Annotated in this window: 112 protein-coding genes and 2 tRNA genes (1 of these 114 cut by a window edge); 49 read left to right on the plus strand and 65 right to left on the minus strand. The window is 64.2% G+C overall.

The genetic code is table 11. The features are described from left to right. Positions 1 to 628: 628 nt before the first annotated feature. The 3 genes from ASG57_RS12465 (at position 629) to ASG57_RS12475 (ending at position 2,912) form a co-directional block, all read left to right on the plus strand. Positions 629 to 832, plus strand: a complete 204-nt coding sequence (locus ASG57_RS12465; protein WP_051160721.1) for a hypothetical protein — start codon at positions 629 to 631, stop codon at positions 830 to 832. A 99-nt stretch (positions 833 to 931) separates the two neighbouring features. Then, entirely contained in the window at positions 932 to 2,299 is a 1,368-nt protein-coding gene (locus ASG57_RS12470) for a metal-dependent hydrolase family protein (protein WP_080654941.1), read from the plus strand. Between the two features lie 160 nt (positions 2,300 to 2,459). After that, on the plus strand, positions 2,460 to 2,912 hold the full coding sequence (locus ASG57_RS12475) for a universal stress protein (protein ID WP_057196421.1): 453 nt from the start codon (positions 2,460 to 2,462) through the stop codon (positions 2,910 to 2,912). Positions 2,913 to 3,162: 250 nt separating this feature from the next. Here ASG57_RS12475 and ASG57_RS12480 read toward each other — a convergent pair. Further along, a tRNA-Ser gene (locus ASG57_RS12480) sits at positions 3,163 to 3,252 on the minus strand. Between the two features lie 240 nt (positions 3,253 to 3,492). Here ASG57_RS12480 and ASG57_RS12485 point away from each other — a divergent pair. Then, positions 3,493 to 3,909 carry a hypothetical protein gene (locus tag ASG57_RS12485; protein WP_057196422.1) on the plus strand — a complete coding sequence of 139 codons (417 nt, stop codon included), beginning with the start codon at positions 3,493 to 3,495 and terminating at the stop codon, positions 3,907 to 3,909. On the opposite strand, the gene ASG57_RS12490 is transcribed toward ASG57_RS12485, so the two are convergent. The 14 genes from ASG57_RS12490 to pncA form a co-directional block, all read right to left on the minus strand. Beyond that, entirely contained in the window at positions 3,899 to 4,282 is a 384-nt protein-coding gene (locus ASG57_RS12490) for a hypothetical protein (RefSeq protein WP_057196423.1), read from the minus strand. The genes ASG57_RS12485 and ASG57_RS12490 overlap by 11 nt on opposite strands. A gap of 117 nt (positions 4,283 to 4,399) precedes the next feature. Next, entirely contained in the window at positions 4,400 to 4,723 is a 324-nt protein-coding gene (locus ASG57_RS12495) for a hypothetical protein (protein WP_035697870.1), read from the minus strand. 218 nt (positions 4,724 to 4,941) lie between these two features. After that, a complete protein-coding gene (ilvD, locus tag ASG57_RS12500; protein WP_057196424.1) occupies positions 4,942 to 6,792 on the minus strand; it encodes a dihydroxy-acid dehydratase in 1,851 nt (616 codons plus the stop codon). A 156-nt stretch (positions 6,793 to 6,948) separates the two neighbouring features. Further along, complete coding sequence (locus tag ASG57_RS12505) at positions 6,949 to 7,809, minus strand: ABC transporter permease (protein WP_057196425.1); 861 nt, start codon at positions 7,807 to 7,809, stop codon at positions 6,949 to 6,951. Next, on the minus strand, positions 7,806 to 8,735 hold the full coding sequence (locus ASG57_RS12510; protein ID WP_024341864.1) for an ABC transporter permease: 930 nt from the start codon (positions 8,733 to 8,735) through the stop codon (positions 7,806 to 7,808). Before ASG57_RS12510 ends, ASG57_RS12505 begins: the two co-directional genes overlap by 4 nt. Next, positions 8,735 to 9,721, minus strand: a complete 987-nt coding sequence (locus ASG57_RS12515) for an ABC transporter ATP-binding protein (protein WP_024341865.1) — start codon at positions 9,719 to 9,721, stop codon at positions 8,735 to 8,737. Before ASG57_RS12515 ends, ASG57_RS12510 begins: the two co-directional genes overlap by 1 nt. After that, positions 9,718 to 10,701 (minus strand): ABC transporter ATP-binding protein, encoded by a 984-nt coding sequence (locus ASG57_RS12520; RefSeq protein WP_057196426.1) that lies wholly within the window; start codon positions 10,699 to 10,701, stop codon positions 9,718 to 9,720. Before ASG57_RS12520 ends, ASG57_RS12515 begins: the two co-directional genes overlap by 4 nt. 1 nt (position 10,702) lies before the next feature. Beyond that, the gene (locus tag ASG57_RS12525) at positions 10,703 to 12,340 is read right to left on the minus strand and encodes an ABC transporter substrate-binding protein (RefSeq protein WP_057196427.1); all 1,638 of its coding nucleotides are present in this window, start codon (positions 12,338 to 12,340) and stop codon (positions 10,703 to 10,705) included. A gap of 27 nt (positions 12,341 to 12,367) precedes the next feature. Beyond that, positions 12,368 to 13,183, minus strand: coding sequence for a sugar phosphate isomerase/epimerase family protein (locus tag ASG57_RS12530; RefSeq protein ID WP_057196475.1), 816 nt, complete (start codon positions 13,181 to 13,183; stop codon positions 12,368 to 12,370). Between the two features lie 450 nt (positions 13,184 to 13,633). Next, positions 13,634 to 14,893 carry a DUF1236 domain-containing protein gene (locus ASG57_RS12535; protein WP_024341869.1) on the minus strand — a complete coding sequence of 420 codons (1,260 nt, stop codon included), beginning with the start codon at positions 14,891 to 14,893 and terminating at the stop codon, positions 13,634 to 13,636. A 108-nt stretch (positions 14,894 to 15,001) separates the two neighbouring features. Further along, positions 15,002 to 15,385, minus strand: a complete 384-nt coding sequence (locus ASG57_RS12540; RefSeq protein ID WP_024341870.1) for a GrlR family regulatory protein — start codon at positions 15,383 to 15,385, stop codon at positions 15,002 to 15,004. A gap of 38 nt (positions 15,386 to 15,423) precedes the next feature. Further along, on the minus strand, positions 15,424 to 17,457 hold the full coding sequence (locus ASG57_RS12545; RefSeq protein ID WP_057196428.1) for an NAD(+) synthase: 2,034 nt from the start codon (positions 17,455 to 17,457) through the stop codon (positions 15,424 to 15,426). Positions 17,458 to 17,604: 147 nt separating this feature from the next. Beyond that, positions 17,605 to 18,717, minus strand: a complete 1,113-nt coding sequence (locus tag ASG57_RS12550; protein ID WP_057196429.1) for an alpha/beta fold hydrolase — start codon at positions 18,715 to 18,717, stop codon at positions 17,605 to 17,607. A 16-nt stretch (positions 18,718 to 18,733) separates the two neighbouring features. Further along, the gene (gene pncA, locus ASG57_RS12555) at positions 18,734 to 19,360 is read right to left on the minus strand and encodes a bifunctional nicotinamidase/pyrazinamidase (protein ID WP_057196430.1); all 627 of its coding nucleotides are present in this window, start codon (positions 19,358 to 19,360) and stop codon (positions 18,734 to 18,736) included. Between the two features lie 264 nt (positions 19,361 to 19,624). Here pncA and glk point away from each other — a divergent pair, with 264 nt between their 5' ends. Together glk and ASG57_RS12565 are read left to right on the plus strand one after the other, a co-directional pair. Next, a complete protein-coding gene (glk, locus tag ASG57_RS12560; RefSeq protein WP_057196431.1) occupies positions 19,625 to 20,611 on the plus strand; it encodes a glucokinase in 987 nt (328 codons plus the stop codon). A gap of 143 nt (positions 20,612 to 20,754) precedes the next feature. Next, positions 20,755 to 20,958, plus strand: coding sequence for a hypothetical protein (locus ASG57_RS12565; protein WP_057196432.1), 204 nt, complete (start codon positions 20,755 to 20,757; stop codon positions 20,956 to 20,958). Between the two features lie 30 nt (positions 20,959 to 20,988). On the opposite strand, the gene ASG57_RS12570 is transcribed toward ASG57_RS12565, so the two are convergent. Beyond that, the gene (locus ASG57_RS12570; RefSeq protein WP_024341876.1) at positions 20,989 to 21,366 is read right to left on the minus strand and encodes a response regulator; all 378 of its coding nucleotides are present in this window, start codon (positions 21,364 to 21,366) and stop codon (positions 20,989 to 20,991) included. Positions 21,367 to 21,478: 112 nt separating this feature from the next. Further along, positions 21,479 to 22,264 carry a Spy/CpxP family protein refolding chaperone gene (locus ASG57_RS12575; protein WP_024341877.1) on the minus strand — a complete coding sequence of 262 codons (786 nt, stop codon included), beginning with the start codon at positions 22,262 to 22,264 and terminating at the stop codon, positions 21,479 to 21,481. 484 nt (positions 22,265 to 22,748) lie between these two features. Between ASG57_RS12575 and ASG57_RS12580 the strand changes: the two genes are divergently transcribed. The 6 genes from ASG57_RS12580 to ASG57_RS38355 all read left to right on the plus strand — a co-directional run bounded on the left by ASG57_RS12580 (position 22,749) and on the right by ASG57_RS38355 (position 28,842). After that, positions 22,749 to 24,089, plus strand: a complete 1,341-nt coding sequence (locus ASG57_RS12580) for an ABC transporter substrate-binding protein (RefSeq protein WP_024341878.1) — start codon at positions 22,749 to 22,751, stop codon at positions 24,087 to 24,089. A gap of 133 nt (positions 24,090 to 24,222) precedes the next feature. Beyond that, positions 24,223 to 25,161 carry a carbohydrate ABC transporter permease gene (locus ASG57_RS12585; RefSeq protein WP_024341879.1) on the plus strand — a complete coding sequence of 313 codons (939 nt, stop codon included), beginning with the start codon at positions 24,223 to 24,225 and terminating at the stop codon, positions 25,159 to 25,161. Next, positions 25,161 to 26,072: a carbohydrate ABC transporter permease gene (locus ASG57_RS12590; RefSeq protein ID WP_024341880.1), complete on the plus strand. Its 912-nt coding sequence runs from the start codon at positions 25,161 to 25,163 to the stop codon at positions 26,070 to 26,072. Before ASG57_RS12585 ends, ASG57_RS12590 begins: the two co-directional genes overlap by 1 nt. Positions 26,073 to 26,078: 6 nt before the next feature. Next, the gene (locus tag ASG57_RS12595) at positions 26,079 to 27,179 is read left to right on the plus strand and encodes an ABC transporter ATP-binding protein (RefSeq protein WP_024341881.1); all 1,101 of its coding nucleotides are present in this window, start codon (positions 26,079 to 26,081) and stop codon (positions 27,177 to 27,179) included. 36 nt (positions 27,180 to 27,215) lie between these two features. Beyond that, the gene (locus tag ASG57_RS12600; RefSeq protein ID WP_057196433.1) at positions 27,216 to 28,205 is read left to right on the plus strand and encodes a hydroxyacid dehydrogenase; all 990 of its coding nucleotides are present in this window, start codon (positions 27,216 to 27,218) and stop codon (positions 28,203 to 28,205) included. A gap of 157 nt (positions 28,206 to 28,362) precedes the next feature. Further along, positions 28,363 to 28,842: a hypothetical protein gene (locus ASG57_RS38355; protein WP_057196434.1), complete on the plus strand. Its 480-nt coding sequence runs from the start codon at positions 28,363 to 28,365 to the stop codon at positions 28,840 to 28,842. Between the two features lie 63 nt (positions 28,843 to 28,905). Here the strand turns inward: ASG57_RS38355 and ASG57_RS12610 are convergent, their stop codons facing one another. Continuing rightward, entirely contained in the window at positions 28,906 to 29,403 is a 498-nt protein-coding gene (locus tag ASG57_RS12610) for a DUF1993 domain-containing protein (RefSeq protein ID WP_035697916.1), read from the minus strand. 361 nt (positions 29,404 to 29,764) lie between these two features. Here ASG57_RS12610 and ASG57_RS12615 point away from each other — a divergent pair, with 361 nt between their 5' ends. Together ASG57_RS12615 and ASG57_RS12620 are read left to right on the plus strand one after the other, a co-directional pair. After that, positions 29,765 to 30,607 (plus strand): DUF2147 domain-containing protein, encoded by an 843-nt coding sequence (locus ASG57_RS12615; RefSeq protein ID WP_024341885.1) that lies wholly within the window; start codon positions 29,765 to 29,767, stop codon positions 30,605 to 30,607. Positions 30,608 to 30,780: 173 nt separating this feature from the next. Further along, positions 30,781 to 31,137, plus strand: a complete 357-nt coding sequence (locus ASG57_RS12620; RefSeq protein WP_024341886.1) for a hypothetical protein — start codon at positions 30,781 to 30,783, stop codon at positions 31,135 to 31,137. 173 nt (positions 31,138 to 31,310) lie between these two features. On the opposite strand, the gene ASG57_RS12625 is transcribed toward ASG57_RS12620, so the two are convergent. Both ASG57_RS12625 and ASG57_RS12630 read right to left on the minus strand, forming a co-directional pair. Further along, positions 31,311 to 31,715, minus strand: coding sequence for a (R)-mandelonitrile lyase (locus ASG57_RS12625; RefSeq protein WP_024341887.1), 405 nt, complete (start codon positions 31,713 to 31,715; stop codon positions 31,311 to 31,313). A 16-nt stretch (positions 31,716 to 31,731) separates the two neighbouring features. After that, on the minus strand, positions 31,732 to 32,430 hold the full coding sequence (locus ASG57_RS12630) for a ribonuclease activity regulator RraA (protein ID WP_024341888.1): 699 nt from the start codon (positions 32,428 to 32,430) through the stop codon (positions 31,732 to 31,734). Positions 32,431 to 32,690: 260 nt separating this feature from the next. On the opposite strand from ASG57_RS12630, the gene pxpB reads away from it, so the two are divergent. From pxpB to ASG57_RS12645, 3 genes are read left to right on the plus strand one after another with little or no spacing between them, the layout of a single operon-like run. Next, positions 32,691 to 33,422 carry a 5-oxoprolinase subunit PxpB gene (pxpB, locus tag ASG57_RS12635; protein ID WP_024341889.1) on the plus strand — a complete coding sequence of 244 codons (732 nt, stop codon included), beginning with the start codon at positions 32,691 to 32,693 and terminating at the stop codon, positions 33,420 to 33,422. Continuing rightward, positions 33,419 to 34,456 carry a 5-oxoprolinase subunit C family protein gene (locus tag ASG57_RS12640; RefSeq protein ID WP_024341890.1) on the plus strand — a complete coding sequence of 346 codons (1,038 nt, stop codon included), beginning with the start codon at positions 33,419 to 33,421 and terminating at the stop codon, positions 34,454 to 34,456. Before pxpB ends, ASG57_RS12640 begins: the two co-directional genes overlap by 4 nt. A gap of 31 nt (positions 34,457 to 34,487) precedes the next feature. After that, positions 34,488 to 35,258 (plus strand): LamB/YcsF family protein, encoded by a 771-nt coding sequence (locus tag ASG57_RS12645; protein WP_024341891.1) that lies wholly within the window; start codon positions 34,488 to 34,490, stop codon positions 35,256 to 35,258. 24 nt (positions 35,259 to 35,282) lie between these two features. Here the strand turns inward: ASG57_RS12645 and ASG57_RS38665 are convergent, their stop codons facing one another. The 6 genes from ASG57_RS38665 to ASG57_RS12670 all read right to left on the minus strand — a co-directional run bounded on the left by ASG57_RS38665 (position 35,283) and on the right by ASG57_RS12670 (position 42,087). Further along, positions 35,283 to 35,435: a hypothetical protein gene (locus tag ASG57_RS38665; protein WP_035697868.1), complete on the minus strand. Its 153-nt coding sequence runs from the start codon at positions 35,433 to 35,435 to the stop codon at positions 35,283 to 35,285. A gap of 201 nt (positions 35,436 to 35,636) precedes the next feature. Further along, entirely contained in the window at positions 35,637 to 37,247 is a 1,611-nt protein-coding gene (locus ASG57_RS12650) for a sulfite reductase subunit alpha (protein ID WP_024341892.1), read from the minus strand. Further along, positions 37,244 to 39,025 carry a NirA family protein gene (locus ASG57_RS12655; protein ID WP_024341893.1) on the minus strand — a complete coding sequence of 594 codons (1,782 nt, stop codon included), beginning with the start codon at positions 39,023 to 39,025 and terminating at the stop codon, positions 37,244 to 37,246. Before ASG57_RS12655 ends, ASG57_RS12650 begins: the two co-directional genes overlap by 4 nt. A 332-nt stretch (positions 39,026 to 39,357) precedes the next feature. Continuing rightward, entirely contained in the window at positions 39,358 to 40,521 is a 1,164-nt protein-coding gene (locus tag ASG57_RS12660) for a CmpA/NrtA family ABC transporter substrate-binding protein (protein WP_057196435.1), read from the minus strand. After that, positions 40,518 to 41,108, minus strand: a complete 591-nt coding sequence (locus ASG57_RS12665) for an ANTAR domain-containing response regulator (protein WP_024341895.1) — start codon at positions 41,106 to 41,108, stop codon at positions 40,518 to 40,520. Before ASG57_RS12665 ends, ASG57_RS12660 begins: the two co-directional genes overlap by 4 nt. Positions 41,109 to 41,463: 355 nt before the next feature. Then, on the minus strand, positions 41,464 to 42,087 hold the full coding sequence (locus ASG57_RS12670) for a hypothetical protein (protein ID WP_057196436.1): 624 nt from the start codon (positions 42,085 to 42,087) through the stop codon (positions 41,464 to 41,466). 158 nt (positions 42,088 to 42,245) lie between these two features. On the opposite strand from ASG57_RS12670, the gene rimO reads away from it, so the two are divergent. The 3 genes from rimO (at position 42,246) to ASG57_RS12685 (ending at position 45,838) form a co-directional block, all read left to right on the plus strand. Next, entirely contained in the window at positions 42,246 to 43,577 is a 1,332-nt protein-coding gene (rimO, locus tag ASG57_RS12675; protein ID WP_024341897.1) for a 30S ribosomal protein S12 methylthiotransferase RimO, read from the plus strand. Between the two features lie 157 nt (positions 43,578 to 43,734). Then, the gene (locus ASG57_RS12680; RefSeq protein ID WP_024341898.1) at positions 43,735 to 44,376 is read left to right on the plus strand and encodes a DUF962 domain-containing protein; all 642 of its coding nucleotides are present in this window, start codon (positions 43,735 to 43,737) and stop codon (positions 44,374 to 44,376) included. A gap of 265 nt (positions 44,377 to 44,641) precedes the next feature. Then, complete coding sequence (locus ASG57_RS12685; RefSeq protein ID WP_057196437.1) at positions 44,642 to 45,838, plus strand: acetylornithine transaminase; 1,197 nt, start codon at positions 44,642 to 44,644, stop codon at positions 45,836 to 45,838. Positions 45,839 to 45,939: 101 nt separating this feature from the next. Here the strand turns inward: ASG57_RS12685 and ASG57_RS12690 are convergent, their stop codons facing one another. From ASG57_RS12690 to pcsA, 3 genes are all read right to left on the minus strand, one after another. After that, positions 45,940 to 46,914, minus strand: a complete 975-nt coding sequence (locus ASG57_RS12690; RefSeq protein ID WP_057196438.1) for a quinone oxidoreductase family protein — start codon at positions 46,912 to 46,914, stop codon at positions 45,940 to 45,942. Positions 46,915 to 47,000: 86 nt separating this feature from the next. Further along, positions 47,001 to 47,726 (minus strand): TerC family protein, encoded by a 726-nt coding sequence (locus ASG57_RS12695; protein WP_024341901.1) that lies wholly within the window; start codon positions 47,724 to 47,726, stop codon positions 47,001 to 47,003. Further along, a complete protein-coding gene (gene pcsA, locus ASG57_RS12700; RefSeq protein WP_024341902.1) occupies positions 47,723 to 48,490 on the minus strand; it encodes a phosphatidylcholine synthase in 768 nt (255 codons plus the stop codon). Before pcsA ends, ASG57_RS12695 begins: the two co-directional genes overlap by 4 nt. 85 nt (positions 48,491 to 48,575) lie before the next feature. Between pcsA and ASG57_RS12705 the strand changes: the two genes are divergently transcribed. Further along, entirely contained in the window at positions 48,576 to 49,760 is a 1,185-nt protein-coding gene (locus tag ASG57_RS12705) for a UbiH/UbiF family hydroxylase (protein WP_057196476.1), read from the plus strand. A 78-nt stretch (positions 49,761 to 49,838) separates the two neighbouring features. Here ASG57_RS12705 and ASG57_RS12710 read toward each other — a convergent pair whose 3' ends face one another. Next, positions 49,839 to 50,792, minus strand: a complete 954-nt coding sequence (locus tag ASG57_RS12710; RefSeq protein ID WP_024341904.1) for an AEC family transporter — start codon at positions 50,790 to 50,792, stop codon at positions 49,839 to 49,841. A gap of 106 nt (positions 50,793 to 50,898) precedes the next feature. On the opposite strand from ASG57_RS12710, the gene hspQ reads away from it, so the two are divergent. After that, a complete protein-coding gene (gene hspQ / locus ASG57_RS12715) occupies positions 50,899 to 51,231 on the plus strand; it encodes a heat shock protein HspQ (protein ID WP_024341905.1) in 333 nt (110 codons plus the stop codon). A 70-nt stretch (positions 51,232 to 51,301) separates the two neighbouring features. On the opposite strand, the gene ASG57_RS12720 is transcribed toward hspQ, so the two are convergent. Further along, the gene (locus ASG57_RS12720; protein WP_024341906.1) at positions 51,302 to 52,117 is read right to left on the minus strand and encodes an invasion associated locus B family protein; all 816 of its coding nucleotides are present in this window, start codon (positions 52,115 to 52,117) and stop codon (positions 51,302 to 51,304) included. Positions 52,118 to 52,377: 260 nt separating this feature from the next. Between ASG57_RS12720 and ASG57_RS12725 the strand changes: the two genes are divergently transcribed. From ASG57_RS12725 to ASG57_RS12735, 3 genes are all read left to right on the plus strand, one after another. Continuing rightward, positions 52,378 to 54,234, plus strand: a complete 1,857-nt coding sequence (locus tag ASG57_RS12725; protein ID WP_057196439.1) for an extracellular solute-binding protein — start codon at positions 52,378 to 52,380, stop codon at positions 54,232 to 54,234. A gap of 4 nt (positions 54,235 to 54,238) precedes the next feature. After that, positions 54,239 to 55,741 carry a class I adenylate-forming enzyme family protein gene (locus tag ASG57_RS12730; RefSeq protein WP_024341908.1) on the plus strand — a complete coding sequence of 501 codons (1,503 nt, stop codon included), beginning with the start codon at positions 54,239 to 54,241 and terminating at the stop codon, positions 55,739 to 55,741. 85 nt (positions 55,742 to 55,826) lie between these two features. Further along, complete coding sequence (locus ASG57_RS12735) at positions 55,827 to 57,050, plus strand: hypothetical protein (RefSeq protein ID WP_057196440.1); 1,224 nt, start codon at positions 55,827 to 55,829, stop codon at positions 57,048 to 57,050. Positions 57,051 to 57,101: 51 nt separating this feature from the next. Here the strand turns inward: ASG57_RS12735 and ASG57_RS12740 are convergent, their stop codons facing one another. From ASG57_RS12740 to ASG57_RS12760, 5 genes are all read right to left on the minus strand, one after another. Continuing rightward, positions 57,102 to 57,338, minus strand: coding sequence for a hypothetical protein (locus tag ASG57_RS12740; RefSeq protein ID WP_024341910.1), 237 nt, complete (start codon positions 57,336 to 57,338; stop codon positions 57,102 to 57,104). 228 nt (positions 57,339 to 57,566) lie between these two features. Then, entirely contained in the window at positions 57,567 to 58,691 is a 1,125-nt protein-coding gene (locus ASG57_RS12745; protein ID WP_057196477.1) for an acyl-CoA desaturase, read from the minus strand. Between the two features lie 197 nt (positions 58,692 to 58,888). Continuing rightward, complete coding sequence (locus tag ASG57_RS12750; RefSeq protein WP_024341912.1) at positions 58,889 to 59,098, minus strand: cold-shock protein; 210 nt, start codon at positions 59,096 to 59,098, stop codon at positions 58,889 to 58,891. Positions 59,099 to 59,337: 239 nt separating this feature from the next. After that, positions 59,338 to 62,856 carry a transcription-repair coupling factor gene (gene mfd / locus ASG57_RS12755; protein ID WP_057196441.1) on the minus strand — a complete coding sequence of 1,173 codons (3,519 nt, stop codon included), beginning with the start codon at positions 62,854 to 62,856 and terminating at the stop codon, positions 59,338 to 59,340. After that, positions 62,853 to 63,143, minus strand: a complete 291-nt coding sequence (locus tag ASG57_RS12760; RefSeq protein ID WP_024341914.1) for an FAD assembly factor SdhE — start codon at positions 63,141 to 63,143, stop codon at positions 62,853 to 62,855. The genes mfd and ASG57_RS12760 overlap by 4 nt, the downstream gene beginning before the upstream one ends. Before the next feature lie 322 nt (positions 63,144 to 63,465). On the opposite strand from ASG57_RS12760, the gene ASG57_RS12765 reads away from it, so the two are divergent. The 3 genes from ASG57_RS12765 (at position 63,466) to recG (ending at position 67,515) form a co-directional block, all read left to right on the plus strand. Further along, positions 63,466 to 64,659: an RNA ligase RtcB family protein gene (locus ASG57_RS12765; RefSeq protein ID WP_057196442.1), complete on the plus strand. Its 1,194-nt coding sequence runs from the start codon at positions 63,466 to 63,468 to the stop codon at positions 64,657 to 64,659. After that, positions 64,656 to 65,288, plus strand: a complete 633-nt coding sequence (gene prfH / locus ASG57_RS12770; RefSeq protein WP_057196443.1) for a peptide chain release factor H — start codon at positions 64,656 to 64,658, stop codon at positions 65,286 to 65,288. Before ASG57_RS12765 ends, prfH begins: the two co-directional genes overlap by 4 nt. 118 nt (positions 65,289 to 65,406) lie before the next feature. Then, the gene (gene recG / locus ASG57_RS12775) at positions 65,407 to 67,515 is read left to right on the plus strand and encodes an ATP-dependent DNA helicase RecG (RefSeq protein WP_057196444.1); all 2,109 of its coding nucleotides are present in this window, start codon (positions 65,407 to 65,409) and stop codon (positions 67,513 to 67,515) included. A 152-nt stretch (positions 67,516 to 67,667) separates the two neighbouring features. Here recG and ASG57_RS12780 read toward each other — a convergent pair whose 3' ends face one another. From ASG57_RS12780 to glmS, 3 genes are all read right to left on the minus strand, one after another. Further along, on the minus strand, positions 67,668 to 68,537 hold the full coding sequence (locus tag ASG57_RS12780; protein ID WP_028145805.1) for an NAD(P)-dependent oxidoreductase: 870 nt from the start codon (positions 68,535 to 68,537) through the stop codon (positions 67,668 to 67,670). 103 nt (positions 68,538 to 68,640) lie between these two features. Continuing rightward, complete coding sequence (locus ASG57_RS12785) at positions 68,641 to 69,411, minus strand: DUF502 domain-containing protein (RefSeq protein ID WP_024341919.1); 771 nt, start codon at positions 69,409 to 69,411, stop codon at positions 68,641 to 68,643. Positions 69,412 to 69,500: 89 nt separating this feature from the next. Beyond that, positions 69,501 to 71,327: a glutamine--fructose-6-phosphate transaminase (isomerizing) gene (gene glmS, locus ASG57_RS12790; RefSeq protein ID WP_024341920.1), complete on the minus strand. Its 1,827-nt coding sequence runs from the start codon at positions 71,325 to 71,327 to the stop codon at positions 69,501 to 69,503. Between the two features lie 221 nt (positions 71,328 to 71,548). Here glmS and ASG57_RS12795 point away from each other — a divergent pair, with 221 nt between their 5' ends. Then, positions 71,549 to 71,767 carry a hypothetical protein gene (locus tag ASG57_RS12795; protein WP_024341921.1) on the plus strand — a complete coding sequence of 73 codons (219 nt, stop codon included), beginning with the start codon at positions 71,549 to 71,551 and terminating at the stop codon, positions 71,765 to 71,767. 6 nt (positions 71,768 to 71,773) lie between these two features. Here ASG57_RS12795 and glmU read toward each other — a convergent pair whose 3' ends face one another. Then, the gene (glmU, locus tag ASG57_RS12800) at positions 71,774 to 73,129 is read right to left on the minus strand and encodes a bifunctional UDP-N-acetylglucosamine diphosphorylase/glucosamine-1-phosphate N-acetyltransferase GlmU (protein ID WP_024341922.1); all 1,356 of its coding nucleotides are present in this window, start codon (positions 73,127 to 73,129) and stop codon (positions 71,774 to 71,776) included. A gap of 170 nt (positions 73,130 to 73,299) precedes the next feature. Here glmU and ASG57_RS12805 point away from each other — a divergent pair, with 170 nt between their 5' ends. Further along, a complete protein-coding gene (locus tag ASG57_RS12805; RefSeq protein ID WP_024341923.1) occupies positions 73,300 to 74,658 on the plus strand; it encodes a hypothetical protein in 1,359 nt (452 codons plus the stop codon). A gap of 132 nt (positions 74,659 to 74,790) precedes the next feature. Next, positions 74,791 to 75,231 carry an MgtC/SapB family protein gene (locus ASG57_RS12810; protein ID WP_024341924.1) on the plus strand — a complete coding sequence of 147 codons (441 nt, stop codon included), beginning with the start codon at positions 74,791 to 74,793 and terminating at the stop codon, positions 75,229 to 75,231. A 101-nt stretch (positions 75,232 to 75,332) separates the two neighbouring features. Here ASG57_RS12810 and ASG57_RS37715 read toward each other — a convergent pair whose 3' ends face one another. Further along, positions 75,333 to 75,479: a hypothetical protein gene (locus ASG57_RS37715; RefSeq protein ID WP_155248678.1), complete on the minus strand. Its 147-nt coding sequence runs from the start codon at positions 75,477 to 75,479 to the stop codon at positions 75,333 to 75,335. Between the two features lie 164 nt (positions 75,480 to 75,643). Between ASG57_RS37715 and ASG57_RS12815 the strand changes: the two genes are divergently transcribed. Further along, on the plus strand, positions 75,644 to 76,024 hold the full coding sequence (locus ASG57_RS12815; protein WP_024341925.1) for a hypothetical protein: 381 nt from the start codon (positions 75,644 to 75,646) through the stop codon (positions 76,022 to 76,024). Here the strand turns inward: ASG57_RS12815 and ASG57_RS12820 are convergent. Then, positions 75,984 to 77,543, minus strand: coding sequence for a glycoside hydrolase family 17 protein (locus tag ASG57_RS12820; RefSeq protein WP_024341926.1), 1,560 nt, complete (start codon positions 77,541 to 77,543; stop codon positions 75,984 to 75,986). The genes ASG57_RS12815 and ASG57_RS12820 overlap by 41 nt on opposite strands. Before the next feature lie 343 nt (positions 77,544 to 77,886). Between ASG57_RS12820 and ASG57_RS12825 the strand changes: the two genes are divergently transcribed. The 5 genes from ASG57_RS12825 to ASG57_RS12840 all read left to right on the plus strand — a co-directional run bounded on the left by ASG57_RS12825 (position 77,887) and on the right by ASG57_RS12840 (position 82,459). Continuing rightward, positions 77,887 to 78,477 carry a hypothetical protein gene (locus ASG57_RS12825; RefSeq protein ID WP_057196445.1) on the plus strand — a complete coding sequence of 197 codons (591 nt, stop codon included), beginning with the start codon at positions 77,887 to 77,889 and terminating at the stop codon, positions 78,475 to 78,477. A 229-nt stretch (positions 78,478 to 78,706) separates the two neighbouring features. After that, entirely contained in the window at positions 78,707 to 81,373 is a 2,667-nt protein-coding gene (locus ASG57_RS12830) for a glycosyltransferase (protein WP_024341928.1), read from the plus strand. 368 nt (positions 81,374 to 81,741) lie between these two features. After that, a tRNA-Lys gene (locus ASG57_RS12835) sits at positions 81,742 to 81,817 on the plus strand. Positions 81,818 to 82,028: 211 nt separating this feature from the next. After that, positions 82,029 to 82,268 (plus strand): DUF1902 domain-containing protein, encoded by a 240-nt coding sequence (locus ASG57_RS36640; RefSeq protein WP_082528942.1) that lies wholly within the window; start codon positions 82,029 to 82,031, stop codon positions 82,266 to 82,268. Continuing rightward, a complete protein-coding gene (locus tag ASG57_RS12840) occupies positions 82,265 to 82,459 on the plus strand; it encodes a type II toxin-antitoxin system HicA family toxin (protein WP_057196446.1) in 195 nt (64 codons plus the stop codon). Before ASG57_RS36640 ends, ASG57_RS12840 begins: the two co-directional genes overlap by 4 nt. A 147-nt stretch (positions 82,460 to 82,606) precedes the next feature. On the opposite strand, the gene ASG57_RS37720 is transcribed toward ASG57_RS12840, so the two are convergent. Beyond that, a complete protein-coding gene (locus ASG57_RS37720) occupies positions 82,607 to 82,882 on the minus strand; it encodes a hypothetical protein (protein WP_156402653.1) in 276 nt (91 codons plus the stop codon). An 84-nt stretch (positions 82,883 to 82,966) separates the two neighbouring features. After that, on the minus strand, positions 82,967 to 83,215 hold the full coding sequence (locus ASG57_RS12845; RefSeq protein ID WP_057196447.1) for a helix-turn-helix domain-containing protein: 249 nt from the start codon (positions 83,213 to 83,215) through the stop codon (positions 82,967 to 82,969). A gap of 90 nt (positions 83,216 to 83,305) precedes the next feature. Here ASG57_RS12845 and ASG57_RS12850 point away from each other — a divergent pair, with 90 nt between their 5' ends. From ASG57_RS12850 to ASG57_RS12865, 4 genes are all read left to right on the plus strand, one after another. Then, positions 83,306 to 83,620: a hypothetical protein gene (locus tag ASG57_RS12850; protein WP_057196448.1), complete on the plus strand. Its 315-nt coding sequence runs from the start codon at positions 83,306 to 83,308 to the stop codon at positions 83,618 to 83,620. A 12-nt stretch (positions 83,621 to 83,632) separates the two neighbouring features. Beyond that, positions 83,633 to 84,217 carry a hypothetical protein gene (locus ASG57_RS12855; protein ID WP_057196449.1) on the plus strand — a complete coding sequence of 195 codons (585 nt, stop codon included), beginning with the start codon at positions 83,633 to 83,635 and terminating at the stop codon, positions 84,215 to 84,217. A 179-nt stretch (positions 84,218 to 84,396) separates the two neighbouring features. Further along, positions 84,397 to 84,969 carry a hypothetical protein gene (locus tag ASG57_RS12860; RefSeq protein WP_057196450.1) on the plus strand — a complete coding sequence of 191 codons (573 nt, stop codon included), beginning with the start codon at positions 84,397 to 84,399 and terminating at the stop codon, positions 84,967 to 84,969. 189 nt (positions 84,970 to 85,158) lie between these two features. Continuing rightward, entirely contained in the window at positions 85,159 to 86,103 is a 945-nt protein-coding gene (locus tag ASG57_RS12865; RefSeq protein ID WP_156402654.1) for a hypothetical protein, read from the plus strand. A gap of 504 nt (positions 86,104 to 86,607) precedes the next feature. Here the strand turns inward: ASG57_RS12865 and ASG57_RS12870 are convergent. The 3 genes from ASG57_RS12870 to ASG57_RS12880 are packed head-to-tail and all read right to left on the minus strand — an operon-like array spanning position 86,608 to position 88,578. Further along, a complete protein-coding gene (locus ASG57_RS12870) occupies positions 86,608 to 87,531 on the minus strand; it encodes a hypothetical protein (protein WP_057196452.1) in 924 nt (307 codons plus the stop codon). Further along, the gene (locus tag ASG57_RS12875; RefSeq protein ID WP_057196453.1) at positions 87,532 to 88,050 is read right to left on the minus strand and encodes a hypothetical protein; all 519 of its coding nucleotides are present in this window, start codon (positions 88,048 to 88,050) and stop codon (positions 87,532 to 87,534) included. It abuts the gene before it with no gap. Between the two features lie 3 nt (positions 88,051 to 88,053). Next, entirely contained in the window at positions 88,054 to 88,578 is a 525-nt protein-coding gene (locus tag ASG57_RS12880) for a hypothetical protein (RefSeq protein ID WP_057196454.1), read from the minus strand. On the opposite strand from ASG57_RS12880, the gene ASG57_RS37725 reads away from it, so the two are divergent. Beyond that, positions 88,577 to 88,732: a hypothetical protein gene (locus ASG57_RS37725; protein WP_156402655.1), complete on the plus strand. Its 156-nt coding sequence runs from the start codon at positions 88,577 to 88,579 to the stop codon at positions 88,730 to 88,732. The two genes, ASG57_RS12880 and ASG57_RS37725, sit on opposite strands and share 2 nt — an antisense overlap. On the opposite strand, the gene ASG57_RS12885 is transcribed toward ASG57_RS37725, so the two are convergent. The 3 genes from ASG57_RS12885 to ASG57_RS12895 form a co-directional block, all read right to left on the minus strand. Then, positions 88,729 to 90,471 carry a hypothetical protein gene (locus tag ASG57_RS12885; RefSeq protein ID WP_156402656.1) on the minus strand — a complete coding sequence of 581 codons (1,743 nt, stop codon included), beginning with the start codon at positions 90,469 to 90,471 and terminating at the stop codon, positions 88,729 to 88,731. The genes ASG57_RS37725 and ASG57_RS12885 overlap by 4 nt on opposite strands. 1 nt (position 90,472) lies before the next feature. Next, the gene (locus tag ASG57_RS12890; protein WP_156402657.1) at positions 90,473 to 91,870 is read right to left on the minus strand and encodes a hypothetical protein; all 1,398 of its coding nucleotides are present in this window, start codon (positions 91,868 to 91,870) and stop codon (positions 90,473 to 90,475) included. A 62-nt stretch (positions 91,871 to 91,932) separates the two neighbouring features. Continuing rightward, positions 91,933 to 92,160 carry a hypothetical protein gene (locus ASG57_RS12895; protein WP_057196457.1) on the minus strand — a complete coding sequence of 76 codons (228 nt, stop codon included), beginning with the start codon at positions 92,158 to 92,160 and terminating at the stop codon, positions 91,933 to 91,935. A gap of 483 nt (positions 92,161 to 92,643) precedes the next feature. On the opposite strand from ASG57_RS12895, the gene ASG57_RS12900 reads away from it, so the two are divergent. Beyond that, complete coding sequence (locus ASG57_RS12900) at positions 92,644 to 92,910, plus strand: hypothetical protein (RefSeq protein ID WP_057196458.1); 267 nt, start codon at positions 92,644 to 92,646, stop codon at positions 92,908 to 92,910. Between the two features lie 145 nt (positions 92,911 to 93,055). Here the strand turns inward: ASG57_RS12900 and ASG57_RS37730 are convergent, their stop codons facing one another. The 9 genes from ASG57_RS37730 to ASG57_RS37735 all read right to left on the minus strand — a co-directional run bounded on the left by ASG57_RS37730 (position 93,056) and on the right by ASG57_RS37735 (position 98,802). After that, positions 93,056 to 93,232: a hypothetical protein gene (locus ASG57_RS37730; RefSeq protein ID WP_156402658.1), complete on the minus strand. Its 177-nt coding sequence runs from the start codon at positions 93,230 to 93,232 to the stop codon at positions 93,056 to 93,058. 176 nt (positions 93,233 to 93,408) lie between these two features. Then, the gene (locus ASG57_RS12905) at positions 93,409 to 93,693 is read right to left on the minus strand and encodes a hypothetical protein (RefSeq protein ID WP_057196459.1); all 285 of its coding nucleotides are present in this window, start codon (positions 93,691 to 93,693) and stop codon (positions 93,409 to 93,411) included. Beyond that, complete coding sequence (locus ASG57_RS12910) at positions 93,690 to 94,112, minus strand: ribonuclease H family protein (RefSeq protein ID WP_057196478.1); 423 nt, start codon at positions 94,110 to 94,112, stop codon at positions 93,690 to 93,692. The genes ASG57_RS12905 and ASG57_RS12910 overlap by 4 nt, the downstream gene beginning before the upstream one ends. 266 nt (positions 94,113 to 94,378) lie before the next feature. Then, a complete protein-coding gene (locus tag ASG57_RS12915; protein WP_057196460.1) occupies positions 94,379 to 95,185 on the minus strand; it encodes a hypothetical protein in 807 nt (268 codons plus the stop codon). Further along, positions 95,185 to 95,595 carry a helix-turn-helix domain-containing protein gene (locus tag ASG57_RS12920; RefSeq protein ID WP_057196461.1) on the minus strand — a complete coding sequence of 137 codons (411 nt, stop codon included), beginning with the start codon at positions 95,593 to 95,595 and terminating at the stop codon, positions 95,185 to 95,187. The genes ASG57_RS12915 and ASG57_RS12920 overlap by 1 nt, the downstream gene beginning before the upstream one ends. A gap of 85 nt (positions 95,596 to 95,680) precedes the next feature. Next, complete coding sequence (locus ASG57_RS12925) at positions 95,681 to 95,917, minus strand: hypothetical protein (protein ID WP_057196462.1); 237 nt, start codon at positions 95,915 to 95,917, stop codon at positions 95,681 to 95,683. A 116-nt stretch (positions 95,918 to 96,033) separates the two neighbouring features. Further along, positions 96,034 to 96,792, minus strand: coding sequence for a hypothetical protein (locus ASG57_RS12930; RefSeq protein ID WP_057196463.1), 759 nt, complete (start codon positions 96,790 to 96,792; stop codon positions 96,034 to 96,036). Beyond that, positions 96,785 to 97,987: a tyrosine-type recombinase/integrase gene (locus tag ASG57_RS12935; protein ID WP_057196464.1), complete on the minus strand. Its 1,203-nt coding sequence runs from the start codon at positions 97,985 to 97,987 to the stop codon at positions 96,785 to 96,787. The genes ASG57_RS12930 and ASG57_RS12935 overlap by 8 nt, the downstream gene beginning before the upstream one ends. A 638-nt stretch (positions 97,988 to 98,625) precedes the next feature. After that, positions 98,626 to 98,802, minus strand: coding sequence for a hypothetical protein (locus tag ASG57_RS37735; RefSeq protein WP_156402659.1), 177 nt, complete (start codon positions 98,800 to 98,802; stop codon positions 98,626 to 98,628). Positions 98,803 to 99,108: 306 nt separating this feature from the next. Between ASG57_RS37735 and ASG57_RS12940 the strand changes: the two genes are divergently transcribed. Continuing rightward, a complete protein-coding gene (locus ASG57_RS12940; protein ID WP_057196465.1) occupies positions 99,109 to 99,324 on the plus strand; it encodes a hypothetical protein in 216 nt (71 codons plus the stop codon). 276 nt (positions 99,325 to 99,600) lie between these two features. Next, positions 99,601 to 99,771 carry a hypothetical protein gene (locus ASG57_RS38670; RefSeq protein WP_200948554.1) on the plus strand — a complete coding sequence of 57 codons (171 nt, stop codon included), beginning with the start codon at positions 99,601 to 99,603 and terminating at the stop codon, positions 99,769 to 99,771. A gap of 26 nt (positions 99,772 to 99,797) precedes the next feature. On the opposite strand, the gene ASG57_RS12950 is transcribed toward ASG57_RS38670, so the two are convergent. The 4 genes from ASG57_RS12950 to ASG57_RS12965 form a co-directional block, all read right to left on the minus strand. Continuing rightward, entirely contained in the window at positions 99,798 to 100,469 is a 672-nt protein-coding gene (locus tag ASG57_RS12950; RefSeq protein WP_057196467.1) for a hypothetical protein, read from the minus strand. 408 nt (positions 100,470 to 100,877) lie between these two features. After that, positions 100,878 to 101,387, minus strand: a complete 510-nt coding sequence (locus tag ASG57_RS12955) for a hypothetical protein (RefSeq protein ID WP_057196468.1) — start codon at positions 101,385 to 101,387, stop codon at positions 100,878 to 100,880. Positions 101,388 to 101,410: 23 nt separating this feature from the next. Then, positions 101,411 to 102,475 carry a hypothetical protein gene (locus ASG57_RS38675; RefSeq protein WP_200948555.1) on the minus strand — a complete coding sequence of 355 codons (1,065 nt, stop codon included), beginning with the start codon at positions 102,473 to 102,475 and terminating at the stop codon, positions 101,411 to 101,413. A gap of 137 nt (positions 102,476 to 102,612) precedes the next feature. Beyond that, positions 102,613 to 105,720 (minus strand): DEAD/DEAH box helicase, encoded by a 3,108-nt coding sequence (locus tag ASG57_RS12965; protein WP_057196480.1) that lies wholly within the window; start codon positions 105,718 to 105,720, stop codon positions 102,613 to 102,615. A gap of 545 nt (positions 105,721 to 106,265) precedes the next feature. Between ASG57_RS12965 and ASG57_RS12970 the strand changes: the two genes are divergently transcribed. Beyond that, complete coding sequence (locus ASG57_RS12970) at positions 106,266 to 106,505, plus strand: hypothetical protein (RefSeq protein ID WP_024342753.1); 240 nt, start codon at positions 106,266 to 106,268, stop codon at positions 106,503 to 106,505. A 198-nt stretch (positions 106,506 to 106,703) separates the two neighbouring features. After that, positions 106,704 to 106,949 (plus strand): hypothetical protein, encoded by a 246-nt coding sequence (locus ASG57_RS12975; RefSeq protein WP_422868054.1) that lies wholly within the window; start codon positions 106,704 to 106,706, stop codon positions 106,947 to 106,949. Between the two features lies 1 nt (position 106,950). Here ASG57_RS12975 and ASG57_RS12980 read toward each other — a convergent pair whose 3' ends face one another. Continuing rightward, the gene (locus tag ASG57_RS12980; RefSeq protein WP_024342751.1) at positions 106,951 to 107,343 is read right to left on the minus strand and encodes an NUDIX hydrolase; all 393 of its coding nucleotides are present in this window, start codon (positions 107,341 to 107,343) and stop codon (positions 106,951 to 106,953) included. A gap of 138 nt (positions 107,344 to 107,481) precedes the next feature. After that, positions 107,482 to 108,567, minus strand: coding sequence for an AI-2E family transporter (locus ASG57_RS12985; RefSeq protein ID WP_028146101.1), 1,086 nt, complete (start codon positions 108,565 to 108,567; stop codon positions 107,482 to 107,484). A 249-nt stretch (positions 108,568 to 108,816) separates the two neighbouring features. On the opposite strand from ASG57_RS12985, the gene ASG57_RS12990 reads away from it, so the two are divergent. Together ASG57_RS12990 and ASG57_RS12995 are read left to right on the plus strand one after the other, a co-directional pair. Continuing rightward, the gene (locus ASG57_RS12990; protein WP_024342749.1) at positions 108,817 to 109,044 is read left to right on the plus strand and encodes a hypothetical protein; all 228 of its coding nucleotides are present in this window, start codon (positions 108,817 to 108,819) and stop codon (positions 109,042 to 109,044) included. A 101-nt stretch (positions 109,045 to 109,145) separates the two neighbouring features. Continuing rightward, positions 109,146 to 109,309 carry the 5' portion of a hypothetical protein gene (locus ASG57_RS12995; protein ID WP_024342748.1) on the plus strand. It continues 139 nt past the right edge of the window, so only the first 164 of its 303 coding nucleotides appear in the window; its start codon is at positions 109,146 to 109,148; the stop codon falls past the right edge of the window.

Raw genomic sequence — 109,309 nt, forward strand, 5'->3', positions numbered from 1 at the left:
CCCCGCCGCCTCGCGCTTGTACTCTTCAGTAAACGACCGACGTGCACGTTCCATTCAACACCTCCAGGCTCAACGAGCCTACTACAGGTGTCCACTCATTCGGAGGAAGTTCAGTGCCACATGTCTTGAGTTCGAAGAATAAGAAGCAACGAAACAAGAGGATCGAACCATGAGCACCGTCGATCGTCGCGCCGCGCTTCGTGGACTTTTGTGTGTCACCTTCGCCGCGGGTTGCGGCGTTACTCTGCGGCCCAGCGAGGCCAATGCCATACCGCTTGCACTTTCCAAAGACCTTCCGGCCGAGTCGAGCAATCTGAAACAGAAGGCGCAAGTTGGCTTAGGCCCGCCACCGCGGCCCCTCCCGGAACGTCATCGTCGGCGTCGGCGTCGGCGTCGTCGCTGGGAGTGCTGGTGGCGCAGAGGGCGTCGCATTTGCGGTTACAGGCATTGGCGTTAGTCATCGTTGTGGCGCCTTGTCATGCCTGCTGAATTCCCGGCCGAGTGTGGGTGCTCGGATTTGTCCTCGGCGTGGCCTAACATCCCACGGCGCAGGTCAGGCTGACCCTACGCATGGGGGCGGCGGTGGAGCGACATAGCGAGAATTGATCAATAAGAAGGGAGTACGCTGATGGCGATCGTAGTTGAAAGACCAATCCTTCTGGTCAAGAAGCTCGCGGGTATGCTCCTCCTGCTTTTTGGTTTGCTGCTGACAGCGGTCGGCTTAAGCAGCGAGTCGGCCGGCTTCACCGCTATCGGCATTGCCTTTCTTGTTGCTGGCGCAATCTCCCTGGCTCTGAAAATCGTTCGGCGCAATCAGAGCGATCCGCTCTGATCATTCGTAAAGATATCCTGTCGCTGATACAGAACATAGAGGGGGAATACGCGGGTGATGCTGGGAGTTTTCTCGATTACTCTGGGCATGGGGCGGCGAATGCGAGGTAGCGCAACCTGTCGTTCACTGGCCGTCGCGGTGGCGCTGTCGAGTTGGTTTGGTGGAGTATGTCTAGCGCAGCAGGCGCCTCCGGCAGAAGGGGGGACTACGCTATTTCAGAATGTCCGCATCTTCGACGGCAAGAGCACCACGCTGTCTGCTCCCTCCAATGTCTTGGTCCGTGGTAACAAGATCGAAACAATTTCCCTACACCCACTAGCGGTGGATAGCCTCGCGGAAATTCGCAATATCGAAGGCGGCGGACGCACACTGATGCCCGGCCTCATCGATAACCATTGGCATGCGATGTTGATCCGAGTTACCCCGGTGCAATCATTTGGCGATGTCGGCTACCTCAATCTTGTTGCTGGCGACGAGGCTACGCACACCCTGATGCGCGGTTTTACTACTGTTCGAGATGTGGGCGGTCCGGTATTTGGTCTTAAGAGCGCCATTGACGAAGGTATCATCAAGGGTCCACGCATTTATCCCTCAGGCGCCGTCATTACTGTGACGAGTGGCCATGGGGATTTTCGCCAGCTTATAGATTTACCACGAACGATCGGCGGTATGCTCACCCGCATGGAGCAGACCGGCGGCGCGATGGTTGCGGACAGCCCGGACGAGGTCCGCGTCCGTGCCCGCGAACAGCTCATGCAAGGCGCTTCACAAATCAAGTTGACGGCCGGCGGCGGAGTGTCGTCGCCTTTCAGTCCGATCGACGTGACCACTTTCACCGAACCCGAAATACGTGCTGCCGTTGAAGCCGCTGAGAATTGGGGCACCTACGTCACGGCTCATGCCTTCACGCCTGCGGCGATTCGAGGAGCACTTGCAGCCGGAGTAAAGTGTATCGAACACGCCTTCCTCATGGACGAACAGACAGCAAAACTGATTGCAGACAGGGGTGTTTGGCTGAGTATGCAGCCTCTGCCCGAAGAATTGAGGTTGGGCTTTCCAGTAGGCTCAGTTCAAAGAGCCAAGGCCGATGAGGTCTGGCCCGGGATAGCGAGATCCTACGAATTGGCGAGGAAGTACAAGATCAAGACGGCGTGGGGAACCGATGTTCTGTTCTCTGCAGCGCTAGCGCGACAACAGGGGGCCATCCTGGCCTCACTCGCCCGCTGGTACACGCCCGCCGAAGCGCTGACCATGGCTACATCGACCAATGCCGAACTGCTGGCCTTATCCGGCAAGCGGAATCCTTATCCCGGCAAACTCGGCGTTGTGGAACAAGGCGCATTAGCGGATTTGCTGCTCGTCGACGGAAATCCGTTGAACGATATCAGCCTTCTTGCCGACCCCGTCAACAATCTCAAAATCATCATGAAAGACGGAAAAATATACAAGGATACGCTCACCAAGTAGTGCCGCGCTATTGCCTGTTCGATGAATAAAGTCGTTTTTGCTCAATCGCACCATGAGTCGTTGAGCGACTTTTTATGCCGCTGGTGGATAGCCGCTAGTTCGACATCCGCGCACGAACAAATTCGCGTCGGGTGATTGGCCAGATCGGGGAGGAGATCGAATGTATACCAACATCCTCTTGAGCACCGATGGATCAGAGCTTGCGAACAAAGGCGTCAGACACGGACTCGCCCTTGCCAAGGCTCTAAACGCCAAAGCAACGATCATTACAGTGACGGAGGCAATGTACATTGACTATGGGAGTGGGCACACCTCGGCGATCCTACCGTCTCAGGACGAGATCGATAGCTACGAGGCAGCTCATAAGGAGCACGCGCACAATGTGTTAAAGGTGGTTCGATCGATGGCGGAGGAAATCGGCGTTTCTTCAGACTTTCTGCATGTTCCGAATTCGCACCCGGCTACTGCAATCATCGAAACAGCAAAGTCCAAAGGTTGCGACTTGATCGTCATGGCATCTCACGGGCGACGCGGCCTTAGGAGGCTGTTTTTGGGAAGTCAAACATCCGAGGTCCTGGCGAATGGAATGGTACCAGTATTGGTCGTGCCGTAGCCCCCTCTCCTAAAGTTCGAACTCCCGCATCGGCCGGGCAGGCAGACCAGCGTCTGCATCGCCGCAGCAGTCTACAATCTCACACCAGAACTCAGCTGCCGATGAAGAAACGCGAGGTACCCTGCCGGTCTCCGCTTGGTGACAGAGTTCGTAGCTTGTCACCGTAGCTACTTCGCGCCACCCTCAGGTCGCCTCAGAAAATCGTAGAAGGTCCAATCCCTTAACTATTGCCGTTTGGAGGAGTGGATACTGGCGGAAGGGGTGGGATTCGAACCCACGGTACCCTTGCGGGCACGCCGGTTTTCAAGACCGGTGCCTTAAACCGCTCGGCCACCCTTCCAGTCCGGGAGTGGGTGTCGCTTAACGCAGTCGGTCGGGGAAGGCAACGCGAACTTGGTGCTGGCGGCGTGATCGGGTTTTGGGACCCCCGAGGGGGCCGCGTTTCGACGAGCTGTCGTAGCAATGTCCTTACCTGAAAGGTGCTCGCCGCCAAGGGGAACGAGCCTCCGAGTTGAGCACGATCAAAGGGCTTAGGCTGATCGTCGTTAGCCTTGGCCCATACGTTCGAGGGAGGATCGATATGAGCTTGAAGCGAATTCTGCTGACCGCCGCGCTTCTGGCTGGATTTGCGGCACCGGCACTGGCGCAGCCGTTTCCACGTCCGGTGCTCCAATACGCCGGCCAGTTCGTTTTTGGACCAACGCTCATTGTCGGGCTGACGGTCGTCAACTGGAATGACTACTCGCCAGCGCTGTTTGCGGCGTCGCCGAAGCTGCCGCCGTGCGGGCTCAACGCCGCTGCATCTCGCACGTGGGTCGACATCTACAATGTCAGGAACACGAGACTCTACGGATTCTGCGACCTCGGCGAGCCGTTTAGCCTGACGCAGCTCTGGTTCTCGCTTCCGTCCGCCCGGCGCCCGAGGTCGGTCTACATCACGCTTACCGACCGGTTGCGGCTCCGAAGAGTGGTGTCGAACAGGGTGGCTATTCCGTGAGCCGGACAGTTGAAGCGGCCGCTTTGGTCTTAGCTGGAGGACAGTCAACCAGCACGGCGCTCCTGATATACTTCGTTCTCTGGCGGTCGCTGACGTGGCGGCCGAACTGAGGGCTGAAATTGAGGTCGTAACGGCACCCTGCGCGCATCGCCTGATAGATTGGTCCTCGCTCGATCACATAGCTTCCTTGAGGGAGCGTCTTGAGGCGGACGTGCGCGGCCGTCTGTTCCTGACCGTGGTCCGCACCCAGATAGGTGACGCGGTCGGTCGACCCGATCGACCAGACAATCGCGACCGCGCACATCAGCGATCCAACGAGGGCAGCGACCATCCCGAGTTGCGGTCGCTCAACGGTTGTCAGGAACGAGTTCATGCCGTTTTGTCTCGTTCCGGGCTTACCGGTTCATAGTGCCCGCCCCTCACATCTCGCAAAAAGAAAGCGGCGCCCCCCGAGAGGAGCGCCGCAGGTTCTTCCTAGCTGCGTCTGGGCTCAGTAGCCGCAGGACGCGCAGTTCATCTGCACCGGGGCGTAGTAGGAATAGCCGGGCGAGACCATTTCGACGCGCTGGCGCGTGGCGTATTGCGGCGGGATGCGCTCGTACTGGACGCTGGGCGGCGCCACCATCACGGTCTGCGGCACCATCACGGTGCGGTACTGCGCCGGCGTGCGGTGTGCGACGACTGAGCCCGGCGACACCATCACGGTCTCGTCGACAGTGCGGTATTGCGGGGGCACATATTGCTGCTGGTAACAGGTCGTGCAGGGCGGCGGCGCATAGCAATTGTAGCAGCCAGCGGAGGCTGCGCCCGTCATGGAAATCGCGGCGACGGCCGTTGAGAAGACGACAGCAAGAGTACGAGACATTGCGGTGGTGCCCCAGTTGCCCGAAATGGATTTGCGAAGGTCGCGCCAGTATACGCCGCAAAATCCTGGGCTGCCGAACTTCGTGGGGGCATCCTTAATGCGAACGGCCGGCTATCGCCGGCCGTTCAGAACTTGTTGACCATGCGCGTGAGGCGAACGGCGCGGGCTTACTTCACGCGTCGCTTCACCTCCCGCACCGCGCCACGCGCGGCACTGGTTGTGAGCGCAGCGTATGCCTGGAGCGCGGTCGAGACGTTGCGCTTGCGGCCTTGCGCCTGCCAGGCGGAATCGCCCTTGGCCTCCTCCGCTGCGCGGCGCCTGGCGAGCTCCTCGTCGGAGACTTCGAGGTTGATGCTGCGGTTCGGGATGTCGATGGCGATGATATCGCCCGTGCGCACGAGACCGATATTGCCGCCCTCGGCCGCTTCCGGCGAGAGATGGCCGATCGACAGGCCGGACGAACCGCCCGAGAAGCGGCCGTCGGTGACGAGCGCGCAGGCTTTGCCGAGGCCCATCGATTTCAGATAGCTCGTGGGGTAGAGCATCTCCTGCATGCCGGGGCCGCCGCGCGGGCCTTCGTAGATGATGACCACGACCTCGCCGGCGACGACCTTGCCGCCCAGGATGCCCTCGACGGCGGCATCCTGGCTTTCGAACACGCGCGCGGGACCGGAGAATTTCAGGATCGAGGCATCGACGCCGGCGGTCTTCACGATGCAGCCGTCCTGCGCCAGGTTGCCGTAGAGCACGGCAAGACCGCCGTCCTTGCTGAAGGCGTGGTCGAGATCGCGCACGACGCCCTTCTCGCGGTCGGCGTCGAGTTCGTCGTAGCGGCGCTCCTGGCTGAAGGCGACCTGGGTCGGGATCCCGCCCGGCGACGCGCGGTAGAAGGTCCGCACCGCCTCGCTCTTGGTGCGCTTGATGTCCCAGCGTTCCAGCGCCTCGTTCATGGTCGGCGCGTGCACGGTCGACACCGAGGTGTCGATCAGGCCGGCGCGATCGAGCTCGCCGAGAATGCCCATGATGCCGCCGGCACGATGCACGTCCTCGACGTGTACGTCCGCAACCGACGGGGCGACCTTGCAGAGCACGGGCACGCGGCGCGACAGCCGGTCGATGTCCTTCATGGTGAAAGCCACCTGCCCTTCATGGGCGGCGGCGAGCAGATGCAGCACGGTGTTGGTCGACCCGCCCATGGCGATGTCCAGCGTCATCGCGTTCTCGAATGCCTTGAAGTTCGCGATGTTGCGCGGCAGCACGCTGGCATCGTCCTGCTCGTAGTAGCGGCGGACGAGATCGACGATGGTGTGGCCGGCCTCGACGAACAGGCGCCTGCGGTCGGCATGGGTTGCCACCACCGAACCGTTGCCGGGCAGCGCGAGGCCGAGCGCCTCGGTCAGGCAGTTCATGGAATTGGCGGTGAACATGCCCGAGCAGGAGCCGCAGGTCGGACAGGCCGAGCGCTCGATCACCTTGACGTCCTCGTCACTGACCTTGGAGTCGGCGGCCGCCACCATGGCGTCGATGAGGTCGACGGCTTTGGTCTTGCCCTGCAGCTTGACCTTGCCGGCCTCCATCGGCCCGCCCGAGACGAACACGGCGGGGATGTTGAGCCGCAGCGCGGCCATCAGCATGCCGGGCGTGATCTTGTCGCAATTGGAGATGCAGACGAGGCCGTCGGCGCAATGGGCGTTGGCCATGTACTCGACGCTGTCGGCGATGAGCTCGCGCGACGGCAGGCTGTAGAGCATGCCGTCATGGCCCATGGCTATGCCGTCATCGACGGCGATGGTGTTGAATTCCTTTGCGACTCCGCCGGCTTGCTCGATCTCGCGTGCCACGAGCTGGCCGAGGTCCTTGAGGTGGACGTGGCCCGGCACGAACTGGGTGAAGGAGTTGACGACCGCGATGATCGGCTTGCCGAAATCGGCATCCTTCATGCCCGTCGCGCGCCAGAGGCCGCGGGCGCCCGCCATGTTGCGGCCGTGTGTGGTGGTGCGGGAGCGATAGGCTGGCATGGCGGTTTCCGTCCTCGGGTTTGCAGCCGGGCGGGAAAATGTGGAGCCGCCTCAGGCCTTTCCGGCCGGATAGCGCACGGACCGTGCGGGCGCAACGGGAACTTGGCCCGGACAGGGCTCCCCTGCTCCCGGCGCGGACCCTCCTGGCCCGCGTGCCTATTGCAGGGTTGGATCGAGCCGGTCGCGCAGCCAGTCGCCTATCACGGAGACGGCCAGCGTGGTCACCACGATGGTGGTCGCCGGTGCCAGCATGATCCAGGGCGCACGGGTCAGATATTCCCGGCCGTAGCCGACCATGTTGCCGAGGCTGGTCATCGGCGGCTGCACCCCGAGGCCGAGGAACGACAGGCCGGATTCCATCAGGATCACCTCGGGAAACACCAGCGTGGTCGAGACGATCAGCGTCGAGGCGATATTGGGCAGGATGTGCCGAAGATAGATCCGCGACGGCGTCGCACCGAGCTGGCGCACCGCGGCCGCATAACCTTGCGCATTGGCCGAGATGGCAAGACCACGCGCGATGCGGGCATAGCGCTCCCAGCCGAACAGGCCCATCAGGCCGACCAGAAGCGGCAGCGAGTTGCCGAAGAAGGCGAGCACCGCAAGCGCCATGATGAGGAACGGCATGCTGGCCTGGAAGTCGGACAGCATCAGCACGAGCTGCTCTACAGCCCCGCGGAAATGCGCGGCGAGGAAGCCGAGCGTGGTGCCGACGATGGCCGAGATGGCGGTGGCGCCGAACGCGATCAGCAGCGAGATGCGGATGGAGACGAGAAGACGCGACAGCACGTCCCGGCCGAGCTCGTCGGTGCCGAGCCAATGCGCAGCATTGCCGGGCGCCGCCAGCCGGTTGCGCAGGTCGAGCTGGGTATAGCCGTACGGCGCGATCTTCTCGGCGAAGGCCGCGATCAGCAGCATCGCGACGATCCAGGCCACCGCCAGCGCCACCGAGACGGGAATGGCCGGCAGGTTGATGTGGCGGCGGACAGACGTATCCTTCAGCGTGGCATCGGTCATGCGTGCGCTCCTTTGGTGCGCAGGCGCGGGTCGAGAAAGCCGTAGAGGAAATCGACGATCAAATTGGACGTCACCATGGTCATCGCGACCAGCAACAGGATGCACTGCACGACGGCGAGATCGCGGTTGGCGACGGCGACGACGAGAAGCCGCCCTACTCCCGGCCAGGCAAAGACGCTCTCGACCACGACCGCGCCCGCGATCAGCGTGCCGACCATGAAGCCGAGAATGGTCACGGTCGGGATCGCTGCGTTCGGCAGCGCGTGCGACGTCACCACCTTGCGCCACGGCACGCCCTTGGCGGAAGCCGTGCGAATGTAGGGCTGGCCCAGCACCTCCAGCATCGCGCTCCGGGTGAAGCGTGCCAGCACCGCGGCGCCGCCGAGGCTCAGCGTCGTGATCGGCAGGATGGCGTGACGCCAGCTGTCCTGCCCGCCTGACGGCAGCCAGCCGAGCTGCACGGCGAAGACGAGGACCAAGAGCAGCGCCAGCACGAAGCTCGGCACCGTGAAGCCGGCCACTGCCGTCATCATCACGGCGCGATCAATTCCCGAGCCGCGATGCAGCGCAGCGTAGATGCCGGCGGGAATGCCGAGCGCGACCTTGAAGAAGAAGGCCGGCAAGGTCAGCGCCAGCGTTGCCGGAATCCGCTCCAGCACCAGCTCGATCGCAGGCCGGCCGTCGCGCATCGAGCGGCCTAGCTCGCCTTTGGCGATGGCGCCGAAATAGTCGAAATACTGAGCCCAGATGGGATCATCGAGGCCCCAGGCCTTGCGGAACGCTGCGAGCACCTCCGGCGGCGCCTCGGGTCCCAAAATCATCAGCGCGGGATCCCCGGAGAGTCGCAGCACGATGAAGGCGAAGGTGACGACGAGGACGATCGTGAGCGCGGCGCGTCCGATCCGAATGGCGAGATAGCGTCCCATCAGGCGGCGTCCCGTGTCTCGGCGCCCGTGACGAGATGGCAGGCCACCTGGCGGTTGCCGCCGACAGCCAGGAGCGCCGGCACCTCGCTGGCACAGCGCGGGACGGCGCGCGGACAGCGCGGATGGAAGGCGCAGCCGTTCGGCCGCGCGGCCGGGTTCGGCGGATCGCCTGACAGAACGATACGGCCCGCGCTGCGGCGGCCAGGCGCGGGCGAGGCCGAGACCAGCGCCTGGGTGTAGGGATGCTCGGGCCGCGCAAACAGATCGTCGGCGCTGCCGATCTCGACGATGCGGCCGAGATACATCACGGCCACGACGTTGCTGATCTGCCTGACGACGCGCAGATCGTGGCTGATGAACAGCAGCGTCAGCGATAGTTGTGCCTGCAGGTCGCAAAGCAGGTTCACGACCTGCGCCTGGATCGAGACGTCGAGCGCGCTGACTGGCTCGTCGCAAACAAGGAAATCGGGTTTCGTGGCCAGTGCTCGCGCCAGCACGACGCGTTGGCGCTGGCCGCCGGAGAGCGCGCCAGGATAGCGCGCGCCGTGGGCCGGTGTCAGCTCGACCGCGCGCAGCAGCTCCCGGACGCGATCTTCGCGCTCGGCGGGCGTGCCGAGGCCGTGAATGTCGAGCGGCTCTCGGATTTGAACCGCGACGGGCAAGCGCCGGTCCAGCGCCCCCAGCGGGTCCTGGAAGATCATCTGCATCCGCGCCCGCTGCGCCCGCCACGCGGCCGTTCCCGGCGCAGCCATGGGCCTGCCCTCGAACCGCACATCGCCGCTGTCGGGCGGCTCGAGGCCGAGCACGATGCGGCCCGTGGTCGACTTGCCCGAGCCGGACTCGCCGACGAGGCCGAGCGTCTCTCCCTTGGCAATCGTGAGCGACACGCCGTCGACGGCATGAACGGCCGTCGCGCGTCCGAACATACCCGAGCGCATGGCATAGCTGCGCGAGATCGCGGACACTTCGACGAGCGGAGGCCTCATTCCGCAGCCATCCCGAGCACCGCGCGGCGCGAAGCCTCGGCGCGGACACAGGCGACGCTGCGGTCATCGGCGATCGGCGCCAGGGTCGGCGCAGCAAGGCCACACGATTCGCCGGCAAGCGCGCAGCGCGGCGCATAGGCGCAGCCGCTCGGCATGTGCGCCGGATCAGGCACCGTTCCAGGAATGGCAGTGAGGCGCCGACGCGGCCCGTCGAGCGGCGGCAATGCGCCGATCAGGCCCTGCGCATAGGGATGCACGGGATCGGCGAAAAGCTGGTTGCTCGGCGCCGCTTCGACGATGCGCCCGGCATACATCACCGCGACGCGATCGCAATTCTCGGCAACGACGCCAAGATCGTGGCTGATCAGGACCATCGCCATGCCCATCTCGCGGCGGACCAGCGAGAGCAGCTCCAGGATCTGGGCCTGGATAGTGGCATCCAGCGCCGTGGTCGGCTCGTCCGCGATCAGCAGATCGGGATTTCCGGCGAGTGCCATCGCGATCATGACGCGCTGGACCTGGCCGCCGGAGAACTCGTGCGGATAGGCGGACAGCCGCCGCGTCGCGTCGGGGATGCCGACGAGGTCGAGCAGCCGTCGCGCTTCCGCCTTCACCGCCTCGCCCGAGAGATCGCGATGCAGCGCCAGCGCTTCGCAAAGCTGCTTGCGGATGGTGAGCACCGGGTTGAGCGCGCTGGCAGGATCCTGGAAGATCATGGCGATCCGCCCGCCCCGGACGTGATCGAGTTCTGCGGACGGCGCGCCGAGGATCTCTCGTCCGTCCAGCCGCACCGAACCTGCGACCTGCGCATGCCGCGGCAGGAGGCCGAGCGCAGCCAGCCACGTCACCGACTTGCCGGAGCCGGACTCGCCGACGAGGCCGAGCGCCTCGCCCTTTTGCAGAGCGAGATCGACGCCGCGCAGCACCGGCACGCCGCTGAAGGCGACGCTCAGGCCTGCAATGGCGATCAGCTGCGTCACCTCAGGCCTCGAAATTGCCGGCGCGGAAATCCATCGCGAAGGCAGGCGAGGCCTTCCACTTGATCGATTTCGGCTTGGCGGTGAAGGTCGCGTTCTGGTGCAGCACGGTGTAGGCGGGGTCCTCGCGCTCGGCGATCTCCAGCATGCGGCGGAACGCCTTCTTGCGCGCGGCGCGGTCGGTCGAGGTCTCCAGGAACTCCGAGAGCTTGTTCAGTTCGGCGTTGGTCCATTCGCCGATCTGCTGCTGCTGGCCGTTCGGGCCGTGCTGGGCGACCAGCGAGGACACCGGATCGTTGAACGCAGCCGAGTTCGACCAGTCGCGCACGGCGCGTGCCGGTCCGCGCTCCATGATCTGCGACCAGTTTTCCTTGGTCTCGATCTGAACGTTGAGGCCGACCGACTTCCACATCTCGACCAGGATCTGCGCGGTCGCGACCTGGTTGGTGTAGTAATTGTTGAGCAGGCGATAGGGGATCGCATCGCCCTTGTAATTGGCCTGCTTGAGCAGATCCTGCGCGAGCTTCGGATCATAGGCGGGCACGTTCCAGTCGGCGTTGAACATGTCGCCGTAGAACTCCCATTGCAGCCCCTTCGGCACGCGGGTGCGGCCGGCCCACAGGCTGTCGACGATGGCCTGGCGGTCGATCGCATGGGTGAAGGCGCGCCGAACCAAGGGATTGGCGAGCACGGCGTGGTTCTTGTCGAACACGGTGAGGCGGTGATTGAGGATGGTGCCGCCCTGCACTTCGAAGGCGGAGTTCTTCTCGATGCCGGCGATCTGATCCGGCGGGATGTCGCAGGCGAACTGGTATTCGCCCGACAACAGGCCGTTGATGCGGCTCGCGACCTCGGGCACTTCGAGGAAACGGATGCGCTTGAGCGGCGGGCGGCCGCCCCAATATTCGTCATGCGCTTCGAGGGTCAACGACACGTCGGGCTTGAGCTCGACGACCTTGTACGGACCGGTGGTGACGGGCTTGCGCGCCCAGTCGAGATAGCTCGCCGATTCGTCCCAGGCGCGGCGGTTCATGATGTCGGAGCCGTAGCGCGACAACCGCCCCTCGATGGTGACGTCGGGCGTCGCGTTGTAGAAGCGAACCGTGTACTTGTCGACGGCATCGACGCGCACGAGGTCCGGCCAGATGCGCCGGGCGACGGCCGGCACGTCGGGCGGCAGCTCCTTGCCCGGCCGCGGCGTCGGGATCTTCTCGAAGGCCCTGATGGTGGAGCGGTTCTTGGCCTCGGTCTCGCCGAACATGCGCTCGCGGCTGAAGGTGAAGACGACGTCTTCCGCCGTGAGCTCGTCGCCATTGTGGAACTTGACGCCCTGGCGCAGCTTCACTTCGACGGTCTGATCGTCGATGCGGCGCCATTCGGTGGCAAGGCCGGGCACGGCTTCGAGATTGCCGCGCCAGTTCTTGGAGATCAGGCCTTCCCAGATCGAGGAGAAGAACACGCGCTCTCCGACATTGGACTGCTCGCGGAGCACGTCGAGCACGTTCGAATTGGTCACCTTCTGCACGGCGATCGTCACCGACGGACGGTTGTCGCCTTGCGCGATCGCAAAGCGCGGCAGCAGCAGCGTGCTCGCGGCAGCGCCGCCGGATTTCAGGATGGTACGACGGGTGAGTTTGCTCATATGGGACCCCTGCCCTTGTGATGTCGGTTATTCGGCGAGCCCGAGCGCGGCGAGATGGGCTGCGCCGGCGCGGACGTCGTCGTGATTGCGGAGCTCGAGGATCAACCGCGGGTTCGACGTGAGCCGTCCCAGCGCCCGGAATACGGCGACCCACGGGATGTTGCCTTCGCCCGGCGCCCAGTGCCGGTCGGCAAATCCGTCGGTGTCCTGCAGATGCACATGTGTCAGCATGTCGCCCGCAGTTTCGACGTAATAGTCGACGGGCGGCGCTCCGGTGGAGATATGCGCGTAATTGGCGTGGCCGGTGTCGAGCGAGACGCGAACCTTGCTGCTTTCGAGCGCCTTGGCGAGGCGCACGCGGTCACGAGGATCCTTGTCTTCGATGTTCTCGATCACGATCTCGCAGCCAATCGTCTCGGCCCGCGCGATCACCTCGGCGAGCGTTGCTTTGACGCGTTCGACCAGATTGCCGCGATTGTCAGGATAGAGATCGAGATTGTTGTGGTCCCAGGTCGTGAACGGGGAATGGATCACCATCTGCGTCGCGCCGAGGAATTCGGCGGCGTCGAGGCCCTGCAGCAAGCGCTTGGTCACCGCCTGGCGGATCATGGGATCGTGGCTGTCGATCTTGAATCCCCAGAACGGGCCGTGAATGCCGAGGCGCCCGGTATGGCCTGCGAGCATCTGCTTGATCTCGCCCGCGGTGCTCCGCCAATCGCTGTCGAGCAGATCGGCCCGGAAGAAATCCTGTATTTCGAGGTCACGCTGCCGTTCGAGAAGCCAGTCGCGATGCGCGGGGATCGATTTGATGGACAATGCGGCGCCCAGCACCGGCTTCGACATGGCTTGCTCCTCGGTCGTCAGCAATGACGGAGAGCAGCGCTAGACCAGTTCAATGACAGGCCCATGAATGCCGATGCGCCGTAACGAAGGAGGGTGTGGACATCTTGCCGGCCACCCCGAGCAGATCAGGCACGGACGCGCGTGACCGATGTAGAACGAACACATGGCAAGCGAGATCTGTGTCCGTAGTGATCCGGAATGGAATCCTATCCAGCGTTCACGTACATCGCGGGACATCGATCGGCGGCCACTTCCACGGGCATCACCTACTGATCGCGCAGCATGGGGTTGGGGGACCACATGGGGCGGGGGATTGAAGGCTGGGGCAGGTGACGAGGTCCGGACTCCTAGGCACTCCGGACCTCGAAGCTTTCCTAGATTGAACGCAACAATGCGCCGTCCGGCTGGGGCATCCGGGCGGCGCGTTGTCGTTTCAGTGCCTCGCGGCGATCAGCGCGCTTGCGGTTCGATCGTGACGGTGCAGTCGCCCTGCCCCTGCGTGGCGACCAGGATGCTGCCGGCGGCAGCGTCGAGAGCAATCGGCGCGGAGGTGCCGCCGCCCGGCATCTGAACCGTCACGTTCATCGAATCCATGCGCGCGGTCGAGCCGACCGTCGTCGGCTCTGCCTCGGCGACATTGCCGGAGGCATCACGCCGCATGATCCGACAATTCAAGTTGCTGCTCGTGTTGCTGCCTGCAGCTGCCACGTTCGATGTGCCGGAGCCACCCATCTGCGCACGGGCTCGCGAGGGATCGCGCGGCACCTGGCTGACGATGCGCTGCGTGCGCGGCTCCACGATGACGATGTCCTCTTCGGTGGAGAAATACTCGTAGCCCCGGTATTGCGGCTCGATCGCAATGATCTCTGGCGGAAGCCTATGCAATCGTACGCGTGACGGGATCGTCTCACCCACCCGGATCGAGACGTTCAGATTGCGTACCGGCGGGGCCAGGCGCGCGCGTCTCGCGGTTTCGGAGATCCGCACCTGCTTCTCGGTCGTCACCTGGGCCTGCTGATTGACCTGCGTGTTGGTCTGCGTGGTCTGATTGGCTTGATTGGTCTGCGTGCCGGTGGCGGCCGGCGCAGTCTGCGCATTGTTGGTCGGTGCGGTGCGGTTCGTGTCGGTCGCGGTGGCCGGCCGGTTGTTCTGCTGCGCCGGCTGTTGCTCGGCGGCATTGCGCGGCGGCTGAGACTGATTGCGCTCGTTCTGGTTGGCCGCAGTCCCGGCGCGCTCGTTCTGCTGGCCGGAAGGGCCGCTCTTGGACTTCTCGGACTCCGCGGTCGATTTCTGCGGCGCAGACTTGTCCTGCTTGGTCTCGGCGCTGCTCTTGCTGTCGCGTCCCGGCTTCGTGCTCTCGGCTTCCCGGTTGCGATCGCGCGAAGGCTCGCGGGATTCTTGTGCCTGATCCCTGCCTTTCGTCTGGTTGCGATCGGCAGGACCGCGTGACTGGCGCTTGTCGTCGTTCGCCTCCTGCTTGGCAGCGCCGCCCTTCTCCTCGCGGCTCGCGCCCTGCAGTCGCTCTTGGGCGCCCTGTGCGCGCTCTTGAACGCGTTCTTGCGCTGCACCGCGTTGCGGCGCGGCGCCCTTCGCCGGTTCCTCGGTCCGTCTTGGCTCGTCCCTTCGTTCACCGGGCGACTGGGCGTAGGCGAAGCCGGATGCGAGCATCAGCCCAATGGCCGCAGTCGATAACATCAAGTGTTTACGCATGGTCCCTCTCCTCGACAAATCGCAACAACAAACGCGAACGTTCTGTTCGTGCGAATGTTCCTGAGCAGGAACGTGGCCGTGGAATGAGTAGAGCAGATCAGGTCGCGCTCACATTGCATCCTTGAGCGTCAGCCGCGCCGTGAACGTCACGCTGGTCTTGCCGACCAGCGCCATGCCTTCGACTTCCGCGCCACCGGGGAAATAGTCGCCGGAAAAGCCGCAGGTGACCTCCCGACCGCCAAAGGCAAGCATCCTGCCGACGGCTTCGGTGTGCTGATTGACGATCATGTCGCCGCGCCATTTGCCGTTCCGGAACGAGTAGCTGCCGGTGTAGCAGAAGTAGCTGTCGCCGCCCATGATGCGGCCGTCGCAGAGCACGACCACGCCTCTGGCCTGCCCGCGCTTGCCGTCCCGCATTTCGATGTCGAAGATGTAGAGGCCGTTCGTGACCTTGGCCTCCTCACCCGTACCCGCGCCGTCCCCGGCCGACATCAAATCCTCCCTCCCCAACATTGCCGATCGGCAGCCGATCAGCCCGGCACGTTCCGTTCAAGATCCTCGAGCCAAGCGGACGCACTCGAATCCGACGGCGCGCGCCAGTCGCCGCGCGGCGAAAGCGAACCGCCAGCCGAGACCTTGGGTCCATTCGGCATGGCCGAGCGCTTGAACTGGCTGAACGCGAAGAAGCGGCGCAGGAATACTTCCAGCCAGCGGCGGATTTCGGGCAGATCATAGGCCCTGCGTCGATCGTTGGGGAATGCCGGCGGCCATTCGCCCTTGGCAACGTCTTTCCAGGCATGCTGCGCCATGAAGGCAATCTTCGAAGGCCGCATGCCGAAGCGTAGCGTGTAGAACAGGTTGAAATCCTGCAGCTCGTAAGGCCCGACGGCCGCTTCCGTGCTCTGCGGCTTCTCGCCGGCCTCCACCGGCACGAGCTCCGGTGATATCTCGGCAACAAGGATCGACCCTAGCGTCCTGTTGACGTCGTCACTGAATTGCCTGGATGAGATCACCCAGCGGATGAGGTGCTGGATCAACGTCTTCGGCACGCCGGCATTGACGTTGTAATGCGCCATCTGGTCGCCAACGCCATAAGTGCACCAGCCGAGTGCGAGCTCGGAGAGATCGCCGGTTCCTATGACGATGCCGCCATGATGGTTGGCCAACCGGAACAGATAGTCGGTGCGAAGGCCCGCCTGCACGTTCTCGAAGGTGACGTCGTAGACCTTCTCGCCCTTGCCGAAGGGATGGCCGATGTCCTTCAGCATCTGCGTCGCGGTGGTCCTGATGTCGAGCTCCTGCCAGCTCGTGTGCAATGCCTGCATCAGCGCCAGCGCGCGGGTCTTGCTCTCGCTGCCGGTGGCAAAGCCCGGCATGGTATAGGCCAGGATGTTCTCGCGCGGCAGGCCGAGCAGATCGACCGCCTTGGCCGCGACGATCAGCGCGTGGGTGGAATCGAGGCCTCCGGATACGCCGATCACGACGCGCTTGGTGCCGGTTGCGCGCATGCGCTGCACGAGGCCGGCGACCTGGATGTTGTAGGCCTCGTAGCAATCCTGCTCGAGCAGGCTTTCGTCGCTCGGCACGAACGGAAAACGCTCGATCTTTCGCAGGAAGCCGATGTCGGCGGCCGGCGGCTTCATGGCGAACGTCACCTTGCGGTAAAAGGCCTCGCGCTGCCGGCGATTGTCGTCGAACGTTCCCATCAGCGCGCGCTCCTGCCTGAGCAGGTCGAGGTCGATGTCGGCCAGCGTGATCTGGCCGCCCTGGCGGAACCGTTCACCCTCGGCCAGCAGCACGCCGTTCTCGTAGATCGAGGTCTGGCCGTCCCAGGCGAGATCCGTGGTCGATTCCCCGGCTCCCGCGGCGGCATAGACGTAAGCCGCAAGGCAACGCGCCGACGTCGATTGGCACAGGAGAGCGCGCGAGCGGGCCCGGCCGATCGTGATCGGGCTGCCCGAAAGGTTGATGAGCACGCTGGCGCCCGCGAGCGCGAGCTCGGAGGCGGGCGTCACCGGGATCCACATGTCCTCGCAGATCTCGACGCCGATGGTGAGGCCCGGGACGTCCTCGGCCGAGAACAAGAGATCGACGCCGAACGGAGCATGCAGGCCGCCAAAGGCGATCGTCTCGCCCGAGATGCCCGCGCCGGAAGCGAAATGCCGGCCCTCGTAGAATTCGCGGTAGGTCGGCAGATAAGACTTCGGTACGACTCCGAGGACATTGCCACGGTGAATGACGACGGCGCAATTGTAGATGCGATTGCCAAAGCGCAACGGCGCGCCGACGATCAGGACCGTCATCAGTCCAACGGAAGCCTCAACAATGCTGGCGAGTCCTCGCTCGACCGCATCGAGCAGCGGGTCCTGCTTGACGAGATCCTCGATCGCATAGCCGGACAGGCACAGCTCGGGGAACACCGCGACCGCCGCCGACTGCTCATGGCAGGCCTCGGCCGCCGCCAGGACAGCCTTCGCGTTGGCCGTGGGATCGGCGACATGGGACGTGGTGACGCAGGCTGCCACGCGCGCAAATCCGTGAGCGTAGATCGAGTGGAAAGTCATCGAGCGCAGTACCCTTAAATCTCATTCTTGCCGAAGCCATCAGCTCCGGACTCTATGTAGCCCATCAACCGCGTCCCGTGCAGGCCATCGGCCCTCATGCATAACGGATTTGCCGGGGCGCAACCTGCCTCGCCGCGCCCGGCGAGCTCAGGCGCTGCGAGCCAAGGCGCCCGGCAGGTCATCACGCAGCCACGCAGCGATCCGGGGCCAGGCATGCGCGTGGGTCCGCGCGCCCATGAACAGGCCGAGATGATTGCTCTGCTCGGAAGCGGCGGCAATGAAGGCTGGCGGCGTGCCGAGGAGGCCGGCAGTGGCGAACGCCTGCGCCGCAGGCACCACATCGTCATCGAGGCCTGCCAGGAGGAAGACCGGCACCCTCACGTCCTTCAGATCAACAGTGCGGCCGAGAGCAACGAAATTGCCGCTAGCGATCCGGTTCTCCCGAAATATCCCGTTGACGATCTCGAGATAGTATCTGCCCGGCAGATTGAGCGTCTCCGCGTTCCAGCGGTCGAACCGCGCGAGCAGCGCCGCCCCCTGCTCGTCCGAGAGATCCCGCTGCAGGGCCGCCACGATATCGTCGCGGCTCGGCGCCTTGGACCAGAGGCGCAGCATCTCCTCGCCGCTGACATTGCCGCCGCCGCGCGCGACGAGCTGGTCATAAACCAGCTCGGGCGCGTCCCGGGCGAGCCGGGAAAGCGAGGAAGCGATCGACACGTCCACGGGAGCACCGACCAGGACCAACCGCCGCACCTTCGTTGGAAAGCGCGCCGCGTAGAGCAGCGACAGCCATCCACCCTGGCAAAGCCCGATGAGGTCAACCGGCGCGCCGATCTCGTCGACGGCAACGTTGAGATCGCCGAGATAGTTGTCGATCGAGAGGTACCGCATCTCGGGCGTGGCCGACCGCCAATCGGTGAGATAGACCCGGCCAATGCCGCCACCTTGCAGGGACTGCACCACGCTGTGCCCCGGTGCGAAGTCGGCGATCAAGGCCCGATGCAACGCATAGGGTGCACAGATCAGAGCCGCCTGGCCGGAGTGACCCTGCGAGCAATCGCGCAGGCGCATGGTCGCTAGCTCAAGCGCCACCGTGCTCGGCGTCGTCCATGGCAGGCTGCTCTGGGCCGGCTCGGTCGGCCCGCGCTCCATCCACCAGAAGCAGGCGTCCATGGCGAGCCGGGCCGCCGCGAACGGCCACAGCATGGGCTCCTCCGGAGCAGGCCCCGGGCCCTGCTCTTTACCGGCCTTCTCCACCATGGCTATCTCAACATCCTCACAGGAACGCCTCGAGGCTGACGACAGAGATCCCGAACTCCCGAAAACTCTTGTGGGTCGCGGCCACCGAGCCGTCGAGATCGATGCCGCGGCAGGCATCCTCGATGACGGCTACCTCCAACCCTGCCTTACGCGCATCTTCCGCCGAGAAGCGTACGCAGAAATCCAGCGCCAGGTCGGCGACAAAGACGGACTTCAGGTCGCGCTCGCGCAAATAGCCGAGCAGACCGGTCGGTGTCCGATGGTCGTTCTCGAACAGCGCCGAGTAGGAATCGATGCCACGGCGAAAGCCCTTGCGCACCACAAGGGTTGCCCGCGTCACGTCGAGATCGCGATGGAATTCGGCCCCGGCCGTGCCCTGCAGGCAGTGCGGCGGCCATAGCACCTGGGTGCCGTAGTCGAGTTCGATGGTCTGGAAGGGCTGCTTGCCCTCATGATTCGGCGCGAACGAGATGTGGTCGCGCGGATGCCAGTCCTGGGTCAGCACCACATTGGCGAATTTCTGGGCGATCCTGTTGACGGCCGGGACGACCTTCTCGCCTCCGGGAACGGCGAGGGCCCCGCCGGTACAGAAGTCGTTCTGCACGTCGATCACCAGCAACACGTCACGGTCGGAAATCTTCATCGCAAGTCCCCACCCGATCCGTCCGGCAGCGCGCGTCGGACGCCCTCCCAATGTCGGCCTTCCGGCGCGGCTTCGCAACCACTGACCGCGTGCGGCGAGACCGCGCTGGCGACAAGGCTCATGCAGGATGAAACGGTTTGATCCTGTCCGAGTTGACTAGGAACAACCAAGCGAGGATTCTCAGACCGTCCGCGCTTGCGGATCGGATCAGGAACGGAGGCGAAGGTTCCCGAGGCCAGGCAAGGCCGCGGAAGCCGCAGGGCGATGGGCATCGGCAAGTCAGGAAAGATTCTTCTCGCCGATATCGGCGGCACCAATGCGCGCTTCGCGCTGAGCTCATCCGAATCCAATGACGGCAGTCAGACCGGACCGATCGATTATGTGAAAGTTGCAGACTTCCCGACCGTCGGGGAAGCCATCGCGGACGTCCTGGCGCGCCGGTCGGGCGACGAGCCGCCGCAAAGAGCGGTGCTGGCCGTGGCGGGGCCCGTCACCAACAATCGCTGCGTCATGACCAACAGCCCATGGGTCATCGACGGCAACGAGCTGCAACCCGCGCTCGGCCTGGACAGCGTGCACGTGCTGAACGACTTCGAGGTGGTGGCCTGGTCCCTGCCCGCCCTGCAGCCTGCCGACCTGATCCCGCTTGGCGGCGGCGATGGCCTGCCCGGAGAGCCTTTGCTGGTCGCCGGCCCCGGAACCGGTTTTGGTGTCTCCTGTCTGATCGAACGCCACGGTGCGCGGCTGGCGGTCGTCACCGAGGCGGGGCACGCCACGCTACCGGCCGAGAACGAGCGCGAGGAACGCGTGATCGCCTGCCTGCGCAAGCGCCTAGGCCATGTCTCCATCGAACGTGGCGCGCTCTCGGGTTCCGGGCTGCAGAACCTGTACGAAGCGCTCGCGGAAGTCGAGAGCGCCCAGGTACCGCATCGCGATGCCGCCTCCATCACCAAAGCCGCGTTGGAAGGAAGTTGTCCCATCAGCCAAGCCACATTGCAGATGTTCTGCGCCATCCTCGGCTCGGTGGCCGGCAATCTCGCCGTGACGTTCGGAGCCCGCGGCGGCGTCTATATCGCCGGCGGGATCGTGCCGCGCTTTCGCGACTTCCTCGCGGCCTCGGCGTTCCGCGCACGTTTCGAAGCGAAGGGACGCTTCCAGGATTATCTGCGCAACATTCCGACCAGGCTCGTGATCAAGCCGGATGCAAGCTTCGTCGGGCTGAAGATGTTCGCCGACCACACCGCTGACTGACGGACGATCACTCCCGACCGCGAGTTCCAGTAATACACAACTTGTTTTCGGCGCGCGCCTGGTTCCAGGCGGAACGTACTTGCTTGCCCGTTTCGGATGGGAAACAATCTCACCGTGTGTGGCGTGGTTGCGGGGGGCGTGACATGCGTAAGCAGGATCTGGGTTTCGACTATCACCGCTACCACCGCCTGCTAAGCGAGGCGGACAACGAAGACAAGCGGCTGGCGCTGATCGAACTCCTGATCGCGGAACGGGCGCGCGAGCGGCTGGCGGCCCAGCGCGCTTCGGACCGCGCGGCCATGACGGCCCACACGATCGCAAGGGTGCTGAGAAACGGGCGCGACTGAGCGGTTGAACAACTCTCCCGCCGTCACCTGTCAGTTCGGGTTTGTGGCTGGCCGCTCGGGGAACATCGAATCAATCATCGCCTTGAGCTGATCCATTGCGATCGGCTTGCGCAGGATGGGCCTGCGTCTGAGCAAGGATGGCAGCAATTCCGGACCGTAGCCTGTCGCGAACAGAAAGGGCTTCCCGCGGCGTTCGATCAGGTCGGCGACGGGATCGACGTAGACACCCATGAGATTGATGTCGAGGATGGCGAGGTCGTATTGCGCGGTCATGGCAAACGCGCTGGCGTCCCGCACATTGTCCGCCTCCGCGACGACGTGGTGGCCGAGTTCCTCCACCATGTCGGCAATCATCATCCGGATCAACGCCTCGTCTTCGACGAGGAAAACGGAGAGTCCGTCCGCCATTTCAACCCCGCAATCAACCTTGCGAAGCTAAGCATAACCGAACTGCGGTGTGGATACACGAATTCGTGGCGGACGCCGTTAATTCAGGCGCGCCCGAACCGATCCAACTTGATCAATCCAATCCGCGCTCATGACTGAGGCGCACCATCTCCTGAATGAAGACCTGCTTCTGCTTGTCGTCGAGGCTCGAGTAGAGCGGCTCGGCGGCGTCGGCAACGTTGCGCTGGTCGGCGGCTCGATCGATCAGGAACTGGGCCTCGTTGCGCATCTGCTCGATGATGTCGTCAGGCGGATCCCGCTTGGCGCGCGCAATCCGAAGGTTGAGCCGCTCTGCACCATTGTGCCCGAGGTAGTGCATCGCGCTGGAGAAGCCGTACCAGTGCTTCTCCTGATCCGGCGTGAGGTTCAGCTCGGACTTGATCCGCTCGATATAGGCGTCGCTGTTGGCGACGATTTGTTCCGCGCTCTGCTGGGGTGCGCCGGGCTGGGTGAGAACCGTGACACCCTTGTTCTCCTTGCTGCTCTTGTCCCGGGGCGCGTTCTTCGCCTCCTTGCTCGCCTTGGCGTTCTTACCCGTCTTGGCGCTCTTGGCATCCTTGTCCTTGGCCACCCCCTGCTGCTTGGCGTCTTTGCCAGACTCCTTGGGGGCTGGCGGCTGATTGTTGCCGCCGACACCGAGCACGCCGGTGAAGACGCCAACCACGCCGCCGATCGCACCGCCGAGCACGCCGCCGACCGGACCGGCAGCCTTGTTCCCGGCTTCCGCGCCTTCCTGAACGCCTTTGACCAAGCCTTGAGCGTTTGCCGGCGCGGCGGCGCCGAGCAGCAGCGCGAGCACGGTCCCGAGCGCGAACCATCGCCGCAGGTGAAGCAGCGCTGTGTGCGCCGGGTTGATCATCCTCGTCTCCATTATCGAATCGACGGTCCATCGGGCGGGAATAACCGCCGGCTGCAATTGTATCGTTTCAGCCGCTTCGCGGTCCAGACGCAGCCATTGTTGTCCACGCCCGAAAAGTCTTTCACGCGAAGCGGTTACGCACGGTTATTGGAAACTGCGGCGTAAATGCGCACGGACCGTTCCAGGCGGCTTGCCGCGACGTGTGCGTCGCAAAAACAGCGAACGCCCTTCGCCTGCAGCGTGCCGCCTCGATGCGTCACGCCTTTTCCGGACACAACGTTAGTTTTAGCCGCGGAGCCGTTCGGCTTTCTCGACAGATGCGATCAATCATGATCTGATCGCGCTACCAATTTGCTGCGGCTTGCGTGAATTGCTCGTGCGAGCCGACGGCCCCAATAAGAAACGCCAACAAGAAACACTCGATAAATCAATAAAGAAGTCTCTAGAGGAAACTCCAACAACAACACCCAAGCGAGGAAACGAGATGTCACGCAAGACACTGACGCGACGTCAATTTGTGGCTGCCACTGCAATGTCCTCCGCGGCGCTGATCACCGCGCCCTATGTCCGGGGCGCTTATGCCGCCGGCAAGCTCTCCATCGGCTTCTGGGACCATTGGGTGCCAGGCGCCAACAAGGCCTCGACCGACCTCGTCAACGAATGGGCGGCGAAGGAGAAGGTCGAAGTCTCGATCGACTACATCACCAGCAACAACAAGAAGCTCGAACTGACGGTCGCCGCCGAAGCACAAGCGAAATCCGGTCACGACATTCTCCAGATGCCGACCTGGTGGCCGCACGCCTACGCCGACCAGCTTGAGCCGGTCAACGACATCATGGAGCCGATCATCAAGCAGAACGGCGACGTCAACGGCACCGTCAAGTATCTGGGCCAGGGCGGCGGCAAATGGCTTGCCGTGCCCGCGACCGTCGGCAGCCAGATCAAGGGGCCCTGCTCCCGCATCGACCTGATGAAGAAGCATGCCGGCATCGACGTTCAGGCGATGTATCCGGCCGGCAGCGCGCCCAAGGCCGACAATTGGACGATGGATACTTTCCTGAAGGCGGCGGAGGCCTGTCAGAAGGCCGGCGTTGCGTTCGGCATCGGGCTTGGCGAGACCACCGACAGCGTCGACACGGCCGGCGCGATCTTCCAGTCGTTCGGCGCCGAGCTCGTCAATGCCAAGGGCGATGTCACGGTGAAGACGGACGCGGTCCGGCAGGCGCTCGAGTTCTACAAGAAGTTGATTGCCGTCCTGCCGCCTGACGCAGCGTCCTGGGACGATGCGTCCAACAACAAATGGCTGATCTCGGGCCGTGGTGCGCTGATCCTGAATCCGCCGAGCGCCTGGGCAGTGGCCAAGCGCGATGCCCCGCAGATTGCAGAGCAATGCTGGACCCACAGCATGCCGGCCGGTCCGAAGGGCCGCTTCGCGCCCTTCCTGCCGTATTTCTGGGGCGTATGGGCCTTCGGCAAGAACAAGCCGGCGGCCAAGAGCCTGCTCGCCCACCTCTCGCAGCCGTCCTCGATCGAAAAATTCGTTGCAGCGAGCGGCGGCTATGACCTGCCGGCCTTCGCAAACCTGACGAAGCTCAAGACCTGGGCCGAGGAAGGGCCGCCAAAGGGCACGCTCTACCACTATCCCGATCCGCACGGCAGCCAGACGATGTCGATCGCGGCATCGCCCGCTCCGCCAAAGATCGCACAGCAGATCTACTCCCAGGCGACGCTGACCAAGCTGGCGCTGCGTTATGCCAGGGGCGAGACGATGGACCAGGCGCTCGCCTGGGCCGAGGGCGAGTGCGAAGGCTTCATGCGGAGCTGATGCCGGGTGCTCATGGCGGTTCACGCGCTCACGAGTGAGCCGCCGACGATCCGCTCGTCCCATCATCACATTGTCGAGGGAAGCCGACCGATCCGGCCGGCTTCCCCTTTGAAATCCGCGAGAAAGTCTGACCATGGCCGATGTCGTCGTTGAGCAAGGTCGCTCCGTCCACGCTGCGAGCCCGCGCAAACGCACCAGCCTGCGCAATGCCCTCAGGCGGAAGTCGACGATGGCGTTCTTCCTGACGCTGCCGCTGATTTTGCTGATCGCGTTGCTCGTGCTCTATCCTGCCTTCTACTCCATGCACCTTGCGACGCTGAACAAGTCGATGCAGAAATTCGTCGGCTTCGCCAACTTCACCTTCCTGTTCAAGCGCGACACGTTCTGGATGGTGGTGAGGCAGTCCTGCATCTTCGCCATCACCGCCGTTTTCTTCAAGGCGTTGCTCGGCTTCATCGTCGCTCATTTCGTGCACAACCTTCCGGCCAAGGGCCAGCGCAAATGGCGCGGCATGCTGCTGGTCCCGTGGGTGATCCCGCCGGCGATGAGCACGCTGGCGTGGCTATGGCTGTTCGATCCTTCCTACAGCGCCTTCAACTATACGCTTTCATTCTTCGGCGTCGGCCCGGTCCCCTGGCTCGGCGACACCTTCTGGGCGCGCTTCTCCGTCATTCTCGTCAACGTCTGGTATGGCGCACCTTTCTTCATGATCATGTATCTCGCGGCGCTGAAATCCGTGCCGGACCAGCTCTATGAGGCGGCCGCCATCGACGGCGCCAATTGGTGGCAGCGGATCTGGTACGTGACATTGCCGATGATGCGCAACATCATCGCCATCACGACGCTGTTCTCGCTGATCGTGACCTTCGCCAATTTCGACATCGTGCGCATCCTGACCTCGGGCGGCCCGCTGGATTCCACCCATATCTTCGCCACATGGGCATTCCAGGTCGGAATCCAGAGCAGCGACATTCCGCTCGGCGCCTGCGTCTCGCTGTTCATGGTGCCGATCCTCGCAGTCGCGGCGATCTTCATACTGCGCGATGTCAGCAAACGTGGGAACGAAGCCTGATGAGCACGCTCGCAATCGACAAAGGCGGCCCCACGCGCAAGATCAAGTACCGGAGCATGAGCCGGGACCGCGCCTGGGCGCTGCGCTGGTCCTACTTCTTCCTGGTGGTGTTCGCGATCTTCTCGCTCACTCCGCCGATCTACATGCTGATTACCTCTCTCAAGAGCAGCGCGGAGATTTCGGCGGCGACCAATCCCTGGTGGGTGTTTCATCCGACCCTGGCGAACTATGTCGAGCTTCTGACCTCGAACCAGTTTCTGCGCTTCTTCTGGAATTCCGCCATCGTGTCCATCGTGGTCGTGATCGTCACCATGCTGATCAGCATTCCGGCGGCGTTCGCACTGGCGCGAATGAAGTTCTGGGGCTCGACGACGCTCGCGACCGGCGTGTTCCTCACCTACCTGGTTCCCGACAGCCTGCTGTTCATTCCGCTCTTCAAGATGCTGGCGGTGGTCCAGGATCTGACCGGGATCACGCTGCTCAACCGATGGTACGTGCTGCTGTTCATCTATCCGACGCTGACCGTGCCGTTCTGCACCTGGATCATGATCGGCTATTTCGCCTCGATCCCGAAGGAGCTGGATGAGGCCGCCCTCATCGACGGCGCCTCCTGGCTGCAGACCCTGACGCGGATCTTCATCCCCGTCGCGCTGCCCGGGCTGATCGCCGCGACCATCTTCGCGTTCACGGTGTCCTGGGCGCAGTTCCTCTATCCGCTGGTGTTCACGACGTCGGTTGATCAACTCGTGCTGCCGGTCGGCATCACCACCACGTTGATCAAGGGCGACGTGTTCAACTGGGGGCAGATCATGACCGGCGCGCTGCTGGGCGCCGCGCCGCCGCTGATCATCTACGCCTTCCTGATGGACTACTACATTGCCGGCCTGACCGCCGGCGCGACAAAGGGTTGATGGCTCATGGCTGAGGTTGCTTTGCGGAAAGTGGTCAAGCGTTACGATGATGTCGAGGCCGTGCGCGGCATCGACCTCGACATCGCCGATCACGAGTTCATCGTGCTGGTCGGCCCCTCGGGCTGCGGCAAGTCGACCACGCTGCGCATGATCGCAGGCCTCGAGGACATCAGCGACGGCGACATCATGATCGGCGGCGACGTCGTCAACGACGTACCGCCGAAGGACCGCGACATCGCCATGGTGTTCCAGAACTACGCGCTCTATCCGCACATGACGGTCGCGGAGAACATGTCGTTCGGCCTGCGCCTGAAGCATTATCCCAAGGCCGAGATCAAGGCGCGGGTGACCGAGGCCGCCCGCCTCCTCGACATCACCGATCTTATCGACCGCAAGCCGAAGCAGCTCTCCGGCGGCCAGCGCCAGCGTGTCGCGATGGGCCGGGCCATCGTGCGCAATCCGAAGGTCTTCCTGTTCGACGAGCCGCTGTCCAATCTCGACGCGAAACTCCGCGTGCAGATGCGGATCGAGATCAAGAAGGTGCACCAGAAGGTGCGGACCACCACGGTCTACGTCACCCACGATCAGGTCGAGGCGATGACGCTGGCCGACCGCGTCGTGGTGATGAACAAGGGACGGATCGAGCAGATCGGCACGCCGAACGAGCTCTACCACAAGCCGGCGACGCGCTTCGTCGCTGGCTTCATCGGCTCGCCGGCGATGAACTTCATCCCGTGCCGGCTCGAGGATGTCGGCGGCACGCTCCAGATCCGCCTCACCGACCGCCTTGCCTTCCCGCTGCCGCCCGCCCGTGCGGCCCGCTACAACGCGCTGCCGCGCACCGAAAAGCTGCTGCTCGGCCTGCGCCCCGAGCATCTGACCGAGTCGCACGCGCATCTCGAGCCCGGCGTCGAGACCTTCGACACGGTGCTCGACGTCACCGAGCCGATGGGAATGGAGACGCTGGTCTATTTCGGCCTCGAAGGCACGCCGGTCTGCGGCCGCGTCAATCCCAATGCCGGCGCCAAGGACGGGGGACCCATGCGTTTGGCGATGGACCTCAACAACATGCACCTGCTAAACGAAGAGACCGGCGTCGTGTTGTGACGCCGCCTTGAGAAACGCTGGGCAGGCAGGGGAGCGATGGCGACCAACAAGAAGAAGATTTTCGTTACACAAACTTTGTCGCGAGGGGCACGCGCCCTCCTCACCCAGCGGGACGATATCGAGCTCGTCGAGTTTCCGAACCTGATCTCCGCAAAGGACTTCGAGGCCCTGCTGAAGAGCCACGCCCCCGTCCACGGCGTGGCGCTGGGTGCAACCGCTTTCGGCGAGACCGAACTCGAAGCGTCGAAAGACATGAAGGTGGTGACCCGCATCGGCGTCGGCTACGACGCCGTCGACGTGCCCGCTCTCTCCCGCCGCAAGGTGCCGCTGATGGTCGCCGGCAGCGCGAACTCGCCCTCGGTCGCCGAAGCCGCGCTGTTCATGATGCTGACGCTGGCCAAGCGCGCGCAGGAATTGCACGCCTGCGTCAAGGACGGCAAATGGGCCGACCGGCTCGGCATGCTGCCGTTCGACCTTTACGGCAAGACCGTGCTGATCGTCGGTTTCGGCCGCATCGGCAGCCGCACCGCCAAGCGCTGCCTGGCATTCGAAATGAACGTCCAGGTCTACGATCCCTACAAGGAAGCCGCCGAGATCAAGGCAGCCGGCTGCGAGCCCGTCACTGACCTGGACGCCGCGCTGCCGGGCGCCGACTTCGTCACCATCCACTGCCCCAAGACACCGGAGACCGTCGGCCTGTTCGACGCGGCGCGGATCGGCCGGATGAAGCCCAAAGCCTACCTCATCAATACCGCGCGCGGCGGCATCGTGAAGGAGTCCGCACTGTACGACGCGCTCACGTCCGGCAGGCTCGCCGGCGCGGGGATCGACGTCTTCGAGGTGGAGCCACCGCCGGTCGGCAACGCGCTGTTCGCGTTGCCCAACGTCATCATCGCTCCACACGTCGCCGGCGTCACGGTCGAAGCCGTCGAGCGCATGAGCGAACAGACCGCACGCAACATCCTGAGTGTTCTGGACGGCGACCCCATCCGGCAGAACGTGATCAACCAGGACGTGCTGGGCTGAGCGGAATTCAGGACGCACCTGGATGTGGATGGCCAGAAAGCGTCCCATTTTGGTGCAGATCGAGCCCCAACTCAGCCTTAATCAAACGCGCGTAATGCATCTTGCCGCGGCGGCAGCGGGACAGACTGGCCGCCCGCGTCGAGCTGGAGGATGACGCTTGTCAGAGATCGACCCGACCGACCATGCGCTTGCGACCATCGCGAGCATTCTGGAAAATCCCGAGCCGGCGCTCGTTGTCCGGGAAACCGAGATTATTCGAGAGACTGAAATCGTCCTCGTGGGCGAGCAGCCGTCCGTCGAAGAGCATAATGTTCTCGACGAGCATCCGGTGGTCGAGGAGCAGCCGCTGGCGCCCGAGCATACGGATGCCGACGGCTACAGCAAGGTCGGTCCGGGGCCCATGGTAGCGATCCGTCTCAAGTGGACGGTCCATCGTGGCGATGACGGCCAGTACTATGTCCACGAGACCATCGGCGAACAATCCGCCCCCGTGGTCAGCGGCCCCATGACGAGCGAGGCCGCGGTCCGCTTCGTCGATGGGCAGCAGGACGAGGCGAACAAGCGCTTCGAGTTGCTGCGCAGCGAGATCGCCGGCCGCAGCTCGCTTGCAGATTACGAGCGCAAGGGCGAAGCGTAAGGCCATTTTCGGCCCGCTCACTTTGCACACCTCTCCCGAAAACAGAGGTGTGCGAGCCACCAACTACTTCCTCCCAAGATAGTCCTTCTTCACCAGCTCGACGCCGGCGTGCCGCAAGATGTCGTAAGCCGTCGTCACGTGAAAGAAGAACTGTGGGAGGCTGAACGTCAGCAGCAGCGTTCGCCCGGTGAAGGGCAGCTCGCTGCCGTTCTTCAGCCTGAAGACAACATCCCGTTCCGCCGCCCCATCGATCTTCGCGCGCGGCAGGCTTTGGATGAACTCAACCGACGTCGCGATGCGCGCCTGAAGGCCGGCCATATCGTGCTCGAGCACGGGCAACGTGACCGGCTCGCGTTCGGCCAGCAAGGCTGGCGCAACCGTAGCGTGGCGGCAGGCCTCGCCGATCTGCTGCGCCAGATCGTACATGTTCGGCGCAAGGCGCATGCCGAGCAGAACCGTGGGGTCGAACTTCCGGGTCTCGGCATACGCGACACCCTTGTCGAGCAGAACCGACAGGTTGTGCAGGTACGGCACGAACAGGCCCACCGAGGCCTCGTAGATCGAGATCGTCATGCCAGAATTCCCCTATCTTCGGCGTCTGGTCAAATTCCGCCGTCGAACAGTTGCACAATGCCAGCTCAACATGTCGATGGAAGACGGCAACGCCAAAGATCTACACGGCTTGGCCCGACTAAAGCGATGTCTGCCGACGCCATCAGCAGTGGAGGCCCTATAAGTTGAACGCCGCCTGAGGCCGCGTCCTCCTGTCGCTTGCCTTGCCAAACTTTGGGCCGGCTTCGGGCCTATTGAACCGGGAACCTGCGAAGCACGACTCATACGGACGACAGTGATCTGGATCACTTTCTGCGATCGGACCGGCGCGTAAGCGTCGGTGCGGGGACCACCGGTTCAGGAGACGGAAATGAGGAAGCTGTTGGCCACGGCCGCATTCCTTTTGGCAAGCACCGCCGCGCAGGCGCAGTACACCTTCGAATATGGCGGGCGCACCATCCGCATCGACCCGGAGCGCGGCACGGTGCAGATTCCCGGGGTCTACGACAACACGGGCCAGAGCAAGCCCAAGAAGGCCAAGAAGAGCGAGCAGGCTCCGCAGCAGGCCACGGTCGACCCGCAGGCACCGGCTGCGCCGGCACCTGCCCCCGCCCCGCCCGCAGCTGTGCAGCCGGCTCCGGCTGCTGCCGTGGCGCCGCCCCCCGCACCGCCACCAGCTCCTCCGCCGACCACGACCGCCACCAACTCGCCGGCCGGCGCGGCTGCCGCACCAGCGCCTGCACCGCCTCAGGCCGCTGCTCCAGTCGAGCAGCAGGCAGCGCCTGCCACCGCTCCGCCGCCCGCCCCGAGTGTGGCCGCCGCCCCCCCGGCGCCGCCTCCGCCACCTGCCGCCGCTCCCGTTCAGGCAGCCGCAACAACGCCTGCTCCGGCAACCGCGCCCACGCGAGATCTCAGCTCGCCGCTCGGCGTCTGGCTCACCGAGGAGAGGGAAGGCAAGGTCCGCATCGAGCAATGCGGCACCAACCTCTGCGGCTATTCGGTCGATTCCAGGTCGAACCAGAACGGCGAGCAGGTTCTGATCAACATGAAGCCGGGCAAGGACCAAAAATGGACCGGGCGCATCCTCGATCCGAACTCGGGCTCGACCTACGATTCAACGATCGCCATGAAGGGCACCGACCGCCTGCGTGTGCAGGGCTGCGCCTTCGGCGGCATGTTCTGCGGCGGCCAGACCTGGACGCGCGTGAATTGAGTTCAACGTCCTGACGGAGACAAGGGGCTCGTGATCCGGGCCCCTTTGCTTTTCCCGGGGGAGCCTCGCGACGTGCGCAGGCTCACGGAGCCCCTTGCGCACGTGACTGCCCTCACAGCGCCGGTTCCGCGCCCATGCCACGATCCGCGCATGGTCACCCACAGGGGCGTGTCATGAACGGCTTTCGCAAAGGTCTCTTCGCTTCCCTCGTCGCCATCGCCTTGCCATTCGCGCAGGCTGACGCCGCGACAAGCACCTTCGACGGCACATGGAATGTCCGCATCTCGTCATCGAGCGAGACCTGCGGCAACGGCGCAACCGTCGCAATCGGCATCAACAAAGGCCAGATCGCCTCGAGCAGCGCCGCGGTGAACGCGTCCGGTCACGTGGCCGATGCCGGCCGCATCAATGTCACCTTGAGCACCGGCATCAAGCGCGCGGTCGGCTTCGGCCGGCTCAGCGGCAGCTCGGGCTCCGGCACTTGGCGCGGTGCGATGTGCAGGGGAACGTGGACGGCGGAGCGGATGTAGGGCTTCTGTCCCGGACAAGCGGCAATGCAATAGCGCATCGAGGACGCGTGTGAACGCGTTGACGGCATTGCTGCGCCGAGCCGCGACCCAGCGGTGTCGACCACTGCAATATCCCGGCCCCCGCTCCGCGACGCATCGCCCTCAGGCGATGCGTCTTGTCCGGGGCATGCAGATCAGCCCACCGCGGCGCCGTATTCCGCGTCCGTGACCGGCTCCAGCCAGGTCGAATAGACTCCGTCGAGCGCTTCCTGCATGGCAATGTGGCACATGCCGTTGGTCGGCGACGCCCCGTGCCAGTGCAGTTCGCCCGGAGGAATCCAGACGGTATCGCCGGGACGGATCTCGCGGATCGGGCCGCCCTTGGACTGCACGCGTCCGACGCCGGAAATGACGTAGAGCGTCTGGCCGAGGGGATGATGATGCCAGTTGGTGCGCGCGCCCGGCTCGAAAGCGACGCGCGAGCAGTTCAGCCGTGCCGGCGACGGCGCCATGATGACGGGGTCCTGCCACACGGTGCCGGTGAAGTTTTCCTTGGGCGCGCGGCGGGTCGGCCGCGTGCCTGCGACGGTGATCTCCATAGGGTCTGCTCTCCTGTTATTTCTTGCTCGCGGCGTAGCGCGCCTTGGTTTCGGCATTCATGGGGTACAGGCCCGGCAGCGCCGCGCCGTTGTTCACCTCGTTGACGATCCAGGCCTCCATCCGCTCCTGCTCGACGCCCTCGGCAAGGACGTGATCAAGCATCGCCTGCGGGATCAACACGCAGCCGTCCTGGTCGGCAACGACGATGTCATTCGGGAACACGGCAACGCCGCCGCAGCCGATCGGCTCGCCCCAGCCGACAAAGGTAAGACCTGCAACCGACGGCGGCGCGGCATAGCCGTCGCACCACACCGGCAGGTTGGTGCCGAGCACGCCCTCGACGTCGCGCACGACGCCGTCGGTGACGAGCGCAGTGACGCCGCGCTTGACCATGCGCGCGCACAGGATGTCGCCGAAGATGCCGGCGTCGGTGATGCCCATGGCGTCGACCACGGCGATGCATCCTTCCGGCATCGCCTCGATCGCGGTGCGGGTCGAGATCGGCGAAGACCAGGATTCCGGTGTCGCCAGATCCTCGCGCGCCGGCACGAAGCGCAGCGTGAAGGCTGGTCCCACCAAGCGGGGCAGACCCGGGCGCAGCGGCCGTGCGCCGCGCATCCACACATTGCGCAGGCCCTTCTTCAGCAGGACCGTGGTGATGGTGGCGGTGGTGATGCCGGCGAGAGTCTTGCGAGCTTCGGGGGACAGCGACATGGAAACGGACGAGCTCCGGATGGGCGGGAAACAACGCGCGCATCTTGCTAGCCGCAGCCCTTGCGTCAAGGGCCAAGAGGGTCCCAATAACGCAGGGCCGCTGAGCTGTTATGCGCCGCGATAACAAGGCTTTATCGGCACCCCTTGCATTAATTTATTGGACTTGCGGGCGCATTTACGCGAAGCAGAGGTGACGCGGAGCTCAACGTCGAGCCCGCGCGCTTCCAAAAGCCCGATTTCGACAACTCTTCGACAGCTCAATGGCCGCGACGCTTCTCCCGCCCCGCCTTCTGCCCAGTGGCGACAGCGCCGTCACGGTCGAGTTCAGCCGCACCATCGATGATGTCGCCAACCAGCGCGTGCTGGCACTCGACAAGGCGCTGGCAGCAAGTCCGATCGAGGGCATCACCGAGACCGTACCGACCTATCGCTCCTTGCTGGTGCATTACGATCCCTGCGCAATCGCTTTTGATGCGCTCGGCGAGAAGCTGCTCGCGCTCGCGGGCCAACCGCTGCCGCCGGTCACCAAGGCGCGCCGCTGGCGCATTCCGGTCGCCTATGGCGGCGAGCACGGCATCGACCTCGAGGATGTCGCCAAGGCGCTCAACACCACGCCCGATGACATCATCGCCCGGCATGCGGGCGGCGATTACAAGGTGGCCATGATCGGCTTCACGCCGGGCTGGTCCTATCTCAGCGGCCTCGACAAATCCCTGCACATGTCGCGGCGGCAATCGCCACGCCTGCTGACGCCGGCCGGCACCATCTCGATCGGCGGCGTGCAGGCCGGAATCCAATGTCTGGCCGCGCCGAGCGGCTGGCATTTGCTCGGCCGCACGCCTGTCAGGACCTATCAGCTCCATCGCAACCCGACCTTCCTCACCGAACCCGGCGATCGCGTGACGTTCTTCGCAATCGACCACAAGACATTCGAGGAATTGGACCGCGCTGCGGAAGCCGGCGAGATCGTCGCCGAGCAGGTCGTCGCATGAGCCGCCTCGTCGTTGCCAGCATCGGCCCGGCAAGCTCGGTCCAGGACGGCGGGCGGCTCGGCGCGCAACGCTACGGCCTGACGGTGAGCGGAGCGATGGACCGCCTGTCGCTTGCGGCGGCGAACACCCTCGTCGGCAACGAGCCTTTCGCGGCCGCCATCGAGATCGGCCCGGTCGGCGCCTCCTTCACCGCCCGCGACGGCGCCGTGCGCGTCGCGATTTCAGGCGCACCGCGCAACGCGGACATCGCCGGCAGCCCGGTCGCGATGGACGCATCGGTAACGCTGAAGGACGGCGAGACGCTGACGCTCGGTTTTGCCCGCGGCGGCGCGTTCACTTATCTCGCGATCGAGGGCGGCATCAAGGGCGAGCCGGTGTTCGGCAGCCTCGCCGTCAATGCCCGCGCAGGCCTCGGCAGCCCCTACCCGCGCCCGCTTCAGGCTGGCGACGAGTTCAGCGTCGACGCTGCGAGCGGCGCGCCGGAGCTTCGCATCGAGCTGCCGAAGCCGGTGAGTGGCCCGATCCGCGTGCTGCTGGGACCGCAGGACGACGAGTTCGACGACTCCAACAAGGCTCTGTTCCTTGAGAGCGAATGGAAGATCTCGGCGACTTCCGATCGCATGGGCTACCGGCTCGAGGGCCCCGCCATCAAGCATCTGCATGGCCACAACATCGTCTCCGACGGCACCGTGAACGGCAGCATCCAGGTGCCCGGCAACGGAGCCCCCATCGCGCTGATGATGGACCGCGGTACCTCCGGCGGCTATCCGAAGATCGCAACGGTGATAACGGCCGATATCGGTCGCCTCGCCCAGACCTCGGCGGGAACCGCGTTCCGCTTCAAGGCTGTCAGCATGGCCGAAGCGCAGGACGAGGCACGCAAGTTTGCACAGTTGATCCGCAGCCTGCCCGATCGCCTGCGCTCCTCCGACACTGTCGCACTCAACATCGAGGCGCTCAGCGATGCTAACGTGGCGGGCTATGCGGTCAGCGCGGTCGATGCCGGGACCTGGCAGGTCACGGCGGAGCCGTAAGCGACAACAAGACCAGAGGCGGAGAGCACCGATGAAGACAGTCGACCTTAATTGCGATCTCGGCGAGGGTTTTGGAGCGTGGGAGATGGGCAACGACGCCGCCATGATCGAGCTCGCAAGCTCGGTCAACGTCGCCTGCGGCTTCCATGCCGGCGATCCCGACATCATGCGGCGGACGGTCGAGCTCGCGAAGGCGCGCGGCGTGTCGGTCGGCGCGCATCCCGGATATCGCGACCTGCATGGCTTCGGCCGCCATCCGATCGCAGGGCTCAAGGCCTCCGAAATCGAGAACCTCGTCGCCTACCAGATCGGCGCGCTGCAGGCGATCGCGACAGCGGCCGGCCACAAGGTGACCCATGTAAAGGCGCATGGCGCGCTCTCCAACGTCGCCTGCGAGGACGACATGACCGCGAAGGCGATCGCCGCCGGCATCAAGGCGGTCGATCCCGGCCTGATCTTCGTGGTGCTTGCCAATTCCAAGCTGGTGAAGGCGGGCGAAGATGCCAACCTGCCGATGGTGCACGAGGTGTTCGCCGACCGCGCCTATGAGGACGACGGCAATCTGGTCTCGCGCAAGAAGCCCGGTGCGGTCCTGCACGACGCCAAGGCGATCGCTGACCGCGTGGTGCGGATGGTGCAGGACGGCGCGGTCGTGTCGGTCACGGGCAAGGTCATCAAGATGCGCACGGACACGGTCTGCATCCACGGCGATACGCCCGGCGCCGTGGACATCGCCCGCGGCGTGCGCCAGGCGTTGAAGGCTGCGGGAATCGAGGTCGCGCCGTTCAGGCGCGGGGCGTGAGTTTCGCCGCCCCGGAACGACACATTAAAACGGATGCACCGAAAGCGTCCCGAACACGATCGCCGCGATGACGGCGAAGGCGCTGTACATCGCGACATGATGCAGCGTCCCCCGGGTTCGCCGCGAGAGCGAACGCGCGTAGAAATGCAGTCTGGCTTCCGCCGATAATTCGCGCATGGCCGGTCTCCAACGCCCCATTTGCGGGTATGAAGGATCAGCCAGGGGACGAGGCAAGATGCCGAGAGAAATAGCGATGAGCTTCTTCTAAGAAGCCTGATCGCAGACGCATATTCTCCCGACCGGCAGGTTCCGAGAATCTCATTCGTTAAAATCCGAGCCAGCCGGAACCGGCCCGTACAACGCCGGTGTGAGAGCAGACTAGTACACGTCGGCCTGGAAGCGACCGGACTTCTTGAGCTCGGCGACGAAGCTGACGGCCTCATCCGTCGAACGCGCGCCGAACTGGGCGACGATGTCGACCAGCGCACGCTCCACGTCCTTGGCCATGCGCTTGGCGTCGCCGCAGATGTAGAGATGCGCGCCTTCGGCGAGCCACGTCCAAAGCTCGCGCCCGACCTCGCGCATGCGGTCCTGCACGTAGAATTTCTTCTCGCCGTCGCGCGACCAGGCCAGCGACAGGCGCGTCAGTAGACCCGAGGTCTTCATCGCGTTGAGCTCCTCCTGGTAGAAGAAATCGCAATCGCTGCGCTGGTGGCCGAAGAACAGCCAGTTCTTGCCGGGCGCACCGGTCGCCTTGCGGTCGAGCAGGAAGGCCCGGAACGGCGCGATGCCTGTGCCGGGGCCGATCATGATGATCGGCGTCTTGGGATCCTGCGGGAGGCCGAAGCCATGCGCCTTCTGCACATAGACCTTCAGCTTATCGCCCTCCTTGATGCGTTCGCCGAGGAAGGTCGAGGCGACGCCGAGGCGCTTGCGCTTGCCGACGATGTAGCGCACGGAGTCCACCGTCAGTGACAGCTTTCCCGGCGACGCATTGTGCGAGGACGAGATCGAGTAGAGCCGCGGCTGGAGCGGCTCCAGCGCCTCGACGAAAGCCTCGGCATGCGGCCGCGTGCCGGAAAACTTCTGCAGCGCGGCCATGACGTCGAGCGTGGCCGCATCGCCATCGGGATCCTCGCCCTGCGCCAGCGCACGTGCCTTCTCGCGCGCGGCGCCGCCGGTGATGAAGGAAATCAGTTCGAACAGCGTGTCAGGCGCCGGCGACAGAGAGACGTCGTCGATCAGCACCTCGCGCAGCGTCTTGCCGTTGACTTTGGTGGTGTGGGAGGCGCCGAGCAGCGCGATGATCTGGTCGACGAGGCCGACATCGTTGCGCGCGAACACGCCGAAACTGTCGCCGACCACGTAGTCGAGCTTGCTCTCGGAGAGATCGAACTCGACGTGATATGTCTCCTTCTCCGATTTGCCCTTGTTGAGCAGGCGGCGCGACAGGAAGGTCGCCGCGACAGGATTGTCGCGTGAGCGGCCGGGTTCGGCGATGGTCACGGTCACGGCTGGTGCCGCCGCATCCGGCTTGTCGGCCGGCTTCGCCGCAGGCGTCTTGTCGAGCTCCTCGAACAGCGACTTCAGCATCCGCGCGGTTTCCTTGCCGCCTGGGACACAGAGGTTGAGCCGCGCTTCGCTGCGGCTCGCAATCGCTTCCGAATAGTCGTGGCAATTGTAGCCGCATTGGCCGCAATCCTGCTGCGCCATCGCCGCCATCATCTTGCGGCGCACGGGACGGCCCTCGGCGAGCTTCATCCGCTCGGCGATCGGCATGGTCTGGTCGTGCCACGGCGCTTCACCGTCATCGCCGTCGCCGGCCGCGCCTTGCATGACGGCGGCGCCCTGCTCCGTTGACAGCGGCGCGGCGACCTCAGGCGACAGCAGGCCGGCGAAAAAGCCGTTCAGCCAGGAGCGCTGCGCGTCGGAGAACGGTGCGCTTGGGGGAATGAGGTCGAGCTTCGGCGGAGGGGTGATCTGGTTCATGCGGACACCTGTGCATCGGCCAGCTTGCGCAGCGTTTCACCGTCATGGCGTCGCGCGAAATGGAGGAAGGTTTCATCGGGCGACGAACGATGCGCCATGTAGGCTTTCAGCAGTCGTTCGACCGTCTTTGGCGCATCCTCGGCCTTGAGGTCGCGGTAGACCTCCTGCCCGATGTCGGCGTCGGGCCCGAACCCGCCACCGGTAAAGAGGTGATAGCCCTCGACGGTGTCTTCCTCACTGACCGGCACGCGCGCGCCGATCAGGCCGATGTCGCTGATGTAATGCTGCGCGCAGGAATGGTGACAACCGGTGACGTGGATGTTGACCGGCTTATCCATCGCCACGCGCGTTTCGCACCAGTCGCCGATCTCGGCGGAATGACGCTTGGTGTTCGCCGCGGCGAAGCGGCAACCGGCATTACCGGTGCAGGCGATCAGGCCGGCGCGGATGTGCGAGGCCTCGACCGCGAGCCCGATCTGCTTGATCGCCGCAACCGCAAGCTCGACGTTCTCGTCGCGCACTCCCGAGATGAGCAGGTTCTGCCAGACCGTCAGCCGGATCTCGCCGTCACCGAGATCCTGCGCGAGCTTGGCGAGGCTTCGCATCTGATCGGAGGTGAGCTTGCCGAGCGGCAGCGACACCCCGATCCAGTTGAGGCCCTCCTGCTTCTGCCTGTGCACGCCGACATGCGCCATGCGGTCCGCCGCGGGGCGTGGTGCGAACGCCTCCTCCGGCACGCGCGTGAACGGCGTCTTCAGCCGCTCCTCGACGAGCTTGACGAAGCCGTCATGCCCCATCGCATCGAGCACATATTTCAGCCGCGCCTTGTTGCGGTTGGTGCGGTCGCCGTGGTCGATGAACACGCGCACGATGGCGTCTGCAACGGCGGTTGCCTGCTCCGGCCTGACGATGATGCCGGAATATTTGGCGAAATCCTTGTGCCCGGTAATGCCGCCGAGGCCGAGGCGGAACCAGACGCCGGGCTCGACGCCGAAGCCGTCCTTCACCTCATAAGCCGTGAACGCGATGTCGTTGGTCTCCTCGAGCACCGCAATCCTGCCGGCGCCGTCGAAGGCAACGTTGAACTTGCGCGGCAGGCCGTAGAGCGAACGGTCGTTGAGGATGTGGTAGTGCCACTCGCGCGCATAGGGCCGCGTGTCGAGCAGCTCCTGTGGATCGATGCCGGCGGTCGCCGTTCCCGTGACGTTGCGGATGTTGTCGGCGCCGGAGCCGCGCGAGCACAGGCCGAGTTCCTGAATGCCTTCGAGGAATTTGATCGCGTGCTTCGGCGGGATCTCGCGAAGCTGAAGATTGGCGCGCGTCGTGACGTGGCAGTAGGGGCCGCATAGCTCGTCGGCGAGGTCGGCAAGGCCGGACAGCTGCCAGTGCTTCATGATGCCGTTCGGAATGCGCAGGCGGCTCATGTAGGAATCCTGCGTCGGCGCGACATAGAAGATGCCGTAATAGCGCCAGCGGAAATTGTCGGCCGGGCTCGGCGCCGCGTTGTCGAGCGCCTGCTGGCGCAACCGCGGATAGGCGTCGAAAGGATGCTCCTCGCGCTTGAACTTCTCCTGGTCGGCAAGCTTCTTGCCCGACGCAATCACCCTGTCCTGCGCCTTGATGTGCACGGCATCGGGCCCGGTCGGCTCGGCGCTCGCCTTGACGGCGCCGCCGCCCAGAGCGCGACCGACGCGGCTGATCTGCAGGCCCGTCGTGAAGCCTTCGAGATAGCGCTTCTGCTCGTCGGTAAAGTCGACTGAGAGCGTTTCGATTTTCATGGTTGCTAACGAAGCTCCTGCGGCCACCAGAGTGGCTCCGAGGTTGGCGCGACCCGCGGGGGAGCTTGGGCCGGCTCAGCGCCGGCTTCGTCACCCACGGTCCGATCAGCTTCGTTGCTGCGGGACTTGGCTCAGCAGGCACCTATGACAAGCTGGCCGCAGTGCAACATTCAAGTTGCGTGCCAGCTTGGTCGAGACTGAAACATCAGTGATGTCAGACGGTTGAGGCAGAGTGCCGGGGCACCCCGCCGGGCAGCTCTCCCGAAATTCGAGCAGCCAGCCCAAACATTAGCCAAGGGGACCGATGCGCTCAAAAACGAAGCAGCGGCGAATCAGGCCTTCCAGCGCCCAACCGCGAAGGCTTCAAGGTGCCCCCGGATGTTGGCGGGATCGAAGACGGGGCCGGCGAAGGCGCCGAAGGCCGCGGGAGCCTCGGTGGGCGCCCTGCTGCCAAGGGCTGCATCGTAGAGGTCCGGCCTGAACACCGCCATGGCCGTCTTGACACCATCGGGGGTCAGCGCCGTCTGTCCCCAGCGCACCATCTGAGCATAGAGCCAGGCGGCCTGGACCGGCTCGGGGCGCCCTGCCCCTTCGCGCCCAACGAGGAGATAGCGGCCGCTCTCACGGAAAGTGCCGTCGGGCGAGATCTTGAGGCGTCCGGTGAGGGTGCGCTGGATGACCTCGGCGTCGACCCCGATCCGCTCCGGCTGAGCCAGGATTTGCGCCGCCTCGGTCCGGTTCTCGGGATGCTCGATGAACTCGGCCGCTTTCACCGCCGCGCGCACCAGCGCTGCGACCACGTCCGGATTCTTGTCCGCCCAGGCTTGGCGAACGGCCAGCACTTTCTCCGCAGCACGGACCAGGATGTCGGAGACGAAATGCAGGATGTGGCCGATGCCGAGATCGACCGCGATCGAATTCCAGGGCGCGCCGACGCAGAACGCATCGACATGGCCGTTCTTGAGGCTGTCGACCATGTAGGGCGGCGGCAGCACCACGAGGCGCACATCCTCGTCGGGATCGACGCCGGCCGCTGCCATCCAGAACCGCAACTGATAATTGTGGGTCGAGAACGGGAAGGTCATGCCGAAGGTCAGAGGCTCGGCCCCTGCCTTGCGCCTGATGGCGACCACCTTCGCCAGCGCCTTCGCGGTCACCATCGGGTCGAAACGATCGCCGTCGATCTGCTCCATCAGCGCGGCATGGAGCGCCGGCGACAAAGTGATGGCATTGCCGTTGATACCGAGGTTGAATGGCGCCGCGATCGGCACCTTGACGTGGCCGAGCCCGAGCGAAGACGCGATCGCCACGGGTGCCAGGAGATGTGCGGCGTCAAACAGGCCGATATTGAGCTTGTCGCGGACGTTCGACCAGGAGACTTCGCGCACCAGCTCGACGTCGAGCCCTTCGGCGGCGGCAAACCCCTTGTCGACCGCGACGATCAGGGCGGCGGCATCGACCAGCGGAATGAACCCGATGCGGAGGGTGGCGGTCATTTCAGCATCTCCGACGCGGTGATGATCGACTGCGCGATCTCGCCGATTTTCTTCTTCTCGCGCATCGCTGTGGAGCGCAGCAGCACATAGGCCTCTTCTTCGGTCAGGCCCTTCACCTTCATCAGGATGCCCTTGGCACGTTCAATGACCTTGCGGTCCTCGAGCTGCGACTTGGTTCGCTCCAGCTCCTCCTGGAGCTTGGCGAAAGCGTTGAAGCGGGACACGCAGAGGTCGAGGATCGGCTTGATACGCTCCTTCTTCAGCCCGTCGACGATATAGGCGGACACCCCCGCCTCGACCGAGGCCTGGATCGAGGCTGAATCGCTCTGATCGACGAACATGGCGATCGGCCGCTTCACGGCACGGCTGACCTGGAACATCGCCTCGAGCACGTCGCGGCTGGGGTTCTCCAGATCGATCAGGATGATGTCGGGATCGACCGCATAAATACGGGCAAGCAGGCTCTGCATTTCGCTGATGTGGACGACCTGCGTGAATCCGGCCTCCCGCAACCCCTCCTCCAGGATCGCAGCCCGGATCGGGCTTTCGTCGACGATCACGATTTTGGGCGACTGTTCGGCGCTCATGGCTCACTCGGCGGCAGCTGATCCATCCATAGCACGCCGGATCGCCCTGCAAAGGGTTGTAATTGCGGGCAATTGGGACTAGCTGAGGCCCGTCAATCAGGCAGTTCAGATATGGATCAGACGGCTGCGCCCAAGGTCAGCTTCGTGTCGCTCGGGTGTCCCTGAGACAACGAATGTATAGAAATCCGGGCCGCGCTGCCCAAAGAAAAAGCCGCCCGGAGGCGGCTGTCATTTGAACTATCAGCTCGTCCAGCGGTTCGTGCGCTCATCAAGGCGAGACGTCCGCTTTCGGATGCCAAGCAGAAACTCACATGCTCGACCGAGCGTTGCCGGTCGCACCTCATACCGGTCGCAATTAGTGGGGCTCAAAATTGTAGCTCGTCCCCAAATTAGACATCAGTCGCTTTTTGTACTGCTTGACCTTGCTCTCGAACTCGTCGATCGACGACGCATAGGTACTTTCACGGTCCAACTCTCGCGCTAAGGTCACCTCGGACATGAATTCGTTGCACTGCTCCAGTGTAGCCCCGTTCATGCTCCACAATATACCGGCCGGCCACTCATGACTGGCGTAAGCGAAATCATCCAACAGACTTTTCAGCAACGCTTGACGCACCTCGGTTGAGGTACGGTCTATCGCATATGCCTCCTTGAGCAGATCAGTCTTTCCTTTGAACTTTATCAGCGCATACAGCCTATGTGCGCTGTATAAATTCTGGCAGGTTCCAGCCAGCCAGTAGAGGCTCCAAGCATCATTTCGTTTACTCCCGGCCAGCAAAACCGGGAATATGAGTTCGGCGTAGATCTCATGCCGAACTCTCGCGCCATAGGTATGGGTGTTCAAGTACGTGCGGGTCCATTGCTCCCGTTCCGCGGAAGAATTGAACGATCGGAGAAACGCGTCGAGCATCACCGCCGCGTCCTTCCGTCGTCCCTCGGCCAGCCGCGCCAAATAACCCTCGTACAGAGCTGGGTTCATCGATTACCCGCAAGCATCCCGCTCCCTAGGCACTGGTGGATTCCACTCGCCGAGAGCGTGCATTACTTTATCACAGACGGCACATTCGAAAGGGATTGAATTTCGCTATCACAACAGTTACTTGGATCGAAATCTCTGCAAAATTCAGGATACTCGCTTTGAGCGAAACTTTTAAAGGTGCGCCGCGCATCTCTTTCCATTCGCTCGGCTGTCCCAAGGCATTGGTGGATTCCGAGCGCATCATCACGCGCCTGCGCGCGGAGGGTTACGAGCTCGCCCGCAAGCATGACGGGGCCGACATCGTCATCGTCAACACCTGCGGCTTCCTCGACAGCGCCAAGCAGGAATCGCTTTCGGCCATCGGCGAGGCCATGGCCGAGAATGGCAAGGTGATCGTGACCGGCTGCATGGGCGCGGAACCGGAAGCGATCGAGCAGGCCTATCCCGGCGTGCTCTCCATCACCGGTCCGCAGCAATATGAGAGCGTGCTTGACGCCGTGCATCGCGCGCTGCCGCCAACGCACAATCCGCATCTCGATCTGGTGCCGCCACAGGGCATCAAGCTGACGCCGCGGCACTACGCGTACTTGAAGATTTCCGAGGGCTGCAACAACCGCTGCACCTTCTGCATCATCCCGAAGCTGCGCGGCGACTTGGTCTCTCGCCCCGCCAACGATGTGCTGCGCGAGGCCGAGCGACTGGTCGGCGCCGGCGTCAAGGAGCTGCTCGTCATCTCGCAGGACACCTCGGCGTATGGCATCGATCTGAAATACGCCGAGAGCCCGTGGAAGGAGCGCCAAGTCCGCGCCAAATTCCTCGACCTCGCGCGCGAGCTCGGCGAGTTCGGAGCCTGGGTCCGGCTGCAATACGTCTACCCCTACCCGCATGTCGACGAGGTCATCGCACTGATGAACGAGGGCAAGGTGCTGCCCTATCTCGACATCCCGTTCCAGCATGCGAGCCCCAACGTCCTCAAGGCAATGAAGCGCCCGGCGGCGCAGGACAAGACGCTGGCGCGCATCAAGCGCTGGCGCGAGGAATGTCCGGATCTCGCGCTGCGCTCGACCTTCATCGTCGGCTTCCCCGGCGAGACCGATGCCGATTTCGAATATCTGCTCGACTGGCTGGATGAAGCCGAGATCGATCGTCTCGGCTGCTTCAAGTACGAGCCGGTCGCCGGCGCGACCGCGAACGCGATCGAGAATCCCGTGCCGGAAGAGATCAAGCAGGCACGCTACGACGCGCTGATGGCGCGCCAGCAGAAAATCTCCGCCCGACGTCTCAAGCGCAAGGTCGGCACCCGGCAGCAGATCATCATCGACGAGGTCGGCCCGACCGTGGCCAAGGGCCGCTCCAAGGCCGATGCGCCGGAGATCGACGGCGCAGTCTATCTCACGAGCCGCCGTCCGCTGCGTGTCGGTGAGATCGTCACCGCCAAGATCGAGCGCGCCGATGCATACGACCTGCACGGCAGCGTTGCCGGATTCTGAGCCACCCGTCATTGCGAGCGCAGCAGGGCAATCCGGCGTATCGGCTGAGACGCACCCGAACCGGCCGCGCCAGAATGTGACATTATAGTGCATTCACGCAGGGGTCACGGACTCGTCCTAACTCTGCCCGCGCTTTCAACGCGAGCGAGGAACAAGGATGAGCCGCCTTCCGGACATGCTGCGCACGCAGCGCTTCGACGACTATCGCTTCTACCACCAGAGCACGGTCAACCAGACGCTGCACCTGATCAGCGCCGTCATCTTCCTCGCCAGCTACGCCCTTCTGTTCAAGGACCCGGCGCTCGCCGGCATCGTCGGCTGGCTCGCGATGCTGACGCGGCAGACCGGCCACTTCTTCTTTGAGCCGAACGGCTATGACGCCGTCAACGACGTCAGCAACGACTACAAGGAAGCGATCAAGGTCGGCTACAACCAGACCCGCAAGATCGTGCTGCTGCTGGTGTGGGGCAGCGCGCCGATCGCGCTCTACCTGTATCCGACGCTGTTCGGCCTGTTCGATGCGCCGGCCACTCGCCTCGACTTCATCCGGCATGTCGGCACGCTCTGGCTTGCGATCGGCATCGGCGGCGGACTTGCGCGCATGCTCCAGCTCTTCGTCACGCGCGACGTCACGACCGGCCTCGTCTGGGTGTTCAAGGTGCTGACCGACCCGTTCCACAACATCGCACTGTACTGGAATTCACCGCTCAAGCTGATGCGCGGCGAGCTCATCGACACCGCGATTGCAGACGCCGATTGGGGCGAAGAGGATGCCGAGGAAGCCGCGCGTCCGACATGATCGACCCACGGACCGGCGGGTATCCCGAGAAACCTCCGCTTGACAAGCCCTCACGTTCAGCTGTAGGGACGCGCCCCATGATCAATTCTCGGACCCACCGCCGCGCAGCTTTCCGTCGTCGCACCCGCGACGATGATGGGTTGCGCCATGTCCGACGACGCCGCTGAAGCATTAGAGCTCAGCCAGTTTTCGAGAAGGCCGCACCCGCAAAGTGCGGCCTTCTTGCTTTTGCGTCCCTTTTCCACCCGCCCCAGAGGAGTTCGACATGACCACCGCCACCCATCCGTATGATGCGTTGATGGACATCACCGCACGGCCCAAGGCCGTATTCGTCCGCGGCGCCGGCTCCTACCTCTGGGACGACAGCCGCAAGCGCTATCTCGATTTCGTGCAGGGCTGGGCCGTGAACTGTCTCGGCCACTCCCCGCCCGCGGTCGCTGAGGCACTTGGCGCGCAGGCCAGGCGGCTGCTGACACCGAGCCCGGCCTTCTACAACGAACCGGGCCTGAAGCTGGCGCAGGCGCTCGTCGAGAACAGTGCGTTCGACCAGGTGTTCTTTGCCAATTCCGGCGGGGAAGCCAATGAAGGCGCGATCAAGCTCGCGCGGAAATATGGCAGCGTGCACAAAGGCGGCGCCTTCGAGATCATCAGCTTCGAAGGCGGCTTCCATGGAAGGACGCTGGCAACGATGTCGGCTTCGGGCAAGAAGGCGTTCGAGCCGCTGTTCGAGCCGAAGGTCGCCGGCTTCAAGAAGGCGAAGCTCAACGACATCGCTTCGGTCGAAGCGCTGATCAACGACAACACCGTCGCCGTCATGCTTGAGCCGATCCAGGGTGAATCCGGCGTATGGCCGGCGAGCGATCAGTTCCTGCAGGAGCTGCGCGCGCTGACGCAGGCGCACGGCATGCTGCTCATTTTCGATGAGATCCAGACCGGCATGGGCCGGACCGGAAAACTCTTCCATTACGAGCACACGGGCATCGCGCCGGACATCATGACGCTCGGCAAGGGAATCGGCGGCGGCGTGCCGCTCGCCGCCCTGCTCGCGACCGAACGCGCCTCCTGCTTCGAGCACGGCGACCAGGGCGGCACCTTCAACGGCAATCCGATCATGTGCGCGGCGGGCCTGGCGGTGCTTCAGGAGGTCAGCAAGCCAGACTTCCTGAAGGCTGTCGCCGAGACCGGCCTCTTGCTCGAAAGCGAGTTGCAGAAAGTCTCGGCCCGGCACGGCCTCGGCGGCGTGCGGGGGCGCGGCCTCCTGCTCGCGCTCGACCTCAAGCTGCCAATCGCGCCCGGCATCGTCGCGCAGGCGTTCGAGGCCGGCGTGCTCCTGAACGCGCCGCAAGTCGACACGCTGCGCTTCATGCCGGCGCTGAACGTCACGAAGGCGCAGATCGCCGAGATGGTCGATTGTCTCGACGGGATCTTGACCAAGGCCGGCGCGGCACGGCGCGTGGCGTAGGTCCATCCTTGTCATTGCGAGAAGCGAAGCGACGAAGCAATCCGGACTGGCTCCGCGGCGACAGTCCTGGATTGCCTCGCTTCGCTCGCAATGACGAGAAGCTACGGCTTCAAGATCGACGCGCCCGTGGTCTTGCGGCTCTCGAGATCGATATGCGCCTTCGCCGCATCCTTCAGCGCGTAGGCATGGTTGATCGGCACGTGCAGCTTGCCGTTGATGACGGCCGCGAACAGCGTGTCGGCGCCTTCCAGCAGTTCCTTGCGCGTGCCGACATAGTCGTTGAGCTTCGGCCGCGTCGCGAACAGCGAGCCGTGATTGTTCAGCTCGGCGATCGAGAACGGCGGCACGGGCCCGGAGGCATTGCCGAAGGAGACGAACATGCCGCGCGGCTTCAGGCAGGACAGCGAGCCCGGGAATGTCGCCTTGCCGACGCCGTCATAGACCACGTCGCAGCCCTCGTTGCGGCTGATCTGCTTCACGCGGGCGACGAAATCCTCCTCGTTGTAGAGGATGACGTGATCGCAGCCGTTGGCCTCCGCAAGCTCGGCCTTCTCGCGCGAGCCGACCGTGCCGATGACGTGCGCACCGAGCGCCCTCGCCCATTGGCAGGCCAAGAGGCCGATGCCGCCGGCGGCGGCATGGATCAGCACGCGATGATGCGGCTCGACCTTGAAGGTCTTGTGCAGGAGATACCAGACCGTCAGCCCCTTCAGCATCAACACGGCGCCTTGCTCGTAGGTGATGTGGTCCGGCAGCTTGACCAGCTTCTCCCAGGGAATGTTGCGCTCGCCGGTATAGGCGCCGAGATTGTGGTAATAGGCGACGCGATCACCGGGATGAAAATTCGTGACGCCGGGCCCCACCGCGACAACATCGCCCGAGGCCTCGTTACCCGCGATGAAGGGAAGCCCCGGTGCCTTGTAAAGGCCGGTGCGGTAATAGACGTCGATGAAGTTGAGCCCGACCGCATGCTGTCGGATGCGCATCTCGCCCGGCCCGGGCGCCGGCACGTCGACGCTCTCATAGACCAGGGCTTCGGGGCCTCCGACCTTGTGCACACGGACGGCTTTGGTCATCAGTCGACCTCCTCTTTTCGCGGGCAAGCGAAAGCCATCGCGCCCGCCTTGTCAACTCGAGGCCGATCGAGGCGGGCCAAACACGACTAGTTCCCGGCTTTCGTGCGGTTGCGTCTGGCCAGCACGTTGAAGAGCTCGACCGCCGCCGAGAACGCGATCGCGAAGTAGATGTAGCCCCGCGGAATGTGGAACTGGAATCCGTCGGCGACCAGCGCGACGCCGATCAGCACCAGGAATGCCAATGCCAGCATCTTCGTGGTCGGATGCTCCGCGACGAAGCGCGACACCGGCCCCGCCGAAACGTACATGACCGCGCAGGCGATCACGACCGCCGTGATCATGATTCGGATGTCCTCCGCCATGCCGATCGCGGTGATGATCGAATCCAGAGAAAATACGAGGTCGACGACGATGATCTGGAAGATCACCCAGAAGAAGGCGCTGCCTGTGGATTTCTTCTCGCTCCGGCCGTGATCGGATTCGACCTCGCCGTGAATCTCATGCGTGGCCTTGGCGATCAGGAAGAGGCCGCCCCCGATCAGGATGAGGTCGCGCCAGGAAAAGGCGTAGCCCTTCATCGAGAGCACCGGCTCGGTCAGGCCGATCAGCCAGACCAGAAGACTGAGCAGGATGAGGCGGAAGACCAGCGCCAGCGCAAGCCCGATCTGGCGGGCGCGGTGAGCCTGCGCCTCGGGAAGGCGCGAGACGAGCACCGATATGAAGATGACGTTGTCGATGCCGAGCACGATCTCGAGCGCCGTCAAGGTGAGCAGCGCGGCCCACGCTTCGGGGCTGGCAAGAAGCTCCATCATGCGAACGATCTCCCCAGGCGTATCAAGGTGTCGCTGAAGCTGATCCAGAGCGCGATGGCGCAGAGCACGATGGTCACGCCGCTACCGACGCGAAAATCCATCGCCAGCACGTAGAGGCCGAGCACGGCCCAGATCGCCATCAGCGACATCGTCAGCCAGCGCAGACGCACGACGCGGACCGGATGCAGCACGTGGAACGGCACGAAGGTCAGCACGACGAGCGCGGCCACCAGCAGCGTCGACCACAAAGGCGGCCAGTGCAGCAGGAACAGGTAGAACGCGGCCGCATTCCACAGCGCAGGGAAGCCGCGGAAATGATTGTCGTCGGCCTTCATGCGCAGATCGGCGAAATACAATGCGCTGGTGACGATGATGGCGATGCCGAGCAAGGGAGCGGCCACCGGCAGCAGCATGCCGCTGGCCACGATCGCATAGGCCGGCACGAAGACATAGGTGAGGAAGTCGACCACGAGATCGAGCACGTCGCCCGACCAGTTCGGCTGCACGTTCTTGACGTCGAGCCGGCGAGCGATCGGTCCGTCGATCGCGTCGATGACCAGGGCGAGGCCAAGCCACTGAAACATCGCCGCCCAGTGCTCGCGCACGGCCTCCAGCATGGCAAGCAGCGCGAGCGCCGCGCCGAACGCGGTGAAGATGTGCACCGAGAAGGCTGCGGCGCGGATCGCCGGTCTTGGCTTGAGTGAATCCTGCTGGGTGTCCATGGCTTCTGCTATCAGAATGGGACCGGTTTGCACATCCGCCATTGCGGCGCTCCGTCGCACGATTAACGATGGAAGCAGGTAGAATCAGCAGGCTTGAATTTGCCGCAGGGCGTGTCATTTGTCGTTCATGACAGACGCATCGACACTCCATGACGCAGCCGTGATCGGCGGCGGACCGGCGGGGCTCGCAGCGGCCATCGCACTGGCGCAGGCGGGCGCGCGGACGGCGCTGGTGGCGCGGCGTGCGCCCTATGCGGACAATCGCACCACCGCGCTGTTGGGCGCCTCCATCGATCTCCTGGAAGGCCTCGACGTCTGGCCACGCTGCAAGGACAAGGCTGCAGCGCTGGAGGTGATGCGTCTCGTCGACGACACCGGCCGGCTGTTTCGCGCGCCGGAGGTCCGGTTCTCCTGTCACGAGATCGGCCTCGATGCGTTCGGCTACAATATCGACAACCGCTCGCTGATGCTGGCGCTGGAAGAGCGCGCCGTCGAGTTGCCGAACCTCGTCCGCTTCGACGACGAGGCTGAAAGCGTCGTCATCGAATCCGACGATGTCTCGGTGCGCACGGCTTGCGGACAATTTCTTTCGGCCCGGCTCGTGGTCGGCGCCGACGGCCGGCACTCGCTGTGCCGCGAAGCAGCCGGCATCGAGGTGACGCGGCGCGATCTGAACCAGACCGCGCTGACCTTCAACGTCAGCCATGCCCGGCCGCATCGCAACGTGTCGACCGAGTTCCATACGCCGCACGGGCCTTGCGTGTTCGTGCCGCTGCCGGGCGACCGCTGCAGTATCGTGTGGGTCTCGACCTCTGCGGACGCCGAGCGTCTGCGCGCCCTGAGCGATGAGGAACTGTCAGCCGCGATCGAGAAGCAGTCGCATTCGATTCTCGGCCGCATGACGGTCGAACCCGGGCGCAACCTGTTCCCGCTGGCGATCGAACGCCCAAAATCCTTCGGCCGCGATCGCATTGCGCTGGTCGGCGAAGCCGCCCATGTTGTCCCGCCGATCGGGGCACAGGGCCTCAATCTCGGCCTTCGCGATGCTGCCGACATTGCCAGGCTCGCGAGCGACGCGATCGCCGCGGGCCAGGATCCCGGCGCGGACGAAGTGCTCAGACGCTATGACCGGGCGCGACGGCCGGACATTTTGAGCCGCACCTTTGCGATCGACATCGCGAACCGCTCCCTGCTCAACGACTTCCTGCCGCTCCAGCCGGTCCGCGCCGTCGGCATGCACCTGCTCGGCGCTGTCGGCCCGCTCCGCCGTTTTGCCATGCGCGAGGGCCTGACACCGACGTGGCGGCGCTAGCTGCGTTCGATCCCCGCGCGAGCCTCGCTTCACCTCTCCCCGCGGGGAAGAGGTGAACATCCTGTCGCCGGTCGCCACTCAGGGAAACGTCAGCCGCCCGCTCTGGATTATCCACATCACGCTGATCAGCGTGACCACCGACGCGAAGGTTCCAAGCAGCACTGCGACCGAAGCGGATTCGATCCAGGCATCGTTCTGTCGGGCAATCACGAAAACATTCAGCGCCGGTGGCAGCGAGGCCATCAGTACGGCGGTGGCCGCCCACGGCTGCGCGAAGGGCCCGAACGCGAGCATCAAGCCGAATGCAGCAAGCGGATGGAACAGCAGCTTGACGGCGATCACGCCCGGCACTTCCCACGGCACCCGGTCAAAGGGGCGCAACGCCACCGTCACGCCGAGCACGAACAGCGCAGTTGGGGCAGCTGCGTTCTGCAGGAAGGTAATCGTGCGATCGAGCGCTACGGGCATCTCGATATGCAGCGCCGCCACCGCGGCGCCGAAGCAGGCCGACATGATCAGCGGATTGAGCACGATCTGCTTCAGCACGACTCCGAAGGCATGGACGAGCGAGGGATGGTCGCGGTCGGAGAGTTCGATCAGCAGCGGCACGATCGTGAACAGGAAGATGCTGTCGCAGCAGAATATCAGCGCTGTCGGCGCCGAAGCCTTGGTCCCGAGCACGGCGAGCGCGAGCCCGGGACCCATGTAGCCGATATTGCCGTAGCCGCCGCAGAGACCTGCGAGGGTTGCCTCGCGCAAGGTCAGCCGGCCAAACACCTTGCCGACCACCAGCGCCAGCGTGAAGGCTGCCACCGTCGACAGCGTAGTCGCGACCAGGAACGGCGGGTTGTTCAGCTCGGCGAACGGCGTCTTCGACATGATCGCGAACAGCAGCGCCGGGAGCGACACGTAGAGCAGGAAGAAGTTCATCCAGGCCAGCCCCGATTCCGGCAGGGCCTTGACCTTGCCGCAGGCAAACCCGACGAAGATCAATCCAAAATAAGGTAGAGCTAGATTGAGGATGTCGGCCATTATTGAAGTATTTTCTGAGAATTTGCGGGCTATCTGCCCCTGAGGCGAAGGTTAATTCCGGATAAGGCCACTAGCATCGGCCACAATCCTGGTCTATCGACGGGGAATGATTAAAGCGCGGACCGCCAAATTCCAGATCGGACAGGTCGTTCGCCACCGGATCTTCTCGTTCCGGGGGGTGATCTTCGACATCGATCCGGAATTCAACAACACCGAGGAATGGTGGCTATCGATCCCCGAAGAGGTGCGGCCCCACAAGGACCAGCCGTTCTATCACCTGCTCGCGGAGAACGCTGAGTCCGAATACGTCGCCTATGTTTCGGAGCAGAACCTCTTGCCGGACGATTCCGGCGAGCCGGTCAGGCATTCCCAGGTCGCCGAGATTTTCGTCAAGGACAAGGCCGGCGGCTATCGCCCGCGCAATCCGTCGCTGAACTGATTCCTCGACGACAGGCGGCCAGCAAAAAAGGCGCTCGAGCGAGCGCCTTTTTCATATTCAGATCTGCCGATTACTTCTGACCGGTCGGAGCTGCGCCGGGCGCCCCACCCTGCTGCTCGAGCTTCTTGCGCTGCTCCTCGGCCTTCTTCTGAAGCTCTTCCTGGAGCTTCTTCTGGGTTTCCTCGAACACCTTCGGATCGGTCGGCGGACCGTCATAGGCCTTCTGGAATTCGCCCGCGAGCGGCAGCGGCAGGGTCAGCGGGGCGCCATTGGCATTGATTGCCTGGACAACGAGATTCTGGCCCTTCTTCATGCTGTTGATGAGCTCGGGCGTCGCCTCGTAGTCCGACATGCAGCCGTTCTGGAAGCAGATCACGTAGGGCTGCTGCAGCGGCGCATTGCTGTCCACGATGATGCGGGTGCCGTGCACGAGCTGCATGCCGAGCGGCAGCGTGACACGAAGGATCTTCTTGGGCTCGCCTTCCGGCTCGATGATCACGGCCGCGATGACCGGCTGGCCCGACTCGATGCGGCCGTCCTTGCCGGTAAAGCAGACCTGCTTGGCGTTGGCGTCCTGACCCTTCAGGCAGAACTTGGTCCAGGGGGCGTAGATCAGCTGAATCTGCTGATCCGCCGGCTGGGCGGCGCCCTGCTGCTGGCCGCCCTGGCCGGGAGCCGGCTGAGCCTGCGGAGACGCTGCGGGCGCCGGAGCCTTGGGAGCGGCCTTGGGAGCAGCCTTCGGAGCCGGAGTCGCCTTGGGCGCGCCGGGAGCCGGTGCGGGAGTCTGGGCCTCAGCGGCAAACGGGACGACCAACGCCGTCGCCGTCAACAGGACGAGAAGTCGCCCGCGCGGCCGGACGGACGCGGCCAAGTTACGGAAATTCATTGCGGAAAACCCTTTCTGAACGGGAAGTGCCCGAACCGCTCCGAAGCGCCGAACCTGGCCGCCTTGGGCGCGGCTCTCTCCCCGTCAATTGAGGCGGATAAGTGACGGGCTCGACGCTCTTGCGCGATTGGCTGCCTTCTTAACGTGGCCGACGAAAAGATCAATGCCAACAGGCGTCTTTGGCAACATCCACAGCTGCGCTGCGGGAAATTCCCTGTGATAGGATTCAGGCCCGCCGGTCCTCGAATCAGCGTGTGCCGATGTTCATGTTCCAGCGCCTCGTCGAGGGCCCCCGACCCGGCCTTTGCCGTCTCGCCCAGGCCCTGGTTCTGGCCCTCGCCCTCGGGCTGTCGGCCGGCGGCGCCCGGGCGGAGCAGTCCCACGCTATCGCCATGCACGGCAAGCCGGCCATGGCTGCCGATTTCACCCACATGCCCTATGCCAATCCCGACGCCCCCAAGGGCGGTCGCCTGACCTGGGGCCTACTCGGTACCTTCGACAGCCTCAATCCCTTCATCGTGAAGGGATTGGCGGTGCAGCCCGTCCGCAACTACGTGGTCGAGAGCTTGCTGGCCCGCGGGCAGGATGAGCCTTTCACGCTCTACGGCCTGCTCGCCAGGTCGGTCGAGACCGACGACGACCGGACGTTCGTCACGTTCCGCCTCGATCCGCGCGCCCGCTTCTCCGACGGCAAGCCGGTCCTCGCCGAGGACGTGCTGTTCTCCTGGCAACTGCTGCGCGACCACGGCCGCCCGAACCACCGGCAGTACTACGCCAAAGTTGCCAAGGCCGAGGCCCTCGGCCCCCTCACCGTCCGCTTCGACCTCGCAGGTGCCAATGACCGCGAGCTACCGCTGATCCTTGGCCTGATGCCGATCCTGCCGAAGCACGCGATAGACGTCGCGACCTTCGAGGAGACGACGCTGGCGGCCCCGGTCGGCTCCGGCCCCTATCGGGTCACTGCGGTGAAGCCGGGCGCCAGCGTGACGCTCACGCGCAATCCCGACTATTGGGGCCGCGATCTCGCCATCAATCGCGGGCTCTACAATTTCGACGAGATCAGGCTCGATTATTTTCGCGAGGCCAACGGCCAGTTCGAAGCATTCAAGCGCGGCCTCTACGATTTCCGCATCGAGCACGAGCCGCTACGTTGGCACGATGGCTACGACTTTCCTGCGGCGAGAACCGGCGAGGTGATCCGCGACACCATCAAGCCCGGCGTGCCGCAACCGTCCGAATTCCTGGTCTTCAATACCCGCCGCCCGATCTTCGCCGACATCCGCGTACGGCAGGCGCTGACGCTGCTGTTCGATTTCGAGCTGGTCAACCGCAACTATTTCTTCGGGCTCTATTCGCGCGTCGCGGGCTATTTCGCCGGCTCGAACCTGTCGGCCTATGGGCGTCCTGCGGACGCGCGCGAGCGTGAGCTGCTGAAGCCCTTCGCCGCACAGATCCCGCCCGACATCCTGGATGGCAGCTACCGCCTGCCGGCCACCGACGGTTCGGGCCGGGACCGTACGACTCTGCGGGCCGCGCTGAAGCTGCTGTCAGAGGCCGGCTACGATCTCGAGGGCACCGTGCTGCGCAACCGTGCAACCAAGGCTCCCTTCACCTTCGAGATCATGGTCACGACCCGTGACCAGGAGCGCATCGCACTCGCGTTCCAGCGCGACCTCAGGCGTGCCGGCATCGAGCCGACCGTGCGCTCGGTCGATCCCGTGCAGTTCGACCAGCGCCGGCTCGCCTATGAGTTCGATATGATCCAGAACCGCTGGGACCAGTCGCTCTCGCCGGGCAACGAGCAATATTTCTACTGGGGTAGCGCCGCCGCAGACAACCCAGGGACCCGCAACTACATGGGCGCCAGAGATCCCGCCGTCGATGCCATGATCGCCGCCCTGCTCGAGGCCCGTGAACATACGGACTTCGTCTCGGCGGTGCGCGCGCTCGACCGCGCCCTGATCGCGGGCTTCTACACAATCCCCCTGTTTAACGTATCGGAGCAATGGATCGCGCGCTGGAATCGGATAGAACGGCCGAAGGCCACTTCGCTGTCCGGCTACTTGCCGGAGACCTGGTGGTCGAAAGGGCAGCCGCAAGCTCATCAAGCAAAGTGACGCCGTGAACCAGCCAGCAATATCGCCGACGCTCGACACGTTGTTTCAGCGCACGCTGATGCGACAGCCGCACGCGCTCGCTCTGCTCGATCCCCTCAACAAGGCGCGCGTGACCGGGCACCAGCCGCGGCGGATGACCTATGCCGAGGCCGATACGGCCATCGAGGCGCTGTCGGCGCATTTCGTCGAATCCGGCCTGCCCGCCAACTCCGTCATCGCGATCCAGCTGCCTGCCACGGTCGAGTTCGTGCTCACCGTGCTCGCCGCCCATCGCGCCGGCCTCGTCGTCGCCGTGCTGCCGCTGCTCTGGCGGCATGCGGAACTGACAGCCGCCCTCAACCGCACCGCGGCGCGCGCCATCGTCACCATGAGCACGGTCGATGGTGTCAGCTACGCCGATCTTGCGATGCATGCGGCCGCAGAAGCCTTCTCGATCCGGCACGTCTACGGCTTCGGAAGCGACCTGCCCGAAGGCATGGCGTCGCTCGACGACGTGCTGGCGCGCCCGCCCGGCACCACGCGGGCCGTGATCCAGGACGGCCGCAAGGCGGCTATGATCTCCTTCGACGTCACCGCCGAGGGCTTTCGCCCGGTGCCGCGCCCGCATTTCAGCCTGATCGCCGGTGGACTCGCGATGTCGCTCGAAGCCGACATCAAGCAGGGCGCGACCGTGATGGCGGCGTTCGCGCCGATGTCGTTCGCTGGCCTCGCCTCCTCCCTTGCCGTGTGGCTGCTCTCGGGTGGCGCGCTGGCGCTGCACCATCCCTTCGAGAACGAGGTGCTGGAGCAGCAGATCAACGCGCACGAATGCGAGGTGCTGATCGCGCCGGCCCAGCTCGCACTGCGCCTCGGCGTTTCCGACCTCGCGGCGCGGATGCCCTCATTGCGCAACGTCATCGGCCTGTGGCGCGCGCCCGAGCAGGTCGCCGCAAGCGATGCCTGGATCGCGCCGCATGCACCGCTGACCGACGTCTATCTGTTCGGCGAGGCCGGGCTGTTCGGCGCCCGCCGCGGCGAGGACGGCATGCCGGTGCCGGTCATGCCCGGGCCGCACGGCGCCCCGCGCGAACAATCCGGGTCCTCCATTGCCGGCGAGATCCTGCTGACCCCGAAGGGCACGCTCGGCCTGCGCGGCGCGATGGTGCCCATCGCGGCCTATGCTCCGCCGCAGCCAGTCGGCGAGACGCTGACGGCGCAGCCGCCCCGCGACTATGTCGACACGGGCTATGCGGCACGGCTCGACCGTCCGAGCGGCGCGATCTGCATCACTGCGCCCCCTTCCGGCATCATGGCCGTCGGCGGCTACCGCTTCCTTTCCAACGATCTCCAGGAATGGGCCCGACGGCTCGGCCAGGGCGCCCTGCTCACGGCGCTGCCCGACCGCCTCTCGGGTCACCGGCTGGCCGGACGCGCCCAGGACAATGCCCGCGCCCGCGAGGCGCTCAGCGAGCTTGGGCTTAACCCTCTGATGGTCGAGGCTTTTCGCGATCGCTCCGGGCCGGCCTAGACACAGTTTTGCCAGTTCCGTTGACGCCGCATTAAGCCGGCCGAACTAGATTGCGCGGCATCTGTTGCGTGATCAGAGTTTTGCGATGTCCCAGGCGGGCCCGATCCTGTTTGTGTCCGATGCCGGACGCCCCGGTTTCGTGGCGGCGCTCGACGAGGCCCGGCTCTTTCCGGTCGTCGACACCGACTGGGCTGGCGCGACACGCGCGGTCGAAGAGGTGCAGCCGGCCGCTGTCCTCGCCGCGATGCATGCCGGACACCAGCCCCATATCGCAACGCTCGCAAGGAAGATCGCGGATCAATCGCCCTACCTGCCCTTCGTGGCCCTCGATGCGGCGGGCATGCAGCCTCACAACGCCCTGCCCTTCTCCTCGCGCGGTGGCAATCCCGATCGGCTGATCGCACGGCTTCGCGCTGCGCTGCGGGTGCGCACCCTTCATGCCACGGTGCTGCGCCGGCTACCCGAAGTGAAGGTCGCGCTGCCGCAGGGCGATCCCGCACGCGATGCGACCGTACTCCTGATCGGTCGCGGCGCGGCCTATCCCGCGCTCTCCGTGGCGTTCGGTGAACGCGTCGGCGTGGTCGGCGCGCTCTCGATCGAGGCCGCCGCCAAACACCTCAATACCCGCGACCTTGACGGCGTCGTGCTCGCCGAAGGCTTTACCGCGCGCGTCACCGACGCATTTCTCACCGTCCTCGCCGAGGACACCCGCTTCCGCAGCCTGCCCGTGATCGTCACCGCGCACCAGCTGACGCAGACCTACGACCTTCCCAATCTCGAGCTGATCCCGGGCGAGCCGGCAAGAATCGCCGCCAATGCGCTGCCGCTGATTCGTCAACACGCGATGGAAGCGCAGCTAAGCCGCACGCTGCGCTCGATCGATGCGGGCGGCTGGCTCGATCCGCGCAGCGGCCTCCTGACGGTGGAAGCCTTCGCCCGCGATTTCGCCAAGGCGGTCGAGCAGACGCTCGCCCGCGGCGGCGGTTTGTCGGTCGCGCGCTTCGCCTTCGACGCCAACAATTCCCGCGCCCAGCTCGATGCCGCGCGCATCCTCAGCCGTCTGATGCGGCAGATGGATTTTGGCACTGCACAGAAGGATGGCTCGGTCATCGTCGTGTTCGCCGAGACCGATTTCCGCACCGCCCACATGATCGCCCGCCGCCTGTCGGCGGTGATGCGGCACACTTCGAACGGCAAGCACGAGATGCGCAGCGATCCCATCGTCAGCGTGGACTCGCTGTCGCCGTCGGACACAGCGCGGTCCCTGCTGGCACGGCTGTCCGCAGAGGCGTCGCGGGCGGCGTCGTAGCCGATAAAGTATCTCTTGACTTGACGGGTTCGTTGACGCCGGCCGCTACCTCTACGGCATCACGAGCCTGATCTCGCCGTTCTCGAACTTCCCCAGCGCGAGAGCGTCGCGGGCCATCTTCTCGACGGCCGGCCAGTTCGCGAGAAGATATCGCTGCGCTTGCACCTTGGTCGGCAAGTTCGTTTGCAGGATACAGTTCTGTCGCGTGTTCCCATTCGCGATTTGGAAGGCCACGGCTTGCGGCCCCTCACTCAGTTCTTGGTCGGTGGGATCGGGAAACTTGCGCATACGGCTCCTGCTCCGGTTAGCGAACGGCCGGGAGGACCTTGAACGCCTGATTGGAAATAGACGGCTCTTCGGGGATCGGCGGCGCCTTTGCCTGGCTTCGGCTAGGGACGGGTCGCGTGTTGCGGACCGCTTCGGTCAGCATCTCCCGGAGTTCGGCCTTGGACTTGGGTGCTTGCCGCGAACTGGACTTCTGCCAATGTGTCATACCCCTATATGGGTATCGCCGCGCTAAACGCCACCCTCCGCTTTCGCCTTAATCGACACAGCGGGAGCCGCCAGGAGCAGACCGACCGAATCGTTCAGGAGCTCGTAGGCACGGTCGACAATGTCGTCCAGCGATATGGTCTTCACGAACATGCGCTGCGCTTCAGCCAGCAGCTGATCGCGCGTTGGCATGCTGGACAAACGTTCGCCGGCACGCTGCTGCAACAGAGTGAGAGCATCACGGACCGACAATTCGGTTTCATGGATCGAGGTCCGGATCGCCAGCGCGATGCGCTCGGAATCGAAACGGGCGGCGAGCTGTTCCGCCGCCTGCCTGACCACGCGCGATCCCAACCGTTGCTGATTGCGCAGGACCTGAGCGGGAGGCATCTTCAAGTCCCGGACGATCCCGAACCAGGACAAGACCACCAGGACATAATAGGTCAGATCGATCTCGTACCAGTAGAAGCCCTGTCGAGCACTGGCCTGATAGGCGTGATGGTTGTTGTGCCACCCCTCACCCATGGTCAACAGGGCCAGCAGCCAGTTGTTTCGGGAGTCGTCACCAGTCACATACCGCTTGCGTCCGTGAACATGGGCCAGCGAGTTGATGCAGAACGTGGCGTGATACAGCAGCACGGTGCTCCAGAGGAAGCCGACCACGAGTCCGGACCAGCCGGCAACGATAAAGCACAGACCCGCCAGCGCAGCTGCCGGCAGCAACTCCAGCCTGTGCAGCCACATCAGTTCGGGATACGAGGCAAGATCGGCCACTTTGACGAGGTCGGTCCCATCATGCTGACGATAGAAGATCCAGCCGACATGGCTGTAGAGGAACCCCTTGTGCCGGGGCGAATGCACGTCCTGCGCTGTGTCCGAGTGAAGGTGATGATGGCGGTGCTTGGCAGCCCACCACAGCACGCTTTTCTGCGCGCTGCTCTGAGCAAGGAAGGCAAGGATGAACTGAAAGACCCGGCTGGTCGCGTAGGCCCGGTGCGAGAAGTACCGGTGATATCCGGCCGTGATCGCAAACATGCGCAGCCAGTACAGCGCGACGCAAAGCCCGACCGCTTGCCACGAGACGCCCGTCCAGATCGCCGCGACGCATCCGGCGTGGATCAACAGGAACGGCAGAACCTGCGGATACATGATGTCGTCGTGTTCGCGGTCCGGATCGATGTTAACAGGCACCCTTGCCACCTCAGTCGTTTCTCAGTCGTTTCGATGGCGGGTCAATCCGCAACCGGTATGAAAAACCCGCAGCCGGTAAACCGGCCGCGGGTCAAGAGAACCGAAGCTCTGCCAGTACATCCGTGGTCAAAGCTTCATCATGACGATTGCGGCACCTATTCGGCGCGCAGATTCTCGGCCGCAGACTTGCCAGTTCGGCGGTCTGCAACGATTTCAAAAGAAACCTTCTGCCCCTCGTTGAGGGTATTCAAGCCTGCGCGTTCAACCGCGCTGATATGAACGAAAACGTCTTGGCTTCCCTCGTCCGGCTGAATGAAGCCGAAACCCTTCTGGCTGTTAAACCACTTCACAATTCCCGTCGTCATTGGGGTCGTCCTTCAACATGATATGTCCAGGACCGCGCTGAGAGGCGCAGTCGGCGTCGTCGAGATTTGGAGGGAGGGTCGTCAGTCAGGCGCGCTTGTCAGCGGCGAGGCCAAGTCGTTCGGCCGAAACTCGATGAGCGGGATATGGCCTCGCGCCGTCTGATCCGCAAGTGACGTTATGTCGCTGTCTGGACACTGCAAGCAGACTCCGGAACCGCGCTGGCTCCGAAGTTGCATGCTCACGCCGCCTTCTTGCTCTCGGCGAGCTGCGCCAATTGCCGCATGATCTCCGTGGTGCCGGCAAGACGCTCCTCGGGCGTCTCCCAGTCCTGCAGGAACACCACCTTCATGTCGGGCCGCACCTTGGCTGCCTGGCCATAGCTGCGGATGAAGGTCACGAGGCGATCGGGATAGGCGAAGGAATTGTCGCGGAAGACGATGACGGCGCCCTTCGGGCCGGCGTCGATCTTCTCGACATTGGCCCGGCGACAGAACGCCTTGATCGCGGCGACCTTGAAGAGGTAGCGCACCTCGTCCGGCAGCACGCCGAAGCGGTCGCGCATCTCGGCCCCAAAATTCTCGATCTCCTCCTCGGTGTCGAGATCGGCAAGTCGCCGGTACAGCGACAGCCGCACCGAGAGATCGCTGACGTAGTCGTCCGGGATAAGCACGGGCATGCCGATGGTGATCTGCGGCGACCAGCGGTCGGCAGCGGGCTCGGAGACGCCGGCCTTGAGGTTGACGATTGCCTCTTCCAGCATCGATTGATAGAGCTCGAAGCCGACCTCCTTGATGTGGCCGGACTGCTCCTCGCCGAGGAGATTGCCGGCGCCGCGGATGTCGAGGTCGTGGGAAGCGAGCTGGAAGCCGGCGCCCAGCGTCTCCAGCGATTGCAGCACGGTGAGCCGGCGCTCGGCCTGCGCGGTGATCTTCTGCTGAGCCGGCAGCGTGAACAGCGCATAGGCCCGCAGCTTGGAGCGGCCGACGCGGCCGCGGAGCTGATAGAGCTGGGCCAGGCCGAACATGTCGGCACGGTGCACGATCAGCGTGTTGGCGTTGGGAATGTCGAGGCCGGACTCCACGATGGTGGTCGACAAGAGGATGTCGAACCTGCCGTCGTAGAATGCCGTCATGATGTCCTCGATCACGGCGGGCGGCATCTGGCCGTGCGCGACCGCGACCTTCATCTCCGGCACGTTCTTGTCGAGGAAGTCCTTGACCTCGGCGAGGTCGTCGATGCGCGGCACCACATAGAACGCCTGGCCGCCACGATAGCGTTCGCGCAAGAGCGCCTCGCGGATCATCAGGGGATCGTGCGGGGCGACGAAGGTGCGCACCGCGAGGCGATCGACCGGGGGGGAGGCGATGATCGAGAGCTCGCGGACGCCGGTGAGCGCCAGCTGCAGCGTGCGCGGGATCGGCGTCGCCGACAGCGTCAGCACGTGCACCTCGGCACGCAGCGCCTTCAGCCGCTCCTTGTGGCTGACGCCGAAATGCTGCTCCTCGTCGACGATGAGAAGGCCGAGATCGCGGAATTTGATGGCCTTGCCGAGCAGCGCATGGGTGCCGACGACGATGTCGACAGAGCCGTCGGCAAGACCCTTCTTGACCTCGTTGAGCTGCTTGGTCGGGATCAGGCGCGAGGCCTGCGCGACGTTGACAGGAAAGCCCTTGAATCGCTCGCTGAACGTCCTGTAGTGCTGGCGCGCCAGCAGCGTGGTCGGCACCACGACCGCGACCTGCTTGCCGTCGAGCGCGACCGCGAAGGCGGCGCGCAGCGCGACTTCCGTCTTGCCGAAGCCGACGTCGCCGCAAATCAGGCGGTCCATCGGCCGGCCCTTTTCGAGGTCCTTCAGCGTGGACTCGATCGCGCCCAGCTGGTCCTCGGTCTCGTCATAGGGGAAGCGCGCGCAGAACTCGTCGTAGAGGCCCTGCTGCACCGGCAGCTTCGGCGCTTCATGCAGCATGCGCTCGGCGGCGATCTTGATCAGCTCGCCCGCGATCTCGCGGATGCGGTTCTTCAGCTTGGCCTTGCGGGTCTGCCAGCCCGAGCCACCGAGCTTATCCAGCTCGACACTGGTCTGGTCGGAGCCGTAGCGCGACAGCAGCTCGATGTTCTCGACGGGGAGAAACAGCTTCGTCTCGGCGGCATAATGCAGCTCGAGACAATCATGCGGCGCGCCGGCGACGTCGAGGGTCTGCAGCCCGATGAAGCGGCCGATGCCGTGATCGACGTGCACGACGATGTCGCCGGCGGTGAGGCTCGTCACCTCCGAGATGAAATTGTCGAGCTTGCGGCTGGCCTTGCGCGGCCGCACCAGGCGGTCGCCGAGTATGTCCTGTTCGCTGATCAGCGCAATCTCGTCGGTCTCGAAGCCGCTTTCGAGGCCGAGCACGGCGAGCATGGTTTCGTTGCGCGGCGTCGCCTGCACCGTCCGCCAGCTGTTGACGCTGGTGATATGTGCCAGCTTGTGGTCGCGCAGCATCGAGGTCATGCGGTCGCGCGAGCCTTCGGTCCACAGCGCGATCACGACTTTCTTGCGCTGGGCCTGCAGGGCCATCACATGCGCGACGACGGATTCGAACACGTTGACCTTGGTGTCGTTGCGCTCCGGCGCGAAGTCACGGCCCTTGCGCGCCCCGGCGTCGACCACGCTGGTGCCGTCGGTCGGCACCGAGAACGGCGTCAGCCGCGCCAGCGGGACATCGCCGAGGCGCCTGCCCCATTCCTCTTCGGTCAGATAAAGCCGATCAGGCGGCAGCGGCTTGTAGATGGCGCCGCCCCCGGGATGCTCCATTGCCTCGCGCCGGGCCTCGTAATAGTCGAGGATCTGCTTGAAGCGTTCGCGCACGGCGTCCTCGGCCTGCGGCTCGATCGCGACAGCCGCGCCTTGCAGATAATCGAACAGGGTGTCCATCCTGTCCTGGAACAGCGGCAGCCAGTGCTCCATGCCAGGATGACGGCGGCCTTCGCTGACGGCCTCGTAGAGCGCATCGTCGCGCTCGGGCGCGCCGAACTCGGCGACATAGCCCATGCGGAAGCGGCGGATGGTCTCGGTGACGAGCTGGAACTCGGACACCGGCACGAGGTCGAGCGAACGCATGTCGAGCAGCGTGCGCTGGGTCTCGGCGTCGAACGAGCGGATCGATTCCAGGCTGTCGCCGAAGAAGTCGAAGCGCACCGGCTGCTCGAGGCCGGCCGGAAACAGATCCAAAATGCCGCCGCGCACGGCGTATTCGCCGGGCTCGCGCACCGTCGATGAGCGGTTGTAGCCGTTGTGCTCGAGCCAGGCGACGATGGTATCCATCGGCACCACATTGCCGGGCGCGACAGACAGCGCCTGCGCGGCGACGAGCTCGCGCGCGGGCACGCGCTGCACGACGGCATTCACGGTCGTGAGCACGATCAGCGGCTTGTCGCTGCCCGTCAGCGAGGCCAGCCGCGCCAGCGTCGTCAGGCGCTGGGCCAGGATGCCGCCATGCGGCGAGACGCGGTCATAGGGCTGGCAGTCCCAGGCCGGAAAGGTCAGCACCGGCAGATCCGGCGCGAAGAACCGTAGTGCGCGCTCGAGCTGCTGCATGCGCCCGCCGTCGCGGCAGACCACAGCGAGGCTGACGGCCGGCTTCTTCGGCCGCGCAGCGATCGCTCGGGCGAGATCGGAGACGACGAGCCCTTCCGCGCCCTCCGCGACATTGGCAAGCGTCAGGGCACGGCCGGGCGTCAGCTGCTCGGCCGGTGATTTCATCCCCTGCTTCATACGTCGCGTTCCGCAATCGGGAACGCCTTGATGCGGGCAAACAGCGCGCCGGTGACGTCCGCCGGCAATACCTTGTCGCCGCTGATGGCGGCATACAGATCGGGATCGTTGACCTCGAGCAGGCGCTCGAGCTCGTCGAGCTCGGCGTCGGACAGGTTGCCGATCTCGGCATCCGCGAAGCGGCCGAGGATCAAGTCCATCTCGCGCGTGCCGCGATGCCAGCAGCGGAACAGAAGCCGCTTGCGGCGGTCGTCCAGCCCCTCGCTCGATCGTGTCGTTCCCGTCATGTCTCAGATCCAGTCAAACGCAGAAAGCCCGGACGTGCCGGGCGGGGGTGATATAGGCCCTGCACCTCCAAATGTCAGCAGCCTTTTGTCGCCGGAAGCACACCGCCTGTGGCTTGCGACTTCTCCATTTCGCCGCTATGTGTCTCCCCCGATCCGGCGCCCATTTGGCGCGATCATCAGGGAGAAGGCTCGATGACGATCATGTCTCGCCGCCCCGTCGAGGGCATCGCCTAAACTGCGCGTGCGCTGGCCGCGCGGTTAGGGAAATCATGCGCATTCCCTTGCGCGTGCCGACGATCCCTATCTGCTGAGAGCTTTCTCAATGGGCAATTCTGCCAACGTGGACGGCCGCGCGCCGATCCACATCTTCGCCTCGTCCAATTCATGGATCGAAGGCAACGCAACACTACAACTGGAACACGTCGCTGGGCTACCTGGAGTCCGGGCCGTCGCTGCCATGCCCGATCTGCATCCGGGCAAATATGGCCCCGTCGGTTGCGCCATTCTGTCGGACCGGATTTATCCGCAGCTGGTCGGCTCCGACATCGGCTGCGGCATGGGCCTCTTCGAGCTGGACATCGCGGCACGCAAGCTGCGGCTCGATCATCTGGCCGAACGCATGCATGCGCTCGACCGGCCCTGGGATGGCGGTGTGGAAACCGAATTGGCCGACGCGGGCATTGGCGCGAGCATATTCGATGCCGCGCTCGGCAGCATCGGTGGCGGCAACCATTTCTGCGAAGTCCAAGCGATCGACGAGATCCTCGCGCCTGAGGCGGCCGCGCGGGCCGGCCTCGACCGGAACCTTGCCTATGTCCTGGTCCATTCCGGCTCCCGGGGCCTTGGCTTCTCGATCCTGGAGCAGGCTCTGCGTGATGGACCAGATGCGCTCCCCATCGGAAGCGACCGGGGACAAGCCTATCTGGCGGCGCACGATCACGCCGTGCAATGGGCAAGACTCAATCGTCGCATCATTGCTGAGCGGACAGGAGTGGCAGCACGCGCGAGCCTGCGCCCCATCAGCGACCTCGCGCACAACATGATCGAGCAACAGGCTGACGCAACTGGCGAGGCCCTGGCGCTACATCGCAAGGGAGTCGCCCCCGCAGATCGCGGCCTGGTGCCGGTGCCGGGATCGCGCGGAACGCTGTCCTATCTGGTCGAGCCACTGGCGGAGATGCCGGGCGATGCACTTGCTTCGCTCGCACACGGTGCCGGCCGCAAGTACGATCGCGCCTCCATGCACGGGCGCGTTCGGGTCAAGAAGTCCGATGTCGCACGGCTGGAGCGCAATCCCTTCGGCGGCATCGTCGTCTGCGGCGATCGCGGCCTGCTCGCCGAGGAGGCGCCCGACGCCTACAAGAGCATCGAGCGCGTCATCGCCGACCTCGTGGAGTTCGGCCTCGCGCGCGTCGTGGCGACCTTCCGGCCGCTGCTGACCTTCAAGAGGGCGCAGTCGAGCGTCGCGGTGCGGGACGCCAGGCGCGGCAAGCGCTGGAAGGAGGATCGCCGATGATCCGGCTCCTGTTGACCAGCGGGCGCGGTCCGGGGGAATGCCGGATCGCTGTTGCGAAGACGGCGGCTCTCCTCATTGCCGAGGCGACCGCGCTCGGTCTCGACACCGACTATCTGGAGGGACCAAATCCGGACGCGCATGGTCCGGCATCGGCCATCGTCGTCGTCCACGGCGATCCCGCGGCCGCCTTCGCCAGTCCGTGGATCGGTGTGATCCAATGGACGGCGCAGAGTCCGTTGAGGCCCCATCACAAGAGAAAGAACTGGTTCATCGGCATCTTCGAGCTGCCACCGCTGCCTGACGTACCGAAGGCCATCGACGCCCAGGACGTACGCTTCGAAGCGTTCCGGGCCGGCGGCCCCGGTGGCCAGCACCAGAACAAGACCGAGAGTGCGGTGCGGGCCATTCACGTTCCGAGCGGCCTTTCCGTCGTCGCGCGCGAGGAACGTTCGCAACATCGGAACAAGGCGCTGGCGCTGGACCGGCTGGCTGGGCTGCTCAGGCTGCAAGCGGAGTTGACGGCGATCGCGGCCCGAAACGAAGCTCATGCAGCCCACGATCAGCTCGAACGTGGCCGGCCGGTCAAGCGGTTCAAAAGCCCGAATTTTCAAGCCGTCTGGCAGCGTTGAGTCCGGGTTGGCCTTAGGCCGATCCGGACGTTCCGCATCATTGTCGGGACGGAATAAAGCCATAGACGTCTTGCACAAAACCGGCCATCACGGCCGCAAACGGTCTTAGTTTGCACCAATGCGCCCCAGCCTGCTCAACCCGCTGTTTGCTCCCGTGACCAGCCTGCCCGGGGTCGGTCCCAAGCAGGACAAGCTCCTGCAATATCTGCTCAGCCGGAGCGAGACGCCGCGGCTGGTGGATCTGCTGCTGCATCTGCCGAGCCAGGTCATCGATCGCCGGGCCCGGCCGAAGGTGCGCGACGCCGCCGTCGGAACCATGGTGACGCTGGAGGTCACCGTCGATCGCCACCGCCCGCCCCCGCCGCGCAACGCGCGCGCGCCCTATCTGGTCTATGCCAGCGACGATACCGGCGACGTCGTGCTGACCTTCTTCCGCGCCAAGCCGGGCTATGTCGAGAAGCTTCTGCCGGTCGGCGAGAAGCGCTTCGTCTCGGGCACGCTGCAGATGTATGACGGCATCCCGCAGATCGTGCATCCCGACCGCGTGCTCGACGAGGAGGTGATTGCAAAGCTCTCCGGCATCGACCCCGTCTATCCCCTGACCGAAGGACTTGCGCTCGGCTCTCTGCGCCGCGCGATCGGCCAGGCGCTGCAAAAGCTGCCGGCGCTGCCCGAATGGATCAGCCCGGAGGTGATGCGCCGCTGCAATTTCCCGCCTGTTGCGGAAGCGCTCACCCGCGTGCACCAGCCGGCCGAGCTCACCGACATCCTGCCGGACCAGCCGTTCTGGTCGCGCCTCGCCTTCGACGAGCTGCTGGCCGGCCAGCTCGCGCTCGCCCTGATTCGCGCGCAGTTGCGCCGTCCCGCCGGCGTGCGCAACGCCGGCGACGGACACCTGCGCAACAAGATCATCGACGCCCTGCCCTACGCGCTCACGCCCTCGCAACGCAGCGCCGCCGCGGCCATTGCGGAGGACCTGAAGCAGCCCGTGCGCATGCTCCGCCTGCTCCAGGGCGACGTCGGCTCCGGCAAGACCGTGGTCGCGCTGCTGGCCGCCGCCGCGGTCGCCGAAGCCGGGAAGCAGGCCGCGCTGATGGCGCCCACCGAAATCCTGGCGCGACAGCACGTCAAGACCATCGCCCCGCTCGCCGAGCGCGCCGGCATGCGGGTTGCGATCCTCACCGGCCGGGAAAAGGGCAAGGAGCGGCGCGAGATCATCACGCAGCTCGCCGACGGCGAGATCGACCTGCTCGTCGGCACCCACGCCCTGATCCAGGACGATGTGATCTTCAGGGATCTCGCCCTCGCCATCGTCGACGAGCAGCATCGCTTCGGCGTGCGCGAACGCCTCGCGCTGACATCGAAGGGCGAAGCCGTCGACGTGCTGGTGCTCAGCGCCACCCCGATCCCGCGCACGCTGGTGCTGACCTATTTCGGCGACATGGACATCTCGGAGTTGCGCGAGAAGCCGGCCGGCCGCCAGCCCGTCGACACCCGCGCCGTCGCCATGAGCCGGCTTGGCGAGGTCATGGACGGTGTTGGCCGCGCTTTGCAATCGGGAAAACTGGTCTACTGGATTTGCCCGCTGGTGGAAGAGTCCGAGGCGGAAGGCACCGAGCATCTCACCAACGCGACCAAACGTTTCGAGAGCCTGCAAAAGCGCTTCGGCGAACGCGTCGGTCTCGTGCACGGCCAGATGAAGGGCACGGAGAAGGACCGCGTGATGGGCCAGTTCGCCGCCCACGAGATCGGGCTCCTGGTCGCGACCACCGTGGTCGAGGTCGGCGTCGACGTGCCGGCCGCGACCATCATGGTGATCGAGAATGCGGAGCGCTTTGGGCTTGCGCAGCTGCATCAGCTGCGCGGCCGCATTGGCCGCGGCTCGGAGGCGTCGACTTGCATCCTGCTCTACAGCGAGCCGCTCGGCGAGATGTCGAAAGCCCGGCTCAAGGTGATCCGCGAAACCACCGACGGTTTCCGCATCGCCGAGGAAGACTTGAAGCTGCGCGGCGAAGGCGACGTCTTGGGCGTGCGCCAGAGCGGCCTGCCCGGCTACCGCATCGCGCGCCCGGAGGTGCACGGCCAGCTGATCGCCCAGGCTCGAGACGAAGCGCTACGCATCCTGAAGGACGACCCGAAGCTCAAGGGCGAGCGCGGCGAGGCGCTGCGGTGCCTGCTGTATTTGTACGAGCGAGACGAGGCGATCCCGCTGATCGGCGCGGGCTAGCCGTTGGACACGCTGTCTCCTCCCTCGTCATCGCGAGGAGCGAAGCGAAGAAGCAATCCAGGACTACTGCGGGGGCTCTGGACCGCTTCGCTGCGCTCGCAATGATGTTGTGAATACAGCGCGACAATCTCGGCCAAAGTGCATGCTGACGATCAGGCCCCCGTTTGCGCGACGCGCGCAGCAAAAGCCCTCATCAGCTCCGCGTCCGCCCCCTCGCCCTTCGCATCTTCGGCCAGATGCTCGAACCAGCGCGCGAAGCCCTCGTAGATCTGGCTGGCCGGGTGATCGGGCCCGAGGAAACCGGAAATCTCCCGCATCTCCGCGACCCAGCGATACGCTTTCGGAATCATGTCGGGCAACGCCACTTCGAGCCGCGCCAGAATCGCGGGCTGGCTCAGTGCCAGTTCGTCGCGGAGCGCATCGGCCGCACCCGCTTTCGTTGCCGCGATCACCATGGCCGAGCCGATCCCGGCGAGGCCCTTGACGATGCCCGCATACGACATTTTCAAGGCCGACGCCGCGCCGACCGGGCCCTCAATGATCCGCACGTCGAGGCCGAGATCCTTCAGCACCATGACGTCCCTGGCGTGCTCACCGGACATGTAGAAGGCCGGGCTCTTGCCACCTGGCTGCGGCGGAAAACCGATGATGCCGCCATCGACGAACGGTGCCTGCGCAGAGGCGATGATCTCGCCGATCCGCCGCACAGTCTCGACATTGACCGCGTTGCAGTCGACGACGATGGGCTTGTGGGCACGCGTGGAGATCAGCGCGGCCAGCCGTTCTGCCAGCGCGACCGCTTCACTGGGCGGCACGATCGAGAGGATGATGTCGGCCTCCGCAATCGCGTCGTCCTTGGCGCCGACCATGCCGGCGTCCACCGCCCGCTTCAGGGTCGCCTCACTGCGCCCCTGCAACGATGTCAGCACGCGTGCGCCGTTCTCGCTGAGCCGGCGCGCCACCGCGCTGCCCATCGCACCGGGGGCGAGGATGGCAATGGTCTTTGACGTCATCTTCGACATCGTGCACTCCAGCTCAATTCCGAGCGACACGCCCGGCTGAGCGGAGACTAGCAGAGGATGCGATCACCGGCGTGAAGGGGGCCCATCCCGCGCGGGAATGGCCCTACTCCACTTTCGCAGGCTCCGGCTTGAGCGTCGAGGCGTTTGCAATGCGCGCGGCGTTTGCCACGCCGGCGAGCGCCGCCGCCTTCTTCGAATCGGGCGTCGAGCCCGGCTGCACCACGCCTGCCGACATGATGAGCGTCGCGGCCTCCTCCGCGGTGAGGTCGACCTCGATGATCTTGCTCTTGGGGACGTAGAAAAAGAAGCCCGTGGTCGGGTTCGGCGAGCACGGCAGGAACACCGAAACGTGCTCTTCCTGCCCTGGCAGGCTGCGCGCGATGTCCTCGTTCGGCGATTGCGAGATCAGCACGATCGACCACATGCCGGGCGACGGAAACTCGACCAGGCCGACCTTGCGGAAGCTCGAGCCCTTGCCCGAGAACAACGTCTCGAACACCTGCTTGAGGCCGCGATAGATCGCGCGGACGGCCGGGATCCGCCCTAGGAACGTCTCGCCGACGTCGACCAGCGTGCGGCCGATCAAATTGGCCGCGAGGAAACCGACCAGCGTCAGCGTAAAGAATGCGACAATCAGTCCCCAGCCGGGAATGACGTAGGGCAGATAGGTTTCCGGCCGGTAGGCCAGCGGCACGAACGGCCGCACCACGCCGTCGACCCAGGTGACGAACCACCAGACGAGATAGAGCGTGATCGCGATCGGCCCCGTGACGACGAGGCCGGTGAGGAAATAGTTGCGGAAGCGGCCCATCAGGCCGGTATGCGGTTCCGGGACGGGATCAAGAGGCGCAGGCGCGTCGTCGCGGGGGGTCATTCGGGTTCCAAGTCGGTCGCAGCACACAAGCTAGGGTCTTCTAGCAGGTTTTGGAAGACCACGAACCGACCGTCCGATATCCCTACTGCCTATTCCACGGTCACAGATTTCGCGAGATTGCGCGGCTGGTCGACGTCGGTGCCCATGACGACAGCCGTGTGATAGGCGAGCAGCTGCACGGGAACGGCGTAGACCATCGGCGTGAACGCCGCCGCCATGTCCGGCATGACGATGGTGACAAGGGACTCGACCGTCGCCTCTGCCGCGCCCTTGGCGTCCGTCATCAGGATGATGTTGCCGCCGCGCGCGGCGACCTCCTGCATGTTGGACACCGTCTTCTCGAACACGCGGTCGTGGGGCGCGATGACGACGACCGGCATGGTCTCGTCGATCAGCGCGATCGGCCCGTGCTTGAGCTCGCCGGCGGCATAGCCTTCGGCGTGGATGTAGGAGATCTCCTTCAGCTTCAGCGCACCTTCGAGCGCCAGCGGGAAGCTGGTGCCGCGGCCGAGATAGAGCACGTCGCGGGACTTGGCGATCCGGTGCGCGAGCTTTTCGATCTGGGGCTCGCTGGTGAGCGCATCCGCCATCAGGCGCGGGACTTCAACGAGGCCATGGACCAGCTTGGTCTCGTCCTCCTCGGACAATTCACCTCTGGCCTTGCCGGCCGCGATCGCAAGGCTGGCCAGCACCATGAGCTGACAGGTGAAGGCTTTGGTCGAGGCGACGCCGATCTCGGGTCCCGCGAGCGTCTGCAGCACCGTCTCGCTCTCGCGCGCGATCGTCGAGGTCGGCACATTGACGACGGCGACCGTGTGCACGCCTTCCGCCTTGGCGTAGCGCAGCGCCGCCAGCGTGTCGGCGGTCTCGCCGGATTGCGAGATGAAGATGGCGAGATCGCCTTTGCGCAAGGGTGCCTCGCGGTAGCGGAACTCGGAGGCGACATCGACTTCGACCGGCAGGCGCGCGAAGCGCTCGAACCAGTATTTTGCGACGAAGCCGGCGTAGCTAGCGGTGCCGCAGGCGGTGATGTTGATGCGGCGAATGTCGTTGAAATCGAACGGCAGGTTCACGGGCAGCGCAACGCGCTCGGTCGCCATGTCGACGTAGCGTGCCAGCGTGTGACCGACCACTTCCGGCTGCTCGTGGATCTCCTTGGCCATGAAGTGGCGGTAATTGGCCTTGTCGACCAGCGACGTCGAGGCCGCGTGCCTGATCTTGTCGCGCTGGACGGCGTAGCCGTCCTTGTCGTAGATCGTCGCGCTCTTGCGCGTCAGCACCACCCAGTCGCCATCTTCGAGATAGCTGATCGTGTCGGTGAACGGGCCGAGCGCGATGGCGTCGGAGCCGAGATACATCTCGCCGTCGCCATAACCGATCGCGAGCGGCGGTCCGTTGCGGGCGCCGATCATGAGGTCGTCGTCGCCGGCGAATATGAAGCCGAGCGCGAAGGCGCCGCGCAGGCGCGCCAGCGTCAGCTTGACGGCTTCCACCGGCTTGTTGCCGCGCGCGAGCAGATCGTCGACGAGGTGCAGCACGATTTCGGTATCGGTCTCGGTGTGGAACACCGTTCCCTTCCTCTCGAGCTCCTCGCGCAGCTCGCGGAAATTCTCGATGATGCCATTGTGGACCACGGCGACGCGCTCTGTCGCGTGCGGATGGGCGTTGTTGACGGTCGGCTTGCCGTGGGTGGCCCAGCGCGTGTGACCGATCCCGGTCGTGCCCTTCAAGGGCTCGGCTTCCAGCCGCTTCTCCAGGTTCTTCAGCTTGCCTTCGGCGCGGCGGCGCTCCAGGTGCCTGCCCTCGAGCGTGGCGACGCCCGCGGAATCGTAGCCGCGATATTCAAGACGTTTGAGCGAATCCACCAATTGCTCTGCAACCGGCTCGCGCCCGAGAATGCCGACAATCCCGCACATGCGGTTCACTATCCCCCAAATCGTCGAAAAATCGCCTAAACGACGCGCTCGTTTTTTAGCGAGATTCCCAGCGAACCAGATACTCAATAATTATTGCCGATTGAGACAGCACTGGATCGCGATCTGAGCTTCGCCTGCGTCGAATTGGCCGACCTTAAACCGCGTGCGTTAACTCGTTGTCAACGAATTTGGCCAACGCTTCCGATGAGGAGAACAAGGCCATGAAAGGCTCGTCCGACCGCAAGGGTCTGTCTTCGATGTCGGTGCGCGCAAGCGAGACCACGGGCACGCACCTTGCGCATTGGCCGCCGCCCCAGCGCGGCAAGGAAAGCAAGCCCGTCTTCATGAAGCATCCGGAGGGCGAGCCGGTGAAGCGCGCCAAGCCGCGCGGCTGGCGCCTGACCCGTGCGATCTTCTCCGAATTCGCCGACGAAGAATAGCGCCGCTCACTTCTCCGGCTTCTTGCCGCCCGTCTTCATCTCGCGATAGCGCGCAGCGCCGCCTTCCCGGATGGTCTGCTGGTTGCGCTCCAGGGCCATGGCGTCGTCAGGGACATCCTTCGTGATCACCGAGCCCGAGCCGATATAGGCGCCGTTGCCGATCGTCACCGGCGCGACCAGCGAGGAATTGGTGCCGACAAAGGCGCCCTGCCCGATGACCGTCTTGTGCTTCTTGAAGCCGTCATAGTTGCAGGTGATGGTGCCGGCGCCGATGTTCGAGTTGGCGCCGACGGTGGCATCGCCGATGTAGGAGAGATGGTTGACCTTGACGCCGGCCTCCAGCGTCGCCGCCTTGGTCTCCACGAAATTGCCGATGCGCGCGCCGTCGCCCAGCGAGGTGCCGGGCCGAAGCCGCGCATAGGGGCCGATCGAGACCTTCTTTCCGAGCGTCGTCTGCACGATGTGCGAGAAGGAGTGGATCACCGCGCCGTCCGCGATCGACACGCCGGGGCCGATCACCACGAACGGCTCGATGGTGACGTCCTTGCCGAACACAGTGTCGGCGGACAGATACACCGTCTCGGGGGCGATCAGCGTCACGCCGGCCTCCATCGCCGCCTTGCGCAAGCGCGCCTGCAGCACGCTTTCCGCTTCCGCGAGCTGCGCCTTGGTGTTGATCCCGCGCACCTCGTCCTCTCCGGTCTCGATCACCACGGACTCCCATCCTTGCCTGCGGACGATCTCGACCGCGTCGGTCAGATAATATTCGCCCTTGGAATTCGCATTCCCGATCTTGTCCAGGATCGCAAGCGCCCGGCGCCCGTCGATCGCCATGACGCCGGCATTGCACAGATCGATCCTGCGCTCCGCTTCGCTGGCGTCGGCCTGTTCGCGGATCGCGACCAGGCGGTCGCCCTCGACGATGAAGCGGCCATAGCCGGTCGGATCGGCGGCGCGAAAGCCGAGCGCGGCGATGGCGGCGCCTCTGGCGAGCGGCGCGCGCAGCCGCGCAAAGGTCTCGGCCGAGATCAGCGGCGTGTCGCCGAAGGCGACGAGGAGATCGTCGACGCCCCGCGCGATCGCTTCGCGCGCCGCCAGCACCGCATGCGCGGTGCCCAGCCGCTCGGCCTGCACGAAGGTCATCGCGTCGGGGCGGATGCGTTTGGCCTCGTCCGCGACCGCCTGATGATCCGGTCCGATCACGACGGCGAGCGAGGTGCCGGTTCCCCTGGGAGCGGCGGCCAGCACATGGGCGAGCAGGCTCTGATGCGCGACCGGATGCAGCACTTTCGGCAGGCTCGATCGCATGCGCGTGCCTTCGCCGGCGGCGAGCACGATCGTGAGGCTGGAACGGGCGGTCATCGATATCCTGTCAGATATGGCCGAATCGTTTGGCGCGACGGGCAGCGAGCGCCCTCGGGGAAGCTATCGCTACCCCCGCAAACGCCCGGAATTCAAGTGCGGCACGCTTTTCCTGTTAATGTTCCCTGATTGATTCGGGGAAGCCGGACAGGGCTGGGCATTTAACGTTCATGGCAAAGGATTCCGACCCACTGGCGGACGCCTTCGGCGCCAAGGAGACCGGCGGCCTGTTCTCCGGACTTCTGGCCGAGGAAAGCGCGTTCGACCGGCGCTTGATGTGGCGGCTGGGCTCGTGGGGCGTCGCCGCAGTGGGGGCCGTCGTCGTCGCCGTCATGGCCAACCAGGCCCAGCTCGGCTGGCGGCGCGACCAGGTGGCGTCCGCAGATCTCGCGCGCCAGGCCGATCGGCTGCAGATGCTGAGCAAGGAAAGCCAGAACGAGGCCCGCCGCCTCGCCGCCGCTATCGAGACGCTGAACACCGATCGCGACCGGCTGTATTCGCGCGTCACCGTGCTGGAGCAAGGGCTCGATTCCGTCACCGGTGCCATTGCCAAGCAGGCCGCTGCGCCGGCGCAGGGCACGAAGCCGCAGGACGCAACACCCGTGGCCGCAGCTCCCAGCGTCGCACCGGTCGCCTCGACGCCAACGCCGCCGAGCGAGAAGCCGCGGACCGAGGCGGCCAAGGATGCGCAGAAGGAAACCTTGCAGAAGGAAACCGCGAAGGAGCCCGCGAGCGCACCGCCGCAGACCGCTGCCGCAGCCTCGCTCATGCAACAATCGCCGGCGAACAATTCGGCGCTGCCGACCATTCCGCTGGTGCCGTCCAAGTCGATCATGGCACCGCCGGATCCCGCCGCACCGAAGCTCATTCAGCATGACGCCGCCGAGAAGAAGGCCGAGCCGCCCGCGGCGGCCGAGGTCGTGGCGGCAACAACAAAGCCGTCCGATGCAGCCGAGAGCGAATCCCCTGCCATCGCGGTTCAGCAGACCCGCTTTGCCATCGATCTCGGCGGAGCCAACTCGGTCGACGGCCTGCGCGCGCTGTGGCGCGGCCTTACCAAGTCCAATCCGGAAATCGCAGCGCTGCGGCCGATCATCATGATCAAGGAAGGCACCACGGGCCTGGGAATGCAGCTTCGCCTCGGCGCCGGTCCCCTCGTCAACGCCGCCGTCGCAGCGAAATTCTGCGCAAGCCTCGCCGAGAACGACCGTCACTGCGAGACCACGATATTCGACGGCCAGCGCCTGTCGATGCGTGGCGGCCAGGACAAGGGACAGGACAAGGCGCAAGAGAAGACGCAGGAACGGGTTCAAGACAAGAGCGCGGAGAAGAACCCCGACGCGGTCCCGCAAGCCGAAACCGCACCCGCGAGCGCCAAGCCCGAGAAGCAGCAGCGCCGCCGCAGCTATCCATCGAAGCGCTCGAAGCGCGAGGAGCCCGCGCCCGCCCCGGCCGCGCAGCCTGCGCCCGCGCCGCCGAAACCGGAGGCATCGGCCGGATCGACGCTGTCGTCGTTCTTCAGGCGGTGATACTGATTTCCGTCGTGGACCTTGGGCATGCGACTATCGGACGCTTGGCCTGAGCCGCGCTTTCGCAGCAAGCTCGCGATCTTGTGCTTCGCATTCGAAGCGTCGTCCCTCCCGAAAGGCGCGCGAATCTTGATGAACGAACTGGATGATGTGCTGAGGCTGCTCGTCGCAGCGGCGACGGGGCTCCTCATCGGCATCGATCGCGATATGAACGACAAGCCGGTGGGAATGCGCACGCTGGCGCTGGTGGCTCTCGGCTCCGCGCTGGTGTCGATCTCCGTGATCGAGTTCCAGAACATGCGCGACCACCCGGATGCGATCTCCAGGGTCATTCAGGGCGTCGTGACCGGCGTGCTGAGCGGCGTCGGCTTTATCGGTGCGGGCGTCATCCTGCACGATCGCAAGTCGAAGACCGTTCATGGTCTCACCACGGCCGCGACGGTCTGGGTTGCGGCCGGCCTCGGCATTGCCTGCGCATTGGGAGCCTGGTTGCTCGTCGGAGCAGCCATCGCGGTGACGTTGCTCGTGCTGTTCGTTCTGGGCTGGGTCGAGCGCCGGCTGGGATTCAAATAGGTTTCGCCGAGGCTCGAGCACTGAAACATACGAGCGCCGGCTCGCGGAGCAGTGCCGGAACACGCAAGGCCGAGCCTGATCGCGCTGGCGCGGGCGGCGATCTATTCCATGCGCGCCTTCTCTTTCAGATCCCGGATCCGCGTCTCGGCTTCGTCCTTTGACTGGACGATTTCCGACCAATCCTCCACCCGCGCTTCCTTGCTCAGCCTCTTGAGCTCGCTGAGCTGCTCCTGCGTTGGCTTGTCCATGCTCGATCCTCGACGGCAATTGCGTTGGGCCCCACAATGTGCAGAACCAGCCGGACGCTCGCCTGTTCCTGCATGATGCAGGGGCAGGCCGAATCGACGGAAACGTCACCTGCCGTGTCACCTGCCCTGTTGCCTGCCCGCGCCATGCCGACCATATTGCCGCCATGACAAAAAAGCCCTTCCGCCTCACGCCCTACCAGGTGCAGTTCCTGATCGTCGTCGGCTTCGCCTCCGTCGGCTATGCGCTCTATCTGCGGTACCTCGCGATCGAGCTGTCGCAGGTCGCGCTTGCCTGCGACGCCGGCCTTCAGACGCTGATCTGCAAGGGGCGTTCGGTTGCGACCGTTCTGTTCAAGAATTCGGTGTTCGGCATCGTCGCGCTGGTGGTGGCGACGCTGAACCTGATGCGTCCGTCGATCGTGCTGCTCACCGTCGGCATCATCGCCGCCGGCCTCGGCATCGTGCTCTACAACGTCGTGCTGTCGGGCCTCGCGATCGGCCTGCTCATTCTCGGCTTTGCTCGGCCCGCGCCCGCCACAGCGTGAGCGCGAACAACAGATAGATCGCGCAGGTCCACAGCGACTGCCAATTGTCGCGGCCTTCGTTGACCAGCACGTATGCCGCCGACAGCGCGAGCACGCCGGCGAACACCGCTTCCGCGATCGGACGCTGGCCGATCTGCGGCCGGTTCAACATCAGCAGAGCGAACGGCACCACGGCCATCGTCAGCGCGGCGTAGGGGAAATCCTTGTAGCGCGGGTCGAACACGAAGCCGAGCGCGGTCGCGGCCGCGATCACGGCCGTCACCGCCAGCGTCAGGCCGAGCACGGCGGTGAGCTTCGACCACTTCCGGCCCTCGCGCGGGCCGAGCAGATCGAGGAAGGTCGGAAGGCTGCGGCCGATCACCATCGCCTGCGCGCAGAAGATCGGCGACAGGATGCCGGCCAGCAGCAGCGCGCCCCAGAGCAGCCAGCCGCCGATGCCGTAGCTCTCGTAATACATCTTGTCGATGCCGATCCCGAGCAGGATGCCGGCTGTGGTCGCCGAGATGCCGACGCCGAGCCAGGCCGCGAAGCGCGGCGTCCACGGCCGCCGGCGCAGCGTGATGAGCGCGACGGCGAACACCAGCACGGAAAGGCCCATGCCTGCGCCCATGTACCATTTCCAGAACGGGAAATTGCTGATCGGCTGTCCCGGCGGATATTTCAGCGTCCGGTGCACCGCGTCATACAGGCCCCAATAGCCGCCGACAGTGCCTTCCAGCTTGCGCTTCCAGGGCTGGTCGTAGGACTCGATCAGGTTGACTCGGAACTTCTGCGACTTGGCGAGGCTGAGAATTTCCGAGACGACGCGCGCCTGGTTGGTGCGCGACGGCAGCGCGCCGTCACGCATCCGGCCCTCGCTCGGCCAGCCTGTTTCGCCGATCAGTATCTCCTTGCCGGGAAACGCCACCGCCATCCGCTCGCGGATCGCCTGGACATGGGCGGAGGCGAATTTCGCCTTGATGGGGAAATCCTCCCAGTAGGGCAGGATGTGAATCGTGACGAAGTCGACGGCGTCATAGACTTCGCGGTTCTTCAGCCAGTACTCCCAGACGTCGGCATAGGTGACGGGCACGCTGACCTGCGTCTTCACCAGGCGGATGATCGAGACGAGATCCGCCGTCGTCATCTCGCCACGCAGCAACACCTCGTTGCCGACGATGACGGACGTGATGATGTCGGGAAACTGCTTGGTGAGGCGGATCGCAAGGCCGGCCTGCTCATAGTTCTTGGTGCGATTGCTGGAGAGCCAGATGCCCTGGAGCACTTTCAGCCCGCCGACCTTGGCCGCGATCGCCGGCACCTGGTCGAGCCCGTTCTCCATCGAATAGGTGCGAACGCAGTCGGTGATTTCCTTGAGCTGGCGCAGGTCCTGCTCGATCTGCTCGGCCTCGATATGGGTCCAGGCTTCCAGCGGCGTCTGCTCGCCGCGGAACGGCGCATAGGAGACGCATTGGACCTTCTCGGCGGGATCGATCGGGGCGCGTGCGAGCGTGATTGGCGTCGCCAGCCACCACCACACGGCGGCAATCGCACCCAATGAAACGAGCAGAAGCGCCAATGGCGTACGAAGTGAAATCGGTTCCGTCCTCCGCGAAGGGTCCGTCGATTACCTGCTCGGGCGCCGTCTGCCAAGGGGGTGTCCGAATGCCGATCCTCACCGCGGATCCGCTCCTCCCCCGAAGGAAATTTCACCGCCGTCGTTCGAGCGCGGCCTAGCATCGTGACTTTGCTGGACAAAATTCGAAATACAGGTCATGGAATCGCAAAGCCTTTCTCGCCGCATTGGAGACCCATTTGGACGCCATCACCAACCCGTCCACGGGATCCTGACGCGGACGGCCAGCGGTTACATTGAGGAATTCATGCGGCAACGGGTGTTCGAGTCACGAAATGCGGTCCTGCGGCAGTTCGCCGCCGCCTTGGCCGTCTCCTCCCTTCTCGTCATCGCCGGTCTCGGCAGCGCTTCCGCCCAGAGCGGCACACCGACCCCCGACCCGGGCAAGGCGGCCCAGCCCGCCGACGCCGCCAAGGACGCCGCCCAGAATCAGCGCCGCACCGACGAGTTCGCGGAAGCAGCCCATGTCATCAACGGCCCGGCCGGCAATCCCGAATGCGTCTGGCTCGGCCGCCGCGTGGTGCGCCTGATGTGGCGCGATGACCTGGATACCGCATTCCGCCACCTCGATCTCTACGACCGTTTCGGCTGTCCCGGTGGCCACATCCAGGCCGCCTTCCGTTGTCTGACCCGCTTCGGCGGCCAGATCGATCCCAAGGTCGCCGAGACCTTGGACAGCCGCGTGCACGCGTGCTGGATCAATCCGGCCGCTCAGCCGCAGCAGGCAGCGGCCGCGGCGTCCCAGCCGGCGGCGCCCGCAGCAGGCAGCTCCCCGGCACCGCAGCCGGCCGCCAGCCCCTCGCCTGCGGCAAGCCCGTCCCCGGCGCCCGCGAAATAGCTCGAGGTCTCAAACCGCTCTGGTCGTTTCAGCTGTCGTTCAGGAACGATCGGCCATAGAGACGGTTGGCACTGCCGCGCATCCCAAAAGGCATGCCCTCATAAGGACATGAGGCCATGACAGTTGTGAAACCACGCGGCAGAGGTATGCTCCATTTGCCGCGGACTCGGTCGGATCTCGGGGTCAGATCCGCTTCCCTGCCACCCCAGCCCCTTTTGGTTTAGCCGCGATGCGCGTTGTCGCCGCCGTTCTGTTGCTCGTGTCTGCGCTCCATGCAGGCGTCTGGGGAGTCTTGCGCGAGAAGGAACCCGCGCCCGACTTCAGGGGCCTGTTGCCCAGCGTGTCCTACGCGCCGTTCGAAGGCTCGGCGCACCCCGACATCGACAACATCCCGACCGTCGAGAAAATCCGCGCCGACCTGAAGACGCTGTCGACCATGACGCGCGCGATCCGCCTCTATTCGTCCACGGGCGGCGTGGAACTGGTGCCGCCGATCGCAGCCGAGTTCGGACTCAAGGTCACCGTCGGCGCCTGGATCGACAAGGACACGGACCGCAACCAGCGCGAGATCAAGGCCGCCATCGAGCTCGCCCGCAAGAACAGCAACGTCGTCGGCGTCGTCGTCGGCAACGAGGTGATCTACCGCGGCGAGCAGAAGGTCGAAGACCTCATCGACATGATCAAGAAGGTGAAGAGCGCGGTCCGCGTGCCCGTCACCACCGGCGAGATCTGGAACATCTGGCGCGACAATCCCGACCTTGCTTCCAACGTCGATTTCATCGCCGCGCACGTGCTGCCCTACTGGGAGAACTTCCGCTCGGACCAGGCGGTCGACCAGGCCGTCGACCGCTACAACCTCCTGCGCAACCTGTTCCCCGGCAAGCGCATCGTGATCGCCGAGTTCGGCTGGCCGAGCCAGGGCTACAATCTGCGCAACGCCGATCCCGGCCCGTTCCAGCAGGCCCTCGTCCTGCGCAACTTCGTCACCCGCGCCGAAGCCATCGGCATGGAATACAACATCGTCGAAGCCATAGATCAGCCCTGGAAGTTCTTCGAAGGCGGCGTCGGCCCCTACTGGGGCGTCCTCAACGCCAGCCGCGAGCCGAAATTCGCCTGGACCGGCCCGGTGGAGAATCCCGATTACTGGAAGCTGATGGGCATCGCGCTCCTGGTCGGCATCCTGCTGTCGCTGCCGATCCTGCGGATCGAAAAGGCGACCGCGAAGCAGGCCTTCCTGCTCTCGGCCACCGCCAACGGCGTCGGCGCCTGGGCCGCGACCGTGTTCGCCTTCTGGAACAGCCACTATTTCATCTTCGGCTCGGCCTTCGCGCTGACGCTCGGCATGATCCTGCTCGTTCCGCTCGTGCTCATCGCGATGGCGCGCATCGACGAGATCGCAGCGGTGGCCTTCGGCCGGCCGCCGCAACGGCTGCTCAGCAAGGGCAAGCCGGTGGAGAACGTGCCGGAGAATTACTGCCCGAAGGTCTCGATCCACATCCCCGCTTATTTCGAGCCGGTCGAGATGCTCAAGCAGACGCTGGATGCGCTGTCGCGGCTGAACTATCCGAACTACGAATGCGTGGTCATCATCAACAACACGCCGGATCCCGCCTTCTGGCAGCCGATCCAGGACCATTGCCGCGCGCTCGGTGAACGCTTCAAGTTCATCAACGCCGAGAAGGTGCAGGGCTTCAAGGCCGGTGCGCTGCGCATCGCGATGGACCGCACCGCGGCCGACGCCGAGATCATCGGCATCCTCGATGCCGATTATGTCGTCGAGCCGGACTGGCTCAAGGACCTCGTGCCCGCTTTCGCCGATCCGCGCGTCGGCCTCGTGCAGGCGCCGCAGGAGCATCGCGACGGCGATCTGTCGATCATGCACTACATCATGAACGGCGAATATGCCGGCTTCTTCGACATCGGCATGGTCCAGCGCAACGAGGCCAACGCCATCATCGTGCACGGCACGATGTGCCTGATCCGCCGCGCCGCGATGGACATGGCCGGGGGCTGGTCGAGCGACACGATCTGCGAGGACAGCGATCTCGGCCTTGCGATCCAGGAGCTCGGCTGGGTCACCCACTACACCAACACCCGCTACGGCGCCGGCCTGCTGCCCGACACCTACGAGGCCTTCAAGAAGCAGCGGCACCGCTGGGCCTATGGCGGCCTCCAGATCGTCAAGAAGCACTGGCGCCGCTTCCTGCCTGGCGCGAGCCGGCTCACGCCCGACCAGAAGCGCGAATACAGCCTCGGCTGGCTCAACTGGCTGGGCGCCGAAAGCCTCGGCGTGGTGGTGGCGCTGCTCAACCTCGTCTGGGTGCCGATCGTCGCCTTCGCCGACATCGCCATCCCCGACATGATCCTGACGCTGCCGATCATCGGCGCCTTCGTCGTCTCGCTGGTACACTTCCTGTCGATGTACCGCGCCCGCGTCGCCATCAAGCCCGGCCAGATGCTGGGCGCCATGATCGCGGCGATGAGCGTGCAATGGACGGTGTCGCGCGCGGTGGCGCAAGGCCTCATCACCGAGCACATCGCCTTCGCCCGCACCTCCAAGGGCGGCCTCAGCCGGATGTCGATCGAGTTCCAGGCGTTCTGGGAAGCGGTGATCGGCACCCTGCTCCTGGTAGGCGCCGGCGTGCTGATCGCCACCAACAGCTACAAGCAGATCACCGAGATCTACGTCTTCGCCGGCGTCCTCGTGCTGCAGAGCCTGCCGTTCCTGGCCGCCGTCGCCATCGCCGTCCTCGAGCTCAGCCGCATCAACTCGTTCCAGTTCTGGCGCGACAGCGCCATCCGCACTGCCGAGCTGATCGGCCTGCGCCCGGTCGCCCTGCCGCCGGTGGGCGCGCCGCAAGCCGTGCCGACGGAGGTCCGCCGCGAGGCGAATTGAAGGACCCTCATGGTGAGGAGCCCGCCGCAGGCGGGCGTCCGGACGATGCTCCGCATCGCCGGGCGACCATGCAGGCGCAGGTCGTCCGCCGACCTCCAACAGTTCGTGGACGGCGTCCCGCCAATCAGGTTGAGAATCACGGCTTAAGCCAAGGATTCCACGAACGAAACCCCGCCTCTGCGGCGATCTTCGGCAACCACCCGCACTATTGACCTCCGCAGCCACTCCCCCTACACAGCGCGAGCCGAAGGCATGATCCGGAAACAGCCGGTTTTCCCCGCGACGCCATCTCAAGCGCAGCGGCAAGACATGCCTCTCGAATGTCCGATCACGATGGCCATCTCTTTCGAAGCCATCAGCGGCCATGGGAGCGCGTAGCTCAGCCGGTAGAGCACGTGACTTTTAATCACGGGGTCCTGGGTTCGAGCCCCAGCGCGCTCACCACGTTGAAATTACAAAGCTTTCCTGCAATCTTATCGCTCTGTTTTTATGGTTGATCTGAGGCTCGGTAAGCGCCGGGTAAGCAAATTGAACCGAGGTTTCCCCACAGCACGCGCGCAAGGCTCGGAACCTGCCAGTAAACCCCTTGTTGACAATCAACATGAAACTATCTCGTAGTGCTCCCGTGGAGTCTCCACACAAGGGTTCCGTGAAAATGTCAGACCGCCTCATTCTCGTCCGCGCCACCTGGGATGACGAAGTTAAGGTTTGGGTCGCCGAAAGTCCTGATTTACCGGGGCTCGTCACCGAAGCCGCCAGCCTCGACGACCTCGACCGGAAGCTCCCAGGCCTGATCCTCGATCTGCTTACTGAAGATGACGATCGCGACATCGACGTTCCCGTCGAGGTCGTCGCCTCGTTCTCGCGTCGCGTCACCCACTCGCGAGCTGCATGAAAAGCCTGACGCCAGAATTGAAAGACATTCTGGCGGAGGCGAAGTGTTACTTCGTTCGTCAAGGCCGCGGCGACCACGAGATCTGGTTCAGCCCAATCACCGAACGCCGCTTCGTCGTTGATAACAACATCAAGTCGCGTCATACCGCTAACGCCGTCCTCAAGCAGGCCGGCTTGCCGAAGCACTTTTGATACGCCGCCGATGCACTTGGGCAAAAGTGACCGTTTCAAAGTGAAGAACCACACTCACCCGGCGTTCAGCCGTGTGCTCGGTGCATTCGAATAGTTCACCAAGTCTGTGAACGATCGTTAGCAACTGGATTTGCAAGTCATACACCGCTAGCGCAGAAGCTTGGCGACGTCACACTTGTTGCTGCCATTTTCGACGAAGATGATTTCACCAATCGTATAACCGGCAGTCGCATCGATCTTAAGAATGGCATCGCCGGAGTAGACGTATTCATAGCAATAACGCGTCATGACATACACGCCTTGCCCAACCACTTCGTACAGATCCTGATTTTTACGAGTCACTTGGACTTTGTAGTAATCAGATGGATAGGCCAAAGACGGCCAAATTGACGTAGCTACGGAAATTACCACCGCGGCGATCATTCGCATCATCTTGCCCCCCAAGATTAGATGGCATCGAACCGCAACTGGAAGGCGAGAGCAAGCGGAATTGGGGCGAGGGCAACCTTACCGTCTCGCAGCTTTCTTTTTTAGACGCACCCCGGCGCCGCCGCCATTCTCCGGGATGAACTCTACACCTCCTTTTTCGAGGGCCGAGCGTAGCTTTTCGCCCGTTTCAGTCCGTCCACCAACCTCCCCATCCTCTGACTCCAGGCGAGCGATCGTTGGCTCTGATACGCCGGACGCCTTTGCCAGGTCGCCCTGGGACCAAGCGAGAAGAGCTCGGGCGGCCTTCATTTGACGAACCGAAAACATTCCAACCTCTTTGATAGAATTTCTATTGATTGCATCGCCGTCGCATGATAATAGAATTTCTATCAAATACAGAACCTGAGAGCAACCCCAGTGAGCAACAGCACCTTGCCGGTGAACGGCGAAGCTATGCCTTCAGCCACCTTCACCACCCGCTCTGCAAAGGCTCGCCGCGCGGTCACGCAATCTCCGGCCGCAGCCCTCCGCTCCAGGATCATGACCGAGGCGCACGCTCGCGCGAAGGCCGACTATGCCGACGAGCTGTCCTGCCGCGGTCGCGCCCATCACGTGAACCGCCCTTACGCCTATTACCTCGCGCTCCAGATGCGCAGCGGCTTCGCCGAGGCCCGCGTTGCTCGCACTGGCTTGGCGCCCGCCTTCGAACTTCCCCCGCAACGTTGGGCATAAGGAGCCAAGAGGATGCTTTCCCCCACCATCAGCGACACCCGCATTCGCGTTCCGGCTCGCCTGCTTCTCAAGGGCGACGTTACCGGCTCCAACGAAACCGTGCTCGGTGTGAGCGCTGGCGTTGCAACGCCGCGCGGCAAGGTCGAGGTCTCGCTTGAGAAGGCCGGACGCCAGCGCAAAGCGATCTGGAACGCGGCAACTGTGATCGCTGTCCGACGTGCTCCCGCTGCGAATGACACCGGCGGCGCCGCGACCGAGGAAATCCCGCTTTCCGATCGGCTCCCGACATTCAATGAGCTCGCGTCATTCGACGCCGGCAAGGCGTGGGACAGGTTGTCGCCTGAGCAACAGCGCGAAATTGGCGTGCTCGCCCTCCGGTTCGGCACGGTCGGGCAGTGCGAGGAGTTCTATCACGAGACAATCGAGGACGTGCGCAAAGGGTTTATGTCGAGCCATTGGACGCCACAGGTCCAAGCAACGGCAGTTTGGCCGCGGCTGCATATCCAGCTGGTCGCGAGCGCAGCGCAGGAAGCATTCCAGGGCCTGTGCGATCACTTCGATCCGCTTTGGCCTGAGCTGTTCGGCTGGTCTGAGTAGCAATCACGCGCCAGAGACTGAGCGAGGGCGGAACCATCCGCTCAGTCTCCGGCCCACTCGCCACCTTGTCAAAACTTATCAGAGGAGGATCGCGCCCGCAAAGCCAGTACCGACGCGGACGATTCGCGGCGCCCGCGTCGGCTTCACCACCGATTTCAAAACCTGAGAGGATTTTACCGATGGCCAAGAAAGCCAACACTCGAAAGAGCAGGAAGGCAACCCAGAAGGCGCGCGCTAAGAAAGCTCCGGCGGCCACTGTGCTGCGCAATGCGCTCCCGTTCATCAAGTTGAACTCTGAGGGCGAAGGCGGAGGCGTGAACTATTGGAGCGTGACTCCGTCTGGCAACTACACGCAGGATCTGGCCACCGGCAAGAAGTACGCTCGAGCCTTCCTCCCCATGATGGCGTACAATGCCGGCGCCTCCGAGCTGGCGGCGATCGTCTCGGCCATGGCCCTAGCAGGGCGCGACCTTGCCAGCCGGCCGCAAGGTCACTTGGCCGTCCCCCGGTGGCGCGGCATCGATGGCGTCGCCATGGGCTTCCTGTTCGAAATCGGCGGCATCTTGCAGTCACTCATGGGGGGCGCGATCGTCGCGGCCAGCGCCATCAAGGGCGACAAGAAAACCGAGGGTGCGCAATTCGTCGCCGCGCTGGAGGGCGGCGAGCTCTTCAAGGGCTTGAACCGCGCCACCCTGCTCAATGATCCCAACGGGTCGATTTTCGATCCGCCCGGCACGTCGGCCCGTCACTGATTGGGGCAATCACTTATGCATCGCGCGGGGGCGTCCTAGTTGGCGTCCCTGTGCGACTCAACGACTCAAGAGTCATCACAAGCCTACCGGACTGCGCTTTTCTGATGGCGCGGCGTGCCGCTGGCATGCCTCGACTCAGGAGGTCAATCAGCCGTCGGCGTGTTGCCGGCATCACCCAATGAGAAAGGCTTGGCTATGAAAATCGAACAACAGACAAGCGTATGGTGTGAGGCAAAAACTTCGGCCGCGACAAAGCGGAAGGTCGGACGAATACCGTCAGTTCCGGATAACGATGGCAATGCCGCCAAGATCACAGCTCACCTGGATGGGGGCGGCACATTACGGGACTGTCCGGTCAGCACACACTTCCGCGACATACTGAAGGCGGAGCGCCCTGAATGGTGGGCCGACACCATCCGCAAGTCTCACGAGAACACCACCGCCCGCAAGGTGAGGACATGCCGTGAGAAGATGATGGCAAAGACGCATTGTCGAAACGGGCACCTTCTTACCGCGGAAACGTCAGTCGTGCGCACCCTCAAGCAAGGCCAATGGCAGATACGCCGCTGCCTGATCTGCGAGCGAGGCTATGAGCACACCAGAAGCTACAAGGTGGATGACGTCGCCAATGTCATCGAGCGGGCCAAAGCCGGCGCGTCGATGTACAAGCTCACGAGCTACCGCAGCAGCCAGCGCGTCATGGCGCTCGGACCGCTCAAAAATGCGATGCGAGACAACCCCGAAATCGACGCTGTCTTAAAGCCCCTCTTTTTGAGGAATAGCCTGCACAATCCAATCAGGCTGATCGCGCGTAAGCCAATCCTACGCGGCCCAACGTTGACCGGCATCATTGCGGCGCCGTCACACGAAATATTCACAGCGGTCGATCGCGCCGTTCCGCGGTATCTGGACTATCACACACGCAAAGACGTTGTGGGTGACATGATTCTTGCGATCTTGGAGGGGCAGCTGTCCATTGAGGACGCACCGCGCCGATATCGTGAGTTCTTGCGCAGCACCCATCGCATGTTCCCCACCAAGTATGGCCCGATATCCCTGGATGCACCCGCGTTCCGAGACAGTCAGACTTCGTTGGTTGAACGGATTTCCGCGGACCAAGGCCTCTGGCAATAAGTCAGCGTTGCTTTGAAATGCTTTGATTTCGGGGGGCAGAAAAAAAGCGAAACCCGGGACGCCTCCCGGGTTTCAAATGCCTTACCATGCCATGGCGCTGGGGCGCTTTGCTCTGGACTGTCCCGCGATGCTTGCCGGGCCCGGAGGCACTGTGGCGGCTTGGGGTCTGTCTCTGGCGCTTGGCCAGCTGGCCGGTGCGTCACCGGCAAACGCCATATATGTTTTCATTTGGTTTCATCTGGGATGCGTGCCCGGTATGTTCACAAATGTTTACATTTTGCTTCAGTATCGGGCTCTATTTTGCTGGCGCCGGCCGTTCATTTCCATTCACCCGGAACCGGGCTCGGTTTCCCTTTTTTACCGTTTGTTTAACGAGATGGGCTCCTATTCGGCCCCACTTTAGGGACTGCCGGCCTTGATTGTTTTTCAAGCTGGGGGACGGTCTAAATTGTGCTGTTGAAGTGCTATCTCGAGCCGTCCCGGCCAATAGCCTCCAGGAAGCCATTAGAGGCCCGCTGAGAGGCCCCCAGCTTGTCTGCACTTGGGTGCCGGTTTTGCAGCCGCCGATAGCCGTTTGGCGCTTGGTTTGGCGCGGGATGTTGCCTTTGCTTTGCCGGCTTCCACGATCTGCCTTGGGCTGATGCGCTCGCCCGCCAGGATGCGCTTTTCAATGCTCTGTCTGGTCGGTGTCGACAGTGTCGAGCCCGACAGGATGACCAGGGCCGCCCATGATAGCCGGGAGATGATTTCCTCCCGATCGCCATAGGCGCGGGCGACGCGGATTAATTCCGAGACCTCGGAGGCCGCAAGATCGCACTTGGCCCGCGCCAGCTCGCCGAACTTCCGATTGTTCGGTGTACGGTCCCTGAGGGCTGCCAGCTCGAGCCCCAATCTTACCTTTGCCAGGATCACGGGGATACGGGCCTGGGACATTGGGATCTTGGCCGGCGGGGCCACCTCTGGTGCCGGGGAGATCGTGAACAGCCTCGCGAGCCGGCTTTCGAGCGAAACCGCAAGATAGGTTCCGATTGATGTCTCTCGGAAGATTTCGAGGCCGCGCATGGTCTCGACAATCTGGAGAAGGGGAATCCCGTCGAAAGCCTCGATCCAGGCAACACCCTTTTCCGGCCATTCGGGGTGACGTCTCATGACGTCGGAAACGGCGCTGATCACCGGCTCGATCAGGGCGAGCTCGTTCCCATCGGATTCGATGACCGTCCGGATGACCAGCGTGGTGTACTGCTCGCCGTGATACCGGATCAGCTTTTGAAGGCGCACCAGGGCATCAGGCGCGACCGGTGGTGCATCCAGGGCAATTAGGAGCCGCTTGGCCGCTTCCAGCGCGGCGCCCCATTCGACAAGGTTTAGAGAGGCCAGAAAGGCCCGGGTATCGGGATCGCCCTTGCTAGCCTTCTGTGCAGCCGGCATTCACATTCCGAGCCGATCGGCGATAGCCAGGATCAACGCCCGGTTTTGCTGGTCGGGCGTGAACTGCTCCCATTGCGCCGCGGCGCTGTTGAGCTTTCGCGCCTTGCTCTCGATCGCGGTAGCAACCCGCGACATTTCGGCCGTTGCGGCGTCGTATGCCTCGATCGTCTCTGCGGCGGCTTCAACCTTTCCCGGGATCGAAACCGGCTCCAGCAAAGCCAGATCAAATCCCAGGATCTGATGGGCGCGCTTGTGCTCGGCGATCCGCTTCTGCCCCGCTCCGATCAGTTGCCAGGCTTTCACGGCGCGCTGATGCTCCCGATTGAGTTGCGCCATTGCATCATTGAGCGGTTTAGCGGCCTTCTGAGCGGCCACCGCCGCCTCGCGCTTGGCGTCGAGCTGACGGAGCCGGAGCAGGCTGTTGTGATCGTAGCCCCCGATTTCAACGCTGCTGCCGTAGTGCTCGCGCAAGCGCCCGACCAGCGCCTCGTATTCCTGCCGAAGGGGATTGGCGTACATCGTTCAGCTCCTCGTTCCGTTGATTGCCGTTCTTGCGATCATTGTGATAGCGGCGCCGACGTGCTCGCCGTCGACACCCGCAAGCATTGCGAACAGGCAGACTTTCATCATGTCGGGGGCCCATTTCCGGCAGGCGATGGCGTCGGCCATTTCCTGCTCATGGGCGCGCTCCTCCAGGAGCACGTCCCTATCGGCTGCCATCTCCCCGTCGGTGAGCCGGGGAGCCGCGGCGCCGACCTCCGCCTTTTCCAGCATGGCGTCCAGAAAGCCGTGCTCCACCGAGCCAATGTGGCCGTACATCGCCATGACGATATAGGGCAGAAGCATTCCCGTGCCCGGCTGCGACGCCCTGACAGCCTCCAGGAAGTAGCTGCGGCCCATGCGGTAGTCCGCGTCCTCGTCCCCGGTGCGCTCCGGTTGCCAGTAATGCAGAGCGGGAAGCGGGGCACCTGGGGCGCGCAAGTCCTTTACGAACGACGGCAGGTCGCTTAACGTTGAAGCAAGGGTGGCTCCGGAGCTGGTCGTCATGATGCTCAATTTTCTCTACCTAGCGATTTTCTTCGTTCTGGTCGCGGTCGCCGGTCCCAAAGTTGCCGCTGGTCTTTTGGTTGGGGCGCTCCTGATCGGCTATCTGGTCATTGCCGCTTCAAAGACTTCCCCTCAAGAGCACGTCCACGACTAGCGGGACTCCTCCGGCTGCTGGACCTGCATCAGCCGATTGGCCGCGGTTGGGGTAAGCACTTGCGAGCGCGTTAGCGCATTCTCGATCATTTGCGGATTCAGCATCACCCGGCCGGCGCCACGGGCCGCGAGCGCCGTTGCCAGCATGCCGCCGACACCAAGCCCAATATCAGAGACCGGGTTGAAGTCGCCGTGAGCCGCTGCACCGCCACCAAGCGCCGCGCCGGCAATGGCAGGGGCGCCGTGCACGAATGTGTCCAGGACTTTCGTCCCGAGCGGCGTTCCGGAGTCCGGCGGCTGCTTCATGAAGCGCTGCCCAATGCGCGCAATGTCGGCGATGTCCCCGCCCCCGCCATAGGCAAAATTGGGATTGGCTTTCCGCACCTCGTTCAATAGCAGGGTTGGCGAGATGTCGCCCGTTGAGGCCTTCTCTGCCAGCGGCTCGACCGTCTTCATGTTGCGGTACTGATACCGCGCCATGTTGTAGCGCTGCGCCATGTCGGCCGGCGCGGATCGCTCGAGCGCGTCTTGCAGGGCCGTCCGGATCTGGCCCGCATAGTAGCGCACGTTGGGGTCCGTCGCCTTCTGCAAGCGATTCAGCGGCGCCCCGTTCTTGAGCATGCTGTTGAACGTTTTGCCGTCAAACTCGCCGCTTTTCACCAGGTTGGAAATCTCGGTGATGCGGTTAGCGATCGGCGCCATCTGTTGCGGCTCGAGCACGCTGCTCGCATCGTTTAGCACCGAGCTCAGTCTGCCGGCCAAGGGGCGGTCAAAACGTACCGTCGTACCACGCTCGATCGCGTCAAACTCGCTGCCGATCCTGCGCTTGGCCGCGGCCATGACATCGGGCGTGATGCGCGTGGCGTTCTCGCCGAACGTCTGCGCAACTGCGCGGTTGAAGCCGAGCCGCTGTTCGTCGATCGCCGCGCCCATGCCGGAGCCGGGGATCTTCGGAACCATCTGATCCATTTTGTTGACGAACGGAGACGTGCTCACTTGCGAAGGGCGGATTGGAATGCCCAGCGCTTCCGCGCGCGAAAGCAGATAGTTGGTCGCGCGATCCGCCGCCGGTGCCATGACCTTGTTGACGCCAGCGCCAACCACACGGGCGACAAAGGGCGAGAACCCGCCGACCACGCCGCCAACCCCTGCAGCTGTTCCGGTCTGCCCAATATCCCCACCACTTCGCACGGCAGTATCTGTTGCGCTAATGGCCGCATTTGAAGCGGCGCCGGAAGCGACGCGGGTTGCCAGGTTGCCCGTCATCCCGAGTGCCCGAGCGCCGATGGCAGTTGCGGCAACCGGCAGCGTAGCGGCTACGCCTCCCGCAGTCTCCGCCGCGGCGTTCGCGATCGGATGACTTTCCTGGAAAGCTGTATCCTTGCGGTTCTGAATCTCCAGGGCTTGCCGATAGCGCTCCCCGTATGTCGCTCCCGGCAGCTTCTCATATCCCTCCGGCAAAAGCGGGTCGATCGCGGGGGCGAGCGCCGCATTGGTTGCAGCGTCCAGTTTCTTCATGACACCGCCGATGATCGGAACGCCTCGCGCGGCGGCACGCATAAGTCCTTCCGTAACGCTTTGTTCGGTCGCCGTGCTTTTGGCAGTCTGCTTCGGCTCAGCCAGCCACCGGCTTTCGAACGCCTTGGGATCCAGAACACGGGTGCCGGGTACATCCGCCGGTTCACTCGCTCCGCCCGTACCCCAGCGACTATGAAAAGCCTTCTCGTCAAAATTTGGCATGTTACTTCGGCCCCTTGATCAGACCTTGCTCCGCCGCGTCCTGCACATTGAGCATGAATAGCTCTCGCTTGCCCTTCGGCAGGCTTTCGATGACCGCTTTGCGCTGCGCTGGCGTCATCATGTCGAAGCCGTAGGCGCGAGGATCCGCTGTAACGTTCCACTTCGAGGCGAACTTGCCGAACTCGGATTCCGGCAGTCCGGACTGCTCGAAAGCGGCAAGCATTGCCTGCTTCATCCGACGGAGGGCGAGCGCTGATTTGGCTACATCAACCGCCGCGGCATTGGAGATGTTGACGGATGGGTTGCCGGCGAAGCTGGCGGCCAGCTTGTCGTTCGTCCCGGCGCTGCCGTTCTGATTGACGAAGTCGACCAGGTATTTTTTCGCCTTGTCGTAGGTCGCGACTTCATCCTTGAGCCCCTGGAAATCGGCGCCGGGAATGTTCGAAAGGACAAACGACTTGAGATTGTTGACGCTCTCTGTGCCGGGGCCGGTGCCGCGGGTGCCAAGCTTCTCCAGTGCTGGAATTGCCTGCTCGAGCGGATAGACTTCCTGCTGGTAGTTCATGCCCCGCTGCCGCGCGCTCACAAGCGCACCGCCCGCGCCTTCGCCGGCCGCGCGCTTCGCCTCTGCCTCCCCGGGGGGCGGGGCCGCCATGACGCGCCCCGAGGGAAGCGCCGCGGGCGATGCTGCGTAAGGCGAGCCGGGCTGAGCAAGGGTCCGCGCCGGAGCCGACGACCGCACGGGGGCGCCGTTGCGCTCTCTGATGGGTTGCCGCGATGGCCCCGACGACGACGGACCTGGGCCATAGTTGCCGAGTAGGTTCACCGGCGCTCCAGCCGGTCCCTGAATCGGCGGGTTGCCGGTGCGGCCGACATAGGTTTGCGAAAGGTCTGGGTTGACCTGCTTTGCTTCGGGAGAAAGCGTGTTTTCGACATAGCCGAGATCGCGCGGCGGAGCGCCGCCATAGGCTGGCTGCTGCATGAACTTGGTACCGCCGCCGATCGGAATGCCTTGCACTTCGCCGATATAAGCACGGCCGCGCTGGACCGCGTCTAGCGTCTGCGAATGCACATTCTGAATTGCCTGCGCCTGCTGCCTGGGGTCCGTGGGAAACTGCTGCATGAACTGCACGGCGTGCTGGGCGGTCATGGCATCGCCCTTGGTGAGCCGGCCGAGTGTGTCCCAGAGCTTTCCCGTGATATCTTGCTTACCGAGGGCCGGGTCAGAGAGCAGGCCGGCCGCGGCGCTGTTGACCATGCCGAACCGCTCGGTGGCCAGCCTGATGTTGTTGAGCTCGACTTCCTGCCGCGCCCGCTGCGTCGCCAGGAGCTTATTCTGGAACTCAAATGGATCGGAGTTCATCGCCTCCCTGTAAAGGGACGTATCAATCTCAGCCATTGCGAGTCCTCACCAAGAGCGCGGATTAGGGGTGAACACAGTGTCTCTGCCGATGATCAGGCTTAGTTCCCGAATTGAGTACAGACGAAGTTGCCGATAGCGCCTTCCGGCAACCCGTGCTCGATCAGGTGTTGGGCCAAGTTGTCCTTTGCATGAGCCCGGCAGGCACCGTCATCCTGAAATTTCTGGTCGACGGTGAATGGCTTGTAGAGGTCGCGCGTTTCCTGCGTAACGCCTGGCCCCATTGCGGGCATGATGACGAGGTGGAAGAGTGCAGCGAGTGCCAGCATAGGCTTCACCAAGATTTCACAGTTGGGACAAACACGGTGTCGGTGCCGACCGCAGCCGAGAGATTGGAGCCGCCGGCCATGTTATTGGTGGTGAATCTGGTGCATCACCGCCAACATCCCACAGAAAGTCCAATCCTCGTAGGAAGCCCCGTTCCCGTCCATGCAATGGCGGTCGTCTCTGTCGTGGTTGACGAAGCCGGCGCATCAGCCGACCAGTAAGATTGGCCGTTCGCCGATGCAAGGGCTCGCTGTGTATAGGTAAATGTGGACCCGGACGAACTCGCCGATGGTCCGGTTAGGATGACAGCTGTGTTTGACAGAGCGAGGCAGAAACCACCAGTCGTGGCATTAGCATTGCCACTGATCGAAGAAGCGCTGGCGAGGCCGGCAGTCGTCGTTCCGGCTGGCGTCAGGGACGCGAATCCAGACGACGGAGCTGTCCACAGGGAGATGATCGTTCCGTTGAATGGGTTGCTCGCGTAGTTGATCGTCAAAATCGATGCGCCTGGGTCGGCGGCGCTTGTCAGACAGTGCGCTACGCCGACCGTTGGGATGGTCGAATTATCACCGTTCTGCGAATCGATGATGCAAGACGACGTACCGCTGCTGTTCGTCAAGGTGATAGAACTGATCACCGGAGATGGTCTGATGGTTGTCAAAACGCCAACCCAGAACGGGCCTCCGGACGACGGCAGTGTCACTGCAAGGGTTTGCGCTGTGGTACCCGATGCCGCTCCGGTCGTGTTGTAGGTCAGGGTCGGAGGTCCTGGGAGCGCCCCAGCCTTCCCCACGCCCAGCAGCGACATGGACCCGGCCCAGGCGCTCGCAGGAACGAGAACGCACCAAACTACTGGAAGGAACAATAAGAATTTGCGCACAGGGGCTCCGGGGTTCTTCATTGAAGTGGGTCGATTTCAATACCGTCGGCACGCAACCGCTCAACGGTGGCCGCGCGGACATAGTCGGCGTAGGTTTGCACCCGCTTGTCGGCGCCGCGCTTGATGGCGTCGGCCAATGGCGTTGTCAGGCGCAGATTCATCATCTCGCTGAAGCGAGTCTTGCCGTCCTGCATGCTCCACCTTTCGGGGAAGTCAGTTCGTCGTCGGGATTCTCGATTGCCATGCGGTCGAGTGATTTGCGGGGAGGCTATCTGCATCCCCCATGGCGTCCGCTTCGTCGCCTCGCGGTCTCCGGCAGCAGACTTGCGCGCCTGCCAGGCAGCTCCACCGGGAGCACGGGATCATTCAACTAGTGATCAAAGCTCCGGGCGTGACTTCCGGACTCCACGCGCGGCGCCTCTTGCGCGCCGTGGCCTACATTTACAACAGGCATACGGCCGATGTCAGTTACCGTTTCGGCAAATTCGTAAGCCCATTTTTCGCGGATTAGCTTCACGGCAGCTTTGACGGCCTTGCCGTAAAGGGCATTCGTCCCCCAATCCTCGAGCTTTCGGATCATGAACTCAATGGCGCGCCGCGCCGCGTCCGCACGCTCGAGTTCGATCAGGCGGTTATGATCGGTCGTTTCATTCATGCCAGGACACCCGTGCGGCCGAGCGTCGCCAGCCGGTCGGCAAGCTCGTTTGCTACGTCGCCGTCATGCCCTTTGGTCCATCGCCAAAAGATCGACCGATCCACCATGAGAGCGTCCAGGCTTTTCCATAGATCGCTGTTCGGAATGGGGACGCCATCGCGCTGAAAGCCGCGGCGACGCCAACCAGTGATCCACTTGCTTGCCCCATCGATGAGATACTTGCTGTCACTGACGATTGTTGCCCGGCACCTGGCCGGCAGCACCTCTAGCGCAGAGACCGCGGCCATCAGCTCCATGCGATTGTTTGTAGTTCGGGGCTCGCCGCCAAATAGGTCGACGGCAAGGCCTTCTGATCTCAATATCACTCCGAACCCGCCTGGTCCCGGGTTGGGTGAAGCTCCACCGTCTGTGTGGACCATGGCCCACGTCGCCCCGGCAAGCGCCTCGCGGGCTTTGGCAATGTCTGGGGTGCGAAGGGTGCGGTTCGGGGCAACCGCGCCAGCGGCCACCGTAGGCCGTTCGAGGGGCGTTTTCACAGAGGCAGGTTCGGCTTGGGCGGGTTTCGGCTTAGCCTTTGGCCGGACAGCTTGCCTATGGGGGGCCCCTCCCCGCTCAAAGGGGTTCAGGTCGCGATCGTACCAAGGCCGATAGACCGGACGGCGTCGGTCCCAGCGCATGCGAGTGCTCATGCTGCCACCGCCTGGGGCCGCGCCCTTCTTTCTTCCCCGAAATAAATACCCAGCCCATCCGCTTGCTCGGAACAGCGAAGGCCTTTAGGCCACGGCCCCCTGGGGCCGGCGCGAAGCGCATCTCGCCCGCTACAGGGACTCTTTGGCACAGGTGCGCACCTAGTTATATATAAGAAAGAAACATGGTGCGGACTTGTGCCAACTGCCTTGGCTTGGCGCCTGTACCAGGTGCGGCGGGAAATCCCCTCAGCCTTCCACGGCTCGGCCCGGCTGATGCTCTGGGCTTCGTATTCTACCCGCGGCTTTGCCCCGTTGTCGCGCCGTCGCTTGGTATCGCGATTGCGCCGTTTCTCTTTCTGCATGGCGGTGCGCTGGCGCTTGGTCACGCCGACGGCGCCGATGGTGCGGATTTTGAGCAATTCGCGATCGGGGAGAGATAGGCCGATGCGGTTTGCCATTTTGTCAGCATCAAGCCAGCGCGCGGCCATCTCTGCGGCCTCCGCCATGGCCTCCGCTTCCAGAATTGCCCATGGTGCGCGGGCGTTGATGAAACCCGTGAGCCTTTCCAGAACGCTCCCCTTTGCGAAGGGCAGGCAGTCTGCATAGACCTGAAGCATGCGCCGGCCGTCATCGTCATTCGGGAGGAACTTGCCGAAACAATACTGAAATATCCGCTCCAGCTCGCGAAGGCGAAGCGGGGCAACGGATTTCCGGGCGCGTGTCCGCGCGTCCATGTTGTACCGGATCGCAATCAACCGGTGCTGCGCATCCTTGGGCAACGCTCTGACAATGCGCGAAGTCATCAGCGGTCCTCCTGATCCAGGAGTGGCCCGGCGGCCCGCCAGCAATTCGCGCGCATGGTGCTGTGCGGGTTAGAGCGCCGCTCGCCCGTCTTTTCGAGCAAGCCCGCGGCGGCCAGCTCGGTGACGCGCGGACGGATGGCAAACGGGCTCAAATTCAGTGACTTGGCCGCTTCGTCTGCCGTGAAGCTTCCTGGGAAGTTTTCCTTGAACAATCGCGCTACACGACCGCGCAATGTTGACGCCACCGGGGCGATTTTCTCCGCGGCCTCGCGGGAAGTATCGGAGCCTTTGCGGTAGCCAGGCGCGGCGGGATACTTCGGCTCGCCGCGGTCGAAAAGATCGCGCGTTAATTGTTCGGCGGAGGTCGAATTGTGGTTGCCCGAGGACGGGCTTTCGGTTAAAGGTTTCATCGGATACTCAAACTGTTGGTTAGGCCGGTGACCTCGTCGCCGGCCTATTTTTTCGGCCGTGCGTCGGACTTCCGGGGTTTGTGGTTTAGGCGGCCTGCCGGAGTTCGGCGGTGCTGCGGATCTCGGGGCCGATCTTGGCCCGCGCCCATGCGTCCAGCCCTTCGGTGGCATAGAGCGGAAACCTTCCGGCCTTCCGGAAGGGCGGCCCATCCGAGCCGACACAAGCCAGCTTCGCCAAGGTCTTGGGCGAGCACGGGATTCCGAATTTTTCAGTGACGTATGCCGCGGCCTCGGTGCGACGCAGCGGGCGGTCGGTGTGCATTTGTCTTTCTCCTCACGGATTCGCTGTCAACGTGAGGAGTATCCCAGCAACCAGTGGCAATATCGCGTGGTCGTTCGCGACAGTTGGCGACAGCTCGCGACAGATGTTTGCCCGCTCTACATTTCTTTGAGTGCCCGTTGAATGGTCCGCGTACTTACATCTCGGCGAAGTATGGCGCGCACTGCTTTATTGATTTCGTCATCTCTATCTTGCGAGCTCGTGCCGGCCGGAAGTCCGTTGGGAAATTTTGTCCTGAACGCTTCCTGGATTGCCCGGTAAACGGCCGCTCGCCCGCTGGTCACGACGGGCCCGGCGTTTGGCACGATCGGCTCGGCCTCGCCGGAAAGCCACGCTAGAAACTGCCTCTTGTCACCTATCTGCACTTCAAACCATTTGGCTTTGTGCAGCCGATCGAATTGGGCGTCATCGCTCTCGGGGACGCTCGATCCGTCCCTTTCGAGAACGTTGTGGCCGGAGCCTATGCGGTAATCGACGGTGAGATAGGCGCCCGGGATTGTCTCCAGCCTATCGGCCGTCTCGCCAAGCATCCCGAACAAAGGGAATGATTGCTCTGCCGCTGCACGGCATAGAGCCCTGCACGCCTGCAATCGTCGAGCTCCAGCTTCTAAAGCGTCCCCCGGCGGAGCGTCGGGGCCAAACGCCATCATATCGATAGCGTCGATTAGCCAAAGTACCCGCTTCGCTTCTGCTTGGGGGACAGCCTCTGAAAGATTTGCGGGCCGCGACCAAGGCGCCATTGCAAATGCCTGCCAGCGCTCCAGTTTCTCACGGTCTTGAGTAGTGCGGGGATCTTCCGGGAGAGCGTCAAGCCCATCAATCTGGTCTGCAAAGCGCCGCGCTTCGTCTTTAGCCATGCTCAACCCTCGCCTCAGCGAATTGCAGGACGTTGGACGGCGGCGGATTGATTATTCGCTCAATCTGAGCCGCGAGGGCTTCGAACACAGCTAGTTTTTCGTCTCTGTAGGCGTGTACGTCATACGTGCCGCGGATGCCTGCGATCACATGCCCCAGCGCCAACTCGGCGTGATCGGGATCCGCCTTCGCCCGGGACATCAGCGTCCGCGCCGTGCGCCGCAGATCGTGCAGCGTCCAGCCGGTGACCTTGCACCGCGTGTCGAAATCGGCCTTGAATTTGGAGAACCCGGAAATCGGCGTTTGCCCGTCGGTCGAGAAGATCAGCCCGCGACGGCCGATCTTGGGAACCGCCTTTTCCAGCGCCTGAGCCGCCGCCGACATAGGCAGTAGAAAATCGCGCTTTGACTTGTGCCGGCTTCCGGGAATGATCCATCCGTCCGTTGCATTCTCTTTGTCGCGCTTGCGGGCCGCCTCGTTGCGCCTGGTGGCCGTAAGCAAGATAAACCTCACCAAGTAGTCAAAGACGTTTGTGCCGGCCTCTGCGGCCTTCCAAACGGCCCTTAGCTCATCGTCGGACAGGACGCGGGAGCGCCGCCGTTCCTTCGGCTTGGTGCGGGCCATGCCCCGAACAATCGGGGACCTGAAGTCATCGGATCGGCCGGCATGCCATGCCATCACCCGCCTGATGGTTGCCAGGACGGCGTCCGCCATCACGGGCCCCTGCTCGTCCTCGATCCGGTCCAAGAGCGCAGTTATTTCGGAGCGCTTGATGTCCGCGATCTGCTTGCGGCCGAGCTTGGGGAATACCAGCCGCTCAAGATGGTCCCGCCGCTGATCGATGCTGCGGAGCGCCTTCCCCTCCCTCGCCAGATAATCGTCGCCGACGGCTTTGAGGGTATTACCGACCTTCTCCGCGGCCTTGCGCCTTGCCTCCAGGGGGTCCGCGCCCTTGGCTGCCTCGGACAGGATGCCCATTGCTTCCTTGCGGGCCTTTTCGACCTTGAGGACGGAGCTGAGCGACATGCGCCGGGATTTGCCTTGCAGGTTCCGGTACTGAACCACGTAGCTCCTCGCGCCGGACGCCATGACCATGACGCCAAAGCCGGGCAGCGTCTCGTCCCAGTAGATGGTCCGGTCTTGGCCAGGATGTGCCGCCAGATCCTTCACGGTTCCGTTCGTCAGTCTGGCTTTCATGGCCCAATGATCCCAATTTGGCAGCGAATCGCCCGGGTAAGCGCCCGGTAAGCAGATAGGAGGCTATTCCGGGAAAGTCAGAGCAACAAACGGAATGCTCCGTAGCCCTCCAAATATAGGAGTTCCGCACCAGTCGGGAAAGATGGGTAAACCAATGAAATTCGCGGAAATCCTAGAGCATATAACTTTTAATCACGGGGTCCTGGGTTCGAGCCCCAGCGCGCTCACCACGTCAAATCAAATACTTCGTCGCGACTATTCCTTCCTTAATCTCAAAAATCCCATCTGCACACGTGAGAGCGATGATGCTTCGCGCCCCCTTGGGCGCTTTCGCAGGCCAACTCGCCGTCGCCGCTGTGCTGTCCGTCATCATCTTGTGGAGGGAGCGCGCGAAGCGGCAAGACACTCTTCGTGATGACGAGCCCCGCTATCCACACCCACGACCGGCAGTAGCTCGCGCTCGCTTCGATTCCATCATCAATCTCGATTGCGGGCTCAATTCAGCTTGCGCCGGAATTGCTCCAAAAGCTTCCGCTGCGCCTCAATATACTCGCGGACTATCTTCCGCGTATCTTCGGGTTGAGGCGCATCCTCGTTGGCTACAGGCTTCGCTGGCTGTTTCTTGTCCACCATGACGCCTAGTTCTCATAGGAGCTCTGTCGTTGCGCTGCCTCCGCCATCTCCATCCACTCTTCGGCCAGCTTCAGCCATGCCTCCAGGTCCTGGACGCGTGTCGCCCTCTGCGCCTCATCGAGACTAGCCTTGGCTTGACGGCGGTATCTGTCAGTGTCGGCATTCATCAATACGAAATGCATGGACGGCTCCTTATGAGGAACGCCTGCAGCGGCATACGATTATCTTCACGCCGGTGTCCCCGTAGCCGGCATGCGGCCCCGGCCTTTAGAAGCCCCCCAATGCCCTCAGCCGGGGCCGCTTCAATCGAAGCAGCTGCGCATTCGTGGTCCGCTATCGTACGCCGGCCCCAGATATGATTTGCGATGCCGCGAATACTTTCTAGTCTCGCGCCGCCGGGGCTGGATCATACTTCACGAATTCATACTCCTCCGGCCGAAGGCCGCAGCGCCGTTCGCTGCGGCCTTTTGCCCGAGACGGAGCGCTGGATGAAAACCGAATCTTCCTTGATTGTTCGCGCTCCTCCCGGGCGGCAGCTGGATCTGCTGCGCGGGGAAGCGGCGCGCATCGCAAAAGCAAACGATGTGAATTGGTGTACCGATCGCGCCGCCATCGGCACCCGTTTCTGTTTCGACAATGACAAGGCTAAGACGTCGTTCGCGCGCATCTGCGACGACAACGGCGTTCCGTACCAAGACGGATAGGGCTCAAGGAAAAGGCCCGCCAGCGCGAACCGGCGAGCCCAGCCATTTTGTCATTTGGCCTTCCCCGGCTTCCTTGAGCCGACCGGCTTCTGTGGCATCTCTCCCGGGCAGCAAGAACTACGCATCGTGCCGTGCGAAATCGCGCGCTGGATCGAGGTCGCAGACGCAAGCCCTGCCGATTGCCGCTCCCTCGACGCTGCGCCAATCTCTAAGCTCACAAAGCCCGCTGACATCCCTCGAGAAACGTGTACGCTTCACCAAAACCGGAGGAGCGGCATGTTTGAAATCAAGGGTTTCGACACGGCAGGCGTCGTCAGTCTCAAGCGGCCTTCGCTCCCCGCCGCGCTCAAGAAGGCCAGGGAGCTGGTCGAGGACGGGTGCTGGGACGTCCAGGTCGTCGAACCCACAGGCCGCGTCCACACCTCGTTCGAGGAGCAGGCGGCTTAAGCGCGTCTGCCCGCTCGCACTGCCCTTCAGCTCTCCGGCGCCGCCACCATTGCGGGCACGCTCAGCGGCGCGCCTCCGACCGAAACCGGCCCCAAAGGCTTCGAGGGCCGCACCATCCGCTTGCGCATCGCGGCGGACAATCCGTAGCGGGCATTGGCGCGCCGGACGGACGACGTGACGTCCGACATCAAGACATTCTGCGAAAGCGAGTCGACCTTCGCGATCAGCGTGGACAGCTGCGACGATATCTTCCTCACGTCGACCCGTTCCTCGGTGATGCTCTGCCGCAGCGACAGCAGCACCAGCGAGTCCTGCTGCAGCAGCGCTGCGTTCTGCTGCAGGGCCTGGTTGTTCTCCTGCAGCGACGCGGTGTGCTGCTGCTGCGCCGACTGAATCTCCTTCAACGTCGCGACGACGGGATCCGGTTTCGGCGCCGGCGCCTCCTTGCGCGGAAGCAGTTCAGCCAGTCTCGCGACACTGAACGAAGGCAAGGCGGACGGCAGCGTATAGACCGCCGCCGCGCCGTTGATGGCGATGGCGACGGCACACGCCGCCAGCAGCAGGACCGTCTTGCGGCTTGGCCGCTCGATCAGTGCTGGACTATCGGTGACTGCAGGTTCGTGAGCCGATGCAGCGGCTGCAAGCGCGACGGCGTCGAGCTCTTCGGCGAAGCTTGGCGTTTCGAAGGACGCGGTCATTTGCACTGACCCCCATGGAGCGAGCAACAGGAAGCCGCCCCTGGAACGCCATCACGACGCTCCGCTTACGCAGCACCCATACACAACTGCCTAAAATTGTCGGCTTTCTGGATTAATTCCACGTTAGCGGCGCGGCCGGCGGACGGGCTTGCCGATCCGTCCGACTACGGGTTCCTCCGTACCGCGCTCGCGTGCGATCACTTCGGTCCGCGGCAGCGGCATCCGTCGCAGCGGATTTTCCGAAGATGGCAGGATGCCACTGTTTTGCCTGACGGGTCAAAGGGGGAATTTTCGGCCGAGGCGAAACCTGCCGCAGAAGCGCTCCTGCGGCAAGCACCTGGCTACTGTGCATGGGGTTGTTTTCGGGTTTTGCGTTTCGCCCGTCTTTGCAGGGACTCCCCGCCTAGCTCATTTCGGCTCGGCCTCGCACTTGGCGAGCTGGGCCAATGCGTCGGGCAGGCCCGCCATGTCCGTCTGATATTGCCGCCCGGCCACATCGATGGTCAGCGCGGCCGTGGTCAGCTTTGCGATGAGGTCGGGCGTCTGGCTGCTGAAGGGATCGGCGGAGGCAAAGGCGGGCCCCGCAACCTGCGTGCGCAGCGTGCCCACGGTCTTCCCGGCCTGGACGAACGACATGTCGCCCGCGCTGGTCGGCGGCTGTGCCTCGTCCACCACCAGCAGCACGTTCTCGGTTCCGCTCCGGACGATGGACAGCCCGAACGGTCGGGGAGCCTGCGCCGCCTTCCCGGTCGAGCAGACCCTGGCGCCGTTCGGATGCACGCGCATCTCGGTGAGCCAGCCGTCCGGCGTCCGCCAGGAATTGACCAGCTGGCCCGCCGCACGGGCTGGGCAGGTGGAAAGCGTGATCAATGCGGCCAGGGCCAGGGCTCCGCTCGCCACGACGTTCGGTCTCTTCATCTCGGGTACTCCAATGGGAAAGCTTATCGCGATGCGCCGGCCTCGCGCCGGCGGAAGCCCGCATAGCCGCCGTCGGCGTCGTAGAGGACGTCGAAGCCGTTCAGCAGATGGAAGCTGGTGTTGACGAAGGTCCGGTCGGGCGACACCCGCAGGTGAATGCGATCCGGCGCCAGCGCCGAGCCGCCATCGACGGCGAAGCGGTAGAGCTCGGTGGACTTCTCCGCCGTTCCCACCCGGATGGACACGCTGGTGCCGGTGTCGAGCGACGCGGTCGCGCCGCCCGCCTGCTCGGCCGGAACGGTCATGAACATGACGGACACGCCGGTGTCGACCAGCATGCTGCCGCAGGCCGGCGGGGTCCGGCCGTTCAACGAAATGCAGGCAGGCGTCGCCGACCAGTCCGGCCGGTCCGGCTGCCGCGACAGCTTCGTGAACGAGAACGGCCCTCGTGTATTCGCGCCGGTGAGGCCGACATGAACGCCGTGCGCCGTCAGCACGTAGCCGCGGCGCCGTTCGCCGTGACCGCCGGTCACGCGCAACAGCGGGTTCTTCTCCGGCGTGCTCTGGCTCTGCAGGTCGCCCTCGCGTCCATAACCGATGCCGACCATGGCGATGCCGTGCGGCGCATCCGACGGCGTGCAGTCGCGGGCGTGCTGCAGGCAATCGACACGCGTCACCGCGAGCACCGGCATCGGCTCGGTCTGCACCGCCGCACCATCGATGCCGACCAGGGCGACCGGCGTGACGACCCATTGTCCGAGCATGACGCGGCCGGAACTCGAATAGGTGAGCTTGCCTTCGCCAAGCGAAGCGAGCCGGTCGAAATTGGGAATGAAGCTCGCGGCAACGACGATGCCCGTCGAACCGGAATCCAGCACCGCCCGGATCGGCCGCTCACCGAAGGACAGTCCGATCCGCGGCACCTCGCGCAAGTCGCCCTCGTCGGCATTGAGGTAACGCAGGAACAGGCCTTCGCGGTATCGCGCGTAGTCCGGCGGGCTCTCCTGCGCAGCTGCCGTTGAGGCGAGAGACGCCAGCAGCAGGGACACCAGGCACAAGCTCGCCCGCTTTGAGATGTACGATTGCATCGTTCGCTTCCGTTGATCGAACGGCAAGCTACGCAGCAGGCGTTACCAAGTCGCTTCGAGATCCGCGCAATGTGAGATGTTCCGGGTTCTTCCGGATATTCCGGCTCCTCTGCCCCTCGCTCCGATGGAACCGCGCCCTACCCTTCGTCGAGCAATTCGAACAGCTCCTCCACCCGCTCGAACGGCGCGTCGCCCATCGGGCTGTGATGGATCACGCGGTCGCCGTCGCGCTGAAGCGACTTGCCGCGCGACTTGCGCAGGCGCCCCGGCAGGAACGTCGCGGCCGCCGCCTCAGGACCGACGTCGAGGCGGATGATGCCCCTGCGCTTGCACGCGATCCTGAGCTTGGCCGCGGCGAAGAAGTCGCGGGCGACCTTCGGCAGAGGTCCGAAGCGGCGGGCGGTTTCCTCCTCGAGATCTTCAAGGTCGTCCTCATCGTTGCACCGAGCGGCGCGCGCATAGAGTTCGAGCCGCACCGGCTCGGACTGCACGTAACTCTCGGGCAGCATGTCTCCGACCGGCAGGTTGAGATCGGGCACCCACAGCGCGGCTTGCGCCTCGCCGGCCTTCTCCGAGGCCATCCTGAGGAGATGGCTGTAGAGCACGGGCCCGAACACCTGGACGTGGCCTGATTGCTGCTCGGAGAACAGATCGCCGGCACCTCTGAGGTCGAGGTCGCGTTCGCTGATGGCAAAGCCAGCGCCCGGCCGGCTGAACTCTTCGAGCACGGCGAGCCGCTTCTCGGATTGTCCGGACTCTGTCTCGGTCAAGAGATGAGCGAAGGCGCGGATGCCGCTGCGGCCGACGCGTCCGCGCAGCTGATGCAGCTGGGCAAGCCCGAACTTCTCCGGCCAGCACACCACGATGGTGTTGGCACGGGGAATATCGAGGCCGCTCTCGACGATGTTGGTCGCGAGCAGGACATCTGCTCCGCCCTCGACGAAGCTCATCATGCGGTCGTCGATCTCGTCCGCCGGCAGCTTGCCATGCAGACAGACGATACGCAGATCCGGCGCCACCGCCTGCACCCGCGCCAGCATCGGCTCGAGATCCTGGATGCGCGGACAGATCAGGAAGCTCTGGCCGTGGCGCCGCTGCTCGCGCAGCAGCGCGGAGGCGATGGCGGCATCCGACAGCGGCGCGATCCGGGTTGCCACCGGAAGCCTGTGCACCGGTGGCGAGGCGATCACGCTGAGGTCGCGGAAGCCGGCAAGGCCCGCGGCCAGCGTGCGCGGGATCGGCGTGGCGCTCATCATCAGCACATGGACGTTCTTGGCGAGGCCTGCGAGCTTTGCCTTCTCGGCCGCGCCGAAATGCTGTTCCTCGTCGATGATGACGAGGCCGAGATCGTCGAACCTCACGTCCTTGCCGGTGAGCGCCTGCGTGCCGATCACGACCTTGATCCGGCCGCTGCGAAGTCCCTCCCGGGTCTCGCGCAATTCCGCGCCGGATGTCGCCCGCGACAGGTTGCCCACCTCGATCCCGAACGGCGCGAAGCGCTTCTGGAACGTTGCGACGTGCTGGCGTGCGAGCACCGTGGTCGGCACCGCGATGGCCACCTGCTTGCCCGACAGCACCGCGGCGGCCGCAGCGCGCAGCGCGACCTCCGTCTTGCCAAACCCGACGTCGCCGCAGACCACCCGGTCCATGGGATGACCGGATGCAAGATCGTCAAGCACATCGTCGATCGCCTTGGCCTGATCGCTCGTGGTGAAATAAGGAAAACGCGCGACGAACTTCTCATAGGCCGATCCCGGCGGCACCAGCTTTTCGCCGCGCCGCCGGCGGCGCTGGCTGATGTGCTTGGCCAGCACCTTGCCGGCAGCCTGGATCTCGCGCTCGGCCTCGCCGCGGCGTGCCCACCATGTGCTGCCGTCCGCCTTGTCGAGCGAAAGCTTGCCGAGCTCCGCCGCATAGGGCCACATCAAGGCGAGATCGGCCGGCGGCACCAGAACTGCGTTGTCGCCGGCGAACTTCAGGCGGATCATCTCGCGCATCGCGCCGCCGCCGGTGTTGACCGTCTGCAGGCCGTCGAGCACGGCAAGGCCGCGCTGGAGGTGGACGACCACGGTGCCCTGCTCGGGTACGTCGGCATGATCGAAGGCCGCGCTCCAGGCGCGCGCCATGGGTTGCGGATGATGGGCGCGGCTGCCGAGCACGTCGGACGCCGTCACCACGACCAGAGGCTTCTTCCCAGGCGCGACGAAGCCGGCATCGAGATCGGCCAGCAGCGCAGCCGCCCCGCCCCGCCCGCACGCCGCCTCCTCCCAATCATCGCAGCGCTCCGCCTTGACGCCGCCCATCCGCTCCATCACGCGCAGATCGTCCTCGTGCGCGGCGGCCAGGATCAATCGCGATCCGGCCCGGCGTCTCTCCTCGACGAAGCCACGCAGCGCCTTCCTCGACGATGTCAGCTTGGAGAACTCCGGGACGGCCTGAAACGACACCATCCGCGGCAGCACCTTCATGCCCTTGGAGAGCTGCTTCCAGTCGCGCCGTCCGAGATATTCGCGCTCGCGCTCCGCGCGGGGCGCGGCCTCCTCGATCGTATCCAGCCATCTGTCTGCATGCGAGGGGACGCCTGCATCGCCGATCCATTTGGCGCCACCGCAATAGTCGAACAGGCTGGCGCGTTTGCTGCCTTTGCCGGCGAGGCCGAGCCGCTCCGACATGGGATCGACGAGCAGCTCCTTGGTCTCGAAGATGATCCTGTGCTCCTTCGGGTCGAATGCCACGATCCGCTCGATCGCACGATCCGAATGCTCGATCCGGAACGGCCCCAGCGCGCCGGCGGGAAATATCTCGAAGGTCTGGCCGTGGAACAGCGCCCCACCCGGATAGTCCGGCTCATCGTCCAGATCGTATCCGAGGGATTGCAGGCGCGCCTCGAGGTCCTCCTCCGAGAACGCACCGCCCACCTTCAAGCTGAGGCTCAGGCGCACCAGGCTCGCCGGCGGCGGCAGGCGCTCCATCACGGCTTCGGCCGTCGAAACAAGAAACAGCGGCTTCTTGGATTTCGCGAGGCGCCTCAGCACGGAGGCTCTGCGCCCTGCCAGCTCATGGGACGGCTCCAGCTGATCGAACGGCAACGTGTTCAATCGCGGAAACACCAGCACCTCGCACGACGGGTCGAGCGCGTGAATGACGCTGCCGAGCCGCTCCGCCCGGTTCTCGCTCTCGGCGAGAAACACGATGCCACTGCGTCCGGACTGCTTCCATTGTGCAAGCAGATGGAGAGCCATCATGCCGAGCGGCGACGAAGACGAGATCGTGGCGCGCTGCGATCCTTTGGTCTTCTTCGGCGCCTTCTTGGCCACCCGCGCCTTCTTGGAAAGCCTCACTTGAACCCGTCTCTAATCCTAACCCGTCGCCAACAGAATGCGAGCCGCCCTCTCTGTCGAATCGGCAACTCGCCGCCATGCATATGGGATTTGCCCTGCGAACGCACCCCTCGTTGGCAACGTTCAAGGCGGCGCCGCGATCCCTTACAAGCTGGCCGTTGTTCAGCCTCGAAGACGGAACCGACGCGGGCAATCTCTGCATCTCGCGATGCATGCGGCGCGGCGATGGGCGACGCCTTGCATATGGCCATGAAAAAACCCCAGCGCTTGGAGCCACGCTGGGGCGTTTCGTTCGAAATGAACTGGTCAAGCAATGTCATCTCGATAGCAGCGATCTCGCTGCGCGCTTGTGAACTGGCTCACACACCTCCTGCCGGAACAGGGTACCTCATCCCCATTTGAGCGCGCATACGCCGCGCGCTAGGATGGCCGCTTTGATGGAGGAAAATTTGAAGTCGTTCATTTTCATCAGCATCATCGCGCTGCTCGCGATGGCCCCTGCCCACGCCCAGACGCTGGTCGATCCCAACAAGGTTGCCCCCGAATACCGCGAGGCAGCGGAGAAGCGCCGGGCCGAGCAATTGCGCCAGCGTGAATGCGCGCTCAAGGCAGATCTCGAGAAGGTGCTGCCGAGGGATCGCACCGCTTTTCTCAACCGTTGCCTGGAGACGATGGCGGCCAAGCAATAGCGGTCGGGTGTTCCAACGGGCTCTTCCGCAAACAGGCGCGCCCGCCGAGGACGCTCGGCCGCGTGCGCTCTGCAAACTCCAGCAACGAACGCATTCAAGCTTTCTTCAGATATTTGGGATCAGCTGACGATCCATTTAAAAAGTCATTGTCGTCCGCGCATGAGTTCGGTCCAGATTCAGTGCACGCGGTGCAAGAACGTGTTTCGCGACCGCGCCGGGCGGTTGCAGGACGGCTATTCCAGGCAATGTCCGAGCTGCGAGGTGGTGCTGTTCTTCGCCGAAGACTCCCAGCACCCTTTCATCAAGCGCGCGATGCGCTCCGCGCGCCAGGTCCGCAAGGAGATGCGCGAGCTCGAGGCCGCAAGGCTCGCTGCACCCGAACGGCAAGCGCCGCAATCGAGGAGATTCGCCGGGCGGACGCGATCGGCGGAGCGGGAGGACTAGCTCAGCTTCGCCGCTGCTTCCTCGGAAACAGCCGGTCGCGGATGTAGCGCGATGTCGGCGTCAGGCGGATGCCACGGGGCTTCTGCCAGGCGGCGCGGTCGAGCTCCTTCTTGTCGCCGATCAACAGCCTGCCCTTGGCGGCCTTGGCAATGAAGATCGCGTCGCTCATCTTGCGACCAGAGACCTTGTTCCTCGCCTTCACTTCCTTCCAGAGGCTGATCCTGCCGAGCTTCAGCTTGGGCAGTTCCTCCTTGATCTCCCGCCGCAGGCAGTCCTTGTCCGACTCGCGCGCACGCTTGCGGCCGCCCGGAAACATCCAAAGGCCGTCCGACCGCCGTCTGACCAACAATACCTTGCCGCGCTTGGCGGCAACCAGCTTGGAAGACTTCGCCATTGCTGCCGTCATCGAAAGAGAATCGGCTCAATCGTAACTTGTCTAGTCGAATAGACAAGTTCGCGGCACGCTTCGATCGCAGACGGCGAGCCATCGGTCCAGCCCGGCAAGATCGGCAGACAAGCCGTCGAGGCGCGATCAGCGCTCCCCCGCCTCCGCCCGGTCCTCCGTCCTGATCCAGGCCATCATCATCTCCCAGGCCACCGACAGGATGATCGGTCCGATGAACAGTCCGACGATGCCGTGGGCCAACGTGCCGCCGATCACGCCGACGAAGATCACGATGGTCGGGGTGGTCAGGCCGCGTCCCATGACAAGCGGCTTCAACATGGTGTCGATGAAGCCGACAAGGACGAGAAACACGGTAAGGAGCAGCGCCGTAGTGACGTCCTTGGCGGTCCATATCCAGATGATGACCGGCAGCAGGACGAGAAAGGCCCCGATCTGTACGATCGAGAGCAGCAGCACGATGAACGCTAGAAGCCCTGCGCTAGGCACCTCGGCGAGCTTGAAGCCGATGCCGGCGAGCAGCGCCTGCACGATCGCGACGCCGATCACGCCCTGCGCCACGGCGCGGATGGTCGCGCCCGCCAGCCCCAGGAAATGCTCGGTCTGCTCGGGCACGATACGAAACAGAAAGCCGCGGCCGGCCGCGACCAGCCTCGGCCCATGCGGAAAGAGAAAGCCGGCTACGAACACGGAGACGAGAAACTGGAGCGTTCCGACGCCGGCATCGCCTGCGAGCGAGAGCAGCGGGCCAGCCAGCGGCTGAAGATACGGCGCCACCTCGCGCACCACCGCCCGAACGTTGTTGTAGGCTTGGTCCCAGAGTTCGTAGAGCCAGGGGCCGACGAGCGGCCACGACTTGAGCTGTTCCGGCGCCGACTGAAGCGCGAGGTCGCCGGTGCCGAGCTGGTGCGCCAGCTCTCGCACGCCGTCCACCGCGCTGATGCCGAGCCAGGTCGCTGGACCGATGACGATGCCGAGCGTAATCAGGGTCAGGATCGCTGCCGCGGTCTTGGGCCGGCCGCCGAGGATCTTGGCAACCCAGCTGAACGCCGGATAGAACGCGACCGCGAGCACGCCGCTCCAGGCCAGGATCGGCACGAACGGGCGGATAATCAGGAAAGTCCAGATGATCAGCAAGGCAAGCAGGCCGAGCCGGATCACGAGCTGGATGACGTCCTCTCCCGTCAGGAGCTGACGGAGACTTTTCACGGGCACAGCTTTCCTTGCGGCATGAACGCGACTTCCGGCGCAGCCTGGCCGTTATTGCCAGCAACGCAACCGCCGTCAAGATGACTGGAACTGACGTCCAGGACCAGGACCATGTCGGGCCACTCCGCATTCCGAAATGCCCGGTCTTCCACTCGCCTTGGCTAACGCCCGTTAACCGGATTCCCCCGCGCCGGTTTACGCCGCTGCAAACGCTGCTGCCTACGGTGCATCGAGATCAGAAACGCAGTCGGTGCAATGGCCAACAGCATCTGGAAGATCGAAGAGTTCACCTGCGCGGGTTGCGGCATGAACTACACCGCGACAAGAGAGGAGCACAGCGAAGCTCACACCGGCAGTTTCAAATGCGGCATCTGTAACAGCGTTGTGCACGCTTGGTCCGGCAAGCATCATTTCTTTGGCTGGCAAGCAGTGAAAACGAGGCCGCCTGTGTTCGGGAGGCGTTGGGCGGACGTGGAGTGGTAACTGCCCGCGGCGTCGCGGGATCGGCCGAATTGCACGGGCGCTATTTGGATTCCGTTCACCGATCGCCGCTAGATCAGGATAGATCCTCCGCGACGAACCGCATGGCCGACCTCAACGCCGTCCTGACCAGGCTCAATGACCGTCTGCTCCGCCTCGAGGGCGAGCTGTTCGTGCTGCGCTCGCTGGCGCGCGCGACGTTGACGGCGGGCGACGACCATGCGGCGCGCATGCGCAAGCTGGTCGAGGCCGCAAAAGTGGCGCTCGA

The organism is Bradyrhizobium sp. Leaf396 (assembly GCF_001424605.1).
In the GTDB taxonomy this organism is placed as follows: Bacteria; Pseudomonadota; Alphaproteobacteria; order Rhizobiales; family Xanthobacteraceae; genus Bradyrhizobium; species Bradyrhizobium japonicum_C.

Bases quoted from the DNA above. Each gene is read 5' to 3' on its own strand.
- ASG57_RS12465 (WP_051160721.1), top strand. From the start codon at position 629: ATGGCGATCGTAGTTGAAAGACCAATCCTTCTGGTCAAGAAGCTCGCG.
- ASG57_RS12470 (WP_080654941.1), top strand. From the start codon at position 932: ATGCGAGGTAGCGCAACCTGTCGTTCACTGGCCGTCGCGGTGGCGCTG.
- ASG57_RS12475 (WP_057196421.1), top strand. From the start codon at position 2,460: ATGTATACCAACATCCTCTTGAGCACCGATGGATCAGAGCTTGCGAAC.
- ASG57_RS12485 (WP_057196422.1), top strand. From the start codon at position 3,493: ATGAGCTTGAAGCGAATTCTGCTGACCGCCGCGCTTCTGGCTGGATTT.
- ASG57_RS12490 (WP_057196423.1), bottom strand. From the start codon at position 4,282: ATGAACTCGTTCCTGACAACCGTTGAGCGACCGCAACTCGGGATGGTC.
- ASG57_RS12495 (WP_035697870.1), bottom strand. From the start codon at position 4,723: ATGACGGGCGCAGCCTCCGCTGGCTGCTACAATTGCTATGCGCCGCCG.
- ilvD (WP_057196424.1), bottom strand. From the start codon at position 6,792: ATGCCAGCCTATCGCTCCCGCACCACCACACACGGCCGCAACATGGCG.
- ASG57_RS12505 (WP_057196425.1), bottom strand. From the start codon at position 7,809: ATGACCGATGCCACGCTGAAGGATACGTCTGTCCGCCGCCACATCAAC.
- ASG57_RS12510 (WP_024341864.1), bottom strand. From the start codon at position 8,735: ATGGGACGCTATCTCGCCATTCGGATCGGACGCGCCGCGCTCACGATC.
- ASG57_RS12515 (WP_024341865.1), bottom strand. From the start codon at position 9,721: ATGAGGCCTCCGCTCGTCGAAGTGTCCGCGATCTCGCGCAGCTATGCC.
- ASG57_RS12525 (WP_057196427.1), bottom strand. From the start codon at position 12,340: ATGAGCAAACTCACCCGTCGTACCATCCTGAAATCCGGCGGCGCTGCC.
- ASG57_RS12530 (WP_057196475.1), bottom strand. From the start codon at position 13,183: ATGTCGAAGCCGGTGCTGGGCGCCGCATTGTCCATCAAATCGATCCCC.
- ASG57_RS12535 (WP_024341869.1), bottom strand. From the start codon at position 14,893: ATGCGTAAACACTTGATGTTATCGACTGCGGCCATTGGGCTGATGCTC.
- ASG57_RS12540 (WP_024341870.1), bottom strand. From the start codon at position 15,385: ATGTCGGCCGGGGACGGCGCGGGTACGGGTGAGGAGGCCAAGGTCACG.
- ASG57_RS12545 (WP_057196428.1), bottom strand. From the start codon at position 17,457: ATGACTTTCCACTCGATCTACGCTCACGGATTTGCGCGCGTGGCAGCC.
- ASG57_RS12550 (WP_057196429.1), bottom strand. From the start codon at position 18,717: ATGGTGGAGAAGGCCGGTAAAGAGCAGGGCCCGGGGCCTGCTCCGGAG.
- pncA (WP_057196430.1), bottom strand. From the start codon at position 19,360: ATGAAGATTTCCGACCGTGACGTGTTGCTGGTGATCGACGTGCAGAAC.
- glk (WP_057196431.1), top strand. From the start codon at position 19,625: ATGGGCATCGGCAAGTCAGGAAAGATTCTTCTCGCCGATATCGGCGGC.
- ASG57_RS12565 (WP_057196432.1), top strand. From the start codon at position 20,755: ATGCGTAAGCAGGATCTGGGTTTCGACTATCACCGCTACCACCGCCTG.
- ASG57_RS12570 (WP_024341876.1), bottom strand. From the start codon at position 21,366: ATGGCGGACGGACTCTCCGTTTTCCTCGTCGAAGACGAGGCGTTGATC.
- ASG57_RS12575 (WP_024341877.1), bottom strand. From the start codon at position 22,264: ATGATCAACCCGGCGCACACAGCGCTGCTTCACCTGCGGCGATGGTTC.
- ASG57_RS12580 (WP_024341878.1), top strand. From the start codon at position 22,749: ATGTCACGCAAGACACTGACGCGACGTCAATTTGTGGCTGCCACTGCA.
- ASG57_RS12585 (WP_024341879.1), top strand. From the start codon at position 24,223: ATGGCCGATGTCGTCGTTGAGCAAGGTCGCTCCGTCCACGCTGCGAGC.
- ASG57_RS12590 (WP_024341880.1), top strand. From the start codon at position 25,161: ATGAGCACGCTCGCAATCGACAAAGGCGGCCCCACGCGCAAGATCAAG.
- ASG57_RS12595 (WP_024341881.1), top strand. From the start codon at position 26,079: ATGGCTGAGGTTGCTTTGCGGAAAGTGGTCAAGCGTTACGATGATGTC.
- ASG57_RS12600 (WP_057196433.1), top strand. From the start codon at position 27,216: ATGGCGACCAACAAGAAGAAGATTTTCGTTACACAAACTTTGTCGCGA.
- ASG57_RS12615 (WP_024341885.1), top strand. From the start codon at position 29,765: ATGAGGAAGCTGTTGGCCACGGCCGCATTCCTTTTGGCAAGCACCGCC.
- ASG57_RS12620 (WP_024341886.1), top strand. From the start codon at position 30,781: ATGAACGGCTTTCGCAAAGGTCTCTTCGCTTCCCTCGTCGCCATCGCC.
- ASG57_RS12625 (WP_024341887.1), bottom strand. From the start codon at position 31,715: ATGGAGATCACCGTCGCAGGCACGCGGCCGACCCGCCGCGCGCCCAAG.
- ASG57_RS12630 (WP_024341888.1), bottom strand. From the start codon at position 32,430: ATGTCGCTGTCCCCCGAAGCTCGCAAGACTCTCGCCGGCATCACCACC.
- pxpB (WP_024341889.1), top strand. From the start codon at position 32,691: ATGGCCGCGACGCTTCTCCCGCCCCGCCTTCTGCCCAGTGGCGACAGC.
- ASG57_RS12640 (WP_024341890.1), top strand. From the start codon at position 33,419: ATGAGCCGCCTCGTCGTTGCCAGCATCGGCCCGGCAAGCTCGGTCCAG.
- ASG57_RS12645 (WP_024341891.1), top strand. From the start codon at position 34,488: ATGAAGACAGTCGACCTTAATTGCGATCTCGGCGAGGGTTTTGGAGCG.
- ASG57_RS38665 (WP_035697868.1), bottom strand. From the start codon at position 35,435: ATGCGCGAATTATCGGCGGAAGCCAGACTGCATTTCTACGCGCGTTCG.
- ASG57_RS12650 (WP_024341892.1), bottom strand. From the start codon at position 37,247: ATGAACCAGATCACCCCTCCGCCGAAGCTCGACCTCATTCCCCCAAGC.
- ASG57_RS12655 (WP_024341893.1), bottom strand. From the start codon at position 39,025: ATGAAAATCGAAACGCTCTCAGTCGACTTTACCGACGAGCAGAAGCGC.
- ASG57_RS12660 (WP_057196435.1), bottom strand. From the start codon at position 40,521: ATGACCGCCACCCTCCGCATCGGGTTCATTCCGCTGGTCGATGCCGCC.
- ASG57_RS12665 (WP_024341895.1), bottom strand. From the start codon at position 41,108: ATGAGCGCCGAACAGTCGCCCAAAATCGTGATCGTCGACGAAAGCCCG.
- ASG57_RS12670 (WP_057196436.1), bottom strand. From the start codon at position 42,087: ATGAACCCAGCTCTGTACGAGGGTTATTTGGCGCGGCTGGCCGAGGGA.
- ASG57_RS12680 (WP_024341898.1), top strand. From the start codon at position 43,735: ATGAGCCGCCTTCCGGACATGCTGCGCACGCAGCGCTTCGACGACTAT.
- ASG57_RS12685 (WP_057196437.1), top strand. From the start codon at position 44,642: ATGACCACCGCCACCCATCCGTATGATGCGTTGATGGACATCACCGCA.
- ASG57_RS12690 (WP_057196438.1), bottom strand. From the start codon at position 46,914: ATGACCAAAGCCGTCCGTGTGCACAAGGTCGGAGGCCCCGAAGCCCTG.
- ASG57_RS12695 (WP_024341901.1), bottom strand. From the start codon at position 47,726: ATGATGGAGCTTCTTGCCAGCCCCGAAGCGTGGGCCGCGCTGCTCACC.
- pcsA (WP_024341902.1), bottom strand. From the start codon at position 48,490: ATGGCGGATGTGCAAACCGGTCCCATTCTGATAGCAGAAGCCATGGAC.
- ASG57_RS12705 (WP_057196476.1), top strand. From the start codon at position 48,576: ATGACAGACGCATCGACACTCCATGACGCAGCCGTGATCGGCGGCGGA.
- ASG57_RS12710 (WP_024341904.1), bottom strand. From the start codon at position 50,792: ATGGCCGACATCCTCAATCTAGCTCTACCTTATTTTGGATTGATCTTC.
- hspQ (WP_024341905.1), top strand. From the start codon at position 50,899: ATGATTAAAGCGCGGACCGCCAAATTCCAGATCGGACAGGTCGTTCGC.
- ASG57_RS12720 (WP_024341906.1), bottom strand. From the start codon at position 52,117: ATGAATTTCCGTAACTTGGCCGCGTCCGTCCGGCCGCGCGGGCGACTT.
- ASG57_RS12725 (WP_057196439.1), top strand. From the start codon at position 52,378: ATGTTCATGTTCCAGCGCCTCGTCGAGGGCCCCCGACCCGGCCTTTGC.
- ASG57_RS12735 (WP_057196440.1), top strand. From the start codon at position 55,827: ATGTCCCAGGCGGGCCCGATCCTGTTTGTGTCCGATGCCGGACGCCCC.
- ASG57_RS12740 (WP_024341910.1), bottom strand. From the start codon at position 57,338: ATGCGCAAGTTTCCCGATCCCACCGACCAAGAACTGAGTGAGGGGCCG.
- ASG57_RS12745 (WP_057196477.1), bottom strand. From the start codon at position 58,691: ATGTATCCGCAGGTTCTGCCGTTCCTGTTGATCCACGCCGGATGCGTC.
- ASG57_RS12750 (WP_024341912.1), bottom strand. From the start codon at position 59,098: ATGACGACGGGAATTGTGAAGTGGTTTAACAGCCAGAAGGGTTTCGGC.
- mfd (WP_057196441.1), bottom strand. From the start codon at position 62,856: ATGAAGCAGGGGATGAAATCACCGGCCGAGCAGCTGACGCCCGGCCGT.
- ASG57_RS12760 (WP_024341914.1), bottom strand. From the start codon at position 63,143: ATGACGGGAACGACACGATCGAGCGAGGGGCTGGACGACCGCCGCAAG.
- ASG57_RS12765 (WP_057196442.1), top strand. From the start codon at position 63,466: ATGGGCAATTCTGCCAACGTGGACGGCCGCGCGCCGATCCACATCTTC.
- prfH (WP_057196443.1), top strand. From the start codon at position 64,656: ATGATCCGGCTCCTGTTGACCAGCGGGCGCGGTCCGGGGGAATGCCGG.
- recG (WP_057196444.1), top strand. From the start codon at position 65,407: ATGCGCCCCAGCCTGCTCAACCCGCTGTTTGCTCCCGTGACCAGCCTG.
- ASG57_RS12780 (WP_028145805.1), bottom strand. From the start codon at position 68,537: ATGTCGAAGATGACGTCAAAGACCATTGCCATCCTCGCCCCCGGTGCG.
- ASG57_RS12785 (WP_024341919.1), bottom strand. From the start codon at position 69,411: ATGACCCCCCGCGACGACGCGCCTGCGCCTCTTGATCCCGTCCCGGAA.
- glmS (WP_024341920.1), bottom strand. From the start codon at position 71,327: ATGTGCGGGATTGTCGGCATTCTCGGGCGCGAGCCGGTTGCAGAGCAA.
- ASG57_RS12795 (WP_024341921.1), top strand. From the start codon at position 71,549: ATGAAAGGCTCGTCCGACCGCAAGGGTCTGTCTTCGATGTCGGTGCGC.
- glmU (WP_024341922.1), bottom strand. From the start codon at position 73,129: ATGACCGCCCGTTCCAGCCTCACGATCGTGCTCGCCGCCGGCGAAGGC.
- ASG57_RS12805 (WP_024341923.1), top strand. From the start codon at position 73,300: ATGGCAAAGGATTCCGACCCACTGGCGGACGCCTTCGGCGCCAAGGAG.
- ASG57_RS12810 (WP_024341924.1), top strand. From the start codon at position 74,791: ATGAACGAACTGGATGATGTGCTGAGGCTGCTCGTCGCAGCGGCGACG.
- ASG57_RS37715 (WP_155248678.1), bottom strand. From the start codon at position 75,479: ATGGACAAGCCAACGCAGGAGCAGCTCAGCGAGCTCAAGAGGCTGAGC.
- ASG57_RS12815 (WP_024341925.1), top strand. From the start codon at position 75,644: ATGACAAAAAAGCCCTTCCGCCTCACGCCCTACCAGGTGCAGTTCCTG.
- ASG57_RS12825 (WP_057196445.1), top strand. From the start codon at position 77,887: ATGCGGCAACGGGTGTTCGAGTCACGAAATGCGGTCCTGCGGCAGTTC.
- ASG57_RS12830 (WP_024341928.1), top strand. From the start codon at position 78,707: ATGCGCGTTGTCGCCGCCGTTCTGTTGCTCGTGTCTGCGCTCCATGCA.
- ASG57_RS36640 (WP_082528942.1), top strand. From the start codon at position 82,029: ATGTCAGACCGCCTCATTCTCGTCCGCGCCACCTGGGATGACGAAGTT.
- ASG57_RS12840 (WP_057196446.1), top strand. From the start codon at position 82,265: ATGAAAAGCCTGACGCCAGAATTGAAAGACATTCTGGCGGAGGCGAAG.
- ASG57_RS37720 (WP_156402653.1), bottom strand. From the start codon at position 82,882: ATGATCGCCGCGGTGGTAATTTCCGTAGCTACGTCAATTTGGCCGTCT.
- ASG57_RS12845 (WP_057196447.1), bottom strand. From the start codon at position 83,215: ATGTTTTCGGTTCGTCAAATGAAGGCCGCCCGAGCTCTTCTCGCTTGG.
- ASG57_RS12855 (WP_057196449.1), top strand. From the start codon at position 83,633: ATGCTTTCCCCCACCATCAGCGACACCCGCATTCGCGTTCCGGCTCGC.
- ASG57_RS12860 (WP_057196450.1), top strand. From the start codon at position 84,397: ATGGCCAAGAAAGCCAACACTCGAAAGAGCAGGAAGGCAACCCAGAAG.
- ASG57_RS12870 (WP_057196452.1), bottom strand. From the start codon at position 87,531: ATGCCGGCTGCACAGAAGGCTAGCAAGGGCGATCCCGATACCCGGGCC.
- ASG57_RS12875 (WP_057196453.1), bottom strand. From the start codon at position 88,050: ATGTACGCCAATCCCCTTCGGCAGGAATACGAGGCGCTGGTCGGGCGC.
- ASG57_RS37725 (WP_156402655.1), top strand. From the start codon at position 88,577: ATGATGCTCAATTTTCTCTACCTAGCGATTTTCTTCGTTCTGGTCGCG.
- ASG57_RS12880 (WP_057196454.1), bottom strand. From the start codon at position 88,578: ATGACGACCAGCTCCGGAGCCACCCTTGCTTCAACGTTAAGCGACCTG.
- ASG57_RS12885 (WP_156402656.1), bottom strand. From the start codon at position 90,471: ATGCCAAATTTTGACGAGAAGGCTTTTCATAGTCGCTGGGGTACGGGC.
- ASG57_RS12890 (WP_156402657.1), bottom strand. From the start codon at position 91,870: ATGGCTGAGATTGATACGTCCCTTTACAGGGAGGCGATGAACTCCGAT.
- ASG57_RS12895 (WP_057196457.1), bottom strand. From the start codon at position 92,160: ATGCTGGCACTCGCTGCACTCTTCCACCTCGTCATCATGCCCGCAATG.
- ASG57_RS37730 (WP_156402658.1), bottom strand. From the start codon at position 93,232: ATGCAGGACGGCAAGACTCGCTTCAGCGAGATGATGAATCTGCGCCTG.
- ASG57_RS12905 (WP_057196459.1), bottom strand. From the start codon at position 93,693: ATGAATGAAACGACCGATCATAACCGCCTGATCGAACTCGAGCGTGCG.
- ASG57_RS12910 (WP_057196478.1), bottom strand. From the start codon at position 94,112: ATGGTCCACACAGACGGTGGAGCTTCACCCAACCCGGGACCAGGCGGG.
- ASG57_RS12915 (WP_057196460.1), bottom strand. From the start codon at position 95,185: ATGACTTCGCGCATTGTCAGAGCGTTGCCCAAGGATGCGCAGCACCGG.
- ASG57_RS12920 (WP_057196461.1), bottom strand. From the start codon at position 95,595: ATGAAACCTTTAACCGAAAGCCCGTCCTCGGGCAACCACAATTCGACC.
- ASG57_RS12925 (WP_057196462.1), bottom strand. From the start codon at position 95,917: ATGCACACCGACCGCCCGCTGCGTCGCACCGAGGCCGCGGCATACGTC.
- ASG57_RS12930 (WP_057196463.1), bottom strand. From the start codon at position 96,792: ATGGCTAAAGACGAAGCGCGGCGCTTTGCAGACCAGATTGATGGGCTT.
- ASG57_RS12935 (WP_057196464.1), bottom strand. From the start codon at position 97,987: ATGAAAGCCAGACTGACGAACGGAACCGTGAAGGATCTGGCGGCACAT.
- ASG57_RS37735 (WP_156402659.1), bottom strand. From the start codon at position 98,802: ATGCATTTCGTATTGATGAATGCCGACACTGACAGATACCGCCGTCAA.
- ASG57_RS12940 (WP_057196465.1), top strand. From the start codon at position 99,109: ATGAAAACCGAATCTTCCTTGATTGTTCGCGCTCCTCCCGGGCGGCAG.
- ASG57_RS38670 (WP_200948554.1), top strand. From the start codon at position 99,601: ATGTTTGAAATCAAGGGTTTCGACACGGCAGGCGTCGTCAGTCTCAAG.
- ASG57_RS12950 (WP_057196467.1), bottom strand. From the start codon at position 100,469: ATGACCGCGTCCTTCGAAACGCCAAGCTTCGCCGAAGAGCTCGACGCC.
- ASG57_RS12955 (WP_057196468.1), bottom strand. From the start codon at position 101,387: ATGAAGAGACCGAACGTCGTGGCGAGCGGAGCCCTGGCCCTGGCCGCA.
- ASG57_RS38675 (WP_200948555.1), bottom strand. From the start codon at position 102,475: ATGCAATCGTACATCTCAAAGCGGGCGAGCTTGTGCCTGGTGTCCCTG.
- ASG57_RS12965 (WP_057196480.1), bottom strand. From the start codon at position 105,720: ATGATGGCTCTCCATCTGCTTGCACAATGGAAGCAGTCCGGACGCAGT.
- ASG57_RS12980 (WP_024342751.1), bottom strand. From the start codon at position 107,343: ATGGCGAAGTCTTCCAAGCTGGTTGCCGCCAAGCGCGGCAAGGTATTG.
- ASG57_RS12990 (WP_024342749.1), top strand. From the start codon at position 108,817: ATGGCCAACAGCATCTGGAAGATCGAAGAGTTCACCTGCGCGGGTTGC.